92 protein-coding genes and 4 pseudogenes (1 of these 96 running past the window's edge) are annotated in these 109,888 nt (G+C 65.5%); 34 read left to right on the forward strand and 62 right to left on the reverse strand.

Annotated features, from left to right (window positions below; all coding sequences use genetic code 11):
• Positions 1–749, forward strand: the 3' portion of a protein-coding gene (locus ORI27_RS15715; protein ID WP_265997918.1) for an aldehyde dehydrogenase family protein. Its footprint begins 712 nt before the window's first position; 749 of the gene's 1,461 nt are visible here — the last part of the coding sequence; its start codon lies beyond the left edge, outside the window; its stop codon occupies positions 747–749.
• Positions 750–801: 52 nt separating this feature from the next.
• Entirely contained in the window at positions 802–1,575 is a 774-nt protein-coding gene (locus ORI27_RS15720; protein ID WP_265997917.1) for an SDR family NAD(P)-dependent oxidoreductase, read from the forward strand.
• Between the two features lie 89 nt (positions 1,576–1,664).
• Here the strand turns inward: ORI27_RS15720 and ORI27_RS15725 are convergent, their stop codons facing one another.
• Together ORI27_RS15725 and ORI27_RS15730 are read right to left on the reverse strand one after the other, a co-directional pair.
• Positions 1,665–2,885 (reverse strand): cytochrome P450, encoded by a 1,221-nt coding sequence (locus tag ORI27_RS15725; protein ID WP_265997916.1) that lies wholly within the window; start codon positions 2,883–2,885, stop codon positions 1,665–1,667.
• 94 nt (positions 2,886–2,979) lie between these two features.
• Complete coding sequence (locus tag ORI27_RS15730; protein WP_265997915.1) at positions 2,980–4,236, reverse strand: acyl-CoA dehydrogenase family protein; 1,257 nt, start codon at positions 4,234–4,236, stop codon at positions 2,980–2,982.
• Between the two features lie 374 nt (positions 4,237–4,610).
• Between ORI27_RS15730 and ORI27_RS15735 the strand changes: the two genes are divergently transcribed.
• The 7 genes from ORI27_RS15735 (at position 4,611) to ORI27_RS15765 (ending at position 10,335) form a co-directional block, all read left to right on the forward strand.
• Positions 4,611–5,234 (forward strand): TetR/AcrR family transcriptional regulator, encoded by a 624-nt coding sequence (locus tag ORI27_RS15735; RefSeq protein WP_265997914.1) that lies wholly within the window; start codon positions 4,611–4,613, stop codon positions 5,232–5,234.
• 178 nt (positions 5,235–5,412) lie between these two features.
• Positions 5,413–6,492, forward strand: a complete 1,080-nt coding sequence (locus ORI27_RS15740) for an acyl-CoA dehydrogenase family protein (protein WP_265997913.1) — start codon at positions 5,413–5,415, stop codon at positions 6,490–6,492.
• Positions 6,492–7,694, forward strand: a complete 1,203-nt coding sequence (locus ORI27_RS15745; RefSeq protein ID WP_265997912.1) for an acyl-CoA dehydrogenase family protein — start codon at positions 6,492–6,494, stop codon at positions 7,692–7,694. The genes ORI27_RS15740 and ORI27_RS15745 overlap by 1 nt, the downstream gene beginning before the upstream one ends.
• A gap of 3 nt (positions 7,695–7,697) precedes the next feature.
• The gene (locus ORI27_RS15750) at positions 7,698–8,528 is read left to right on the forward strand and encodes an enoyl-CoA hydratase/isomerase family protein (protein WP_265997911.1); all 831 of its coding nucleotides are present in this window, start codon (positions 7,698–7,700) and stop codon (positions 8,526–8,528) included.
• The gene (locus ORI27_RS15755) at positions 8,528–9,052 is read left to right on the forward strand and encodes an FAS1-like dehydratase domain-containing protein (protein WP_265997910.1); all 525 of its coding nucleotides are present in this window, start codon (positions 8,528–8,530) and stop codon (positions 9,050–9,052) included. Before ORI27_RS15750 ends, ORI27_RS15755 begins: the two co-directional genes overlap by 1 nt.
• Positions 9,042–9,476: a MaoC/PaaZ C-terminal domain-containing protein gene (locus ORI27_RS15760; RefSeq protein WP_265997909.1), complete on the forward strand. Its 435-nt coding sequence runs from the start codon at positions 9,042–9,044 to the stop codon at positions 9,474–9,476. Before ORI27_RS15755 ends, ORI27_RS15760 begins: the two co-directional genes overlap by 11 nt.
• A 28-nt stretch (positions 9,477–9,504) precedes the next feature.
• Complete coding sequence (locus tag ORI27_RS15765) at positions 9,505–10,335, forward strand: SDR family oxidoreductase (protein ID WP_265997908.1); 831 nt, start codon at positions 9,505–9,507, stop codon at positions 10,333–10,335.
• A 13-nt stretch (positions 10,336–10,348) separates the two neighbouring features.
• Here the strand turns inward: ORI27_RS15765 and ORI27_RS15770 are convergent, their stop codons facing one another.
• From ORI27_RS15770 to ORI27_RS15780, 3 genes are read right to left on the reverse strand one after another with little or no spacing between them, the layout of a single operon-like run.
• Positions 10,349–11,446 carry a thiolase family protein gene (locus ORI27_RS15770; protein ID WP_265997972.1) on the reverse strand — a complete coding sequence of 366 codons (1,098 nt, stop codon included), beginning with the start codon at positions 11,444–11,446 and terminating at the stop codon, positions 10,349–10,351.
• Between the two features lie 41 nt (positions 11,447–11,487).
• Entirely contained in the window at positions 11,488–11,922 is a 435-nt protein-coding gene (locus ORI27_RS15775; RefSeq protein ID WP_265997907.1) for a Zn-ribbon domain-containing OB-fold protein, read from the reverse strand.
• Positions 11,923–11,940: 18 nt separating this feature from the next.
• A complete protein-coding gene (locus ORI27_RS15780) occupies positions 11,941–12,777 on the reverse strand; it encodes an enoyl-CoA hydratase/isomerase family protein (RefSeq protein WP_265997906.1) in 837 nt (278 codons plus the stop codon).
• Between the two features lie 127 nt (positions 12,778–12,904).
• Here ORI27_RS15780 and ORI27_RS15785 point away from each other — a divergent pair, with 127 nt between their 5' ends.
• Positions 12,905–13,309, forward strand: a complete 405-nt coding sequence (locus tag ORI27_RS15785) for a Zn-ribbon domain-containing OB-fold protein (RefSeq protein ID WP_265997905.1) — start codon at positions 12,905–12,907, stop codon at positions 13,307–13,309.
• A 30-nt stretch (positions 13,310–13,339) separates the two neighbouring features.
• Here the strand turns inward: ORI27_RS15785 and ORI27_RS15790 are convergent, their stop codons facing one another.
• On the reverse strand, positions 13,340–14,299 hold the full coding sequence (locus ORI27_RS15790) for an SDR family NAD(P)-dependent oxidoreductase (RefSeq protein WP_265997904.1): 960 nt from the start codon (positions 14,297–14,299) through the stop codon (positions 13,340–13,342).
• 82 nt (positions 14,300–14,381) lie between these two features.
• Between ORI27_RS15790 and ORI27_RS15795 the strand changes: the two genes are divergently transcribed.
• From ORI27_RS15795 to ORI27_RS15805, 3 genes are read left to right on the forward strand one after another with little or no spacing between them, the layout of a single operon-like run.
• Positions 14,382–15,524 carry an acetyl-CoA acetyltransferase gene (locus ORI27_RS15795; protein WP_265997903.1) on the forward strand — a complete coding sequence of 381 codons (1,143 nt, stop codon included), beginning with the start codon at positions 14,382–14,384 and terminating at the stop codon, positions 15,522–15,524.
• The gene (locus ORI27_RS15800) at positions 15,521–16,216 is read left to right on the forward strand and encodes an SDR family NAD(P)-dependent oxidoreductase (protein WP_265997902.1); all 696 of its coding nucleotides are present in this window, start codon (positions 15,521–15,523) and stop codon (positions 16,214–16,216) included. Before ORI27_RS15795 ends, ORI27_RS15800 begins: the two co-directional genes overlap by 4 nt.
• Before the next feature lie 7 nt (positions 16,217–16,223).
• On the forward strand, positions 16,224–17,213 hold the full coding sequence (locus ORI27_RS15805) for an LLM class flavin-dependent oxidoreductase (protein ID WP_265997901.1): 990 nt from the start codon (positions 16,224–16,226) through the stop codon (positions 17,211–17,213).
• Positions 17,214–17,444: 231 nt separating this feature from the next.
• On the opposite strand, the gene ORI27_RS15810 is transcribed toward ORI27_RS15805, so the two are convergent.
• Genes ORI27_RS15810 through ORI27_RS15860 form a run of 11 tightly spaced genes read right to left on the reverse strand, consistent with a single transcriptional unit; the run spans position 17,445 to position 29,323 of the window.
• On the reverse strand, positions 17,445–18,434 hold the full coding sequence (locus ORI27_RS15810) for an NAD-dependent epimerase/dehydratase family protein (protein WP_265997900.1): 990 nt from the start codon (positions 18,432–18,434) through the stop codon (positions 17,445–17,447).
• A gap of 4 nt (positions 18,435–18,438) precedes the next feature.
• Positions 18,439–20,019 carry a class I adenylate-forming enzyme family protein gene (locus ORI27_RS15815; protein ID WP_265997898.1) on the reverse strand — a complete coding sequence of 527 codons (1,581 nt, stop codon included), beginning with the start codon at positions 20,017–20,019 and terminating at the stop codon, positions 18,439–18,441.
• Between the two features lie 24 nt (positions 20,020–20,043).
• Positions 20,044–20,166 (reverse strand): hypothetical protein, encoded by a 123-nt coding sequence (locus ORI27_RS15820; protein ID WP_265997897.1) that lies wholly within the window; start codon positions 20,164–20,166, stop codon positions 20,044–20,046.
• Position 20,167: 1 nt separating this feature from the next.
• Complete coding sequence (locus ORI27_RS15825; protein ID WP_265997896.1) at positions 20,168–21,190, reverse strand: LLM class flavin-dependent oxidoreductase; 1,023 nt, start codon at positions 21,188–21,190, stop codon at positions 20,168–20,170.
• Positions 21,190–22,425, reverse strand: coding sequence for an acyl-CoA dehydrogenase family protein (locus ORI27_RS15830; protein ID WP_265997895.1), 1,236 nt, complete (start codon positions 22,423–22,425; stop codon positions 21,190–21,192). The genes ORI27_RS15825 and ORI27_RS15830 overlap by 1 nt, the downstream gene beginning before the upstream one ends.
• A gap of 60 nt (positions 22,426–22,485) precedes the next feature.
• Positions 22,486–23,724, reverse strand: coding sequence for an acyl-CoA dehydrogenase family protein (locus ORI27_RS15835; RefSeq protein WP_265997893.1), 1,239 nt, complete (start codon positions 23,722–23,724; stop codon positions 22,486–22,488).
• Complete coding sequence (locus ORI27_RS15840; RefSeq protein ID WP_265997891.1) at positions 23,721–24,929, reverse strand: CaiB/BaiF CoA transferase family protein; 1,209 nt, start codon at positions 24,927–24,929, stop codon at positions 23,721–23,723. The genes ORI27_RS15835 and ORI27_RS15840 overlap by 4 nt, the downstream gene beginning before the upstream one ends.
• A complete protein-coding gene (locus ORI27_RS15845; RefSeq protein WP_265997889.1) occupies positions 24,926–26,293 on the reverse strand; it encodes a hypothetical protein in 1,368 nt (455 codons plus the stop codon). Before ORI27_RS15845 ends, ORI27_RS15840 begins: the two co-directional genes overlap by 4 nt.
• 25 nt (positions 26,294–26,318) lie before the next feature.
• Positions 26,319–27,233, reverse strand: a complete 915-nt coding sequence (locus ORI27_RS15850; RefSeq protein WP_265997887.1) for a TIGR03619 family F420-dependent LLM class oxidoreductase — start codon at positions 27,231–27,233, stop codon at positions 26,319–26,321.
• 3 nt (positions 27,234–27,236) lie between these two features.
• Entirely contained in the window at positions 27,237–28,313 is a 1,077-nt protein-coding gene (locus ORI27_RS15855) for an FAS1-like dehydratase domain-containing protein (RefSeq protein ID WP_265997885.1), read from the reverse strand.
• Positions 28,314–28,324: 11 nt separating this feature from the next.
• Entirely contained in the window at positions 28,325–29,323 is a 999-nt protein-coding gene (locus ORI27_RS15860; RefSeq protein ID WP_265997884.1) for an SDR family oxidoreductase, read from the reverse strand.
• Positions 29,324–29,771: 448 nt separating this feature from the next.
• Here ORI27_RS15860 and ORI27_RS15865 point away from each other — a divergent pair, with 448 nt between their 5' ends.
• The 8 genes and pseudogenes from ORI27_RS15865 (at position 29,772) to ORI27_RS15900 (ending at position 37,156) form a co-directional block, all read left to right on the forward strand.
• The gene (locus ORI27_RS15865) at positions 29,772–29,963 is read left to right on the forward strand and encodes a ferredoxin (protein WP_265997883.1); all 192 of its coding nucleotides are present in this window, start codon (positions 29,772–29,774) and stop codon (positions 29,961–29,963) included.
• A 60-nt stretch (positions 29,964–30,023) separates the two neighbouring features.
• Positions 30,024–31,142, forward strand: a complete 1,119-nt coding sequence (locus ORI27_RS15870) for an acyl-CoA dehydrogenase family protein (protein ID WP_265997882.1) — start codon at positions 30,024–30,026, stop codon at positions 31,140–31,142.
• A complete protein-coding gene (locus ORI27_RS15875) occupies positions 31,139–32,635 on the forward strand; it encodes an OB-fold domain-containing protein (protein WP_265997881.1) in 1,497 nt (498 codons plus the stop codon). Before ORI27_RS15870 ends, ORI27_RS15875 begins: the two co-directional genes overlap by 4 nt.
• Before the next feature lies 1 nt (position 32,636).
• The gene (locus ORI27_RS15880; protein WP_265997971.1) at positions 32,637–33,839 is read left to right on the forward strand and encodes an acetyl-CoA acetyltransferase; all 1,203 of its coding nucleotides are present in this window, start codon (positions 32,637–32,639) and stop codon (positions 33,837–33,839) included.
• 2 nt (positions 33,840–33,841) lie between these two features.
• Positions 33,842–34,402, forward strand: coding sequence for a carboxymuconolactone decarboxylase family protein (locus ORI27_RS15885; RefSeq protein ID WP_265997880.1), 561 nt, complete (start codon positions 33,842–33,844; stop codon positions 34,400–34,402).
• Between the two features lie 21 nt (positions 34,403–34,423).
• Positions 34,424–35,575 (forward strand): acyl-CoA dehydrogenase family protein, encoded by a 1,152-nt coding sequence (locus ORI27_RS15890; protein ID WP_265997879.1) that lies wholly within the window; start codon positions 34,424–34,426, stop codon positions 35,573–35,575.
• A 734-nt stretch (positions 35,576–36,309) separates the two neighbouring features.
• Positions 36,310–36,501 (forward strand): annotated as a pseudogene (locus tag ORI27_RS15895) (acyl-CoA dehydrogenase family protein); the annotation flags it as partial.
• Positions 36,476–37,156 (forward strand): NAD(P)-dependent oxidoreductase, encoded by a 681-nt coding sequence (locus ORI27_RS15900; RefSeq protein ID WP_265997878.1) that lies wholly within the window; start codon positions 36,476–36,478, stop codon positions 37,154–37,156. The pseudogene ORI27_RS15895 and the gene ORI27_RS15900, both read left to right, overlap by 26 nt.
• A 198-nt stretch (positions 37,157–37,354) precedes the next feature.
• On the opposite strand, the pseudogene ORI27_RS33155 reads toward ORI27_RS15900, so the two are convergent.
• Both ORI27_RS33155 and ORI27_RS15905 read right to left on the reverse strand, forming a co-directional pair.
• Positions 37,355–37,501: pseudogene (locus tag ORI27_RS33155) on the reverse strand (helix-turn-helix domain-containing protein); the annotation flags it as partial.
• Between the two features lie 593 nt (positions 37,502–38,094).
• On the reverse strand, positions 38,095–38,598 hold the full coding sequence (locus ORI27_RS15905; protein ID WP_265997877.1) for a hypothetical protein: 504 nt from the start codon (positions 38,596–38,598) through the stop codon (positions 38,095–38,097).
• A gap of 548 nt (positions 38,599–39,146) precedes the next feature.
• On the opposite strand from ORI27_RS15905, the gene mobF reads away from it, so the two are divergent.
• Both mobF and ORI27_RS15915 read left to right on the forward strand, forming a co-directional pair.
• Positions 39,147–45,038 carry a MobF family relaxase gene (mobF, locus tag ORI27_RS15910; protein ID WP_265997876.1) on the forward strand — a complete coding sequence of 1,964 codons (5,892 nt, stop codon included), beginning with the start codon at positions 39,147–39,149 and terminating at the stop codon, positions 45,036–45,038.
• A 140-nt stretch (positions 45,039–45,178) separates the two neighbouring features.
• Positions 45,179–46,579, forward strand: coding sequence for a type IV secretory system conjugative DNA transfer family protein (locus tag ORI27_RS15915; protein WP_265997875.1), 1,401 nt, complete (start codon positions 45,179–45,181; stop codon positions 46,577–46,579).
• Between the two features lie 218 nt (positions 46,580–46,797).
• Here ORI27_RS15915 and ORI27_RS15920 read toward each other — a convergent pair whose 3' ends face one another.
• Complete coding sequence (locus ORI27_RS15920; RefSeq protein ID WP_265997874.1) at positions 46,798–47,616, reverse strand: hypothetical protein; 819 nt, start codon at positions 47,614–47,616, stop codon at positions 46,798–46,800.
• Between the two features lie 4 nt (positions 47,617–47,620).
• A complete protein-coding gene (locus ORI27_RS15925) occupies positions 47,621–48,034 on the reverse strand; it encodes an XRE family transcriptional regulator (protein WP_265997873.1) in 414 nt (137 codons plus the stop codon).
• 114 nt (positions 48,035–48,148) lie between these two features.
• On the opposite strand from ORI27_RS15925, the gene ORI27_RS15930 reads away from it, so the two are divergent.
• The 8 genes from ORI27_RS15930 to ORI27_RS15965 all read left to right on the forward strand — a co-directional run bounded on the left by ORI27_RS15930 (position 48,149) and on the right by ORI27_RS15965 (position 57,788).
• Positions 48,149–48,532, forward strand: a complete 384-nt coding sequence (locus ORI27_RS15930; RefSeq protein ID WP_265997872.1) for a hypothetical protein — start codon at positions 48,149–48,151, stop codon at positions 48,530–48,532.
• Positions 48,532–49,608 carry a hypothetical protein gene (locus ORI27_RS15935; RefSeq protein WP_265997871.1) on the forward strand — a complete coding sequence of 359 codons (1,077 nt, stop codon included), beginning with the start codon at positions 48,532–48,534 and terminating at the stop codon, positions 49,606–49,608. Before ORI27_RS15930 ends, ORI27_RS15935 begins: the two co-directional genes overlap by 1 nt.
• Before the next feature lies 1 nt (position 49,609).
• A complete protein-coding gene (locus tag ORI27_RS15940; protein ID WP_265997870.1) occupies positions 49,610–50,533 on the forward strand; it encodes a hypothetical protein in 924 nt (307 codons plus the stop codon).
• Positions 50,534–50,611: 78 nt separating this feature from the next.
• Positions 50,612–50,890 carry a hypothetical protein gene (locus tag ORI27_RS15945; RefSeq protein ID WP_265997869.1) on the forward strand — a complete coding sequence of 93 codons (279 nt, stop codon included), beginning with the start codon at positions 50,612–50,614 and terminating at the stop codon, positions 50,888–50,890.
• Positions 50,887–51,315 carry a hypothetical protein gene (locus tag ORI27_RS15950; protein WP_265997868.1) on the forward strand — a complete coding sequence of 143 codons (429 nt, stop codon included), beginning with the start codon at positions 50,887–50,889 and terminating at the stop codon, positions 51,313–51,315. Before ORI27_RS15945 ends, ORI27_RS15950 begins: the two co-directional genes overlap by 4 nt.
• Complete coding sequence (locus ORI27_RS15955) at positions 51,299–53,842, forward strand: ATP-binding protein (RefSeq protein WP_265997867.1); 2,544 nt, start codon at positions 51,299–51,301, stop codon at positions 53,840–53,842. Before ORI27_RS15950 ends, ORI27_RS15955 begins: the two co-directional genes overlap by 17 nt.
• The gene (locus ORI27_RS15960) at positions 53,839–55,968 is read left to right on the forward strand and encodes a hypothetical protein (protein ID WP_265997865.1); all 2,130 of its coding nucleotides are present in this window, start codon (positions 53,839–53,841) and stop codon (positions 55,966–55,968) included. The genes ORI27_RS15955 and ORI27_RS15960 overlap by 4 nt, the downstream gene beginning before the upstream one ends.
• Positions 55,965–57,788 (forward strand): AAA family ATPase, encoded by a 1,824-nt coding sequence (locus ORI27_RS15965; RefSeq protein ID WP_265997863.1) that lies wholly within the window; start codon positions 55,965–55,967, stop codon positions 57,786–57,788. Before ORI27_RS15960 ends, ORI27_RS15965 begins: the two co-directional genes overlap by 4 nt.
• 35 nt (positions 57,789–57,823) lie before the next feature.
• Here the strand turns inward: ORI27_RS15965 and ORI27_RS15970 are convergent, their stop codons facing one another.
• A complete protein-coding gene (locus ORI27_RS15970; RefSeq protein ID WP_265997861.1) occupies positions 57,824–61,192 on the reverse strand; it encodes an NACHT domain-containing protein in 3,369 nt (1,122 codons plus the stop codon).
• Between the two features lie 169 nt (positions 61,193–61,361).
• Complete coding sequence (locus ORI27_RS15975; protein WP_265997860.1) at positions 61,362–61,538, reverse strand: hypothetical protein; 177 nt, start codon at positions 61,536–61,538, stop codon at positions 61,362–61,364.
• Positions 61,539–62,032: 494 nt separating this feature from the next.
• Between ORI27_RS15975 and ORI27_RS15980 the strand changes: the two genes are divergently transcribed.
• On the forward strand, positions 62,033–62,320 hold the full coding sequence (locus ORI27_RS15980) for a hypothetical protein (RefSeq protein ID WP_265997859.1): 288 nt from the start codon (positions 62,033–62,035) through the stop codon (positions 62,318–62,320).
• A 9-nt stretch (positions 62,321–62,329) separates the two neighbouring features.
• On the opposite strand, the gene ORI27_RS15985 is transcribed toward ORI27_RS15980, so the two are convergent.
• The 26 genes from ORI27_RS15985 to ltrA all read right to left on the reverse strand — a co-directional run bounded on the left by ORI27_RS15985 (position 62,330) and on the right by ltrA (position 91,462).
• Positions 62,330–63,127: a DUF2637 domain-containing protein gene (locus ORI27_RS15985; RefSeq protein ID WP_265997858.1), complete on the reverse strand. Its 798-nt coding sequence runs from the start codon at positions 63,125–63,127 to the stop codon at positions 62,330–62,332.
• A 67-nt stretch (positions 63,128–63,194) separates the two neighbouring features.
• Complete coding sequence (locus ORI27_RS15990) at positions 63,195–63,557, reverse strand: hypothetical protein (protein ID WP_265997857.1); 363 nt, start codon at positions 63,555–63,557, stop codon at positions 63,195–63,197.
• A gap of 175 nt (positions 63,558–63,732) precedes the next feature.
• Entirely contained in the window at positions 63,733–65,277 is a 1,545-nt protein-coding gene (gene eccE, locus ORI27_RS15995) for a type VII secretion protein EccE (RefSeq protein ID WP_265997856.1), read from the reverse strand.
• On the reverse strand, positions 65,274–66,911 hold the full coding sequence (locus ORI27_RS16000; RefSeq protein ID WP_265997854.1) for a S8 family serine peptidase: 1,638 nt from the start codon (positions 66,909–66,911) through the stop codon (positions 65,274–65,276). The genes eccE and ORI27_RS16000 overlap by 4 nt, the downstream gene beginning before the upstream one ends.
• A 6-nt stretch (positions 66,912–66,917) precedes the next feature.
• Positions 66,918–68,417 carry a type VII secretion integral membrane protein EccD gene (gene eccD, locus ORI27_RS16005; RefSeq protein WP_265997853.1) on the reverse strand — a complete coding sequence of 500 codons (1,500 nt, stop codon included), beginning with the start codon at positions 68,415–68,417 and terminating at the stop codon, positions 66,918–66,920.
• Positions 68,414–69,811, reverse strand: a complete 1,398-nt coding sequence (locus tag ORI27_RS16010) for a MinD/ParA family ATP-binding protein (protein WP_265997852.1) — start codon at positions 69,809–69,811, stop codon at positions 68,414–68,416. The genes eccD and ORI27_RS16010 overlap by 4 nt, the downstream gene beginning before the upstream one ends.
• A gap of 136 nt (positions 69,812–69,947) precedes the next feature.
• Positions 69,948–70,859: an ESX secretion-associated protein EspG gene (locus ORI27_RS16015; RefSeq protein ID WP_265997851.1), complete on the reverse strand. Its 912-nt coding sequence runs from the start codon at positions 70,857–70,859 to the stop codon at positions 69,948–69,950.
• A 52-nt stretch (positions 70,860–70,911) separates the two neighbouring features.
• Positions 70,912–71,208 (reverse strand): WXG100 family type VII secretion target, encoded by a 297-nt coding sequence (locus tag ORI27_RS16020; RefSeq protein ID WP_265997850.1) that lies wholly within the window; start codon positions 71,206–71,208, stop codon positions 70,912–70,914.
• Between the two features lie 36 nt (positions 71,209–71,244).
• Complete coding sequence (locus tag ORI27_RS16025) at positions 71,245–71,547, reverse strand: hypothetical protein (RefSeq protein WP_265997849.1); 303 nt, start codon at positions 71,545–71,547, stop codon at positions 71,245–71,247.
• 110 nt (positions 71,548–71,657) lie between these two features.
• The gene (locus ORI27_RS16030; protein WP_265997848.1) at positions 71,658–73,031 is read right to left on the reverse strand and encodes a PPE domain-containing protein; all 1,374 of its coding nucleotides are present in this window, start codon (positions 73,029–73,031) and stop codon (positions 71,658–71,660) included.
• An 18-nt stretch (positions 73,032–73,049) separates the two neighbouring features.
• Positions 73,050–73,346: a PE domain-containing protein gene (locus ORI27_RS16035; RefSeq protein ID WP_265997847.1), complete on the reverse strand. Its 297-nt coding sequence runs from the start codon at positions 73,344–73,346 to the stop codon at positions 73,050–73,052.
• A gap of 203 nt (positions 73,347–73,549) precedes the next feature.
• Complete coding sequence (locus tag ORI27_RS16040) at positions 73,550–73,897, reverse strand: hypothetical protein (protein WP_265997845.1); 348 nt, start codon at positions 73,895–73,897, stop codon at positions 73,550–73,552.
• Between the two features lie 98 nt (positions 73,898–73,995).
• Positions 73,996–77,838 (reverse strand): FtsK/SpoIIIE domain-containing protein, encoded by a 3,843-nt coding sequence (locus ORI27_RS16045; RefSeq protein ID WP_265997843.1) that lies wholly within the window; start codon positions 77,836–77,838, stop codon positions 73,996–73,998.
• 25 nt (positions 77,839–77,863) lie between these two features.
• The gene (locus ORI27_RS16050; protein WP_265997841.1) at positions 77,864–78,277 is read right to left on the reverse strand and encodes a hypothetical protein; all 414 of its coding nucleotides are present in this window, start codon (positions 78,275–78,277) and stop codon (positions 77,864–77,866) included.
• Positions 78,278–78,373: 96 nt separating this feature from the next.
• Complete coding sequence (gene eccB, locus ORI27_RS16055) at positions 78,374–79,921, reverse strand: type VII secretion protein EccB (protein WP_265997839.1); 1,548 nt, start codon at positions 79,919–79,921, stop codon at positions 78,374–78,376.
• A 97-nt stretch (positions 79,922–80,018) separates the two neighbouring features.
• Positions 80,019–80,939, reverse strand: coding sequence for a hypothetical protein (locus tag ORI27_RS16060; RefSeq protein ID WP_265997837.1), 921 nt, complete (start codon positions 80,937–80,939; stop codon positions 80,019–80,021).
• 1,466 nt (positions 80,940–82,405) lie between these two features.
• Complete coding sequence (locus tag ORI27_RS16065) at positions 82,406–82,789, reverse strand: hypothetical protein (protein ID WP_265997836.1); 384 nt, start codon at positions 82,787–82,789, stop codon at positions 82,406–82,408.
• A gap of 197 nt (positions 82,790–82,986) precedes the next feature.
• A complete protein-coding gene (locus ORI27_RS16070; RefSeq protein WP_265997835.1) occupies positions 82,987–83,199 on the reverse strand; it encodes a hypothetical protein in 213 nt (70 codons plus the stop codon).
• A 126-nt stretch (positions 83,200–83,325) separates the two neighbouring features.
• Complete coding sequence (locus tag ORI27_RS16075) at positions 83,326–83,760, reverse strand: hypothetical protein (RefSeq protein ID WP_265997834.1); 435 nt, start codon at positions 83,758–83,760, stop codon at positions 83,326–83,328.
• 531 nt (positions 83,761–84,291) lie between these two features.
• Positions 84,292–85,425: a hypothetical protein gene (locus ORI27_RS16080; protein WP_265997833.1), complete on the reverse strand. Its 1,134-nt coding sequence runs from the start codon at positions 85,423–85,425 to the stop codon at positions 84,292–84,294.
• A gap of 167 nt (positions 85,426–85,592) precedes the next feature.
• A complete protein-coding gene (locus ORI27_RS16085; protein ID WP_265997832.1) occupies positions 85,593–85,940 on the reverse strand; it encodes a YbaB/EbfC family nucleoid-associated protein in 348 nt (115 codons plus the stop codon).
• Entirely contained in the window at positions 85,940–87,709 is a 1,770-nt protein-coding gene (locus tag ORI27_RS16090) for a PE domain-containing protein (protein WP_265997831.1), read from the reverse strand. Before ORI27_RS16090 ends, ORI27_RS16085 begins: the two co-directional genes overlap by 1 nt.
• Positions 87,710–87,753: 44 nt before the next feature.
• Positions 87,754–88,020 (reverse strand): DUF2694 domain-containing protein, encoded by a 267-nt coding sequence (locus ORI27_RS16095; protein ID WP_265997830.1) that lies wholly within the window; start codon positions 88,018–88,020, stop codon positions 87,754–87,756.
• Positions 88,021–88,037: 17 nt separating this feature from the next.
• On the reverse strand, positions 88,038–88,349 hold the full coding sequence (locus ORI27_RS16100) for a type VII secretion target (RefSeq protein ID WP_265997829.1): 312 nt from the start codon (positions 88,347–88,349) through the stop codon (positions 88,038–88,040).
• A 30-nt stretch (positions 88,350–88,379) separates the two neighbouring features.
• Positions 88,380–89,978, reverse strand: a complete 1,599-nt coding sequence (locus tag ORI27_RS16105) for a DUF4226 domain-containing protein (RefSeq protein ID WP_265997828.1) — start codon at positions 89,976–89,978, stop codon at positions 88,380–88,382.
• 110 nt (positions 89,979–90,088) lie between these two features.
• A complete protein-coding gene (gene ltrA / locus ORI27_RS16110) occupies positions 90,089–91,462 on the reverse strand; it encodes a group II intron reverse transcriptase/maturase (protein WP_265997827.1) in 1,374 nt (457 codons plus the stop codon).
• Positions 91,463–92,189: 727 nt separating this feature from the next.
• Here ltrA and ORI27_RS16115 point away from each other — a divergent pair.
• Positions 92,190–92,915 (forward strand): DUF4226 domain-containing protein, encoded by a 726-nt coding sequence (locus tag ORI27_RS16115; RefSeq protein WP_266073994.1) that lies wholly within the window; start codon positions 92,190–92,192, stop codon positions 92,913–92,915.
• 614 nt (positions 92,916–93,529) lie between these two features.
• Here ORI27_RS16115 and ORI27_RS16120 read toward each other — a convergent pair.
• From ORI27_RS16120 to ORI27_RS16145, 6 genes are all read right to left on the reverse strand, one after another.
• Positions 93,530–98,833 (reverse strand): helicase-related protein, encoded by a 5,304-nt coding sequence (locus ORI27_RS16120; protein WP_265997825.1) that lies wholly within the window; start codon positions 98,831–98,833, stop codon positions 93,530–93,532.
• Positions 98,834–98,994: 161 nt separating this feature from the next.
• Positions 98,995–99,804, reverse strand: coding sequence for a hypothetical protein (locus ORI27_RS16125; protein WP_265997824.1), 810 nt, complete (start codon positions 99,802–99,804; stop codon positions 98,995–98,997).
• Positions 99,805–100,090: 286 nt separating this feature from the next.
• A complete protein-coding gene (locus ORI27_RS16130) occupies positions 100,091–100,420 on the reverse strand; it encodes a hypothetical protein (protein WP_265997823.1) in 330 nt (109 codons plus the stop codon).
• Positions 100,417–100,914, reverse strand: coding sequence for a hypothetical protein (locus tag ORI27_RS16135; RefSeq protein WP_265997821.1), 498 nt, complete (start codon positions 100,912–100,914; stop codon positions 100,417–100,419). Before ORI27_RS16135 ends, ORI27_RS16130 begins: the two co-directional genes overlap by 4 nt.
• On the reverse strand, positions 100,911–101,615 hold the full coding sequence (locus ORI27_RS16140) for a hypothetical protein (protein WP_265997819.1): 705 nt from the start codon (positions 101,613–101,615) through the stop codon (positions 100,911–100,913). Before ORI27_RS16140 ends, ORI27_RS16135 begins: the two co-directional genes overlap by 4 nt.
• Positions 101,608–101,976 carry a WhiB family transcriptional regulator gene (locus ORI27_RS16145; protein WP_265997817.1) on the reverse strand — a complete coding sequence of 123 codons (369 nt, stop codon included), beginning with the start codon at positions 101,974–101,976 and terminating at the stop codon, positions 101,608–101,610. Before ORI27_RS16145 ends, ORI27_RS16140 begins: the two co-directional genes overlap by 8 nt.
• An 864-nt stretch (positions 101,977–102,840) precedes the next feature.
• On the opposite strand from ORI27_RS16145, the gene ORI27_RS16150 reads away from it, so the two are divergent.
• A complete protein-coding gene (locus ORI27_RS16150; protein ID WP_265997815.1) occupies positions 102,841–103,440 on the forward strand; it encodes a helix-turn-helix domain-containing protein in 600 nt (199 codons plus the stop codon).
• A gap of 13 nt (positions 103,441–103,453) precedes the next feature.
• Here the strand turns inward: ORI27_RS16150 and ORI27_RS33010 are convergent.
• The 7 genes and pseudogenes from ORI27_RS33010 to ORI27_RS16180 form a co-directional block, all read right to left on the reverse strand.
• A pseudogene (locus ORI27_RS33010) lies at positions 103,454–104,617 on the reverse strand (C40 family peptidase).
• A 954-nt stretch (positions 104,618–105,571) separates the two neighbouring features.
• Positions 105,572–106,378, reverse strand: a complete 807-nt coding sequence (gene istB, locus ORI27_RS16160; RefSeq protein ID WP_265997814.1) for an IS21-like element helper ATPase IstB — start codon at positions 106,376–106,378, stop codon at positions 105,572–105,574.
• Entirely contained in the window at positions 106,375–107,892 is a 1,518-nt protein-coding gene (istA, locus tag ORI27_RS16165) for an IS21 family transposase (protein ID WP_265997813.1), read from the reverse strand. The genes istB and istA overlap by 4 nt, the downstream gene beginning before the upstream one ends.
• Before the next feature lie 276 nt (positions 107,893–108,168).
• Positions 108,169–108,363 carry an alpha/beta fold hydrolase gene (locus ORI27_RS33160; RefSeq protein WP_407666325.1) on the reverse strand — a complete coding sequence of 65 codons (195 nt, stop codon included), beginning with the start codon at positions 108,361–108,363 and terminating at the stop codon, positions 108,169–108,171.
• Positions 108,364–108,585: 222 nt separating this feature from the next.
• Positions 108,586–109,284, reverse strand: a complete 699-nt coding sequence (locus ORI27_RS16170; RefSeq protein WP_265997812.1) for a hypothetical protein — start codon at positions 109,282–109,284, stop codon at positions 108,586–108,588.
• Positions 109,281–109,604 (reverse strand): hypothetical protein, encoded by a 324-nt coding sequence (locus tag ORI27_RS16175; RefSeq protein ID WP_265997811.1) that lies wholly within the window; start codon positions 109,602–109,604, stop codon positions 109,281–109,283. Before ORI27_RS16175 ends, ORI27_RS16170 begins: the two co-directional genes overlap by 4 nt.
• A gap of 103 nt (positions 109,605–109,707) precedes the next feature.
• Positions 109,708–109,888: pseudogene (locus ORI27_RS16180) on the reverse strand (IS3-like element ISTesp3 family transposase); the annotation flags it as partial.

Genomic DNA, 109,888 nt, shown 5'->3' on the forward strand with positions numbered 1-109,888 from the left:
CCCCCAGCGTCGGTGTCTCGGTCATGGAACAGGGCGCGCCGACGATAAAGAAGGTCCTTCTCGAACTCGGCGGCAAGTCCGCGTTGATCGCCCGCGCTGACATCGACGTCGACCGCGTCGCCGAACAGGCCGCGATGGGTCTGACCTACCAGGCCGGCCAGGGCTGTGGACTGTGCTCGCGGTTCCTGGTGCACAACTCGATCCTGCCCTCATTCGTGGAAAAGGCTGCCGCGGTCTTGAGCTCGATCCGGATCGGCGATCCGGCCGACCCCGCCACCCAGATGGGACCGCTGATCCGCGAAGTTCAGCGTGAACGGGTCGCCAGTATGGTCGATGCCGCGGTGCGACACGGTGCCGTCGCCGTGACCGGTGGTCGGATTCCAGAGCACCTCTCCAAGGGGTTCTTCTACGAGCCGACTCTGCTGACCAACGTCGACAACGGGGCTACCATCGCCCAGGAAGAGGTGTTCGGCCCGGTGGGCGTGGTGATCGGCTTTGACACCGACGACGAAGCGATTGCCATCGCCAACGACTCCCGCTACGGCCTGTCCGGAGCCATCTGGTCCGCCGATTCTGCGCGTGCGTTCGAGATGGCCCTGCAGATCCGCACCGGAACCGTGAAGATCAACGGCGGCTCGGCCGTGGAGGCTCCGTTCGGCGGCTACAAGTGGTCGGGCATCGGCCGCGAATACGGCACCGAGGGCCTCGATGAGTACACCGAGACGAAGGCCATTTCATACCGGGCCTGAACCGCCGCCCTTTCTGAAACCCCGAAGCACCAACCGAACTCAGGAGTGACGCATGCGTCTGGAAAACAAGGTTGCCATCATCTCCGGTGCCGGCCAGGGCATCGGCAAGACCTACGCGCGGCGATTTCTCGACGAGGGCGCCAGGGTCGCGGTGGTCGACATCGACGACGAACGCGGCGAGTCCGCCGTGGCCGACTTGCAGGGTGCCGGTGAAGTCGCGTATTTCCATGCTGACGTTTCATCGGAGGAGTCGACACTGCAGTGCGCCAAGGCTGTCGCCGACCGATTCGGCGGCATCGACGTGCTGCTCAACAATGCGGGCATCTACTACGACATGGACTACGGCGACCAGAGCTACGACTACCTCAAGAAGGTCTTCGACATCAACTGTCACGGAGCGTGGTTGATGACGCGCGCCGCGGCGCCGTACATGGTCACCGGCGGCGGCGGTTCGATCATCAACATCTCTTCCACTGGCGCCTACCTCTACCTGAAGGGTGCCCCCGCGGAGTTCCCCGGCGTCAGTTCGTATGCCTATCCCTGGAGCAAGTGGGGCGTCATCGGCCTGACCAAGATGTCCGCGGGCGAACTCGGCAACTGGGGCATCAGGGTGAACTGCATCGCCCCAGGCGTCACGCTGACCGAGGCCACGAAAAAGCAGGTGCCCGAACATCGAATCGCCCAGATCATCGCGATGAGCGCGTTGAAGCGGACGCTGGCACCCGAGGACCTCACGGGCACGGCGGTGTTCTTTGCCAGCGACGACTCGGCCCTGGTCACCGGTCAGGTGCTGTGCGTCGACGCCGGCGCCGTCATGCCCGGCTAGGAGCGTGGGTAGCAGACCATCGAAGTTGGGGCCCGCAGCGTCCATTCTGTTGTCAGGGCCCGTTGCCAATAGCCGTGCGGCGCGTTCTTCTACGAGCTTTCGACGCTCACCGGAACGTTGGAGTAGCCGCTGACGTTGGCGGCCGTCACCCGGCGGCAATTCGTCTCGTCGACCTCGTAACGTGGCCATCGCCGACTGATTTCCTCAAAAGCGATGCGGGTTTCGAGCCGCGCCAGCGCAGCACCGAGGCATGCGTGGATGCCGTGGCCGAAATGCACCGAAACAGGCTGGGTCCGAGTGACATTGAAGCGATCCGGGTCATCGAACGCCCGCTCGTCGCGGCAGGCGGCCCCCGTCAGCAGCAGGACCGGTGCCTGAGCGGGAATGGTGTGGCCCGAATACGTAGTCTCCTCGGTGGCTAACCGACCGACATACTGGGAGGGCGCCCAGTAACGGATGACCTCGTCAACCGCCTTGGGGATGATCTCGGGATTCTCGACGATCTTCACCCACTCGCCGGGGTTGCGGTAAAAGAGGACGACTCCGTTGCCGATGGCTTTGGCGACGGTCTCGGCGCCCGCGCCACCGAGCAGCACGCCGAAGGAGGAAATCTCCTTGTCGGTGAGCTGCGTTGCTCCCTCGGCCTCGCCTCGGTCGATACTCACCTCGACCAGTCGGCTCATCATGTCGTCGGCAGGATGCCGCCGCTTGTCTTGGGCCAGTTCGTGGAAGTACTCGTGGAGTGAGCCGTAGGCAGCGATGCCTTCCGGTGACGGACTGTGCTCGCCTTCCTCACGGTGCAGCACCAGGTCGAACCAGTGCCGAAGCTGCTCGCGGTCGGCTTTCGGGACACCGAGCATCCCGGAGATGACCTGGATAGGAAAGGGCGCAGAGAAGTCGGCGACGATGTCGAACTGGTCCCGGCCCTCGAACTGGTCCAGGTAGCCGGTGATGATCTCTCTGATCATCGGTTCCAGACCCGCTACGGCTCGCGGGGTGAAGACGCGATTGACGAGTTTGCGCTGTCGGGTGTGCTCGGGCTCGTCCATCCCGATGATGCTCGATTGGTTGACGAAGTCGGGCTTCAACAGATCCCACAGCCGCACCCCGTGGGCACTACTGAGCACTGCCGCATCGCGATGTGCGCGCAGCACATCGTGATATCGCGACAGCGCGTAGAACCCGTACTGCTCGCTGTAATAGACCGGGGCTTCATCACGAAGTCGCTTGTAGGTCGGATATGGGTCAGCGAAGAACTCCTGCGACAACGGGTCGAAATCGATGTTGCTACCGGACAGCACGTCGGGCATCTGCTTGTCTCCTTCTCCTGGGCTGGCACGGAGGCTGTCTACTTCCGGGCTCACTGTGACATGGGTTCAGGTGTTGGTCACCGAGGGTCGCCGGTCAACGGGCGACTGCCGAATTGCGGAATAGCTTGTCGCGCGGGAGATCCACCTCGCGTGGCAATCCGAGCACCCGCTCGGCGATGATATTCCGCTGCACCTCGTCGGTGCCGCCGGCGATGGATCGCGCGGGCGCGCTCAGCAGAAGGTTCACCCACTTTGCACCCACGGAATCAGCACCTTCCCAGGCGAGGGCTTGCGCGCCGGCGATCTCGGCGGCAAGGGCCGCGGTGTGCTTGGCGAAGCGCGCAGTGGCCAATTTGGCAACCGAGCCTTCCGGGCCGGGGTCAGCACCCCGCAACACTGCTTCCCGAACTCGCTGTCCGATCAAGCCCAGAATCATGTGCTGGGTGTAGATGCTGGCCAGCCGGTCGCGCACGACGGGGTCGTCGTGGCACCCACTGCTGCGTGCCATTCGGAAGACCGCTTCCACCGTGGCCTGCTGGTCGGGGTCGCCCCCGCCCCCGAGGGCCACTCGCTCGTTCATCAGCGTGGTGATCGCTGTCTGCCATCCTCGGTTCAGCTCGCCGACTATCTGGTGCTCGTTGATCGCCACGTCGTCGAGGAAGACCTCGTTGAAGTGCTCACTGCCATTTATCTGGCGAAGTGGGCGCACCGTGACGCCCGGTGCCCGCATGTCCAGGATGAACATCGTCAGTCCGCGATGCTTCGGCAACTCGGGCGCGGTGCGCGCCAGAAGTAGGCCGAAATCGCTGTAATGCGCACCCGAACTCCAGACCTTCTGTCCGTTGACGATCCATCGGGCGCCGTCCCAGACTGCGGTCGCACTGATGTTAGCTAGGTCCGATCCGGCGCCGGGCTCGGAGAACAGTTGGCACCAGATCTCTTCGCCACGCAGCATCGGTCCGATGTGGCTCTTCTGTTCATCACTTCCGTGCGCCAGCAGCGTCGGCCCGCACATCCCGAACGTGATGCTGAACACGACACCGGTGGGTAGATCAAATGGTTCGGCCGCAGCCGACAGAGCCATCTCATGGGCAAGGGTCAGGCCCCGTCCCCCGTGCTCGCGCGGCCACCGCACGCCTGCCAGGCCGGCGTCGTACATCTGTCCCTGAAACCGCTTTGCGGCGGCCACTCGATCCAGTTCTTCCGCCCGGCTCGCGCCGGGGGCAGCCGGCCCGCCCTGCGCCCGGGCCGGCGCGTGAGAGTCGAACCACGCCGCGGCGTGCTCGCGGAACGCCTCCACGCTTTCCGACGCAACATTGGCACCGGTCGCGGGTGCTTGGAACGCAACCATGAGATAACTATATCAGTAGTTAATTTACACGGGCTCGCCTTTCAGCGTCGCTGCACCGAAGGCACACGTCCGCCACAACGCTGCGACTATGTCGTTGCGGGCGCCGCGCCCTCTCCAACGCCACTGGGCAGGCACTTTCCGGCGGGCCAACTCGTATGTCTGACGCTTCCGCAGTTACACTGTTAGTAACTGATGCGTAAGAATGCAGGACGATGTGTACGGAGCAGCGATACCGTACATACCTTTCCTGCCCCGGCACGATGTCGGCGCATGTCGGCAGATCAGGAGTGCGCGGAGTGCCACGAGGTAAGCGCGTCGGCCGCCCAACTGGATCGATAGGCGAAGCTACCCGCCGTCAGATCCTACTGATCGCGATGAAGCACGTCGGCGAGCATGGCTACGCCAAGGCCACCTTCAACAACATCGCCGCCGAAGCCGGCCTGACCAGCGGTGCGGTCTACTACTACTTCAAGTCCAAGAAGGCCTTGGTGGTAGCGGTGATCGCCGAAGTCACCTCCCAGCTCTTGGAACGGTTCGAACGGGCTGCGACCCGTGCTGACAATCTCCAGGGTCAGCTGATCGCCATCCTGGAAGAGACGATCGCGGTCACTGACGAAATGCCCTATCTTGCAAGCTTTTCGGTGAGTGTCCGAGTGGACGGTCGGCGATACCCGGAATTGTCTCGAGCGCTTGCGTTCTCCTCGGGCAGCTACTACGACCTGTACAAGCGGCTGATTGACGAGGCCGTCGAGCGCGGCGAAATCTCGCCGGGCGTCGAACCGCGTGACGTTGCGGACATGTTCGGCATGGTGAACTTCGGCCTGACTATGCTGACGGTCGAACTACCGGGAGATCGTCACCGCGTGGCGATCCGGACCATCGAGAAACTCCTGGCAGGGGGCCTGTTCCGGGCGCCGACCCGACGAGCCGCCGACGACAGGCTACTCACCGACGCGGCCGAACCCTTGCCGGCAGCCGTTTCGGCACCGTCGGAATAGGCTTCTGCGCCTGCCCTGCGCAAGGCGCAGCCAGCACCCTGCCGACATCTTGACACCGACTGCCTCATAATTATATATAGAGATAATTAGTTGGCGAAGCGGCGAGCGCGTCGCGTCTTAGACGCGCGCGCACACCCTCCCACCCCGGCGGATGGGTGCATGAACAAGGACGGTGGGTATGGAGGATCGAACGCTCCGCAACGAGGACTTCTCCCTTGACGACGAGCAGGTGGCACTGCGTGAGGCGTTCGGGGCGTTCTTCACCAAGGAGTGCCAGACCACGGTCGTACGCGCTGCCGAACCACACGGATTCGATCCCGAACTCTGGGGCAGGCTGATGGGCCTCGGTGTGACGACGATGGGCATTCCCGAAGCCCGCGGCGGCGATGGAGCAGGGCTGGTGGAACTGGCGCTCGCTGCCGAGGAGTACGGGCGCGCCCTGGCACCGGTGCCGATGATCGAGACGATCGTCGCGGCCCGGGTACTGGCCGGCGCCTCGAACGACGCCCAGCCCTGGCTTCACGATCAGATCTCCGGTGAGCGCATCATCAGCGTTGCCCTGCAGCGCGCCACCGACTCTCAGCGCCAACTGGTCCCGGCCGGCGCCATTTCCGATGCCATCATCGCGCTGCATGATCAATCACTGGTTTTAATTGCGGATTCCGGCGCGCACCCGCAGGTCGCCAATCAGGCATGTGCTCCGCTGGCCTGGTGGACCCCGGCGGACGAACACGAGGTGGGGTTGGTGATTGCCGAGGGGTCAGAGGCCGAAACGCTTTGGCAGCGGGCACTGCTCGAGTGGAAGCTGCTGACCGCCGCCGCACTGGTGGGTCTGTCCGACGCAGTGCTAAGTCAGGCTGTGGGGTACGCACGGGCCCGGCACGCCTTCGGCGTCCCCATCGGAAGTTTCCAAGCGGTGTCGCATCCGCTCGTCGACGTGCACATCGGAGTCCAGGGTGCCCGGCGGTTGGCCTGGAAGGCGGCCTGGTTCGCCGAGAACGAACCACAGCAAGCCGACCGGCTCGCGCTGATGGCCTGGGTTCATGCAGCCGACGTCGCCACTCACGCGGCGGCTACCTGCCTGCACACCCACGGCGGTGTCGCTTTCACCACGGAATCCGATATCCAGCTCTTCTTCCGCCGGGCTAAGGGATGGGCAACGATCGCCGGTGATCCGCGCCGTGAACTTCAGAACCTGGCCGATGTCCTGCTGCGGCAAATGGTCCGAAACCCTGACGTGAAGGAGCGGCTGCGCTGATGAATTTCGGTGTCATCGAGGTCGGACCCGAAGTACAAGCTTTTCGCGGCGAGGTGCAGCAGTTCCTCGACGAACATCTCACCCCCGAGGTGATCGCCGAGGACCGGCTGACCGGCAATGGCCACAGCCAGGCGTTTCACGAGGCTCTCGGTGCGCGCGGATGGATCATGCCGATGTGGCCGGTCGAGGAGGGCGGTGCCGGACTTGACCCGCTACGGGCCAGGATCCTCGCGCTTGAACTCGCATGGCGACAGTCGATGTGGGTGTCCATCTCCCGGTTGATCACCACGACCATCGCTCTCGGCGTACGGGCATGGGCCAGCGATACGCTGCGCGAGGAAATCCTGCCCGGTGTCGCGCGCGGCACCGTGTTGATGTGTCTTGGCTACACCGAGCCCGACTCCGGATCCGACATGGCCGCCGCCAAGACCAGGGCGACGCACGACGGCGACGACTGGGTGATCCAGGGTCAGAAGATGTTCACCACCGGCGCGCAGAACTCGCACTACGTATGGCTGCTCGCCCGCACCGACCCGGACGCGCCGAAAACCCAGGGTCTCACCATGTTCCTGGTGCCGCTGGATCGCCCCGGAATCGAGATCACCCCTATTCACACGCTCGGTGGCGAGCGCACGAACACCGTCTATCTGGACTCCGTTCGCGTCAGCGATCATTACCGGGTGGGCCCGGTCGGCCAGGGCTGGCGGGTGGTCGCCGGCGCCCTGGACGCCGAGCACCGGATGGGCCGGATCGAAGACCGCGGCATCGGTGACGACGCCAATATGGGAACGTGGCAAGGCCTGATACACCGACTCACCGACGTCGCCGTGCGGTGGGCCGCATCCGGTCAGCACCCGGACGGCTCCCCGGTTGCCGATGATCCGCTGGCATGCGAGCGGGTCGCGCAGGTAGCCCTCGACGCCGAAGTGGCCGCCATTCTCGAGGGCCCCATGAGCAAGGTAGCCACCGCCACATCCCTGATCCGCGGCAGTGCCGACCTCATCGACCTCTTCGGACCCGCGGGCACGCTGCTGGCCGGTGAGGATGGCGCGGTGTGCGACGGCGACGTCGAATTCCTGCACCGCTTTGCCCAGGGCACCGCGATCTACGGCGGCTCGGTGGAGATCTTCCACAACATGCTGGCCGAACGGGTCCTCGGGCTCCCCCGTGCCCGGATGCTGCCGCCCAGAGAGCGAACCTGAGCCATGGCTGAGTTCGAAACGTTGCGCTACGAAGAGCGCGGCGCGGTCGCCTGGGTCACGCTGGACCGTCCCGGCGTGCTCAACGCGGTGAACACTACGATGCAGCGCGAGCTCAAAGAGGTCTGGCGGACGCTGCGCAACACCGACACGGTTCGTTGCGTGGTGTTGACCGGTTCGGGCGAACGGGCATTCACCACCGGCCGAGATCGCTCGGAGGCGCTCGACGTCACCCAGAACCTCGCGGCGAGGGCACCTTCGCGTCGTGCGGGTTTCGGATCCACCGACTTTCACTTCGACGGCAATGACGACCAGATCGGCCCCAAGTCTGCCGACCTGTGGATTCCCGTCGTCGCAGCTGTCAACGGCATGGCCTGCGGGGGCGCCTTCTTCCTGCTGGGAGAGGCGGACATCATCATCGCCTCGGAGAACGCGACGTTCTTCGACCCCCATGTCTCTTCCGGCCTGACCGCGATGTACGAGTCCGTGCACATGGCCCATCGGATGCCCTTCGGTGAGATTTCGAGGATGGCGCTGATGGGCAGTCACGAACGGCTTTCCGCCCGTCGTGCCTACGAGATCGGGTTGGTATCCGAGGTCCTGCCGCTCGGCGATCTCGCCGCACAAGCCAAGTGGATCGCCGAATCCATCGCCTCGCAGCCAACTCTGCCGCTGCAGGCCACCGTGCGGTCGCTGTGGATGGCACGCGAATTGACGCGTCAACAGGCTCTCGACATGGGGTGGGCAATGATCGCGCTCGGCAATCAGCCGCAGGCGCGCGAAGAGGGTCTGCGCGCCTTTGCGTCAGGCAAACGAATCCCGTGGAGGTTACGGTGATGGAGGCACACTCTGCCTCGAAAGACACTGCCTCCTTTGACTTTCCGGTCGAGGCGGGTCATGTGGCGCAGTTCGCCCGTGCGATCGGCGACCACAATCCGATTTACCTCGACGCCGAGTATGCACTCCAGACCGAGGTGGGGCATGTCATCGCGCCGCCTACATTCACCATGGCGGCAGCACATTTCGATCCCGACTGGCCACTGCGACCGCAGCCCGGTCAGCCCTGGCGGGGATCGGGACGGACTCCCAGCGGTACCGCCGAAGCCGACAAGCCCGCTGACGGCGCCGCGCAATCGGTGGGACTGCATGCCGAGCAGCATTTCGAATACCACCGTCACCTTCGTCCCGGCGATGTCCTCACCGTGATGCAGCGCGACGGACGAAGCTGGGAGAAGGACGGAAAGCGTGGTGGCAAAATGTATTTCAGCGAAGTGATCACCGAGTACGTCGATCAGCAGGGCGAATCGGTGATCACCGCGCGTCGCGTCGGCGTCCGCATCGAGCGTTCGGGTGGTCAGTGAAATGGCCTTGCGGGCAAGCAATGTGCAGGTCGGCGACACCGCCGAGCAGATTGTGGTCGATGGCCTGACCCGCACGCAGCTGGTGATGTACGCAGGGGCCTCATGCGACTTCAATCCCCTGCACACCGATGAGGTCTACGCCACCCAGGCCGCCGGATTTCCGTCGGTTTTCGGACACGGCATGTTGACGATGGCGCTGACAGGCAAGGCGGTCACCGACTATGTCGGCGACGGGCGGCTGCGCAGTTTCGGGGGACGTTTCCGAGACCAGGTGTGGCCAGGCGACACCTTGACGACGTGCCTGAAGGTGACCGACGTCCGCAACGTAGGTGAGCAGTCGATCGTCATCCTCGACGTCACGACCGTCAACCAGAACGGTGCCACCGTCTTCATCGGTAGCGCCCAAGCAGTCATCGACCAATAACGGCTCGAGCCAACGTATTAGGAGAATCATGTCCAGCCAGCACGACACCCTCGCCGGCCGTACCCTCGTCATGTCTGGTGGCAGTCGGGGCATCGGCTTGGCGATTGCGATCGCAGCCGCCAAGCAAGGGGCCAACGTGGTGTTCCTGGCCAAGACTGCAGAGCCTCATCCCAAACTGCCCGGCACCGTGCATACCGCGGTCGCCGATATCGAAGCCGTCGGCGGCAAGGCGGTCGCCGTGGTCGGCGACGTGCGCCGAGAGGAGGATGTGCAGCGCGTCGTCGACGTTGCGGTCGAACGGTTCGGCGGTGTAGACATCTGCGTGAACAATGCCAGTGCACTCGTACTCGAGGGGACAGAACAGCTCTCGGCCAAGAAGTTCGATCTGATGCAGCAGATCAACATCCGCGGTACTTTCCTGCTGACCAAGGCGTGCCTGCCCCATCTGCGGAAGTCGTCCAACCCGCACGTGCTGACCCTGTCACCGCCGCTCAACATGAATCCGCGTTGGCTTGGTGCGCATCCGGGTTACACCCTGTCGAAGTACGGCATGACGCTGCTGTCACTGGGCTGGGCGGCGGAATTCAGCGAGGCTGGCATCGCAGTGAATTGTCTTTGGCCGCAGACCTACATCGCCACCGCCGCCGTGATCAACATGGCCGACGGCGACCGCCTCGCGACCTCAGCGCGCAGTCCTGAGATCATGGCCGACGCCGCCGTAGAGATCATCTCCAGGACCGCGCGGACGACCACCGGGCATTGCTATATCGATGCCGATGTCCTGGTCGAATCGGGAGTGACCGACCTGTCCCGCTACGGCGGTGGGGCCAACCCGATACCGGATATCTTCCTCGACTGATCGCTGGGCCGCCCTATCGGGTGAGCAGTAGGCAACCAGCGAGCGGGCCGCCCCCGGCGGCAGCCACCGCCACCTCCGCTCCGTCCACCTGCCGCGCGCCCGCCTGGCCGCGGATCTGCAGGCACGCCTCGTGCAACAGCCAGTAGCCGTGCAGCCTGCCCGCCGACAGCTGGCCGCCGTAGGTGTTCAGCGGCAGCGCTCCGTCGAGGCCGATGTTGGTCCCGGCCTCCACGAAGGCGCCGCCCTCCCCCATACCGCAAAACCCAAGGGCCTCCAGCCAATCGAGGGTCAGGATGGTGAAGCCGTCATACACTTCCGCGACGTCCACGTCGGCCGGTGTGAGGTCGGTCCGAGACCACATCTGTGCCGCGGCGTCCCAGGCCGCACCTCGTGGGTAGTCCTCGCCCTGATCCCAGGACGGTCGCCCCTGCAGGGCAGCGCCCAACGCCGCGAACCGCACAGCCGGGTTGGGACAGGACCGCTGGTGATCGATCGCAGACACGACGACCGCGACGGAGCCGTCCACCGGCACGTCGCAGTCGTAGAGTCCGAGCGGTTCGCTGATCGGGCGCGCACCCAGGTAGTCCGCCATCGTCATCGGTGAGCGGTACACCGCCTGCTCGTTGAGGGCCGCATGTTTGCGTGCGGTCAGTGCGATCGCGCCAAGTTGCTCTCGGGTGGTGCCATAGTCGTGCACGTGGCGCTGAGCCACCATGGCCGCCATGTTCGCCGCCGAATACTCGTGGAACGGCAGCATCCATTCGCGCGCGCCACCGACCGCATCCGACAGGGCCACCGCACCGCCCTTCATCTGCACAGTGCGGTAAACGAGCACGTGGCGAACCAGTCCGCTGGCGACCGCCAACGCAGCGTCGATGACGGCCCCCAGTTGGGCGCCCGAGGCATTGCCGTCCTCGGCCGAGTTCACCGTCGCGCCCCAGCCCAACCGGAGACCCAGCGAGTCCTGTACCGCGGCGCGCGGCGTGTCGCCGACCGTGGCAAGGCCGTCGATGTCGGCGGCCACGAGGCCCGCGTCGGCGATCGCCGCGCGAGCGGCGCTCACCGTCATGGCGATCCCCGACAACCCCGTCTTACGGCCGACCTTGGACATGCCGATGCCGGAGATGAACGACCGCCGCTCCAGTGCGTCACTCACAGTGGCCCGCCCGCCGGCGCGAAGACCGGTACGAAGACCGGCTCTGACGGGCTACCGGCAGGCTCGAACTCGACAGCCACCTGCATCCCTATCTCGATCCTCTCCAGCGGGCAGCTGACGATGTTGGTGGTCAGGCGCAGACCCTGCTGCTCGGCGAGTTCGACCACGGCGATGTTGTAGGGCACCTCAACTCCCGGGCGCCACTGCTGGTGGTTGATCGTGAACGTCACGACGCGCCCCCGGCCGCTGACGGTGGCCACCTCCACGTTCTCCGACAGGCACTTTCGGCAGACCGGCGTGGGGGGATGCAAGTAAATGCCACATTCGGTACACCGAAGGAAGCGCAATGCCCCCTCGGCTCCGCCCGTCCAGAAGTGCCGATTCAACTCGGTGATCTCTGGCACGATGCGCATTGCCAATTCCTCAGTCATCCGGTTCGCTCCGTCTCGTTACCAACCGCGGAATTCGGGGGCCCTGCGCTCACGGAAACTGGTGATCCCCTCAGCCGCATCGTGTGTGCCCTTGTTGATCTCGACGGCTGCCGCCTCGTCGCGCAGGGCGACCTCCCAGGATGACTCGAACGACCGATTCAGCAACGACTTGGCCAACCCGATCGCGGTGGTCGGACCGGCCGCCAGCCGCTCCGCCCATTCACGAGCGGCGGTGGGCAATTCCGCGGCCGGGACCACTCGGTTCACCAAGCCCAGCCGTTCGGCGTCGCGGGCGGGCAGTGCATCGCCGAAGAACACCAGCTCCTTTGCCCGTTGCATCCCGACCAGACGTGGAAGCAGCCACATGCCGCCGGCGTCGGGCACGATGCCACGCCGAACGAACACCTCGATGAACCGGGCTTCCTCGGCGGCCAGCACCAGATCGCAGGCGAACGCGAGATGGGCGCCGATTCCGGCTGCCGTGCCGTTGACCGCGGCGATCACCGGTTTCTCGCAGTTGAGCACCGCATCGATGAACCGCTGCGCGCCGGCACGCACACTGCGCATCGTCGAGGCCGCCGGCCGCGCGGGCGCATCCGGCGGAGCGTCGAGAGCCGGCGGTGGCAGCTGGGCCCGCAAATCCGCGCCGGTACAAAACGCGTCCCCGGTTGCCGTGATCACCACGGCGCGAACGGCCAGTGATCTGTTCGCATGGGCGAGCAGTTCGATGATCTGCGCGCGGTGGCCCGGCCCGACGGCGTTGCCGATCGACGGGCGATTCAAGGTGATCCACAACGTGGCGTTCTCGATCCGGTCCAAGACCTCGCCCTGGTCACCGGCTGCTGGTTCGCTCACCGACCATCCTTTGTGCTCGTCCATCACCACTGCCCGCACTGCATCGCCGGGCGTCGCTCAGTGCTAAATTAACTTATACCTATTTTAATTAGGATGTCCGCATCGAGATGACAGGAGGGGTCCCACCGTGACCGTGCGCCACGATCTGCCCACCCCCGACGAGACCACCGAAGCGTTCTGGGCGGCGACTGCCGAAGGAAAGCTGCTGATCAAGCGCTGCGCGGACTGCGGACGCATCCACGCCTATCCCCGGCCGTTCTGCCCGCACTGCTGGAGCGAGAAGGTGGACTGGGTGGAGGCGACGGGTCGAGCCACCCTGTACACCTTCTCCATCGTGCGGCAGAACGACCTTCGCCCGTTCGGTGACCGGGTGCCCTACGTCGCGGCCATCGTCGACCTCGAGGAAGGTCCGAGGCTGATGACGAATGTCGTCGACTGCGCGATCGAAGACGTCTACATCGGGATGCCGCTGCAATTCAGCACCCGGGCCACCGAAGAATTCGCGGTGCCAGTGTTCGGCCCTACGACGTGACGGGCCGACTACTGGTGCCGGCGGGCCGGATCACTCATCCGGACCTCCCGCGGTGACACCTACCGGGGCGTCGGCCTTGGCGGCGACGCCCGCGACGACGGTGCGGACCTTTTCCCACCGACCTTCCGAGGAGCGTGGCACGGGCGCGAAGTTGCGCCGCAGCGCGTCGTCGAGCGCGTCGAGCTCCCAGGGCTGTGCGCTGTCCACCTGCCGCACGATCTGCGGGTCCGAGTACAGGCTGACCTCGCTGCCCGACACGCCGATGACACGTCCGGTGCACCACCCCGAATCGGTGCTCGCGAGATAGGCGACCACCGTGGCGACATCCTCGGCCCGACGCGGTTTGGCCGCGCGGGACTCCACCACCGCCTTCGGGGTCATCCTGGTATCGGCCGACGGAGCGATGGCGTTGGCCGTCACGCCGTACTTCCCCAGCGTGTTGGCAGCGACGTAGGTCAGCCCGACCACGCCCATCTTCGCCGATGCGTAGTTCGGCTGACTCGGCATCCCGAACAGGCCCGACGTCGAAGCGAAGTTCACGATGCGATTGTGGGCGTTCTCGTCACGCTGGTTGCGCCAGTACTCGGCCGCATGACGGATGGTGTTGAAAGTGCCCTTGAGATGGACTTTGATGACCGCATCCCACTCCTCTTCGGCCATGTTGAAGAGCATCCGGTCGCGGATGATGCCTGCGGTGTTGACGACAATGTCGAGCTTGCCGAACTTCTCGACCGCACAGGAGATGAGACCGGCGGCGGCGGCGAAGTCGGAGATATCGCTACCGTCGATGACGGCGGTGCCACCGTTGGCGGTGATCTCGGCGACGGTTTCGGCGGCCGGGGTGGTGTCGGCCCCCGAACCGTCCACCGCGGCGCCGAGGTCGTTCACGACGACACTGACACCGTTGGCTGCCAGCGTTTTCGCGACGGCTGCGCCGATTCCGCGCCCGGCACCGGTCACCACCGCAACCCTGCCCTCTAGTCCAGCCACTGGTGCGTCCCTTCCATCGAGGCCATAATTAACTTGCTATATGATTCATTAATCCTAGCGGAGTCTCAAGACGGGAGTTGCGATGGGTGAGCGACGGGTGGCCATCGCCGGAGTTGGCCTCTCCGACTGCGGCCGGGTGCCCGATAAGACGCGCCTGCAGTTAATTCAGCAGGCGTCACAGGCGGCCCTTGCCGACGCTGGCCTGGCCCATACCGACGTCGACGGGTTCGGCTCCGTCGGCGCCGTTCTGCCTCCGATCGAGGTGTCGGAGTATCTGGGACTGCGGCCGGTCTGGGGTGACTCGACCAATGTCGGCGGCGCTGCGTGGGAGGTCATGGCCCAGCATGCCTCCGCCGCGATCGCCCGGGGTGAGATCGATGTCGCGCTCTTGGCCTACGGCAGCACGGCACGTTCCGATGTCCGGAAAAAGCGCCGCACAGGAAACATGTCGATCGGAAGTGCCGGGCCCCTGCAGTTCGACGCGCCGTACGGTCACACGCTGATCTCCAAGTACGCGATGGCTGCCAAGCGGCATATGCACGAGTTCGGCACCACGGTCGAACAACTCGCCGAAGTCGCCGTCGCGGCGCGGCAATGGGCGACGATGAACCCGCTGGCCTTTGCCCGTGACCCGCTGACCATCGAGGACGTCCAGTCGGCGCGGATGATGGCCGACCCCTACACCCAGTTGCACTGTTGCCTGCGGACCGACGGCGGCGGCGCCGTCGTCCTCGTCTCCGAGGACCGCGCCAAAGACCTCGAGAAGCCACCCGTGTGGATCATGGGCTCTTCGCATGCGCTGTCGCACACCACGATGAGCGAGTGGACGGATTTCACGGAATCGCCGTGCGCCGTCTCGGGACCCAAGGCGTTCGCGCAAGCCGGCGTGACGCCAGAGGACATCGACGTGTGCCAGGTGTACGACTCGTTCACCGGGACGGTGCTCATCACGCTGGAGGGACTCGGCTTCTGCAAGAAGGGCGAGGGCGGACCGTTCATCGCCGAGGGCGCGCTGCGCCCCGGCGGAGCGCTGCCCACCAACACCGATGGCGGCGGCTTGTCGTCCTGCCACCCGGGCATGCGCGGAATGTTCCTCATGGTCGAAGGCGTGCACCAGCTCCGCGGTGAATGCGGCGACCGTCAGGTGCCCGACGCCCGGCTGTGCGCGGTGAACGCCACCGGTGGCTGGTTCAGCTCGGCCGCGACGATGATCCTGGGCACGTGAGTGCCAAGGTTCTCCTCGTCGTCGGAGCCGGCCCCGCACTTGGGTATTCACTCGCCGAGCGGTTCGGCCGAGAAGGTTTTGCCGTCGCGCTGATCAGCCGCAGCAGCGCCAACCTCGACGCGCTGGTCAGCCGTCTTGCCGATCACTGCGTCGAGGCTGCGGGGTTTCCGGCCGATGTCGCCGACGAGGAGTCGCTGCGATCCGCCATCACTGCGGCCAAAGTCAGGTTCGGCACGGTCGACGTGCTCGAGTACAGCCCGGCCCCCGATCACGACACCGTGCTGGACGCGTTGTCGATCACGCCGCAAAACGCCAGGGACCATCTTGGCCGCTCCCTGGTCGGCGCCGTCACCGCGGCCCGCGAAGTGTTGCCTGAGATGCTCGAACGTGGTTCGGGCGCAGTGCTTTTCACCACTGGTGCATCGGCGACCGTACCGCTGCCCGCGCACGCCAGCGTCGGACTCGGAATGAGTGCGCTGCGCAACTACGCAACCGTGCTCCATGCGGCGCTGGCAGGCACCGGTGTCTACGCGGGAACCATGATGGTCGCGACGCGCATCCAGAAGGACACTCCCGGCGATCCCGATCGGTTGGCCGACACCTACTGGAACATGTACGTGAAACGTGACAGGGTCGAAACCATTGTCGGCGACCTAGAACTTCTCACCCGCGCGGGTGTGAGCACGGGATGACACAACGGTGATCCGGCTGGGTCTCAACATCGCCGACTACCGGGGCGACAGAAAACGGAACGCATTCGAGCGTCTGGCCGAACTCGTGGTCGCCGGCGAAGCGGCAGGTTTCGACTCGTTCTTCGCAGGCGACCATCTCATGTCCGACAAGGCCGCGCCCGACGGACAATGGCTCGAGCTGTACACCACCCTCGCGGCGCTTGCGGCCCGCACGACCTCGATCAAGTTCGGCGCGCTGGTGGGCGCGGTGCTGTTCCGCAACCCCGCACTGCTTGCCAAGACCGTCACCAGTCTCGACGTGATCTCTCACGGCCGCGCCATCTTCGGCATCGGTTCGGGCAGTCACGAGGGCGAACACCGCGCGTACGGCTACGACTTCCCGCCGCCGGCCGACCGGCTGGCGATCCTCGAGGAGACCGTTGCGCTGGTGAAAGCTATGTTCGGCGGCGGTCCCACCACCGTTGCGGGCAAGTGGGTGCGGACCGAGGCAGCGCTTAACCAGCCGCCGCCGATCACCCCCGGCGGGCCGCCCGTCATGATCGGTGGCACGGGACGGCGCACACTGCGTCTGGTGGCCCGGTACGGCGACATCGCGAACTTCGCTGCGGACGACAAGTTGGTCCCGGAGATCAACGCCGTGCTCGACGAGCACTGCGCCGACATCGGACGCGATCCGTCGACGATCACGCGAACGATGTTCAAGCCCGTCATCCTGGCTAAGACACGGCAAGAAGCCGAGGCCGTGATGACGCCCTGGCAGCGCGAGCACCAGGACCTGCTCGGGATCGTCACCGGCGGTCCGGACGATGTCGCCGGGCAGTTCCGAGACCTCCGCAATGCGGGGATCGACGGGCTGATCGTCCAGCTCCCCGCCGCCCACAACACCGCTGACCGCATCACCGAGCTCGGCCATCTCCTGTCTCCGATCGTCGCCGACGGTGTGCCCGCCGTGACGCGCGGTGAGATTGATGGCGCAACTCGCACAGATATGGCGTGACCGTGAGAAGACGCTTCGCTGCAATATGTCATCGCTGCCAACGCATCTACGTCGCTGCCGCACTGATGGAACCGGATTGGACATGCGAACGGTGCCATAAGGCAGCAAACTCGCTATCAATCCCTGAGACGCCGGAGCGCATAGAGCTGTCGCCAAGTTAGCCGGGGATCGTATTGGGTACGGACACTTCGACGAGTGACCCCATCTCGCTGATCTAATGGGGTTTACAGGTCAATGCTTGGTATCGCGGTAGAACCTGACGGCTGCACGGATCGACTCGTGGACGGGCCGCGGTTGCCACCCCAGTTCGCGCCTGGCTTTGCCGTTGTCCATCGGCGACATGATGTGCATGAGCCGCACCATCACGGTGGACAACGGCACATCGCGACGCGACACCTTGGCCACCACATCACCCAGAAAACCCACGGCGTAAAGAACTTTCAGCGGGATCCCGAGGCGTGGCCGCTTGGCTCCGCCGGCATCTGCCGCGGTGTCGTAGAGATCGCGGGCCGTCATGAACCTCTCGGAAATGATGTAGCGCTCGCCGACCCGGCCCTTGTCCGCAGCCAGCACCATGGCTCGCGCGGCGTCCTCGATACCAACGACCTCACTGCCGATGCCCTTGATGTAGACGGGCATCTTGCCTGCCCCGGCGGCGGCCAGCAACGCGCCGTGTTTCGGTTGCCAGTCGCGTGGACCGTAGGTGTTCGAGACGCACATCGCCACCGCCGGCAAGCCGCGCTCGCTCGCGTAGCGAAGCACGAGGTTCTCCGCCTCGAGCCGCGACTGGATGTAAGCACCACACTTGTCGTGCCAATTGAATGACTGCTCCTCGGTGGCGGGGCCATCGTTGCTGAGTGCGATCGTGCCGATGGTGCTGGTGAAGACGAACCGGTGCAGGTCCGCGGCCGCTGCCGCATCCAGGACATGTTGCAGCCCTGCGACATTGGTCCGGAACAGCGGCTCCGGATCGCGCAGCCAGGCCCGGGTGTCGACCACGCAGTAGAAGACGTCGTCGCAGCCGTCCATCGCAGTCCTCAACACCTCGTCGTCGAAGACGTCGCCACGGTGGCGCTCGACGTCCAGGTCGTCGATGCCCTTCGTCGAGCTGGTCGCCCGAAGGAGCACGCGAACGTTCTCGCCGCCCTCGACGAGTTGCCGGGTCACGTGCGAGCCGAGGAAACCAGTCGCACCGATGACCAGTTTCGTCCTTCCTGACATGATTTCAGCGACTCCGGACTGCGTGGACGATGAGTGCGACAAGCGCCTTCCGGTCGACTTTGCCGTTTCCGAGCGTGGGTAGCTCATCACGGTCGAAGAAGGAAACGTGTCGTGGCAGCTTGTAGGAGGACAGTTGCCGTCGCAGATCGTCCAGGATCCGCCGCGCGTCGAGCTCGGCTCCCGCAGCTGGGACGACGGCGGCGACGACGTCCTGGCCACGCTCGGCATGCGGGATGCCGACGACCATCGCCTGCTGCACCCCGTCCAGGGCTTCGATGGCCAACTCGACCTCGCGCGGCGTCACATTCATGCCACTGGATTTTAGAGTGTCGCTGAGCCGCCCCGTGAAGAAGAGCTCGCCGTCATCCAACCGTCCCCAATCCCCGGTGTGATACCAGCCTTCTGCATCGAAAACCGCCGACCGCTCCCGCTTGAGCATCCCGAGACACACGTCCTCGCCCCGGACGCAGATCTCACCGGACACACCGTCACTCACTGGCGCGTCGCTGCCCACCTCCACAATCTTGTGCTCGATGCCGGGCAGCGGTGCCCCGAACGATCCGGGCGACCACGGCCCTCCGCGTCCGGCACGGGGACTGGCAGCCGTGTGGCCACCGCAGGTCTCGGTCATTCCGAGCGAGGTGCAGTGCACCAAGCTGTGCAAGCTCCGCAGATCCCTTTCGGCGTAGGTGGGATGCGTGGTCAGGGCGGTGCGGGCGTGCTTTTGCCCAAGGAACTGGGTGGCCTGCTCGCGTTCCAGGAAACGCAGTGTCGCGGCTGGGTCGAACCTCGGCTCGCACAGGACCGTCGCGCCCGCGTGCAACGCCGCGAGCAGCACACTGGACAGGCCGCCGATCCAGAAGAACGGGTTGGGTGTATAGATCCGATCACCGGCGCAGATGCCGTGCGCGAGCCAACCGACCCGGTGGGAGTGCCGGACCAGCGCGCCGTGCGAGTGGACAACGCCTTTGGGTTCTGCGGTGGAACCTGAGGTGTAGATCACCGTCGCCGGATCCGCCGGACAGACCTCTGACTCGATCTGGCCAAGCAGTTCGTCGTCGGCGCGACCGTCCGCCGGCACCTCATCGACGTGCCGCATCCATGCCGGGCCGCCGGGAGCACAGGTCCATACCTCACGCAGAAACGGTAAGGCGGGCAGGAAAAGCCGTCCGGCCTCCGATCCGGCCAGTGCCGGATCGACGCGCTCCAGTCGCTCGGCATAGTCGTGGTTGAGGTGGCGCGCAGTCATCAACAGCAGGGCGACGTCCGCATGCCGTAACGTGCGCGCCAGCTCGGGGGCCTGATGGTAGGTGCTGATGGGGATCGCAAGTGCACCGATTCGCGTTGCCGCGAGCCAACTCACGATCCAATCCGGCGAATTGGGGAACAGCACGCCCACCCGGGTGTTCTTGCCGATTCCGGCGGTCAGCATTCGCCTCGCCACTTCGCGTGACCGTTGTTCTGCCTGCCGATAGGTCAGCCGCTCGGTGGGCGTCACGAGCAGTTCGGTGTCCGGGTAGGCGGCCGCGCGCGCACGGAGCAACTCCGGCACGGTCTGGACCGGCGGGTCGACGTGCTCCCGCATCACGGTATTCCTCCTGACGAGCGCTCAGCGACGTGGTGTCAGCGCGACCGGGACATGCAGGTAGTCATTGGCCAACGTCGACGGATTGCGGGTCGTTACCAGCCAGACCGGACCCGGGTCGGCGTCTAGCTCGTGGTGGGTCGCCATGTCACGCCAACGCTTCGCGCAGCACCGTCTTGATGTCCTCGTCGGGCCCGCGCAGCACCATCAGGTCGACGACGGAGTCATCCCAGGCCTTCAGGTCCGACTGAATCTTGTCCGGCGGGCCGACCAAGGCGATGGATTCGATCATCTCATCGGGTATCAGGGCGGCTGCGGCCTCGGCACCGTCGTCGTTGTAGGTTCGGGCCACCCGCTCACACAGCTCCTGGAATCCGAGTCGCGCGAAGGTGTCGTAGTAGTAGTTCTTGCCTGGGAGGCCCATTTTCGCGATGTAGAACGCCATGGTCGGACGCAACGGCTCGGCCGCCTCGCTGATGGTCCGCCCACACCTCACGTCGACGATCGCGGCGACCTCGAAACCCGGCTTCCTACTTGAGAAGCCGGCCCTTTCGAAGCCCGTGTTGAGCTGCTTCTCGTACCAGGACGATGCCTTCGGCGCGAAAAGTCCGGTGACCATGCCGTCGGCGATTTCCGCGCTCAGGGCGATGTTCTTCGGCCCCTGGGAGCCGAGCAGGATGGGCACTTCCTGACGTAGCGGGTGCATGTAGCACAGCAGCCCGCGTGCCGTGGAACCGGCCGGTGGCACCTGATAGTAATCGCCCTCGTAATGCAGCGGTTCGGTGCGCCGAATCGCCTGCCGCACAACGTCCACGTATTCCCGGGTACGGGTCAGCGGCTTGCCGAACGACTGTCCGTACCAACCTTCGGCCACCTTCTGGCCCGAGACCCCAAGGCCCAGGATCACCCGGCCGCCGCTGATGTGGTCGAGGGTCATCGCCGCCATCGCGGTGGCGGCGGGGGTGCGGGCAGGCATCGCGACGATGCCGGTGCCCAGCCGCATTCTGGTTGTCTTGGCGGCCATCCACGCCAACGGCGTGAAGGCCTCTCCCCCGTAGGATTCCGATGTCCACGCAGAATCGATGCCCAGGTCGTCGCCTTCGTCGGCCACCCACTGCACGATGTCGGGAATGCCGGTGCGCCACCGGGAGATCTGAACTCCGAACTTCATCAGAACGACACGTCTCCCTTGCGCAGGCTGTTCGCAATGTTTCGGCGCATGACCTCGTCGGTGCCGTCGGCCACCCGCACCATCCGGGCGAAATGCCAACCGGCCACGAAACGCATCTCGTTGGTCAGTCCCATTGCGCCGCAGACCTGCATACAGCGGTCGAACACCCGGAAGCACGCCTCGGTGGTGTACGCCTTGACGATATTGAGTTCCTTGAGTGCACGCTCCCCCGCGTCGAGGCGCCGGGCGCAATCCACCGACATCGACTTGGATGCGTAGATGTCCATGGCACTTTCCGCCAACTGGAACGAGACACCCTGATAGTCGGCGATCGGCTTGCCGAAGGCCGTGCGGACCTTCGTGTAGCTGGTCGCCTCTTCCAGCGCCCATCTCGCCATCCCGACACAATGCCCGGCGTTGTACATGCGGCCGTCCGAAACACCCCTCAAGGCCAACGAGAAGCCCTGGTGCAACGTGCCCATCACGTGCGTGTCGGGGATGCGCACATTGTTCAGCGAGAGGATTCCCTCGTTGCCACCCACGTGTTCGAACAGACGCAGGACGCTGTCGACCGCGAACCCGGGGGTGTCAGTCGGCACCAGGAACAAGGTGATCCCGCCCTTGCGCTCACGCTTCATGTCCTCGTCGGTGACGGCCCATACGAAGGCGTACTTGGCGTGCTTGGAGTTCGATGTCCACTGCTTGGTGCCGTTGAGCACCCAACTGTCGCCATCCCGAACAGCTTTCGTCGACATGGCCCAGGCGTCGGAGCCGGCGTCGGGTTCCGACATGCCGAAGCACACCGTTGCCGCCCCGCTCATCACGTCTGCGACCACGTCGTCACGAAGCGACGGGTGAACCTCGCCGAGCAGGAAGCTCGGGCCGCTGGTCCAATGCCCGATCACCTGATCGGGCAGCAGACGTCCGGGGCCGGCCGCGTGGCTGAGGCCCTCCCAGACGCTGAACAAGGCCAACGACCCCATGCCCTCACCACCGACCGATTCCGGTGCGAACATGGCGTAGTAGCCGGCTTCTGCGGAAGCCATGCGCACTTCACGCATCAGGTCGAGCACGGGCTCGCTGTAGCCGCCGTGCTCGGCGAACGTCAGCCGCGAGTTCTCCAGCAACTCGCGGTTGGCCTCCTCGAGGGGAACCACTTTCCGCTTGACGAAGGAGTTGATTCCCTCGACCAATTCGGCGTAGTCGGCCTGCGTGGTATCCAGCGTTGCCGTCATTTCAGATGTCCTTTCGTGTGGAGCAAATGGCTTGTCGTATGCAGCAAATGGCGTGGCTCGTCACCGCGGAAGCCCGAGGCCCCGCTCGGCGACGAGATTCCGCATGATCTGGTCGGTACCGCCGCCGATGTGGAACGCCGGGGTCTCCAGCAGATACGGCAGCCAGTCGAACGAGTCGACCTCACCGGTGTCGGCCAATATGCGCGGGCCGAGCGTTCGCGCGACGAGGTCAGCGGCGGCGGACATGGCATTGGAAAGCGCGAGCTTGCCCATCGCCCGCGCCGCCCCGATTCTCGGCTCCGACCACTGCCCGGCGAGCCGTTCACTGGTCAACTCGTTGAGTTTGTAGGCCGTGTACAGCCGGGCCCAGTCCTGGCGAAGCTTGGGGTCGTCGGTCTTACCGACCCGGCGCAACACTCCCGCCACACGCTCGGCGGAGCCGACGGACGCCAGCCCGCCCCGGCGCCCGCGTCGGCGACTGCGCGCCAGCGCATCTCGGCTGGCGGCCATGATCGCCAGATAGATGGACCACCCCGCGCCGACCTCGCCGAGCCGACGGTCATCGGGGATCCGAACCCCGTCGAAGAACACCTCGTTGAAGCCGGCGTCGCCGGTCATCTCGACCAACGGCCGTACCTGGAGCCCGGGGCTGGCGATGTCGACCAGGAACGTGGTGATACCGCGATGGCGTTCGCCCTCGGTGCCGGTGCGCGCCAAGAGCAAGCCGACGTCGGCGTAGTGGGTCCGCGACGACCACACTTTCTGGCCATTCACCACCCAGACGTCGCCGTCGTGGACCGCCCTGGTTCGCACCGACCCCAGATCGGAGCCTGCACCGGGCTCGCTGAACAACAAGCAGGTGATCAGGTCGCCGCGGAAGATCTTTCGCAGCAGCAGTTCCTTGAGATCGTCGGAGCCGTGCGAAAGGATCGTCTGACCCAGGCCTTCGAGACCAGTCGAGAAGCAATCCTCCGGTGGCACTTCATAATCAAGCTCCACGTCAAGGTAGTGATGCTCGTATTCCTCGGGCAGGCCGGCGCCGCCGTACTCGCGTGGCCCGGTAAGCCAGCCGAAGCCCGCGTCGAACTTGGCCGCCCGCCACTGCCGCGCGGTCGGGACCGCGGCCAGCTCCGCCGCCCGGCTGGTGAACAGCGAGACACGCTCGCGATGATCGGGTGCAGTGTCGGGAATCGGCAGCAGGGTGGGCAGGGTCGACTCGATGAACTGCCGTGCCCTGGACTGAAATTCACCCACGTCGGTGGGTAACGCGGCGGACTGGCCATCGGTTTGGGCACTCATGCGACGACCCCTGCGGTGCGCAGCTGGGCGACCTGGGCCTCGTCGTAGCCCAAACCGTCGAGGATCTCGGCGGTATGCTCGCCGAGGGCGGGCGGATCGGCGGTCACGTCAGGATCGGTGGCCGACAGGTGAAGCGGGCTGTCGACAACCGGAACGTCATGACCGGCATAGCGCACATTCACAATCGATTTCAACGTGCGCACCTGCTCGTCCTGGGCCACCTGGTCCAGGCGCAGAACCGGCGCACACACCACACCTTCCTCATCGCAACGGGCCACGATGTCGGCGACGGTGAAGGACCTCATCCGTGAGCCGACCTCGCCGGTCAGCTCACCGCGGTTCTCGTATCGGCTCGCCAATACGGCGAACCTTTCGTCGCCGGCGAGTTCCTCGGCCTTGAGCGCCCGGCAGAATCGCGTCCACATCCGATCGTTTGCGGCCGCCACCGCCACCAACCCGTCGGAAGCGCGGAACACCTGGTTCGGCTGGCCCATGCCGTTTCCGGTACCCATGGGCTTTGGCGGGATCCCGGTCATGATGGCCTGCGTCAGGTTGACGCTGATCAGGCTGAGCATGCTTTCCAACAGCGACGTCTCGATCTTCTGGCCGGCGCCACCGCGCTCCCGCCACAGAAGTGCGGCCAGGATGCCCAGCGCCGCATACACGCCGGCGGTCAGATCGCTGATCGACACCGGGACGCGCACGGGGTCGCGGCCCGGCTCACCGGTGAAGCTGAGCAAGCCGCTGTACGCCTGTGCGATGAGATCGACTGCCGCTTTGCTCTTCAGTGGTCCCTGGCTGCCGAAACCGGTTATCTCGCAATAGATCAGACCGGGATTGATCACCTTCAGCTCGTCGTATCCGAGTCCGAGCTTGTCGGCCACGCCAACCCGGTAGTTGTGGATCAACACGTCCGAGGACCGCACCAACCGATGGGCGATCTCGCGACCCTCATCGGTTTTCAGGTCGACGACGACGCTCTTCTTGTTCCGGTTGTAGGACGCGAAGACCGGCCGGACGCCACCACCGGCACCACCGTAGGCTCGGCTCTCATCGCCTCCGGGCGACTCCACCTTGATCACCTCTGCGCCAAGGTCGCCCAGGATCTGAGCGGCAAACGGCCCGGCCAGGATCCGGCTGAAGTCGACGACCCTGACGCCGCTCAGGGCGGCCGTCGGCGCTGTAGCTTTTTCCGCTGCACTCATGAGCCCACACCTACGCGGGCCTCATCGAGCACCCGCTGCGCGGTCACCCGGATTTCGACATCGTCGAGTCCGCGTCCTAGGCGGGCCATGTCTTCCCTGCACGCCGCAAGCACCAGCGGGATCTCGTCACGGCGCGCCTCGATGCCCAGCTCGTCGAGTTTGTCCCACATAGTCCACGGACCGGTGGTTCGCCCGATGCGCAGCACCCGGTGGTTGCCCACCGCCTCGGGGGTCACGCCCATGTGGATGAGCGGATCGACCTTGATCTCCTGTGCGTACTCGTCGCCGTCGTTGCCGTAGTCGAAGATGGCGGTGCCCGTCAGACCCCAGTCTCCGGGTCTGCGCTGACCGATCAGTTCCTCGGCGAGGCGAGACAGCGGAGTCAGCTGGGCCAGATCGATACCGGTGCGGACGCCGTACAGCATCTCCATCGAGCCGGCGATGTGGGCCAGGTCGCCCTGTGCCGGGCCCTCGGTGAAACCGTTGACCGAGGCCTCCAGGATCGACGCCCCGGCCAGTCCAGCCGCCACCGAGGCGGCCGTAGCCAGGCCGAACATGTCGTGGGTATGAGCCGCGACCTGCAGGTGCGGGGCGGCCTCCAGGCTCAGGCGGACGAAATGGGCCCACGCCTGCGGCGCCGTGCCCGACGCGTGGTCGCCGATCTGGACGTCGTAGGCGCCGGCTTCGGCGATACCCCGGCTGTATTGGGCGATGTCCTCGTCGGTGGCATACGACAGCAACAGGATGCTGCCGCCGACCTTGACACCGTGCGATGTGCCGAGCTCGATGAGCCGCTGGGCGCGCTCGGTGACTTCGGCGGGGCTGGCCGGGAACCGCAGCCCGTCCCACTCACGGCCCTGCCATGCCCGGTGATACACGGCGCCGGCATACGACGGCAGCGCGTCGCCCAGGTAGACACCGGACAGCACGCGCACCACGTCGTAGCCGGCTTCGGCGGCGATACGCATGTGCTCGGCAGTCGCCGCTCCCGTGTAGACGAGCTCGCAATCGGGATTGATCGCCTTGGCGGTCTCGACCTCCTCGCGCATCTCCTCGACGGTGTGCCCGCGGCCGAATGACGACGTCTCCAGCGACGAGACACCCGCCCGGACAAGAGCTTTCAGCAGGGTCAGCCGCTGCTGGTGGCTCAATGAGACATCGCTCATCTGCTCTGTCACGCGCAGGGTGAGGTCGCGCATCCGCACGCTCGTGGGCCGCTTCCCCACGACGTCGACGCGACGGTTGGCGTCACTGACCTTCCACTTGCCCGGCTCGTAGCCCGGCCCCGTCCGGAAGGAATCCAGGCCGGCGCGCATCTTCGCCACCTGCTCGGGGGTGAAGATCTCACGGTCGGAATTCGTCATGAACGGTCCCTTTCTGTCCTGGCGTTCACCGGAGCGCCGCCATGACGTCGTCGGCAAATCGCCGTGCCTGGTCCAGATATGACTTGCGGGATCTACCGGCGACCGGCCGGACGCCGACCCATGTCACCCCGACATCCTCGAGCGCGCGAATGTATGCCCGGGTGTGCTGCGGTTCGTAGTCGGCCGATCCCGGCGAGGGTTGAAGCAGGCTGAGACAGATGTCCAACGGCTCTGTGCGGCCGATGGCTTCCACCTCCTTGTGCAACAGCGCTATTCGCTGTCTTAGTTCTTCCAAGTTGGACACCGACGCGGTCCGCGGCGCCCGGTTGGCGGTGGTGGGCAGGGGCGACCATCCCTGGCAGGACCGCGCCGCGCGGGTGATAGCGCGCTTGCTGTTGCCGCCCATCCACACCGGCGGGTGAGGTCGGCTCGACGGCCTTGGCAACATGGTGTTGCCGCGGGCGCGGAAGTGACGGCCCTGCAGGACCACACAATCCTGCGTCCAAGCCAGCTTCATCGCCTCGATCCCCTCCTCGAGCAGATCGTTGCGCTCGTCGAAATCGACTCCGAGCGCGTCGAACTCCGAGCCGACGTAACCCGCGCCGACGCCGAGTATCACCCGGCCCCCGGCCAGCACGTCGAGGCTCAGGACGGACTTCGCGGCCAGGAACGGGTTGCGATAGGGCAACACATAGATGTTGGTGTGCAGGCCCAACCTCGTCGTCGCGGCTGCGGCGAAAGACAATTCCACCAATGGATCGAGTGCGTGGTGGCCACCAGCGGCCAGCCACCGGTCGCTGCCGAACGGATGGTCGGTGACAAAGCACGCATCGAACCCCGCATCTTCGACCGAGCTGGCGATATCGGCTACCGCCGCGGCAGTCAAAAAGTCATCGGGTTGATCGACCCGGTCGTTCGGCAGCGCAACGGAATATCGCATTTCTCACGCCCCGACCGGTGTGCCGCACAGGGCAACCGTCGCCGTGCCCTTAGCTAGGGTGAGCCCGTCCTCGATGTCGGTCCACAGGTCCAGGTCGACCAGGGTCTGCCCGCCTTCGGCCCTGAAGCCGGCCACCCGACCGTGCGCGCTGAGCGTCTGGTCCTTCAGATTCAGTCCGCGGAACTGGCATGACGCCGACACGATCCGTCCGGATTCCCCTAGCCAGTCCCGAAGCACGTTATGCAGGTACGCCCACTGCAGATTGCCCATACCGAATGCGCCCGTCGCCCCAGCCTTCCGACCCGCCTCGTCATCCATATGGATGGCCACGAACTCGTCGTTGACCGCGGCGAACCGATTCCAGTTGGCCGGACCCGTTTTTCGGATGAAGGACGGGATCTCGGCACCGACCGGTGGGACGTCCAGGCCGGGTACCGATATGCCCGCCCCGGCGGTGTCCGCCGGCGATTCGTCCTGGCGGCGATCGTCCCTGTCGGAGAGAGCCGCCGCCTTAGCGGGCGCGGTCGTCGACTGCGCCACCTCGGCGAAGCGGAGGAACGTGAACTCAAAACTTTTCACCAGTTCGTCGCACTGATTGGTCCAGGTGTCGACGATGGTGGTCAACAACATCGGGCCCCGACGTCCCGCACGTTCGACATACCCGCCCAATCGGCGCACCGACGTGATGACGTCGCCGGCCCGCATCGGCACGCCGTAGTCCACCGACATCCCGCCACGCAGCCGCACTGGAGCATCGGGCGAGGCAATCCCCAGCACCTCCTCGGGATCCCGCAGGCTCGGGGGAGGTCCGGCCGGTTCGGCAACCAACCACGCGAACGGGTTGAAATCCTCCGGTGCGGCCAGATCGGCTGAGCCGACATCGGCTCCACCCCAGAACCGTTGCGGCGGCAGCTCTGGGTAGTAGACGGCCACCGCCCACCGCCGGATGTCGGAGGACGTGATCGGGTAGGAGACCCGTCGGTCGAGGTCTTGCCCGACACAGGCCTGCATCTCCGCTGAGATGTAGCTCGCCGAGGGCTCCGTCCCCGCACTTCGACTCGGCCGGGTGCTGGTTTTCACACTGCCCGCCATCAGGCGCGTACCCGAACCGGAGCGTCGCTCGGCGCCGTGGTCTCGTTTCCTTCCAGCGCGGCTTCGGCGCGGTCGATCAGCGCAGCAACCTGGGCCATCGGGGACGCGAAAGACGTTCCCGCAGTGGCGAAGAGTTCGCCTTTGCGGGCCAGCAGCTCCGCGACATCCCACGGACCCGCGTCGGGCCGCTGCAATACCTCCGCGGGCGCCCAGCCGTTGTAGCGCTGCACCACACCACCGAAAACCCCGAACACCTGGCCGGTGATATCCGAGGCGGCATCGCAGGCCAGAAAGGCGACGAAGGGTCCGACATTGTCCGGGTGCATCAGATGCCAACCCGTGGGAGCCTCCGTCTGACCCATCCGTCCGCCGGATTCCGTCAGCCGCGTCCGTGCGGTCGGGCACACCGCGTTGACGGTGACGCCATAGCGGGCCATCTCCATCGAAGTCACCTGCGTCATGGCGGCGATACCCGCCTTTGCCGCGGCATAACTGGTCTGGCCGACCATTCCGAAGACCCCCGAGGCCGACGAGGTGTTCACGATTCGGCCGGCCACCGGCCTACCCGCCTTGTGCTCATCCCGCCAATACGCGCACGCATGCCTGGTGGTGCAGAAGTGACCGCGAAGATGGACGGAGACAACAGCATCGAAGTCCTCGGGCGCGAGGTTGTAGATCATCTTGTCGCGCAGGATGCCGGCGTTGTTGACCAGGATATCGAGGCGGCCGAACTCCTCAACAGCCTGTCGTATCAGGTTCGCGGACAAATCGAAGTCGTCGACGCTGTCGAAGTTGGCAACCGCGAGCCCGCCGCCGGCGACGATCTCGTCGACCACCTGTTGCGCCGGCCGCGTGTCGGCCCCGTCGCCATCGGAGGCCGAGCCCACGTCGTTGACGACGACCGCGGCACCTTCGCGTGCCAGCGCCAGCGCCTCACCGCGCCCAATCCCGCGCCCCGCCCCGGTAACGATGGCAACCTTGCCCGCCAGCAGCCCCACCTGCGACCCTCCTGATCCACTCGCACAGCCCGAAGGTGTGCCCGCTCCCAGCTGGGAAAAATTATTGTGACGACTAATACTTTAGCTGCTGAGCCTCCCGCAACCAAGCTCGCACCCGCAGACACACCTCCCGCCACCCCGATAAAGCCACGTCAGCTGCATAAATGTTCGAATTTGGGGCCTTACGGCCACGCGGCGCGAGGAGGCTGGCCCCGATTGGCGACGATAGGGTGGCCTGACCGAGGGTCTCCCCCGTGCCGCCGCGGTTGGAGTTCCTCGGTGTGAGCGGCCGGGGTGCCCCGATGCAGCTCAACGGGGGTTAATCACGTCTCCTTTCGCGCCCGACACCGGATTGGCGCGATTCCGGGATTGCCCGCTGAGGCCCGTTGCTATTATTATCCTTATGACTAATTATCGGCCGGCTGAGTCTTGAAAGGAAGATTGCCCTGTGCGTGTGATCGTCAACTGGGATCTGTGCGAAAGTAACGCTCTCTGCGAGGCCGCTGCACCGAACGTCTTCACCGTGGGCGACGACGATCAACTCACCGTCCACGAGGACGAGGTGGATTCGACCGAACTCTCCGCGCTTGAGAGCGCGGTGTCGTCGTGTCCCAAGCAGGCCCTGCGGCTCACCGAATAGCCCGCTACCTGGCCAAACCCCAGTTCGCCCGCCACACGCACCCGCCTCGAGAGGTTTCACATGATGCTGTCGTTCACTCCGGAACAGGTCGAATTGGGCCGGATGATGCGTTCGTTTCTCGAAACGATGTCTCCGGAGGCCACCGTCCGCACCCTGATGGAAACCGTGCGGGGTTTCGACCCGGCCGTCTGGACCAAGATGGGCAGCGAACTCGGGCTGCAACAGCTGGCCATCCCGGAGGAATACGGTGGTGCGGGCTACACCTTCGTCGAACTGGGTGTCGTACTCGAAGAGATGGGCCGCGCGCTGTTGTGCGCGCCATTCCTGTCAACCGTCGTCCTCGCGGCCAACACACTGCTGTTGAGCAGTGATGACCAGGCCAAGAAGGAACTGCTGCCGGCCCTGGCTTCCGGTGAGAAGACCGGCACATTGGCCTACACCGAGGCCGACGGACGGTGGGACGTCGCCGGTGTCTCGACAACGGCCTCCGAGTCGAGCGGCGGCGGCTGGACGCTCAACGGCGAGAAAGTGTTCGTGCTCGACGGGCACACCGCAGACCTGCTCTTGGTGACCGCCCGGACTGCCAACGGGGTGTCGATATTCGCCGTGGACGGCGCGGCCGCGGGTCTGCTGCGGGTGCCGATGCAGACGCTGGACCTGACGCGCAAACAGGCTCGCATCACCTTCTCGGACGTGCCGGCGCGGCTGGTGGGCGCCGACGACGAGGCGTCTATAGTCGTGCCCGCCGTGCTGGACCTTGCGGCAATCGCGTTGGCCGCCGAAGCAGTTGGCGGGGCTGCGCGGTGCCTGGACATGGCCGTCGAGTATGCGAAGGTCCGCGAGCAGTTCGGCCGACCGATCGGGTCCTTCCAGGCCATCAAACACAAATGCGCCGATCTGCTATTGGAGGTGGAGTCAGCCCGTTCCGCGGCGTATTACGCGATGTGGGCAGCCGCCGGCAACACTGCCGAGCTGCCGGCCGCGGCGGCCATGGCCAAGGCCTACTGCACCGAGGCGTACGCCCATGCAGCCGCCGAGAACATCCAGATCCACGGGGGAATCGGCTTCACCTGGGAGCATCCCGCGCACCTGTACTTCCGTCGGGCCAAATCAACCGAGCTCCTGCTGGGCGATCCCGCCTACCACCGCGAACTCCTGGTCCAGCGCGCCGGCCTATGACCGACATCCCGCAGCACCCAACCACCGCTCATCTCCTGAGCTACGGCGCCTACGTGCCTTATCACCGTCTTGCTCGCGCCGACATCGGCGCTGCCCTCGGCGACCCCGGCGGACGCGGGCAGCGCACCGTCGCGTCGTATGACGAAGACACCACCTCCATGGGCGTCGAGTCCGCTCGCATCGCGCTGCGCGACGCCGCGCGCGGACTCGCCGGCCCGGTGAAACCGCAGCGCGTGTACTTCGCCACCGCGGCCCCCCCCTACCGGGACAAAACCAACGCGGACGTCATTCACGCCGCACTCGGACTCGACGTCTCCGCGCTGGCCGTGGACATGGCCGGCTCGGTGCGCTCCGGTGTGGGCGCGGTGGTCGCGGCACTGGATTCGGCCCAACCGACCCTCGTTGTGCTTTCCGATATCCGGACCGGACTACCCGGCAGCTCTGACGAAACCGAGGGCGGTGACGGCTCGGCAGCCCTGCTGTTCGGCGGGCCGGACGACGGACCTGCGCTCGCCGATGTCCTCGCGGTTGCGTCAAGTACCGCAGAATTCCTCGACCGCTGGCGCGGAGCAGACGAGCAGAGTTCGCATGTATGGGAGGAGCGGTTCAGCGAGCACGCCTACGGACCGCACGCCCAAGCCGCCTTCGCCGATGCCCTGAAGAAGGCCGGGCTCACCGCCGAGGGCATCGATCGTCTCGTCGTCGCGGGGCTCTCCGGCCGGGCCACCCGGCAGTTCGCCGCACGCTCCGGCGCCAAGGCTGACGCCGTGGTCGACAACCTGAGCGCGACTGTGGGCAACACTGGCACAGCGCAGCCGGGAATCCTGCTCGCCGACACGCTCGATCGTGCGACGCCGGGCACCACCATCGCGCTCGTCACGCTGGCCGATGGCGCGACCGCGATGATCTTGCGGACCACCGAAGCACTGCGCGACCACCGACCGTCACTGTCGGTGAGCGATCAGATCGCCCTCGGCAGCGGCGCACTGCCCTACACCACATTCCTGACCTGGCGCGACATGCTTCGCCGCGAGCCGCCACGACGCCCGGATCCCGCCCCGCCCGCCGCGCCGCCCTCGCATCGCCGTGCGGACTACAAGTTCGGTTTCGTCGGTAGCCGCTGCATCGAGTGCGACACCCTTCATCTGCCGCCGTCGCGGGCTTGCGCGAACTGCCACGCCATTGATCGGATGATCCCTGCGCCGATGTCCGAGGCCGACGGCCGGGTCAGGACGCTGACCGTGGATCACCTCGTGTTCACTCCGCAACCGCCGGCCGTGCTGGCAGTCATCGACTTCGACGGGGGCGGACGGTTCCGCTGCCAGTTGACCGACGTCGACCCCAGCACCGTGGCGGTCGGCGATCGGGTGGAGATGACCTTTCGCAAGGTACTCACCGCAGACGGCATCCACAACTACTTCTGGAAGGCGCGCCCGGTACGTCGCGGCGACGACCAAGACCAGGGGAAACCACGAAAAGCGCGAGGTGATTGAGCTGGCCGCCAAGGGAATTCGGGACAAAGTCGCGATCATCGGAATGGGTTGCACCTCGTTCGGCGAGCACTGGGATTCCTCGACCGACGACCTCATCATCGATGCCAGCACCGAAGCACTGGCCTCGGCGTCGCTGTCGCTGGAACAAGTCGATGCCTTCTGGGTGGGAACCGCGGGTTCGGGTACCTCGGGCCTGACACTCAGTCGAGCCCTGCGCACCGGCGACAAACCGGTCACGCGGGTGGAGAACATGTGCGCCACGGGTTCTGAGGCGTTGCGGGGCGCGTGTTACGCGGTGGCGAGCGGCGCCTATGACATCGCCATGGCGGTCGGTGTGGAAAAGCTCAAGGATTCCGGCTTTTCGGGACTGGTGGGCTATCCCCCACCGTCGGACGGCACCCAACCCGAGACGACCGCGCCCGCCAATTTCAGCTTGCTGGCCCCGGCGTATGCGAACAAGTACGGCGTCGATCACGACCAGCTCAAGGAAGTTTTCAGTCGGATCGCGGTAAAGAACCACTACAACGGCGCCCGCAACCCGCGCGCCCAGTTCCGCAAAGAAGTAAGCCTCGAGACCGTCCAGGCCTCCCCGCGCATTGCCGGCCAGCTGGGTGTCTTCGACTGCTCGGGGGTCTCCGACGGGGCTGCCGCTGCGATCGTCGTCCCCGCCGAGGACGCGCACCGCTACACCAGCTCGCCGCTGTATGTGAAGGCACTCGCATTGGCCGCGGGGTCGGCCGCCGGATACATCGACGACGGCTACGACTTCACCACCTTTCCTGAAGTCGTCAGCAGCGCGCGACAGGCCTACGCCGAGGCCGGTATCACCGATCCGGCCGGCGAACTGGCGCTGGCCGAAGTGCACGACTGCTTCACCCCGACCGAGCTGATCCTCATGGAGGACCTAGGATTCGCCGAACGGGGTTGCGGCTGGAAGGAAGTCATCGCCGGCACCTTCGCACTTGACGGCAGGCTGCCGGTCAATCCTGATGGCGGCCTCAAGGCGTTCGGGCACCCGATCGGAGCGTCGGGGCTGCGGATGATGTTCGAATGCTGGCTTCAACTACGCGGCGAGGCCCCGCCGGAGCGCACCGTCGTCACCGTCTCAGCGGGTCGCACGCTGGGTCTGACGCACAACCTCGGTGGCGGACCGGGTGAGTCTGTCTCGTTCGTCGGCATCGTCGGCACTGAGCTGTCCACCTGAGGATGAGTCGCATCCCTCGGCTTCGCCCCGACGACCTCGACGAATCGCAACAACGGCTGTACGCGGCGATCGTCGGCGACCGCAAAGACGGTGCCGTCGCAGCGCTCCCACTCGTCGACGACGACGGACACCTGGCCGGCCCGTTCAACGCGATGCTGCTCAATCCCGATCTGGGCATGGCGTTACAGCAGCTCGGCACCGCCGTCCGGTACCGCGGCGAGTTGAGTCCGCGGAGCAGGGAGTTGGCAATTCTCGCCGTCGCCGCCGCGTGGCGCTGTCAGTTCGAGCTGGACGCGCACTCCGTGATCGGAGAGGGCGTGGGTCTGAGTGCCGCCGAAATGGCGGCGACGCGCGACGACAAACCGGTGCGTCTGCCCGACGACGAGGAAACCGCGGTCCTGGTTGCGACACGGACGTTGGTTCGAAACGCCGACCTCGCGCAAGACGAGTATGACTCCGCCGCAGCCGTACTGGGCCCGGCCAAACTCTTCGAGCTGTCCACGTTGGTCGGCTACTACTCGCTGCTGGCGCTGCAGATGCGCATATTCGATGTCGGTCGCTGATCCAATGCAGGAGGAAAGACCGTGGCCAGCAATGGGATTCCGTCGTGGCATGACGATGAAATCAGTGCGTTGTCGGAACTCGCGGCGGGTTTCTTCGAGCGTGAGGTGATGGCGCACGCCGAACGGTGGGACAGCCAACGTCGCATCGATCGTTCCGTCTGGGTCGAGGCGGGCAAGCTCGGTCTGTTGTTGTGCTCGATTCCCGAGAAGTATGGCGGCGGGGGCGGCACCTTTGCCCACGATCTGGCCATATTCGAGGCGCAGGGCTACGCCGGGGATCTCGCCTTCGGCATTTCGATCCACAGCGGAATCGTTCCGCACTACCTGTTGCAGTACGGCACGGAGCAGCAGAAGCAGAAGTGGCTGCCCGCAATGGCGACCGGAGAGGTTCTGACCGCACTCGGGATGACCGAGCCGGGCGCCGGGTCTGACCTCAAAGCCATTCGCACCACCGCGATCCGCAGTGGCGATGAGTACATCGTCAACGGCTCGAAGACCTTCATCACCAACGGCGGTTCCGCCGACATGATCCTGCTGGCGGTCAAGACGGACCCGAAGGCTGGCGCGCGAGGGGTGTCGTTGTTGATCGTCGATCTGCGCGATACGCCAGGCTTCGCGGTCGGCAGAGTGTTGGACAAGGTCGGCCAACACGCGGCGGACACTGCGGAATTGTCGTTCACAGACGTGCGCGTACCGGTGTCGAATCTCCTGGGTGAGTGCGAGGGGCGAGGTTTCGGTCAGCTCATGGCTCAGCTTCCCCAAGAGCGCTTGATCATCGGGGCCCAGGCGGTCGGCGGTATGACGCGGGCCGTCGAAGAGACCATCGCTTACACCAAATCGCGACAGGCATTCGGCCACAGCCTGTTCGAGTTCCAGAACACCGCGTTCGAACTCGCCGAGTGCACCACCATCACCAGAACCTGCAGGGTGTTTCTCGACCATTGCATCCAAGCCCATCTCCGCGGGGATCTCGACACCACGGAAGCGGCGATGGCGAAGTACTGGCTGACCGACCAGCAGTGCGCGGTGATCGATCGGTGTGTCCAATTGCACGGCGGCTACGGATACATGCGCGAGTACCTGATTGCCCGAATGTACGAAGATGCCCGCGTCCAACGCATCTACGCCGGCGCCAACGAAGTCATGAAGGAGATCGTCGCGAGATCCCTGTGACCGCTGCGTGTCGGATACGTGATCGGCGTGGCCGGTGACGCGGAGCCGATCGAGCAGCTGCCCGTTTCGGACTGGACCAGGACCGGCACACGAAAGATGATGCGCGCGAGCGCCTCTAGTCCTAGTCGAGGAGATCCGCTGCACCAGGGCGGCGACTCGTTGCGGTACCGGCCAATAGCGGCGGTCCCACCCAGATCGACGCGGAGATGACTCTGCTGGAACGCCGGCTCAATCAGATGGAGTCGGTCCGTACCGAATACAACCCCTCTCTCGACGGGAAGTAGCTCGCCCGCGCCCACGAGTGCCGGTGTCCGCTTCACCTGCCGTGTTCGAAGACGTCCACGCGTTGCGCGCCGAGCTTTCGCTCATCTCCCGACAGTGCGCCCAAGGCCGCGGGTCTGCGCAACTACCGGTCGAGACCTACCGCGGTCGATATCAATCCGGGCCGAGCATGGCACCGCTAATCGGTACCGCTGGCGGACGCCGAGGAAACAGCGGCCCTGGCTACGATGTGGACGCCAGTCCGAACCGTCGATCTGTCGCAGGCTGACTACGATGCCGCAGCTGAGACACTGGGCTCGGCGAGACTAGTCGAGCCTCACGACATTGGTGGGCTATTACTCACTGCTCGCACTGGAGATGCGGCCTTCGGGTGAGTCGGCCGCCTGTCTGACCCATACTCCAGAGGAGACAGACGAGAGCTATGCCGGTGATCTTGCATTCGGCATAGCCATTTGACCAACCAGCAGTGTTCGGCGATCGACCGCCGCGTGCTTTTGCACGCCGGCCACGGCTACATGCGCGAGTACCTGATCGCCCGCATGTATGAGGCCGCCCGGACCACAACGCATCAAGCCGCCGCCAACGAAGTCATGAAACAAATCATCTTCAAATCCCTACGTGTGCTTCCGTTCGGATATCGTTGATCAACTACATCGAGGAGTCCCCTTGCGATTGACCGTTTTTGGCGGCACCGGGCCGACGGGCCTGCTGTTCGTCGATCAGGCGCTTCATCAGGACCATGAGGTTGTGGCGTTCGCCAGAGCGCCGTCGCAATTACCACAGCATCAGCGACTTTCCATGGTATTGGGCACCCTCGACGACGCGGCAGGAATCTCTCGCGCAATCTTAGATAGCGACGCAGTCGTGAGTCTGCTCGGACCCGGCACCAATACTGCCGACATACCACCGCTCATCACCGGAACCCGCAATATCGTCGCGGCCATGCACGAGCAGAGCGTGCAACGGCTCGTCGCTGTGGGCACACCCAGCATCCACGATCCCGCCGACGGCAAGGACTGGAAGATCCATCTGCTCGTCGCACTCATCAAATGTTTCCAGCCGGCTGCCTATGAGGCGATCGTCACGATCGGCGGCGTCGTTCGCGAATCGGGCCTGGATTGGACCATCGTCAGACTGCCGTTCCTCACCAATGGGCCGCGCACCGACGGGGTCAACGCGCGCCAAGTCGGTCACCGAGGTGGCCTGCGGCTGTCCCGCGCCAACGCAGCCGCGTTCCTGCTGGATCAGGTGACGTCGACGGCGTATCTGCACCGGGCGCCATTTGTCACCGACAAATGACGACCGACTCCACCAGGCCCTCGGTGACCGCCTGGGCGGCCAGTTCCGCCGAATTCCATCGCGACAGCGGCACCCGCCCGCTCGCCTGGCGGGTGATAGGCCATCGCCTTCACCTCGGCCACCACCTCCGCCCGAACGACCGCGGCCGGCCCGAGCGCTTGCGGTCAACCGACCCGGCCAGTCCCTATGAAACCGCTTGCGCCACCGACTCACCACGTCGACATGAACATCCACCCGCTCGGCGATCACCGCATCCGGCACGCCGTCTGCGGCCAGCAGAACGATGTTGGCGCGCCACCACATCCGCATGCTGCAGCGCATAGGCGCGGGCACGTTCTCCAGCATCGCCCGGTCCGCATCGAACAACAGGATCACAAACGGCGATCGACGAGACACCGTAGCCCCCAACGACAGACACAACCACGGAGGCTCGGCACTTCCCCTCGCCGAGAACCAGCCCCCTAACTTACACTGCTGTAATTCTCAGCGGAACCACTAGCGCGCCTCGCTCCCCAGCCCGCGAATCGTAGGGCGACCGCCGCCGCGCCGGGCCGCGCTATGCGCCGCATGTTGTCGAACTGTGTACCAGCGACCACGTGCTCACACGGCGCCCAAGGCCCACTCACTTTGACGCACAGGGGGTTGTCGCATTCATGCAGCACGAACTCGTCGGCACCCAGGGCGGATCCGGTGGCCAGCGCCAGCGCATACCGGTTGGGCCGCGGGCAGAATCCCACGCCGACACGGGTGATGAAGAATCGGCTCGTAACCGTCGGCTCCGATGCTGCCAATCCAGATGCTGCAATCCCCGTCGGTCGGTCCGGCCACGATCTTGCTGCGAACCTGGGCGATCTCGGCAGCGTGCACCTTCGGATCAACCCACAGGGCGACCACCGGTGCCCGCCCCACGCCCCCGAAAACTGTCACGTGACCCGACGCTACGGATGAGCTCCGACACGAGCTGCGGCCGTGGACGATTCGACTTCAACCGGCGTGTCTTCGCCGCCGCCGCCTGGTGCCTGCGAAGCGTCCGACGCAACGGGCGTACCGTCGGAACCTAGTGCTCGCGAATCATTCCCCGACGTGGTGCCCGATACGGTCGCGGCGCTCTGAAGTTCTTTGAGGTACTTGCGGACGAGTTTCACGCTGCGGCCGCCGAGTTGGGCGATGTCGGCTACGGTCTCACCGCGGTCACGCATCCGCGCCAACGCGCGGGCACCTTCTAGGCGTTGCTCGGCGCGGCGTTGTTCTGCTTCGAGCCGGGCTTGGGCGTGCCGTTCTGCTTCCCACTGGCTGACCGCGCTGAGTTTCTGTTCGGCGACCAGGAAGGCCACCATGTCTTCCCGGTTTGCGGATTCTCGTTTCAGCCGTTCACGGTTCGCCTGGGCCTGCGCGTCACGCACTTTGCGGCGCACATCGTGTTTGGACTCAATCTGGGGCATGGTGGCGAACCTACGACTGCCGGGCCGATCGGCGCTAACAGTAGCGCCGCTTTGTCCACAGCGAACATTCGGGTGACCCAACAGCACCTGGCGCCTCACGGGCGGCTGTAGTACCGCTCGGGCTCGCCCAAGGCGGGCTCCGGTGACGAGCGGCCGCCACGCATTCTCATGTCGGCGTTCGACGTCCCGCGTTGTTGCAGTGTGCAGCGCGAAGACCGAACCCGCGACACACACCACGGCGCTAGACCGGCACCGCCCCAAAACCTGGGTGACCGTGCCGACCGTTGTTTCTGACACCCGGATTCCTATCAATCGAATATCCCGTTGGCTTCACCACATTCACCCCATCTAGTGCCAACCGCTCCGTGCCCACACACCCCCGGTAACCGCCCCATCACTACCCGGTCGTCCCGCCCTCCTTTGGAGCCCACCAATCACCACACACCTCTTGCACTCAGGTCACGGTTTGGTAACGACCCCCGGGTTAGTGTTGGATTTGACGCCCGTCAGGTTTCTAGCGTTCGCCTCAGAACTGATGGGGGTGAGTCGTGGCCGCGACACTGCACAAGCTCACTGCCGGCGACGGCTACCTCTACCTCATTCGTCAGGTCGCCGCCGCCGACAGCACCGAACGCGGCCGAAACACGTTGTCGGAGTATTACTCCGCCAAAGGCGAATCTGCCGGGCGCTGGGTCGGCACCGGCCTTGCATCCCTATCAGACACCGGCGCGCGCGAGGTCTCCGAGCAAGCCCGGCAGGAAATCTGGACTGTGCCAGAGGGTTCCGAGGTCCACGAAGAACAAATGGCAGCGCTGTTCGGAGAAGGGTTACACCCCAACGCTGTCGACATCACCAACTACACCTTGCGCCGTGAAGCCCAACCGGCCGTGGCCATCGAAGCCGCCCACCTGGGCCGCCGATTCGCCATCCGCAGCGGCGAAACCGAATTCCAACGGGCATTGGCCGTGGCCTACCGCGAACACAACACCAGGCTGCACCAGAAGTGGAATACCCCCCTCGACGACGACGTCCGGGCACGGATCCGAACCACCCTGGCGCGGCAGCGATTCGCCGACCAACACGGTCGCCAACCTGCCGACGACCGTGAACTGTCGGGCTTCATCGCCCGCAACACCCGTGCCCGCACCACCGCGGTCGCCGGGTACGACGTGACGTTCAGCCCCGTCAAATCCGTCTCCGCGCTGTGGGCGGTCGCGCCGCTGGATGTGGCCCGCGAAATCGAGGACTGCCACGACGCCGCAGTCGCAGATGCGTTGGCATTCATGGAAGCCCACGGTGCCTTCACCCGATCCGGGGCAGCCGGGGTCGCTCAAGTCGACACCACCGGCCTGATCGGCACCGCATTCACCCACCGAGACTCCCGCGCAGGCGACCCCGACCTACACACCCACGTCGCGATCTCCAACAAGGTCGCCACCATCGACGCCAACGGTGTGCAACGCTGGCTGGCCCTGGACGGCCAACCCCTGCACCGGGTCATGGTCGCCGTCTCCGAGCTGTACAACACCCGCCTGGAAGCGCACCTTGGCCAGCGCCTCGGACTGCACTTCGCCGAGATAACACCACCCGGTCGAGGCAAGCGCCCGATCCGCGAAATCATTGGCGTCGACACCGAACTCAACACTGCCTGGTCCTCGCGCCGCCGGGCCATCGAGGCACGAACCGCCGAGCTGTCCAAGCAATTCCAGGCAGACCACGGACGCGAACCCACCAACGTCGAAGCGATCGCACTGGCCCAGCAGGCCACCCTGCAATCCCGCGAGGCCAAACACGAGCCCCGCTCGCTCGCGGAGCAGCGCCAAACGTGGCGCGCCGAAGCCGTCGAAGTCCTCGGCGGCCAGCACGAACTGAGCCGAATGATCGGCCAAGCCCTGTCAATATCGCGGCGCAACGCAGTCGCCCTCGCCACCCCGCAATGGGTCACGGACCGCGCGCGCCAGGCCGTGGCCACGGTCGCCATGACGCGCTCAGTCTGGCAGCTCCAGCATGTGCTCGCCGAAGCGCAGCGCATCGTGCGATCCACCGGGCATGCCGCCGATGACACCCTCGCCCAACGCATCACCGCGGCCGCACTCGCCGAGCCAATATCCCTGCCGTTGGCGCGCATCGACGACGGCGAAATAGGGGAACCCGCCGCGCTTCGCCGCCGCGACGGCGCCAGCGTCTACACGCGCGCGGGAACCGCCCTGTTCACCAGCGCCGAGATCCTCTCCGCCGAGCGCCGCATCCTGCACGCCGCCACCCTCGACGGAAGCCACACCGTCACCGCCGCCGACGTCGAAATCGCGCTGGCAGACTCCGCAGCCCGCGGCAAAACCCTCAACCCTGGCCAAGTCGCCCTAGTCACCGACATGGCCACCAACGGCCGCCGCGTCGCGCTCGCACTCGCCCCGGCCGGCGCAGGAAAGACCACCGCCATGGCCGCGCTGTCCCACGCCTGGCGCAACTCCGGCGGCACCGTACTCGGCCTGGCTCCCACCGCCGCCGCGGCAATCAATCTCGGCGCCGACCTGAGCGCCCCGACCGACACCCTCGACAAGTACATCCACCTCACCGACAACCCGTCCAGATCGGCAATCCCGCAATGGTTCTCCGCCGTCGACGCGTCCACCCTGCTTATCGTCGACGAGGCCGGAAAAGCCGGAACCCTGCAATTGGACGCGGTCATCAGCCACGCGCTGGCCAAGGGTGCCACCGTGCGCCTGGTCGGTGATGACGGACAGATCGCCTCCATCTCCGCAGGCGGGGTCCTGCGCGACATCGCCGCCGAAACCGACGCCCTGACCCTGTCCCAGCTGGTGCGGTTCACCGCGCCCGAAGAAGGCGCGGCCTCACTGGCTCTGCGGGCCGGGGACCCGTCGGGCATCGGCTTCTACATCGACCACGGCCGCGTGCATGTGGGCGCCGAGCAGACCGCCGCCGATATGGCGTTTACGGCATGGCTGGCCGATCAGCAAGCGGGCCGCGACACCCTGCTGCTCGCCCCCACCAACGCCATCGTCGACCAACTCAACATCCGCGCCCGAACCGCGCGGCTGACCGCGCTCGCCCACGCCGACCCCCAGTGGCGTCCGGGCCGCGAAACCGTGCTCGCCGATCACCTCCCGGCGTCTGCGGGTGACATCATCCGCAGCCGCGGCAACGCGCGCTGGCTGCGGCTGTCGGCGACCGACTATGTCCGCAACGGCTACACCTTCGAAGTCCTCAACGTGGGGGCCGACGGGTCCCTGCGGGTGCGTCATATCGGCAGCGACCGCGAAATCACCCTGCCCGCCAACTATGTCACCAGCGAGGTCACCCTCGGCTACGCCACCACCATCGACGGCGCCCAGGGACTGACCGCCGGGTACAGCTGCCACGTCGTCGGAGCTGAGCACATCACCCGCCAGCTGCTCTATGTCGCGCTCACCCGCGGCCGCGTCGAAAATCACGTCTATCTGTCGACGGCAGAAGACGATCCGCACCGCATCCTGGCCCCGAAAGCCACCCACCCCTACACCGCGGTCGACGTCTTGTCGAAGATTCTGGCCCGCGACGGCGCGCAAGTATCGGCAACCACCGCGCAACGCCAAGCCGCCGATCCGCTGGGGCGGATCGCTGCGGCCGCCGACATGTACCACGACGCGCTGGGCACCGCGGCCGAAAACCATCTCGGCGCAACTCGACTCGACACGCTCGCGACCCTTGCCGACACCCTGTACCCGCGCCTAACGCAGGCTGAGGGCTGGCCCGTGCTGCGCAACCACTTGGCCCTGCTGGCCTGCGCAGGACACAACCCCGCCAAGGCGCTATCGGAAGCCGCAGCCTTGGGCGGGCTCGACGACGCCGGGGACCCCGCCGCTGTTCTCGATTGGCGCATCGACCCCACCGGCGGCCATTCGGCCGGCGTCGGCCCGCTGCGCTGGCTGCCCGCCATACCCCACCAACTCGGCAACGACACCCAGTGGGGCGAGTATCTGCAGCGTCGCGCCGATCTCGTCACCAAACTCGCCGACCAGATACGCGCCACGGCACGCGCCTGGACACCGGCCACCGCACCGCCGTGGGCCAAACCCCTCATCGGGACGGCCCCCGAATTGGCCGCCGAAATCGCCGTGTTCCGTGCCGCGCACCGAGTGGCGCCCGAGGACAGCCGCCTCCTCGGCGCCAACCAGTATGCGGCACGGCCACGCACCATCGGCCGGCTCCTGCGAGATGCCGCGGTGGCCGTGATCGGACGCCGACGCCCCGCAGTCGCACGATTCCGTCAACTCATCGACTCCATCGACCCCCGCATCCGCAGCGACAGCTTCTGGCCACAACTGGCCGAGCACCTCGCCCAATCCGCACCCAGCCGCCCCGACCTAGCCCACCTAGTGGTGGATGTCGCCTCCGAACGCCCGCTGCCCGACGAACTGCCCGCCGCCGCTCTGTGGTGGCGGCTGTCGGGCAAAATCAGCCACACCGCCACCCTGGACACCCCCAACGCGAAGATCCACCCACCCTGGATCAAAGATCTGCATACCGTGTTCGGCTCGGCTATCGCCGAAACCATTGCCGCCGATCCAGCCTGGCCCGCACTGGTCGCCGCGATCGCCACCGCCGACCCCACACGGTGGACGCCGCGTGACCTGCTGCACCTGGCCGCCGAACAGCTCGCCGACGCCGACCCCGACGGCCGATCCATCGCCGCCTACGAGTACGCCCGCGCGATCACCCACACCGTCGACATCCTCACCACCGCCGACCCGACCGCACACCCACACCACAACCTGCCCACCCCGGACCACGCACCGCTGACACGCGAGGAAGAAGAAGAACTCGCCGGACTCGACCCCGACCACATCACACCCGACGACCAGCTCGCAGCACCGGATCTTGGCGACCTCGACGACGTGCAGAAATGGGTCAACCACACTCTCGTCGACCCCGAGCCACCACCGTCACACCCCGGTACCCCCGGCAACGGAGAAGACCTCGGCAGCCTGCAGTTCGAGGACCTCTCCCCCCGCCGCGTTCCCCCACAACCGCTGCCCGCCGCGCTGCTCGACGTTTCCACGGTCCGAACCGCCTACCAACAGGCCCTCCACGAGCACGACACCCTGGCCGGAGGGGTCGCCATCTTCAACGGCCCCACGCTGAACGCCGCCATGCCACAGATCCGCCAACTGCGCGCCGCCGCCGACGCCGACCGCCCCTACTGGCAGGCGGTGCAAGAAGTGATCGACCAATGGGCCGACGCCGACGCCCACTACGACGCAGACCTCGCCCAGATCGACTGGGCACAAACACAACTCGACGACCTGCGCGCCACCCCCAATAGCGACCCACTCGACATCGCCTCTGCCCGAGCAGACCTGCGCCTGCGACGCATGACCTTGCCCACCCTGTCCCCCGCCGAGCGCTTCTACCCGGCGCTCACCGCCGCCAACACTTCCCGCGCCGCCGCGGCCGGCGGCGCCGAACACATCGTTACTGACACTGATGTCGATAAAGCGATTGCCGCCGCCAACGACGCCGACCGACAGGCACTGCGCACCGCGCACCGACGACGCAGTGACCTGCGACGCGACCTAGATCGCGCCGAACTGTCTGCCGCCGCCTCCTTCGCCGCGGCAGACAGCCGTCCCGTCGAGCACGTCCTCGCCCACCAAGCAGACCTCGACACAGAGCTGCGAATCCTGGCGGCCGCCGGCCAATATCACGTCGCACTGCCGCTGGTGATCGGCGCGGGCTCCCCCGATGACCAGACCCATGCGGCAATCGCCCGCACCACCGAGCTACCGTTCACACTCGCCGTTGTGACCGCCCCACCCGGGCGGGAACTCACCGCTGCACTGCGTGCTGTGTCCGCCGCCGCCAACGACGCCGATCGGAACATCCTGTGGTGCACACCCACCGCAGACCACCTGCCGCACAACACCCTTGGCGCAGACAACACCAGCGTCGATGGCCTGCACCAGCGCCTCACCGACAACACGTGGCACGCCGAGCGCGGCGACATCCTCATCGTGGAAGCCTCCGCCGCGGCCGACCCCGCAATGCTGGCCGACCTCACCGAGCACACCGCACAACAACAAGCCCGGATCATCCTGCTCGACACCACCCCGGCGACGTGGCCCCTGCAACCTTCAGCGCGGCTCCTACACCTGGCCCACACCGACCTGCCCTGGAGCGCCACCATTGTCGACTCAACAGCCACCACCCGCCGCGGCGCGGCCACCCCGACCGCACCCGACCTCGAGCCCGTTATCGGTCAGGCAGCCCGACTACACCCCGACATGATCACCGACGACCTGCGCGCCGCCCTCACCCGACGAAACACCCTGCTGCGAAAACATCAACGCGCACATGACGCGCACCGCGCGGCCAGTTGGATGCGCAGCCGTGAGCGCTCGGCCGCCGACGACCTCCCGCCACAACCCGGACTGGACCTCTAAAGCGACACCGCCCACCAAGCCCCGATCGCATCCACGACGATGCGACTCATTTAGGCGTGGCTGTCGCCGGTCGGCCGAAGACAGCCAAATCCGCTGCTACTGTTGGACTTTGCTATGCCATCCCGATGAAGATCGAAGGCATGTCAATCCCCGCGCTCTACACGCCCTACTGCGGATTGCTGTACCGCGACGGCAATCCCTACATGGCCGAGAGCGCACCACACCTGGCGATTAGTGCGCCCACCCGCACCGGCAAGACCCGCCGCATCCTCGCCCCCGCCGCCGTCGTCCACCCCGGGCCAGCGGTGTGCGTGTCCTCCAAGGAGGACCTCGCCGAACTCGTGCTGACGCGCCGGTTCAACGGGCCAACCGGCGTCCTCGACCTGCGACCGCAAAAAACCCTCGTATGGCCGGCCAACGTGCGGCGAATGGTCACCGACCCTACCTCGGCGATCACCAACACGGACGAAGCGCTGACCGTCGCCGAAACCATGCTCGCCACCAGTGGCGTCGGCTTCGGCGGTGCCTCCAGCGGGCAGACCGTTGCCGCGGGCGGGCTGTGGGAGAACAGCGCATCAGCTCCGTTGGCATGCCTTCTCTACTCGGCCAGCCCGCTCGGAAACAACCAGGGAATGCCCTGGGTTCTGCGGGCCGTCGGCACCCGCGGCGACAAGCAAGACGACGAGAATCACCCGGGCGAAATCGACTATCCCTCCTGGAAGACCGCCTACGCGCTGTGCCCGCACGGTGACCTGCGTGAACCGCTGATGGAACTCACCGGGATGGACGGACGCCTACGCGACAGTGTCGCCATCACCATGAAAAAGGCCATCACACCATGGATTCGCCTCGGCCTGATGTCCACCGACCCCGAGAGCCAACTCAACGTCATTGACCAGATCAGCATCGAATCATTCGATGTAAGGATGCTTGACGACCCCGACGCCACCCTATTCGTCATCGCCCCCAACAGCGGCACCGTCGCCGGCGCGGCCGTCGCGCTCATCGACTCCATCATCCAGTATTTCCGCAAGAAGACCGCCAACCACCAACTCACCCACCGACTCCTGCTTGAGCTCGACGAAGTTTGTAACTCGTGCCCGTTGCCAGGACTGCTCAACTATGTCGGCGAGTCAGCAGGCCTCGGCGTGAACCTGATGGCGACCGTCCAGGCCTCCAGCCACTTCGATGTTGTCTACGGCCCCAAATATGCTGACGCACTGCGCGATATCTTCCCCGGCACGCTCATTATGTACGGGGCACACGAACGCCACCTGCTCGAACAAGCATCCGACTGGCTCGGCCTGGCCACACGCCGCAGCGAGTCATACGAACCCAACTCGGGAAGCCGCTCGCAAGCCTCCCAATTCGGACCCGCCATTGACTGGCAAGAGTTCCTGCCGCAGAACAGAGAAGAAGCCCAACTGCTACGCCGCGGCACAGCCGGTGAACGGGTCCACATCCCAGACTGGAGCGACTTCGTGCCAATCTGGGATCGCGTTGTCCAGCAACGTCTCCGCAAACAGCCGGCCCGAACATGAGTTGAGCTCGACGGCTCCGGCCTGAACCGCTCGGTCAGTGAGCCTCAATCTCGACTTGTGCCGGTTCGACTCGCCGGGACGCGAGCGCGGCCACCCCCGACCTGCGCCTGAAAAGCACCACGATTGAACGCCCTTCCGTCAGACCAAACATTCCGGGTGCGAGTTTGCAGCGGGTGCCGACAATTCCGATCGGGCCGGAGGCACGGCAGTTCGGTAAGTCAGCCGACGAGGCTTTCAAGGTTGCCTGTCGCCGGGACGGACTGGCTGAGCCATTCGCTGGGCAGGTGCAGGATCGCCGATAGGATCAGCCAGCTCAGCCACAGGATTCCCAGAGCGGCGGGTATCACACTGCACAGCAAGGGAATCCAGCGCACTTCGGGCACGCCGACCCGTGGTATGGCAAGCGGGCGAGGCTCACGAGTGCCACAGGGTGGGTCGAGCAGAGTGGGCATGGACACGTCGCGGCCGCCGAGAAAGAATTCGTCGTCAAGTTCGGCGGCCACCGGTGTCAACGGCCACCAATGGCACGACCCTTCGACGGCAAGCCAGCCGTCGAGAATCCCGTAGATCCCAGCGGCGAGGAAAACGCCCGGGATCTGGGCGAAGAGCCACGGTACGACGACGACTGACCACACGCTTGGTGCGGGGTCGTAGAGCAGCGGCAACGGAAGCCCGCAGACGACTGCCATGCCCATCAGGGCGGGAATCGGATATCCGAGCAGGCGTTCAGGAATCAGCGTCGTAACCCAGCCGTACACGAGTCGGCCCGCAGGCCAGCCGATCGGCGCCGTGATCGCGCACACTGCGACTAAGGCGGTCTCGAAACTCCCTGTTGCGGTGGAGGTTTGCCGGAACGCCAGCGGCGGTGTGACGTCATCGTCGTGCGGATCGGGCCGGGCTCCGATACGCGCACGGTCGCGGGCACGGATTCGCTTGCCGAGCAGCTCGGCGCGGCGCTTCTGAAACAGCAGAATCCCGGCGTGCCCGGCAATCCAGGCCCGGCGTTGCTCGGCGAAGGTGTCGATGGCCGTTGACATCTGTTCACGCCTCCGTGCCGGTGGGCTTGTGGTCACCGATCAGGTCGCGCATCAGGACTTTGGCGGTGCTGAGCAGTTCCACCGCGTTGTCGACCATCGCGGTCGCAGCCCGAAGGACTGTCACGACGTGCTCGTCATCGGGGCCAGACACCATCTGGGTTTGCGGGTCCCCACCGGCCAGGATCTGCGCCGAGGACCCTGGCGCCCACCCCAAGGTTCCGTCGATGCGGGCCAGCGTCGATTCCCGAAGCCTTCCGGTGCCGTTGACGGCCTTGTGCAGTGTCGTGCGGTTGGGTCCGCCGCGCCGCGCCAGCTCGTAGTTACTGATCCGCAGCGTGCTGGTGCGCCGGCGCACGAAGTAATCCAGGCGTGCCACCCCGGAATCGGGGATGTCGACCGTCTTGTCTGAATCGCTCATAATCATGAAACTAACCATAATCAACCAAAGACGTCTATATCTGTCGACAAAAATGACCTGAGTTGACTACCGTGACGCTCATAGCTAACTACACCGTGTCGATGAAGGAAAACCATGAAGGTGCTGCTCGCAGCGGCGGGACTGGTCTTCGCGATGATGTGCTTCGCGCTGGTGGTGATCGTCGAGGTTCTCGCCCGACTGCTGCCCGTGCTGATCTTGGCCGCACTTCTGTGGGGCGGGTGGCGCATATGGCGGGCCCGCCGAACCCGCCCGGCCACCACCCCGGTACCACTGCTGGCGGCGCCGTTCCCGGCGCCGATTCCCGTAGCGATGCCACAGCCAGCCCCGATCGCACCGCCGATCGCCGACCCCGATGTGTACCTGGTGGCCGGTGATCACCTGGGCATGCGGCCCCCGCGGACCCCGCTGCAGACTCCCGAGGCCACCGACGTTCAAGGACGTCTTCTGGTGCCGCGCCCGCACAGTCGGGTGCGCTGATGGGTAAAGCAGAAGTGGCACCTGAGGACACCGCGTGGCTCACACGCATCCGCGGCACCAACGCCGACCCGGACAGCCCCGACGAGGGCGATGACGGCTACGACGAATGGGCCCCCGAAGGCCAGGCTGACAACAACGACAGCACCGACGACGATGACGGCTGGCCCATCGCACGGACCGAACCCATTTCACGCACCGAGGCCACCGCGCAGGCAGACCTCGACAGTCAGCGCATCATCGACCTCGACGCCGCCGACGATGAGGACGACACCGACACCGGTGACGACACCGCGGCCGCGCGGCGCCGCTTCAACCCTGCGGTAGCAGCGGGCTTCGTCGGCACCGCCGTCCTTGCCACCGTTGTGACCCTGATCGCGGGCTCAGTGGCGTCACGTGACGAACCCGCGCCGCCACCCACACCCACCTCGCACGCGCGCCCACCGCTGCCACCACCGCCTCCCTCAGTCCCCCCAGCCGCCGTCGACGGCCCGCTGCGGTTCACGGCTACCTCGGATTGCGACAGGCTGCCCGGTTCGACCTCAGCCCAGCTCCTGGCCGACCCCCAATCATCGGTCCCATGGATCTGCGCCAGCCAGATCCCCGGACAGGTCCTCAAGATCTACCTCGACCAGCCCTACATCATCACCGCGGTTTCCATCGTTCCCGGTGCGGTCAACAAGATGAATCCGACCGATGACGGTGACGCCTGGCTGCGCCACCGGGTCGTCACCCGCCTGCAATGGCAGTTCAACGACCGCGCCAACACCATCAAGTCGCAGAAGACCGGCGACGTCCACGGCGAAGCCGTCGAACCGATCCCGAGCACCCTGGCCTCTGAAATCACGGTGATCATCCAGGAGACGAGCCGCCCGCCACAGGTCGCCGCCCCCACCACTACCCCGACATCGGCCCCCGGCAGCGACGGCATCTTGGGCCCCATCCTCGGCAGCAACGGACCCCAGCACGACCCCGCCGACGAACCACCTCTATTGCCAGGACAGGCCGAGCGACCCGACCCCAGTGACGGCACGTTCGCCGTCAGCAGCATCCAAATCATGGGACACAAGGTGATCTGACATGCCAACACTGAGCAATGTGTGGCGCGGCCGCATCAACACCGGCACCCGCGGCGCCGGACGCATCATCCTCGCCGTTCTCGTCGCCACCTCATCCATTAGCGGCGCCAGCACCCTCAAACACTGGATCTTCCCGGACCCGCCGCTGCCCGTCGCCGAGATCGCCGGCGACACCATCAACCAGACCGACCTGGTCAAGAGCTTCGCCATCGACTGCGTGACCACCTACCTCACCGCGGCCACCTCCCAAGGCACCGAACTATCACGGTGCTTCCCCGACGCCGCACACATGACCGTGCCGTCCACACCCGCGCTGACCATCACCTCCCCCACCGCCTACGCCCACCGCACAGGCCCCACCCGAGACCTGCTCGCCACCTACGGCGTCCTGGTCGGAGTTACCGAACAGCCCTATCCCACAGCAGTTCCCGTCCGCAACTACTACCAAATACCCCTTGGTGTGTACGGCGGAGACGCCGTGCGCGCCCTGGACAACCTGGCCCGCCTCGATGCGCCGCCCGCCGGTACGACCGTGGAACTGGGCTACCCGGTCAACATCCCCAACAACAACCCCGTCGCCACCACCTTGGCCGGATTCATCGCCACCTATCTGACCGGTAGCCCCGGACTGGACCGGTTCATCACCACCGACTCACGCCTGACCCCGGTCAAGAATCCCTACGCCAGCGCCACCGTGACCAGCGTGCGCGCGATCGGCACGCCACCGGACAACCCCGCTGAGAACTTCACTCTGCCGGTGCGCGTCACCGTGGCGGCCAGATCCGCTGAATACACGCCCTACAACCTGTCCTACCCGCTGATCGTGCGCGCCTCCGGCGGTAACTGGTTTGTTTCCGCCATCGAAGCCGTGCCCGAACTCGCGGACAGCGCCCCTGAACCCCCGACTACCGCGGAGGGCGGCTGACACGAGCCTTGGCGGACAACTGAATACGTTCCAAACCCGCGCTACCCGAGCACAACTCAAGCAAGGAGCACCAACGTTATGAACACCACCATCATGGTTGCATCCGGCCTTATGGGCATGGGCCAGGAACTCTATATGCTCATCGCCGGTCTCGGCGGCCTCGGCGCGCTGGGTGCCGGCATCCTCATTTCGCTGCGAACCTCATTCAAGATGGGCTTCGGTGCCGGGATCGCCGCCTTCTTCATGGGTGTGGCGCTGTCGGTGTGCATCCTCAACGCCGTCGGCTTCCGGGACATGGGCGTGCATGAACTGCGCGACCGCACCGGCTACACCCCCGGCATCTACAGCGGCCAATGACCCGCACACCCACACCGGTCCATACTGGCGATAACGCGAAGGTGTGGACCGGTATTCGTGATATCCCCATCTGGGCGGGAGAGTCCTCCGGCGGCAACCAACTGCCCTTCGGCCCTTATCGCACACCAGAACTCATGGTGATCGGGATCATCATGGTCCCCGCAGTCTTCTGGATCACCAGCCACACCCAGTCGCCCAGCGTGTGGTGGGTGCTGCTCGGCGCCCCACTGTCGACCGTGGTGTTCGTCCTGCTGCTCAGAGTGGTGCTTCCCAAGGCTAGGCCGACCGTCTCGGCACGCCTGATCTTCCTCACCAATTCCTGGCTTCCCCGCTCCCTGAGCACCTCGCCAGCAGCCCAGCCCGCGCCGCGCACCTCGCTACGCACCGACCACCGACCAAGGAAAGCCGATGCCACCGCGCGTTGATTCCTCATTTGACCCGCCACAGAGGGTCATTGGCAATCTGCGGTTCACCCGAACCGGCATCTACGCCGACTATCTCGTCCACGGCCTACCTGTCACTATGCGGGCCCTGCCTGTGCACGAACGCGCCGCACGACTCCACCGCAACCTCGGCCGAAACCTCCCCTCGGGTTCAGAGCTGTTCGGGCTGCTGGCATTCGAGGACCAAGACCGCATCCTGAAGAGCATCGTGGGCCGCTACCACGCCAACGGTGACTGGGTATCACACTGCCGGACTTGGGAACCCGTAATCGCCGACCCCGTTCAAACGGGACGAAACAGCGGGCCACAGCAACGGCTGCACTGGCTCACCATCCCTGTCGACTCCGGCCGACTCGGCCGCACTGTCACCGGCAAGGCCGAAAAACTCGGCAACTGGGTCATCGGACGCGACCCCGACTCCGACACCTCCCTGGCCGTCTACAGCGCGCTGGCCCACGAGATCACCTCCGCACTGCCCGACGAGTTCCACGTCACCGCTGCTACCCCCGCCCAGATCCTGTGGCACCACCGCCACAACATGTTGCGCGGCGCATTCACCGCACCCCTACCTGACCGTCGTGTCGGACCACATGAATTGTCCGCAGAACCGTTCGGCCGCTGGTGGTTCGACGAAGGCGCCAACAGTGAACGCCTCAATCGGTGGTGGCCCAGCCGCCGATCCCTGGTCCGCATCCAGGAACTCGACACCCACGGCCAACCGACAGGACCGGTGTCGTATCAGGCGATGCTGGCCGTCGACCAATACCCCGCCCGCGGGGTGCGCTTTCCCAAAGCCTCCTACCTGCGGGCACTGGACAATGTCGATACCCCCGCGATCGTCGACTGGGTGCAGCACCTCAACCTGCGCACCCCCGACCAGGCTCTGGCCGCCAACCGCCGTAACGCCAAGAACATCACGGACCAACAACAACAACGCGCCGCCAAGCGCGACGACGCCGACGCCGAGGACCTGGCCAACAAACTCGACGGGACACTCGACTATTCCAGCGAGCTCAACGCCAACCCGACGGAGCGCGAACTCGACGGGACCACCATCATCGCCGTCGGTGCCGCATCCATCGAGATCGTCGAAGACGCCGTCAAACAGATCCGCCAAGAACTCGATTCCGCGGCCATCGCGTTCAGCCGCTACCGCGGATCCCATCAGGTGCTGTGGAAGGCCTTCAACCCCGGCAGCGAAACCAAGCGTAGTCAACTCGACCAGTTCCGCAATCCCACCACCGCGCACCGCTGGTCCCGCTTCATGCCGCTGACCTCTGATGACTGCGGCAACTCCACCGGAAGCCCGCTGGCAGTCAGCCAGAACACCAATCGGCCCCGCATCATCCTGCACGACCCTGAAGGAACCGCCCGCCGTAACCACAACACTGGTTTGGCTATCGTCGGCGAGCCCGGATCCGGGAAGTCCAACCGCGCCAAGCTCTCCGCTGTCGAAGTAGCCCTGCGCCGGGGACACGTGCGGGTCTTCGACCCCGGCAAGCACGCCGAATGGGAGAAAGCGTTCCGCTCGTTGCCCGGTGTGCAGGCCATCGACCCCACTCGCTCCGAGATGTCACTGGATCCACTGGCGATCTTCCCTTATGAGGAAGCGTCCGCCAAAGCAGGCGATCACATCCTGCCCGTGATCGGCGTCGGCCCGCGCAGCATCATGCGCGCCCAGTTTGATGTCGCGCTACGCCCCGATAACCGGGAGCAAAACGGTATCCGACGCATGCGTGACCTCATCGAATACCTACGGACACAACCCAACCCGCACGATAGTGAACTTCTGCTGCGCCTGGAGTCGGCGGCGTCCTCGCACTACACCCAAGCGCTGTTCGATCCCGACCGCAAGCCCTACCTGACCGCCGACTCGGCCGTGACCATCTGGCTGACCCGCAACCTCGCCTTACCTGATGCCGACGACATCGAATCGGCCATGCACGGCGGATTCGATCTGTCGCCCCGCCAACTGGCCGGGATGGCGATCTACGGACTGCTCGTCGACCTCGAACAACAACATTTGTTCGAACGCCGAGACATATACGGCACCTTGATCTTTGAGGAGTGCGCCGAGATCCTTGCCTACCCTCCCGGCGCGCGCACCGCACATCTCATCACCACCCAGGGCCGCAAGAACGCTACCGGCATCTGGCTCGTCACACAGGACTATCGCCGACTGGCCCGGATGGGCACCGAATTCATCACCCAGAAGTGGCTCTTCCGGGTCACCGACGAGAAGTTGGCCGAGCAGACCCTGCAATGGGCAGGCATCGACCCGGCCCTGTACCCGGATGTCGTGCAGTCCTACATCGAGGACACCAGCCCCGCCAACACCACCCTCAGCGGCGGCGACGACGAGGAGATCGGATACGTCGAACCGCACCGCCGCGGCGAAGGATTCGTCGTCGACGAGTTCCGCCGCCATGCCCGCGCCAAGTTTCTCGGCGCTCCTACCGATGAGCTGGCCGAGGACCTCGACAGCACCGCCCCGGTGAGCGCGGCATGAGCGCACACACCCGTACCGATCGCCTCGCCGCCTGGCTCGCCGCACACCCCCGCGGCCGCCGCTTCGCCTCCGTCATGGCCGTCGTTCACGCCCTGACGCTGTGGGCGCTAGCCGCCGCACCGTCGGCCGCCGCCTCAGCCGGCGCGGCAGCGCTGGGGTGGACCGGCCTGCACGACACCTACGGCGTCCCGCTCAAGGACTATTTCCTGTCGGTCGTCGACACTCCAGAAGCCATCACCAACAACGGCCAGGGAATCTCGCTGCTGGACCCTGAGACACTGCTGAACTGGGCCGGTGAAGCCATCCAAACCGGCATTACCCACTCGACCGCCGCATGGTGGCTCACCACCATCACCGCCTTCTATATCTTCGGCATCGGAATCGCGTTGTGGCTGCTGCGATTCGCCCTCTCCGGCACGTGGCTGGTCACCCTGGCCCAAATCGCCCGCCCGGTCTACAACGCGGTCACCACGGTGGCCAACCAAATGTATCTCGGCCCCATCGCCATTACCGTGTGCGCGATTATCGGTGGCATCAACATCCTGCGCGGGCACCGCGGCCGCGGGTGGGCGATCATTGGCACCGGCGTGTTGTTCACGGTCCTGCTGCTGACCGTGTTCGCCGACCCGATCACCGACCTCTACAGCGACCATGGGCTCTTGGCGATGGGCCGCTCCGTCGGCTTCGCCATTGCCCAAGCCACCCGCGGCGGCCCATACTCTGCCGGTCAGCCGCTCGACGTCCAACTCGATACCATGCTCGCCCAGCTCGTCACCCACGGCGTCCGCCGCCCACTACAGGTCGTCAACTTCGGGTTCGTTGTCGACGACACCGGCAGCTGCGCCGGCGCCTGGTCAAGCGCGATCACCGCCGCCAACGGCCAAGGCGCCGGACCCGCACATGCTATGGCCAGCTGTGGTGCACCCCAAGCCCTTGCCCACGTCCAGCAGCTCGGTGGAAGCGACGCCGTCACCGCATTCGTCTTCCTTATCGCCGGAATGACGTTCTCCCTGTTCATCTGGTATGTCGCCATGTCGACTTTCCTCGTCGGACTCAAAGCCGCCTACTACGGCACTGTGCTCGGCCCGTCGTTTATGGTCGGCATGACCGGGCTGGCCGATCGCGCCCTGGCCTACGCGAAGCACTGCGGTTGGCAGCTGTTCATCCATGCCGTCGAATTGGCTTTTTACACAGCATTTCTCGGCATCGTGGTCGTCTGGCTGGGCTGGACGCTCACCACCACCATGCTCGGCACTGGAACGATCACCGTCGTGCCACGCATGCTTATCCTGATGCTGGCCTCGGTCGCCTCCATGCTGCTTTTCCGCTACATCGACAAACGCTTTCACGCCTACGGAGTCGGCACGATCGCCCGCACCATCCACGGCGTGTGGGGCAACGCCGCGAGCAGCGGTAGAGCCCAGTACGAGGCCGCCCGCGACCGAGTCAATCAAGCACAGTCGGTCGGCGGACGCCTACGCGACCGCTTCGGCCGCACCAACACCGCCGACGGCGACGCCGGCCAGGCCGGTGCGCCCACACCGGAGTTCGACACGTTCAAACCGCGGCCCTCCAGCCGCGCTCCGGCTTCGGCCAGCCGTAGCGCCACCGGAACCGCCGCACAGACCACCGCCCGCACCGGCGCCAGCCAAGCCGCCGACGCCACTGCTACAGCGGGCACACGAGCTGCTGCCGGAACGGCCGCCGAAGGCGCCGGCGCAGTCGTCGCCCCTGAAGTGGCCCTACCCGCCGCGGCGGCGGTGGCTGCTACCTACGCAGTGCGCAAGCACCGCCAGAACAAGCAGAGCCCGGACCCCGGGCCCAGCCCCGACCGGCGGCCCCCACGCAACGCCACCCACACACCACCTCGCGACGAACGCCACGTCTCGGCCGCCGACACCAGTCACGGCACCTTCCCAGGCCGCCCCAGTAACGGTCGCCGCGGGATGCGAGACGTCACCCCGACCGCCACCGAGGTGGCGCCGACCGGTGTCGAAGCGCCACCGCTGGAGCAGTCCCGGCGCAGCCGACTGGAAGCCCCCGATACCGCCGAGGGCACGCCCCTAGAATTTCGGTCAGGACGCCCGACCGGCACACCCGAGAACCGCAAAGGTGAGCAATCGTGAATGCACGCGACTATCTCGACAGCGGTATCGCCGCGCTCGGCCTAACCGGCGCAACGCCGGACCTCAACCAGGCCCGCATCGCGTTCCGCCGCGCCACCGAAATCGACCCCAGCATGTGCGACGCCTGGATGGGGCTGGCCGCCGCCGGCGACACATCGGTCACCACGTTGCGCAACGCCCACCACGCCAGCGCCACCCTGCACCGTGAAACCCGCCGCATCGGGTTGGCCGACGATGATCTGCGGCCCGTGGTGGCCTCCCCAGGCGGCTACATCGCCCTCTACCCGACCAGCCCCGTCAGCCTCGCACTGGCCCACGTCGTCGCGCTCACCGCCGCCGGCGACTACGACAATGCCGAAAAGGCCCTCGACGACATCGAGATCACCCGCGAACCAGCCCGCGAACCCATCCACAAGTTCGTCGGCGCCACCCTGCACTTTGTCACCCACCGCTGGCCCGACGTCCTGGAATGGGCCTCCCGCCCAACCCACCAGCCTGCATCGGTCATCGACGACGCCACCACCTTGCTTGCCGGCATTGCCCACACAGGATTGGGCCAGTTCGACACCGCCCTCACCGTCCTCGAACCCCTCACCGCGGCTCGCGTCCCCGAAACCATCGCCGCCGACGCCGCCGTCTACCGCGGCCTGTGCCACCGCGCCGTACACGACGAAGCCGCAGCCCGCACGCAGTTCCGCACCGCCACCGTCGAGGGCACCCTGCGACCAGCAGCGCAAACCGCGCTCAACGATTCGAGCTTTGGACCAGTGGTCACCACAGCCGAAGCGATCGCCGCCCGTACTGATCGCTGGAACCCCGAATCAGGGCCCACCACGACGGAAATCGCCAAAGCACACAAGCGGCAAGAAGCCCAAGACGTCCTGAACGCGGCCGAACAGGAGCTTGCCGCATTCATCGGACTGCACCGCGTCAAAGCGCACGTCATCGAACTCAAGAATGTCCAGCATTACGACCAGATCATGGCCCAACGCGGCCTCGCCGAGGACGACGGCGAAGCATCCTCTCTACACATGGCCCTCGTCGGTCCCCCCGGCACCGCCAAAACGTCCATCGCGCGCATCATGTGCAAGATGTATTTCGGTCTCGGCATCCTCCAATCTCCCGAATTCATCGAGGTGTCCCGCGAACAACTCGTCGGGGAACACATCGGCGAGACCGAGGCCAAGACCCGCGCACTCCTCGAAAGCGCAAGAGGCCGAGCACTATTCGTCGACGAAGCTCCCACCCTCTACAAGCCTGACCTCGAGCGAGACTTCGGCCGCAACGCGCTCGACACCATCATGAAGTTCGCCGAAGATCACCGCCGCGACACGCTGATTTGCCTGGCCGGCTATGCCGCGCCGATGAGCACCCTCATGTCGGCCAACCCCGGCCTGCGATCCCGCTTCCCCCACAAACTTGAGTTCGACTCCAACACAGCTGCCGAAACCGTCGAGATTGCTGACCTTTTCGCCAGGAAATTCCGCGTCACCATCAGCGAACCCGCCAACGACTACTTTGCCTCTGTCGCGCACTGGTTGTGCACCACCCGCGCCAGCGACGACCACGCGGCCCTGCTCGGCGAGATCGACAACCCAGATGCCCTGCTCATCGACGTCGCTTCCAACGGCCGCTATGTACGCAACGTCCTTTCGGAGGCGACCACAAAGATGAAGGCCCGAAACGCGACTGACCCCACCATTGACCTCATGACCGCGGACTTCGACACCATCCGCACCATCGACGTCCGCGACATGCGCGACGCGATAAACCACGTGCTCACAGCCAACGAGATCCGACCGCCCCAGCCCTCACTCTGACCGCGTCCTCGCACGGACGACTATCGACCTCTGGGCTACCGATAGACGGGCTGGGCGTCTACTTTGAGCCACTGTCCCGACCTGGCAACGCTCAGAAGTGAGCGGTGCGACGCAGTCCGGTCGTGCTGCGCCTGCGTCCGCGCGTCCCGCTGCGTCCCGGACAGTGACGAGTTGCGGATCCCGATCAGTGTGGTTAGCGCGGGGTCGGCCGAGTTGCCGGTCACCGGGCGACGCGTCAACCAGCCAGAGCGAGCGAGCTGTTCGGCCGCACGAAGGACCGTTCTCCTGCGTGACTGAGGAAGCTCGCCGAGCACGCGCTCAAGCACGGTGAGCAGCTCCGATACGACTTCGCCGGATGCGATGCTCCACAGCGCGAGTGCCCATTCTGCTCGGCCATGTTCGTCAACACTGGCATCCAGTTGTTGTCGCCACCAGTTCGCGTCGTTGATGTTCGCTCGGGCTTGACCAAGAAGCTCGGATGGGTGACCCGTACTTCCAAACGCCGAGGCGCCGGGCTTCTTCACAAATGCGGTGGCGAGGGGCGAAGCAGCGCCGATGATGGCGATCTCGGAGGCGAGCCAGCCGCGACCGGCGTGCTCGTAGAGGGCGGCTGCGGTGTTTATCCACGGGAAGGTGCTGCCCTTGTGGCCAGCCTTGAATATTCGCTCTTTGGCGATCGAAGCGTATGCGGAGTGAGCGCTTCTGAGCTGGTTGATGGCTTCGCTCCGACGCCGCTTTGTGCTGTCGTCTCGGTCAACGAACCCGGTTGTGGAGCTGGTGTAGAAGTCGTCAGGCGAAAGCGCGGCTGCGACCTGTGCTGGCATCGACCGGATCGAGGTCACCCGCGCGCACTGTCCGTCCAATACGGCGCCCAGGAGCGCTGCCTCGAGCTGGCCGCCCGGAGGCGGCACGAACCCAGTATTGAGAAGAAGCTCTGCGGCGCCGTCGGACAAGTCGAGTTCGTCGAGCTCTGCAATCATTCCGGCGGCAGCCTCGCATTCAGCTCCGAGCCTCAGCCAGGCGTTTTGTTGCGGAGTGCCGATCGCCTCCGAGAGCTTCTGGTACCACCAACTGGCGAACAGGCCGCGTTGATTTAGCAGTTCTCGCAGTGCGCGAACGCGCTGATTGTTCGCCTGGTCAGATGGGTCCTTGCTGATCACTGTTGTGAGCCGCGTCCATACCGGGTCGAGGCCGTCTTCGTCGGGAAGGTCTGGCAGCTGCGGCAGAGCGGTGATGTCGCGACGGTCGAGCGCCGGCAGCAGGACGGGGAGTCCGGTGTCGGAGCAGAGTGCGGTGAGGACTTTGCGCGCCTCGCGGGGACGGCGCTGGAACACACCGTCGGTGAGCAGTGTCCAGGCGGCCAGGTATGACGCGGTGGACGAGCCGTGTGACAGCTCGTCTTCGATGCCGGCGGTGAGGGTGTAAATCCCGTTTCCCTTCGCGTTGCCGCCATAGAACCTGGCGGTGTTGAGCCAGTAGGGTCGGCGCAGCAACTCACGAAGCACAGCTGTGCTGTCGAAAGAAGGGTTGTCCTCCCCCGCGTTGCGGTACAGGAATCTTGCGGCGAAATACTCCCGCAGCGAGAGGACCTCGAACTCGTAGGTTCCATCGACCTTGCCGGTGAGTGCCCACAGACGGTCGCTGGCGCCCTCGAAAAGTTCGTCAACGATCGATTCGCGATTGCCGTAGGTACGTTGGAAGTGGCGCATCGCCTCCTTGAGTTCGGCGACGGTCATGCGGCCGTTGATCTGCGACTCTTCGGTATGCGCGTGCAGGTACCAGCCAAGGAACGGGATGATCTCGATGAGTTCTTCCTTGTGGTTCCGAACAGTTTTGGGGTTCTTGTTCGCCTCACGCGCGAGAAGAAGGTCGACGTACTTGTCGTAGAGATCGGTGCGCTGGGTGGGGGTGGCGGCTCCCTGCTCGTGGAGGAGATCGAGCAAGATCGTCAGCTGCATCGGGTTGCCGGCGAGCTCGTTGATGTAGGGCTCGCGGCTCTTGTCCTTGAAGCTCCTTCGCAACGTCCGACCGTCTTTGCCTCTGATTCCGCGGACCGCGCACCACTTGCGGAGATAGTCGTCGCGCTGCTCGGTGGCCAACTGGTTGAGGGTGACGATGTCGAACAGGTCCGGGGACGGCTCGGACAACTCGCCTGCGCTGGGACGAGTGGTGACCACGACTTTCGGCGGATCAGCGTAGGCCTTGCCGCGACCGACGAACTTGTCGATGGCTTTGACGACCTTGCCTCGGATGGTGGGGCTTCCGACCTCGTCGAGACCGTCCAGCACGACCAGACTGGGTACGCGGTCAAAGATGTCCTGTACGTCCTTGGCGTTGACCTTTCTTCCGCCGCTTTCGTGGGTCATCAGGTCGGCGAGGAAGCACTCGACTGTTGCCCGGTCTCCTGTGCGCACCTTCGACCTGGGGCGTTTGCGGTCATCGGCGTGGTCCCAGACGTCGGTACCGCTGAGCCAGAGTGCGTAGTCACTCAGGTCGACCCGGATCGGGAAGCGCGGCTGGCCCTGCTTGGGCAACGCACCGGGTCGTTCCGCTTCAGGCACGAACGAGCTTCGGTGCGCCTGGCACAGGTACTGGCTCAGCGTCGACTTGCCTTGACCGGGGGCGCCGCGTACCAGGGTGAAAGGCGTCGGCGAGTGCAGCAGGTAATTGGCCGCGCCGCCGACGGTGGTCGGGTCCCGTGCTTGCCGGTGCTGGTCCCCCGCAGCGTGGACCCGGTCAGCGGTGACGTCAACGAAGAGGTCCACCACATTTTCTCTGTCGACATCAGATTGGCTGAACTTGACGCGTTTGTCGTCCTCCCACTGGGCCGCCGCGACTTTGCGGATCAAGTCGCGAAGTCCCTTGTCCTTGGCGGCGCCGACGTGTTCGGCGACGAGATAGCGCACAAGGTCCCAGCCGGCCAGCATCTCGGCGTAGGCCCACTTCGTCTCGGTGGGGGCGTTGTCCACCCACGGGTTCAGCGCCTCACGCCAGATGCAGGTCATTTGCTCGTAACCGAAGTCCTTTGCGTACTCTTCGAGCTTCTTGTCCAGCTGGGCGAAGGTCCCCGATTCCGGCTTGGCCGTGCTGCCCACGTTGGTGACCAATATGTAGTGCCGAACGCCTAGCCCGGCGAGGCGGCGCAGGCTGTCCGCCTCATCCCGCACTACTCCGTCCAGCCAGGCCACGGGGTTCTTTTCTTTTCCACTGACGGACCACTTGACCTGGTAGATGAGGATCTTCCCGAGGTCGGACTTGCGGAAGCCGTCGATTCCTCCGTCGGTCTGGCGAAGAGCCATGGGGATGAAGTCAGGGAACTGGCTCGCAAGCAGCGCGCTGACCAACTGTTGGAAGTCGTGATCGCCGAGGCGCTCATAGAGATACCGATGTCGACTCTCGGGCACGGGCTGCCTCCTTCGCTGTACCCGATCGTCTCGCCGCCCCGGTCGGGAACTTCTCGTGCGCAGATCCATTCAATCTGGACTTACTGACACGATCACGGAAGCTCGCCGTCGTATCGCGTCGCGCCATCGGTCAGGTACTCCGCGCTCCACACCCCGGCGCAGCGGATAGTCACTCGGGCTCCTGCCCTTGCAGGGCGTTGATGAGACGGGCCACGGCAGCACCGAGGGCAGGCAGGCCGGTCGTGCTGCCGGTGACGTGGACAATGTAGCCGCACCGGACGTAAAAGCCGATGACGACGATCGCGACGAGCACAGTTGCCAAGACCGCGGCATGGAACGGCTTCATGAGTGTGCCCTTTCGCTGGGCTTGGGCGGAGGAACGGTTGAGCTGCCGGCTGAGCCGTGCCGCGAATTGGAGGGCGTATCTACACTTTGCCCGCGCGCTGGGCCCCGATTTACAGGGTCGGTGTGTCTGCATGACCCGAGGTATATGCCGGGCGGGTCACCAATCCGGTCGCGCGTCCTGAACAAGATCGGTGTGCCCGCAGAGGGACAATTCGCAGTTCCGGCCAGCGACGCCGCTGCCGTGCTGCTGGCCCACTTGCCCCGCGCGCCGGAGAAGAAGAGGTTGAACCTGTCGATGCGGCCGCGAACTCGCATGCGCGAGACGGTACGGCTGCGGGGTGCAAACGGACTTGACCAGCTACGAATCGTCCGCACCGCCCGAAACGCTTCGAGGTGGCCCGCCAACGCTCGTCGCTGACCGGTATCCCGCTCGTGACAGGATCGCAGCCCAGTTTCCGTCCCGCACCCGTGCTGGGCGGGCGTAGCGTTATTCGCGTGACGGCAGCGCGGCGCTCCCCGTGGCTCGACGACCGAACGGGGGTCCTTCTGGACAGACTGGCCGCACACCACATGGCGTTGCCCGAAGAAGCTGCTCGCCAGGTGATCTCCGATCACCTCGACCGCACAGCGACTCTGATGCGTATCGGCCGGCAGGCCGCAAAGTTCTACGTCACCGACGACGTCATCCGAAAGATCGCCGATCAGCTCCTGGGCATCGATGCCGCCCAAGGCGAGCCCGATGTCGTGTCACTGTTGGAACGACGCCGGCGCAAGCACCGCTGACATCTCGGATCAGGCGCGAAGCGCCGCCGTCTGGCGCGATTCCGGAGTGTGGGTGTGGGTGTCGCGCGCTGCGCGAGCTGTCCCGAGGATGAGCCGCACCGTGCTGTGATGCACGTCGAGCCGCGTGGCGATCTCGTTTACTTTCACCCCCACCGCGTCGAGCGCCAGAACGCGCTGCACCGTCTCCGGGGATTGCCTGATCTTACGGGTGCGCAACACGACCAGTGCGCGCTGCGCATGATCGTCCCCCACGACAGCATCGACGTCGTGTTCCCCAACCTCGTCGTCATCGAACCCATCGACCATGTCGAAGTCGAGGTCCTCGTAGTTACCCTCGTTAGCGGCCTCCTCGGGTCGCCACAGCGCCAGCAACGCCAGCGTCGCCTGCGCGATCGACACATCGACGATCACGGGCCACATCCACGCCAGTATTTCGGGGATGCCGGAGCGAACAGCCAAGTCCCGCAACGCTTCAAACGACAAGACGAACGCAAACACAGCGAGAAGCCCAGTCGACGTCAGCGCCAACCGAAAAGTCACCTTCGACCGACGCCCGCTGCGCACGAGCATAGACAATCCTTCGATCGACAGCATCAAGATGATCGGTGGAGCGACAGCGACCCCGACCGCCAGCGGTGCGGGCACCGCGAGATCGGTGGCTACCAGTGAGTGCGCGGCGTTGCCGGCGATCGACGCCGAACTTGCCATGATCAGAACCGTCCAGAAGAACCATTTCGCGCGCCGTTCGTGCCGGCGTGCCTCGACGTCGAGTACTTCACGTCCGGATGCGGTCAACGAGTCGGTCATGGACTAATCATTCTCGGCATCAACCAGTTTCGTCCAACACCAGCACCACATCCGCCCTTGTGCGGGGTTAAAGAGGATCGGTGTAGGTCCTTGTACCGTTGGACACGTGCGGTGTCCAGCAGCGGTCATCCCACCACCGTTGCGGGTAGCGCCGTGTCGGGTCGGCATACCAGCCCTGTACGGGAACGACAGCCGCCTCGAGCTGAATGCCGTCGGGCAGGTCCTGCAACCGGTATCCCATGTCCGCTAGTTCCTGCAGGGCGTCAGCCTCCTTGAGCCGGTTCGCCATCATCGCGCCAACGTCGAACGAGTCGACGTGGATGAACGTGCGATCGCCACGTGGGCCGGTGGCATCGCTGAACACCACCACCCAGCGGTAGCCCTGCGCATAGAGGTTGGCCATCGCCTCATCGGCGGGCAGCTCGTCCAATCCCCCACACTCGTGTCGGGCAGTAGCCCAGCTCGTCGTTGACGTGTCTGTAGTACTAGGCTTTCGGCAAAACCTCTGATTGGTCGCGTGTCACGTGATGATCCCGTAGTGCTGCCGGACCGCCGACCAGTCATCGACCCTCGACAGCTGCCCCCTGCTTCTGTCAGTATGTGTTCTACCTGAGGAAAGGTTGCTCGTTACGGAAGGTAATGCCGGGCAGCTCGACGGAGAACTGATCGGTCGTCAGGCGAATCATGTTGCCCGCCTGATCAATCGTGACGTCAGGATCATAGTCAGGCGACGGGCGCACCGCCACGGAGATCCACGCACCCGGACAAGGGTTGGAACGCCCGTTGTGCACCACCATCGTCGGCGGCCGGGGCGGCTGGGCAGCCATGTCGCGGGTCGACCAGATACGCGAGGACGCTGGGGTCATCTCCCACTGCCCGGCATGGTCATACACCGCCACCACTTCACCCGAGGCCGCCGACCGTCGAATCAGCTGCCGCACCAGCACATCCGACTGAGGGTTAACGGCCACCCGGGTCGGCTGCTGCGGATCCGACAGCGGCATCAGCACCATAGCGTCGCGGACTGCACCCACCAGGATTCCCGACGGGCCCACGCTGAGCGACTGGTCCAGTCGCACATCGACAGGGATGCTGGGTAAGCCGGTCAACCGCCGGGCACCTGGCATCGTGTCCAATAGCGGATCCCACTGGCGCCCCGTGAACCGGTTCAGGATGCCCCCCGGGGTGGTGGTGATCGGCTTGATCGTCGTGTACCGCACCAACGCACTGACCGAAACACCAGTGGTGTTGCGCCGCAACGCTACTACCAGTGCTGTGTGGTCGGCGTTGTAGGACCACACAGCATCCAGGTTGGATCCGGTCAGGTCCGCAGCGGAAAAGAAGTGGCTGGTGACGAACCCATGCCCGGGCTGATGCAGCGCTGACCAGCGGTCGGTGAACGTTGCCCCGAGCACCTCGGCGCCGCCCACGCTGGCCGCAGCCGCCTCGCGCATCTGGGCCGTATTGAGGATTTCGGCGCGGCAATTGTTCTGCCGCAACGCTTTGACGATGCGCTGCGTCGCCGCCGCGGCGGCCGCGACCGAGTTGCGCCGCCACAGCAGACCTGCGGTGGTGTCGGCAGCATGAGCGTCCAAGCGCACCACCAACGTGGTGGAGCGCTGCCCGACCGCTGAGCGGCTCCCCAGAAACGCCGAGTACACCTCGGCGTAGCTGTCGCTGGAGGTGCGGCGGCCCTCGCACAGCACATCCACATCCACACCCAGGTCGGCCTGGCGCATTTCGTTGGCGATCACACTCAGCGGCAACGTATTCGGCGTATCGGTCTGCAGCGGCTTGAGCAGCGTCGGTCGATACGACTTACCCCACACACTGACCATCGTCACCACCGTGTGCCCCTCAACAAGGACACCCAGCGTGGAACCGTCTACCTGGACGTCGCTGAACTCGCCCAACTCGATACGGTGCCGACGCTCCCGCAGCCACGCCATGACACGGATCAGCCACTGCCACAACGACAAACCGCCGACCGTCACCACCAGCAGCAGCACGGCCAACCCGGCCCCGACACCGATCGCCACCGGCAACCCCACCCCGCACGCGATCAGCCCCAGAGCGACCACCATAGCGGCCACCTCGGCGATCACCACCGATCGCGCACTGCCGCGCACCGAAAATACTGGTTGCTTCACTGAACCCGTCCTCGCCGCCGCATCACCGTTACCACCCACAGCACTATGCCCACCACCACCGAAGCAGCACCCACGACCGCAGCAGTCCCCCAACGCGGGCGCGGGTCCGGCGCCGGAGGCTCCGGCGGAATGTGCAACGGCATCCGTACCCCCGGAGCCAGCCAATCCCCCGGGGGCACATCCCACGTCAACGCCGCAACCGGATCGACCACTCCGTATCCGACCACCGAATCACGCCCACCCGCAGGCGGATGCGCGGTCGCCTGCAACCGCCGAATTATCTGATGCGCCGACAGCTCCGGGTATTTCGCGCGCACTAGGGCGGCGATGCCAGAGACGAACGCTGCGGCGAACGAGCTGCCCGCGATCGGCTTGAGCGCATCATTCTCGATCGAGCCATTGATCACCTGCCCCGACGTCGACAACCCGACAATGTCGGTGCCCGGTGCAGCCAGACCCACCCACGGGCCGTGAAGTGAGGCTGCCTGACCCGTCAACGGTGCCCCCGCACTATCGGTGGCCGACACCGACAACACGTAGTCGCTGAACCAGGCCGGGGTAGCGATCGTCTGCACCGTATTCCAGGCCAACGGATCTGAGCGGTCAGCGGGAACCGGATCCGGATTCTGTGCGCAGCCCTGCGTCCCGGCATTGCCTGCAGCAGCCACGATTACGACATCGCGATCCACTGCCGCATAGCGCAGCGCAGCGCCCAGCACCGCCTGATCGGTTGGCTTACCCACCGCCACACACGACACCACAGAAATGTTGATGACCTTCACGCCGAGGTTCGCCAGGTGCACGATCGCCCGCGCCAGCGAGTTGATATCCCCCGCGCGACGCACATCCTGGGGGTTGTCCACCAACTGCGGATCGGCATACCCGAACGTCTGCGCGGACTGCCGGATCGACACCAGCGTGGCGTCCGGGGCGATCCCGATCAACCCATCCGGGCCCCCGCCCGCCGGCGGTGTCCCCGGCAGCGGCACCACCGGACCCACCGCGGGACCCCAAGCCGGGGCGTCTGGCGGAGGCCCGTCCGGCGGCGGCGGAGGCGGCGGAGGCGGCGGAGCGACGGTCGCCGTGGCGGTCACCGTCACCGTGGGAGGCGGCGGAGGCGGCCGAATCGGTGCAGGAGGCGGCGCTGCTTCCGGCAACGGTGCAGGCACCGCCCACCGCGGCTGCACCGGCAGCGGTGGGCCAGAGGGGGCCGCACCGATCAACGAGGCGATCACCGTTCCGTGCGCGTCACAATCGGCCAGCCCGTCCCCGTAACGGCCCATCACGTAGTCGCCGCCGGCCACCAGGTGCGGAAGCCTCGGCTGCGGCGCCACACCGGTATCGATGATCCCGACCACTACCCCCGCGCCGGTCGATTCCTTCCAAGCAGCCGGCATGTCGAGCATCTGCAACGCCGGCGGCAACTCCGCAAAGTTGCTGCCCGGCAGCACCGCCGTCTGCACACATGCGGCGACCTGCTTCATCGGCTGATCGGGGGCGGGCTCAGGATCAGCCGGGGCAGGCCCCGGCGGAACATCCGGCGGAACGATCGCCGCCGCCCACCCCGACGAACCCACCACCAGAACGCTGACCGCTGCGATCGCAGCGGCCCAGCGCAGCACCTGCGTGCGCATCGTCGATCAACTCCCACCCACCAGGTGACGTGCCCACGACAGCAGCCCCAGCAGCCACACCGCCCACGGCAACACGAAGATCAACAGCACCCATTCGCTGACCTCGACTGCCTTGCGCACCGGTGCGCTGATCTTCGCCGTGGCGATCACCAACGCCCCCGTGAAGCCGATCACCACTAGGGCCAACGTCGCGGCGGCACAGATCAACGTGACTGTCACCGACGGTGGCGTGCTCGCTGCGGCGTAGCGGCCGATCACCACCGCCACCGCGGCCGTGGATGCCACCGCCAAGGTGACCGACTGCCACCGATCGACAAACGAACGCCCGCGAAGCAGCAGGATCGCGCAGATACCCAGCGTGAACGCCAGATATTTCCAAGCCCCCGGCCGGCCCGGGAGCACCGCGTACCGGGCGGCTACCACAGTCACCACACCGCAGCCCAGCAGAACACCGGTCACGATGGCGTTTCCTCGGCGCGTCCACGCGGCAATGTCTGCCGGTGACTCGGTGCCCGCCGGGTAAACCGGCGACACCGTATCGCGTGGTGCCCCAGGAACATTCGCGAATACCCCGGCGCCGGTCACCGACGGAAACCACGGACCTGGCACCCCGGACCCAATCACCCCAAGGTTGGTGGCGAACGTAACCAGACCAAGCACCCCGACCAGTGCGACCACGGCGACCCGCTGTGAGGGCACTTGCCACCCCGAGCTGGCCACCAGCAGCGCCGACCCGGCGAATGCGCCCACCGTCAGCAGCGCGGCCACCGCCGTGAGGTGGCGGTCGGTGATCACGACCAGCACCACCACCCCGGCCAGACCCGCACACAGCGCCGCCACCGCATGCCAGCCACTGTGCTGACCCGGTACCGACATCGCGGCCGCCGCAGACACCGGGATCAACGCGATCCAGGCGAAGCTGTCGCTGGCGGCGCGGCGCTGCTCATCAACGGCCCGCGACGCCAGCACCGCCGCCACGACCACGACCACCGCCAGTGCCCACGACACCGCCGCGGGCACCCAGCCACCCGAATGCCACCACAGCCGCAGGACAATCAGCTCAGCCCAGCCGATCAGTCCTGCCCCGAGCACACAGGCCACCCGCCGCGCGACCGTCTGATCCACCCGCTCAAACTGCCGCGCGGCCTCCCGCGCGATCGCGGTCGAGACATTCTCGGTGACCGGCTCGAAACGCTCCGTGGCCTCAGCGGGCAGCAGCCACAACGCATCCCCGTCGAGAACCCCGGCCTCGTCGAGGGACTGCTGCGGGTCCAACGGCCGCGAATCCGCTCTGCACAACTGGTAGGTCTGCTCGGCGTCGAGCACCGCCCGACCCTTATGCCGCAGAACCTCATTGATGCAGGGAATCAAGTCCTCCACCGCGGCGATCAACGCCACGCCGGCCGGCAACACGTAGTCGATCTCGGTGTCATCGGAGACGAACACCACCACTCGGGTCAGCCGCACCGAGCTCTGCGCGCCCTCGCGCGTCTCTGCGGCGGTCACGATGTCTCCGCTGTCTGAAAGCCTGTCGCCAACGAACCGGTCACCTCGAGGAATCGGCGGCGGGTCAGCGGGTTGAGTTCGTCGAGGTCGATCACACCGGCCCGAGCGATGTGCCGGTCGTAGGGCACCACCACGATGCGCTCCTCAGGCACCCACTGACCGAACCGCTCCACCAGGATGTTGATCAAGGCGTCGGTGTCTTTGCGGTCGCGCCGGTGCGACGGCGGACGGATGTGGTTGATCACCAACACCATCCGATTGAGCACGTGCCGGTATCGCGGGTGGTGGGCCAGCCAGTCCATCTGCTTGGCCGCGCCCTCGGCACCATCGGGCATGGCCGAGGTCACCATCACCAACGCGTCGGCATGGGTGAGCACCCCGTCCATCACCGGATGCTGAATATCAACGCCGCAATCGGTCAGCAGAATATTGTAGAACTGCTCCAGCCGGCGGCGGGTGTTCACATACAACTCGCCGGTGATGACCGCGCGCGCGGTCGAAGCCCGGTGTGCTGGCGACGCCAGCACATCAAGACCAATTATGTTGTGCCCCAACCGCGCCCGAATATCGGAGTAGCGCACCAAATCCTTGGCGCCCACGATGTCGCCATACGAGGAGGAGGCGCTGCGGTCGATCCGGACAGCCAGATTCGCGCCCTGACCGGGGTCGGCGTCCAACGCGATCACCTGCTCACGAGGCCGCAGCGCGGCGAACGTGGAGCCGATCACCACCGTCGAGGACGTCTTGCCGACCCCGCCCTTGCCGCCGAGCACCACCACCGAGAACGTGCCGGCCAGCGGCGAGGAGATCTGGTCGCGGTTCCACCGCACGAACTGCTCGTCGGGGGACTCCCCTGGATTGATCGACCCGAACGACAGCTTGTGAATCCATTTGCGCCAGCCCAACGACGACGGAATCTTTTTCGCCGACACCAGATCGTTGGCTCGAACCTGCTCGCCGAGCAACTGCCCACCGAGCGCTGCCGATCCGGCCGGCGGCGGCGGCGGCGGCGGCGACCACGGTGCACCGACCTCCGGCCGCTGCGGGGAGGGCCGCCCAGTGGAAGAGGGGGCGGGCGGCTGCGCCGGAACCGTCCGCGCCTCGCGGACGTACTCGACAGTGAATTCGTCGGGATTGCCCCGCTCGCCCGTTTCGGGGGCCGTCGGTTCGAATTCGGGGGCTCGTTGGGGAAATTCGGAGGCGGGTTGGGGGCCGAAGTGAAGCTCCCTCAACGGCGAGCCCTTGGCGGGGGTGCTGTCCCGCGGATCGTCATCCGGGCGCGGTACCCGGCGATGCTGCTCGCTATCTGGAGATTGTTGTGCTGGTTTGGAATCCGGCTGTGGGCGACCGGGTCCTGCCGTGCCGAACTTCTCGAAGAAGTCACGTTCGCTCATCGGTTACCCTTCAGTCCTCCGGCCAGGGATTCCGGACTAGCGAGGCGGCGCTTCCTAGTCACGTCCGCGAGCCCAACCAGCTCCCGATTTTTACGTCTACAACGCCAACCAACTTCGTGCGCAACTCATTTGCGACTCATTTGCGCAGTCTCTGGTGGGTGGACCAGTCTGGCCCACTGGGAAGCGATTCGAGCAAGTCATTGATCGCCGCAGCAATGCGCTGCTCGGTACCGGAGGTCACCATCGTCCACACCTGCCCCTCCGGGCTGGAGTTCGACGACACCAACACCCGACCGAGCAGAGTGTCGGCCACCATGAGCGCCCACACACCGATCGCCGCACCTTCCACATGGTGCTCCAGAGCAGTGATCGTGGCCCGTGCGGTCGTTGAATCCCCGACCACCTCAATAATTCTGGCCTGCTCAGCGCTCAGGCCCGCGTCGGCGAGCATGGCCACCACGTTCACATCGGGGTGGGCCTGCCAATGCGTCACAATCGAATCCAGCACGTCAGCCTCGATGCTGAACCCCTGTATATGAGCAGGGTCGGCCGCGCCAAGCAGATCCTGCACGGCCTGGCTGATCGACGACGTTTGCCCGAGCGCGGACACCACGATCTCGTCGAGCTCCTCGACAGCAACGTCGTCGTCATCGACACAGCCGACCTGCCACATCCGGGCGGCCACCACCCACCATCCGTCCCGGCGGCACAATGCTGCTGCCCGTTGCACCGGACGCCGGGCCGCCCACTCCGTCAACGCGGCATAGGCCTGCACCGGGTCCTCAGGTGCAGTGAACACCGGGGGCGGCCCGGCCAACCGATCACCGTCGGCCCCCGGCACATTGATCGCCACATTGAGTTCAATGTCGGGGCGGCCCAACGTCATCACCCAATCCGCGACGTCCGGGTCGAGCACGCCTTCGTGGCACACCCCGGCCTCTTCGAGAACCGCCATCCCCGGATGGGCGTTGATCGCTTCCACTCCGCCGACGGGGCGCAGCTTCAGCCCTACTGGAAGCCTCGTGATACCAGCGAGCGCGGCTGTCAACCACAGCCCTTCCGAGGTGGTTGACAGCCGCGCTCCAACGGCTACCGACATGTTAGATGGAGCGGAAGCCGGCAGCGGAACCGAAGTCGGTCGTCTCCGCGTTGGCCGACGCACCCGAGATCGCCGTGCCGTGCCGGTTGATGGTGTCGAAGACCTGGCCGAACGCCAGCGAGATCTGGGCGTGGCATTCCTGGGCTGCGTTCGACCCGTGCTGCGTCCAGATTTCGGCGATGCTGGCGATCTGGTTGTTGGCGTCCTGCTGCAATCCCTGCAGGTGCGTCACCAGGTTGGCCTGCTGAGTGGCGTGCTCGACCATGCGGGCATGGTCGTAGCGCTGTAATCCTGACATATGTTCTCTCCTAACGCGTTTGAAGTGATCGGGGTCTTAGACCGAGCTGATGTTGCCGAGCTGAGCGGCGTTCTGCTCGTTCATCTGCGAGTACTGGTGTGCAGATCCGCGGATCTGGTCGATGCACGACTGGAACCGCGCCGACACCTGCTTGCCGGTCGCCGAGATGTCCTCAGTGGTGCGCATCGAGGCGAGCGCGGCCAACCCCTGAAACGCCCCGCCGGTCAGGTCCTGGTTGGTCACCACGTACCGGCCGAGCGAGGACAACACCTCGTCGCGGATCCCTTCCAGCCGCGATGCGGACTCCAGCATCCTGTCGGTATCAGTATTGAAAGCCATTGCTAGGATTCTCCTTCTTAGTCACTGCCCGCCGTGCAGACATCACATCGGGCGTTGATTGCGTCTCATTGCAGCCAAAAATTGATCGGCCCCGGCTCGCTGCCGAGGTGTCACACCCCCTGCCCCTGCACATAGACGACTCCGTCGTCGGTGTACACCGGAACTCCGTCGCCGACACCGTCGTCGACGAGCACGCTCTTATCGGCGTCAGCGACATCGCGGTTCTTGCGTTGGCTTCCCGCCCCAGCGCCGCCGGGCATTCCGTACATGCCCGGTGCCATCGGGCCGGTACCCATCGGTCCGCTAGCGCCACGCACTCCGGCGGCGGTCTTATCGGCGCCGTTGGCGTTGTTCCACCACGCTGAGGGCATCCCGACCGAGCCGGTCATCCCGGCGCCGGCCGACGGCTTGGTCAATGCGGCACTTACCGGGGATCCGCCCCCGGCGAACCCGCCGCTACCGCCGCCGAGACCCGACCACGGTCCGCCCGCAGCGCCCAGTCGCGGAACAGCCAACCCTGGGGTGCCGCCTCCGCCGAACGCGCCGCCGGCCGCCGACAATGCCGGGGACAGCAGCCCTGAGAGCTGCCCACCCATCTGCGACGGCAATTGCTGGGCCTGTGACAGCAACTGTCCCATGCTTGATGCAGCCATCGACGGCGCCGACATCAACGGCCCCATCATTCCCTGGGCCGACTGCAACGCTTGGGACGGATCGGCCTGCTGTGCACCGGCAGGGGCACCCGACGACGCGGTACCGGACTGCCCGGCCTGTGCGCCTTGGGCACCCTGGCTGGTCGCCGCAGCCACCGCCCCCGCACCGGACGTCACCGCACCCGTGCCCGCCGACAGCGCCGCCGTCCCAGCCTGGGCCGCGCCGCTCAGCCCCACCCCGGCACCCTGCAGCCCGAGCGACATGCCCGTCGCGGCCACGCCCGCGGCCGCGGCCGCCGCCGGATTGGCAGCCCCTGGCAGCACCGGAAGCGGAGCCACCAGCGACCCCACTAACCCGGTAATTGCGGTCAAATAGCCCATCATTGCCCCGGCGTTCTGAGCCCAGAATTCGCCGTACTCAAAGTTGCTCTCAGCAATCGGGATAGCATTCTGCCCGATGATGTTTGTCGCCTGCAAAGTGGCTTCACGTACACGATTAGCAACGACGGTGGGCACTGGGATGGTGGCTGCTACAGCCGACCCGTACGCATTGATTCCGGCCCCGATGGTGCCCGCTGTCTTTTGCGCGAACGCTCCCGCGGCGCTCATCCACGTCGACTGCACCGCCGCGCACTGCATCATCGACTGACCGCCCGCACCGACAAACGACGCCGCCGTGGCCGCCGCAGTCGCAGCCATCTGGGTTGCCTGCTGGGTGTGGGTGATCGCCGCCGTCTCAAAGGCAGTCACTTGAGGGACGTGCGCCGTCGGCCCCGCACCGGCCATCGTGAGCCGAAACGCGTTGACCTCGGGCGAAATCCCCCAGTACATGTGCGCTGCCTCCGCGCTCTACAGCGCCAGCTGGGCGGCCGCGGTCAGATCGGTAACCTCATAGGCCGCCGCCGACGTGCCCGCCGAGGCCGCGAACAGCTCCCGTTGCGCCACCCCAACGCCGGTGGCCGCGAGGTACTCGGCCGAATGCGCGGCGATCGCCTGCGCGAAAAGCATCGACACCTCCTCGCCACCCATCGGGATCGGCACGACCATCGCCGGCGCGGCACCGGCAAGCATTCCGCCCGTCGCTGCAGCACCCGCTGCCTCGGTAGCCCCCTGTGCGGCGACCAACGGCGTATCAACAAACAACATCTGTTCACCTTTCATCGGCGCTGCTCTTGAAATCGAGACTAATGCGCCAGCAAAACGATCGGCAACCAGCGCAGCCAACTTTGATTGGAATTCAACGTATTTCAACCAGGTAAGTTGAATCCCCCGCCCTGGGGTGGCCAGCAACCTCCGGCAGACCCGGCATACCTGCGCGGTCCGAACCCTGTGTGGCCATTGCGCCGCCGTTAGAGACGGTCGTTTACACCATTTTGACCCTGCGACGCCACAGCCGCACCTCCACGCAACGCCAGCAGGGCTGCCGCGCGCGCGTTGTCGCCGATCTGGCGCGACCGCTCGGCCTGGCGCGCGGACTCGAGGGCCGCCGCCTCGGCCTCGTCCGCGATCTCCTCGAGACGGTGGGCCACCATCTTCGCCGAGAGCGCCGAGCCGCGCAGTGTCGGCTTCCCGCCGGCCAGGATGGCGTCGCAGCTGCGTGGCTCCGACCCGAGAGCGGAGCCGATGGCATCGCGGGTCGATTTGCGGCCGGACACTTCTGCGTGGTTGATCAGCCGAGACACGATCGGCCGCGACACCTACGCCTTCTGGCTCAGCTGCTGTAGCGTCCAGCCTTTCTCGGTCCGTGCTCGATCCACCCATCCTGCGAGCCGACCAGCGGCCAGAGTGTGGTCGATCACTGATCCGCTACCGATGTCGCGATCTGCACCGGCGCCGTCAGCCCCTCCGTCACATACACCCCGCGTCCTGGCTGCATCCGGCTCGCGCGCTGCATGCCGACGATCGGACCCTCATTGCGGTCGCCGCTCATCACCACCCCGGCGGCTTTCATGCGCAGCAGCCGGTCGATCAACGGCGAGCTCGCTGCCCGAGCCCAGGTGCCGATCCGGCGCGCCACAATCAGGTGCAAGCCGACCTCCTTGGCGCGGTCGACGAACGGCGCCAGCGGTTCCAGCGGGTAGGCGCCGGCCATGAAATTGCCGCTTCCCCACCCCTGTACCGTTTCCTCCCGGTCGATGAGCACGAAGGTCTGCCGGCCCTGCCACCGGATCCCGGCCTTGATCTGCTCCTGCGTCACATCCCCCGCTGGCAGCCTGGCTGCCAGCACCGAGCCCAGATGGGCGGCCAGATTGCGGACCTGATCCTCACGATGCACGTATCCCTCATGCGATACCTGTTCAAAGGCGGGATCAGGTGCCACCGGTGCTGCCGGGGTGCCGAACGCCGCCGCGCCGAAGTCCTTCTTCGGGCCGGGTGGCGGATCGACATAGGTCCCGAGATGCGGGCCCTCCGCCACCTGCGCCAGCTCGGTATGCGGGTCGATCACGAAGATCTCGGCCTCCTCGGGCCCGTAGACGCTCATGATGGCCCGTGCCAGGGTGGCCAACGCCGTCGATAGCCCACATTCCGGATCCCCAGCCAGCAGCAGATGCGGGGCCGCGGCGAAGTCGGCGATCGCCGGCCGCAGTCCGACCTCCGAAATCCCGAACGGCACCTTGCCGCCCCCGATCCCCCTGCACTGCCGTGCCTGGGTGAACACCTCGCGCAGGGTGACCCGCTCGGGCAGGATCTTGAGCTTCGCGGCCGACCCACCATCACCGGTCACCTGCGCGATCGCCTCGACCGCGTCCCCGACCAGCACCACCTTCTCACCGATGCTCACCTGCGGCAACGCTGTCTGAAAGTGATAGCCGACCATGGATGTACCTCGGCCACGGATCAAGACCGTCTGCGTCTGCTCGCCCGCCCCGAATTCGCCGGATTCTGAATCCCCCAGCGCCGCAGCGTCATCTGCGGCAACCTCGCGTGACCCGAAGGGCACCTTCTTGGCGACCTGCTGGTTGTTGGTGCTCAAGTCGTCGGTCTGATCGTTGAGCTTGAGCTCCACATTGGCCGTCAGCAGCCCCTTCATCCCAGACCGCATCTTGCCCTGAATCCAGCCGTTCGCCGACACGATCACGTGCACACCGTGACTGGGGCCGCGCGTCATGATCGACACCACCCGATCCACCGGTGTGCGCATCGTGTTGTCGTCGAATGCGTCCACGAATTGCGCCCACCCGTCGAGCACCATGTACACATCGCCGTACGGGTCATCGGGGATCTGGCCCGGCTGGCCGCCGAACTTGCGTTCCCGCAGCTGCGCCATCCCGATGCCGAGGTCCTTGAAGGCCTGCTCGCGGTACTCAATCAAGGCTTCCATCTCGGCCAGCGTGCGGGTGACCCGTTCCACCTCATTGCCACGTGCAAACGACGCGACGTGCGGGAGCCGCGAGATCCCGTTGAGGTCCGGCCCGCTGAAACTCAGCACCAGAAATTGGATGCGCTGCGGGGTGTACATCAGGGCCGCGCCGGTGATCATCGTCGTCAACGCCACCGTCTTACCGGCGTTCCCGATGCCGACCACACCGCAGTTGCCTTCCAACACATCGACGGCGAACACCCTCTGGGAATGCTGAAAAGGCCTGTCCTCCAAACCCACCGGGAACACCAAGCCGCGATTCTGGCCGTAGTCGACATGCCAGAGCTTGCCCCGCAACCGGCGTACCAGCTCATCAACCGCCAGCGAGGTCAGCGGCGGCAACCACATCCGCCGCCCATGGCGTCCCTGGGTCTGTGCCTGCAACGACTTGGTGGCCACCTGAATATCGCGCATCGGGCGACCATCCTCGCCGATCAGCACCTGCGGAGCCTCCTCGACGACCTCCGCCTGCACCGATGCCGGCTGCTTCACGGCGGCCATCCCCGTCACCAGAAATTCGCGCGGCGGCGCATACCCGGACTGAGCGCGCACCGTCGCCGCTGCCACCTGCCGCCGAGGGGTGTATGTCCCCGAAACGTACGCGGTTTGGAAGCGTGTCAACAACTCCCGGCCCTCGACCCGCAAATAGCCCGCGCCAGCGGGCTTCACCGGTAGCCACTTGGCCTCATCGACCCCCAGTACCGCGCGGGAATCGTTGCCGTCCAACGTGCGTAGCGCAGCGCGGATCGGCACGTTGGCCATGATGCCCTGATTCATCTCATGTCCCAGCCGCTGCGACCCCATCAGCATCCGCACACCCAGGGCGCGGCCTTGGCGGCCGATCTCGTCGAACACTTCCCTAGCGGCGGGGAATTCCTTGAACATCTGGGTGAACTCGTCGACGATCGCCAGCAGGGTCGGCATGGGCGGCAGGGGTTCCCCGCGGTGGATGCGCAGGTACTCGTATTCGGCGGCGTTGCCGACGCGGGCCCGGGCCAGCATCCGCTTGCGGATTTCTAATTCGCCGTAGAGCACATCGGCCATCCGCTCCAACCACAGCGAGTCGTTGCGCAGGTTGTTCATCGCAGCGACCACATGCGGCAGGTGCTCGATCGACTGCGCGGTCGTGGCACCCTTGAAGTCGAAAAACGCGATATTGAGCGATTCCGGGGAATGCGTCAAGCACGCCGCGAGGATCAGAGTGGTCCAAAACTCCGACTTGCCCGCGCCGGTGGTGCCGACCAGCACCATGTGGTGGCCCATCCCACCCTCATGGGGCTCTTTGAAATCGATGTAGACGGTGTTGCCGAATTCATCGCGGCCATAAGGGATTTTCAGCCATCGCTCACCCCAGACGTTCTCTTCGAACGGCGGACCAGAGCGGGTGGGCGCCCACAGTCGGTCCACATCAAGATGCGCCGGGTCAACAATCCCCAGCATCTGAAACAAATCGACAGCGCCGCCATCCTCCACTGCCGCCGACCGCGCGGCCGTATCGGGGCGCCACCTGGCCATCCGCCGGGCGATCGTGCGTGCCGTCTGCTCATTGATCTGGTCCGGAACTGCGAAACGGCCACTGCTGTCGCTGATTAACTCTGGGTTGAGGTAATAGGTGGACCCGAACTCCATCCCGGCACCCTTCTCCGGGGCCAGTCTCATGAATGTGACGCCGGCGACGCCGTCGCGCCGCGTCAGCGTCTGCCACTCCGCTTCGTCGATGCGCCGCTGATCGTTGATGACCAGCCAATGCGGCATCTGCGACGACTCCTTGGCGTGCTTCTCGCGTTCGTGTAGCTCGTCGCCGACTGCCGCGTTGAACGCTTCGGCCGAGGTCCACACCAGGCGCTGCGACCCCGCGGTGTCCAGCAGCGTCGCGTGCTGGCAGTGGGGTAGCCACTTCACCCAATCCCAGCGGGCCGGCTCATCGGTCACCACCATCACCTTCAGATCGGTTGGCGAGTGAAACACGCTGGCCTGGCAAATGATTGACCGGACCAGCCCGTAGACCGGCTCCATCACGCCGTTCTCACCAACCAACGCCAAACCCGGTGTGGCCCGCAGCGACACCGGTTTGGCGATCCCGTTGATGACATTCTGCTGATCCAGAAACGAGCTGAACCCCTGAAAGGTGACCGGTTCGTAGTCGGCTGGGCGGCCCAGCTGCGGCAAGTTATCGAAGCTGCGCGACAGCCCCGACCGGCCTACACCGAACCGCACGTAGCCGAAATGCGGGTCCAACGACGAGGGCCCCGCCCCACGCTGTATCGACTGAGTCATCGCGCCCCCTCAAGGCTGTCCGACATCATTTGATCTTCAACGCTCGGCTGCGCTCCCACATCCGACGCGAGCCGACCGCCCCCAGCAGCAGCTGGGGATTTGGATGCAGGAACTGGAACTGGTCGAACTGTGCCTGAGCGCTCTCATGCACCTCGTCGCGCAGCTCGTCGAGATCAGCGAAATACTCGCGGCGCGCGATCTCCATCTGCGCGGGCGTGAGTTGTTTGTTGTCCCCGCCACCGCCGAATCGATTGCCGCCGAACATCATCGCCATCGAACCGATCATCATCAGCGGGAAGAACAACGACACGCCGACCATCGGCCCGGACCGCAGGCCCGGCTGCGAAAAGATCAGCGCCATCATGCCGATTAGCGCCACACCCAACACGGCGGGAAGGATGATCTGCATCTTTGTGCGAGGGATCGGCCTCGGAGCCATCAACGGCTCCAGTGAGGTCGGTGTCATGATCCGGCGGCCACTCACAACTCCCGGCGGACGCTTACGTGCTCCCGGCTCAAACCGTGACGTCGACATTTACCCTCCCTGTTTCTGCATCGGGGCCGCGGCCGCGTCGAGTGCATCGTGCACCGTCTCCGCTGCCGCACGAGACAATTCCGGGCCGGCGGGCCACACCTGAAGCATCGACCACGGCGCGGGCCGTACCTGCTTGACCGACAGCCCCAGCGCCCGCAGCGCTTCGTCGTCGAACGGCACACCGTATCGGGCCCCGGAGTCGGTGATCAGCCAAATGGTTTGCCGCCGCGTCGAATCCAACGCAGCCCCCGTCGTCGTGACGAACGTGGCCGGGGCCGCACTCAAGAGCACCTGGTTGGCCTGCACACCGCCGGTACCCCCGCCCACCAGCTTCACCAGCTGGCCCTGCTGCGCACTGGTAATCGGTAGTCCACGCCCGGTCAACACGTGCAACTGTGCCTGGCGGTCGTTGACCTTCCAGTCCCACGCCACGCACGCGACCGGCTGCTCGGCGGCATCCACCACATGCAATGGGCTGCTCGGGTAGTAGTCGATGTCCAGAACGTGCTGGGCAGGAGCCTCGGCCAGGCGGTCTGGAGAAATCTCCGGAAGAGTGGTGGCGCCGTAGGACTCGTGCTGGCGCAGCATCGCCCCCACCACCGCGGACACAGACTGGACACCGTCGCCGACCACCACGTAGAAGCGGTCCTCACCGCTGGTGACATTCTGGCTCGACACCACCGAGCCCACGACGATGCCGGGTCCCCAGTTGAACCGGGGCGGCGTGCCAGCATTGGGAACTACCGGCATCACCAACGGACCGCCCGCCGGCAAGGCGTCGTAGAGTGCCCGCGACATTCCCTGCACCAGCGCGTCAGGCTCAATACCGAGCGCCTCGGTGACCGCACGATCGGACAAGTCGATCGGCATCCGCACACCACTGTTGACGACGTACGCCTTATCGCCGTAGGACATGAGCAGTGCCTGATCGGAGCCGAGCTGGTTGGCTCCCTCACCCAGGGTCAGCTCACCGTTGATGCCCGTCACGGTCGGGGCACCAGTGACCGTCGTCGAGGCGGTATCGCATACCGACCACCGTGACACCTCCGGAGACGTCACCCGGGGCGGATCCATCGGGGCGCCCATAATGCCCACCGTCGGCCCCTTCGGCCACTTGGCGATCTCATCGGCGTTCACGAACGTCGGCGCATCGGGTGATCCTGCAATCAGCTGGGCCGAGACCAAGTTCAGTGCCGGATGCAGCCGGCCATCAACCACCACATACAGCGTGCCGGTTTTGCGTTCCGCGACAATCTTCGTTGAGTCGGCGATCTGCCCTGCGGGTCGGAAGAAGCCGACGACGAACCCGCCGATTACCAGAATTGCGGCCACCACGGCCGACAGCATCAGCAGAACCCGCTGCCAGCGGACCGGGTCGACCTCCATGCGCACCGATCTGCGAAGCAGCGCGAACCCGAGCCGCCGCCGCAGAAAGAAATGTCCGCTGACTTGGGTGCGCGACGCCAAATTCAAGCCCAGCCCGCCACGTACCGGCGGGTGCTGTCGGGGTGCGGGACCCAGCGGTGCGCCTGCCTGATCTGACGTCATAGACCCTAGATTCCCCGCCACAAATCGGACGCTACTGTCCCCCTGGACGCCCCCGCTACCGGTGCGTCCAAAATTGACGAAGACTCGGGCAGCGTGGTCAGTTCAGCTCCTGCTCAACCTCTTGAAGACTGGGCTCCAGAACCTGCCGAATATCACCGACATACGCTGCCGCGGCCGCGTATGCCATGTCCGGCAACGGCATCGGCTGCGCCCACCCACCCAGGTGCTCCATCGCCCGGGCCGCGGTCCACTGCCCCCGATGATACGAATGCGTCTGCGGCGACACCTGTTCCGGCCGCAGATCATCGGTGAAGCCACCCGGCCGCGTCGCACCCACCTGCATGAAATACTCGTTGCAGGCAGTGTTGTAGGCCGCCCACTCCGCCTGGCCCGGTTCCCGGTTAGCCTTCACCGCTTCCCACAACCCCCGCAGCTCCTGCGGGTAACCCCCGACCTGCAAGGCTGCCTCCATCAACGCCCGAGTGAGCGGGAAAATGACCCGCTCACGAAACACCGGCGGCACAGCAGACAGCCTCTCCAGCCGCTCGTACAGATCCGCAAACTCCGACTGCAGCCGATGCACGTGCATGTCGTCCAGGACCGGCGGAGCCCAATCCGGCGCCAACTCCGCGGGGCGGTCCTCCTCCCGGCGACTCACCCACGTGTGCTCCACACCCACACTGCGGAAGGCATCCACCTGCCCGGTTGTGGCGGCCGCCACCAATTTCCACTCGTCATGCCCACGTAGCGCCGCGTACTCAACCAACAGCCGCGCCGGATCGGCCCAGCCGAACCAACGCTCACGAAACTCCCTGTCTACCATCGGGTCTGACACCATCAGCCGTGCCGACCGCGGTAGAAACACGCCCACGGGCACGTAGCCGGAACCGTCGCCGCTCATCACCACCGTCTCCGAACCCGACGGCGACCGGAAAACACCGACCGCCCAGTCGAGCGGATACGCCCGCACGTCGCCCGAACGCGCCAGTTCCCAGGCCAGCGCCGCGGAAGCCAACACATCCGGTGATAGTGGTCGCTCCGGGCGCGCAGCAGACGCTGCCGGCGTCACCACACTCGCCGGCACGAGCGTCGCGCCAGCATTCGGATTCACCGCACCACCAGAACCAGCACCCACACCACTAGACGAAGCAGGCGCCGTCGCCGGAACCGTCGCCACCGCACCACCTGCCATAGCTGGCGCGGCAGGACCGCCCATACCGGGCGGCGGCAGCATCATCCCGCCAGCGGACGGCGCCCCCGTCATAGCACCACCAGGACCTGCAACAGATGGCACAGGACTGTGTGCACCCGACGCAGCCAAACCCGCAGGCACCGCCGCAGGAGGCGCCGACGCAGCCCCAGCCACCGGATTCGCCGCCGGAGAAGCCGTACCTGGCAACGACGGCGCAGGATTCACCGGCGGAACAGCCCCAGCCACACCAGAACTCGCAGCCACCCCACGCGCGAACGCAGACGGATCAACCGCCCCAGCCCCTGGCATACTCGACGCCGGTACGCCAGACAATCCTGACGGAGCCGTAGCGCCCGGCAAGCCGCCCGCACCAGACGACAACGCCGACAGCGGATTTCCGCCACCAAGCCCTGAGAAGCCCCCAGGCATCCCGCCACCGCCTCCAGGTAGTCCACCGCCAGACAACCCGCCCGGAAAGCCCGGTGACGACATGCTCGGTGCCCGCGAGGGCGCCGGTGTCATTGGCGCGCTAACGGACGTCACTGGCGACTCGCCCGCCGGCGCTTCTCCTTGGGAGCTTATTGCGCCGCGTGATGCTCCGTTGCCCCCTGATAGTCGTTTGCTTGCATCGCCACTGGTGGCGGGCTCCTGCCCTTCGTCGTTCAACGTCGTGTGCGGCCGATGATTGTCAATGGGCTTTTTGATTCCGCCCGTGTCGTCAGGAATTGGCTCGGGACCAGGGCTATCTTGCGCAAGATCCCCGAGTCTTCCGGTGAGTGCGATCAGATCCGAGCCGTAATTCGATTTGAAGTGCGTGTAGTGAGCTCCGAGCATTTCGACGCCATTGACGGCCGCTAGCCGGGCGTCTCCGTGAGTAGTCTCGATGATGGTCGCGCGGTCGAAATTTGTCTTGGCCGCGCCGAGCGCGTCATGTGCGGTCCTGTCAATGCTGTCGTGGGCCGACTGCACATCGCGCATGACTTCGGCCATATTGGAGTAGAGCGTGGCCTGGCCGCGAAAATACGACACGCCACGATTGATATTCGATGCGAACTCGCGGGCCTTTTCGTGGCCAACGCTGAAACCCGGAGAGTCAGCAGCATTTTCACGTATCGCGTTCGCCGACACAGTCTGTTGATGAAGGTCTTCCAGCCACCCAGCCCGCGCCGTGGCCCGCGCCGCAAGCGCGTCGTACGGGTGCGGGTCGGGGGTTTTGATATCCGGAGTGATGATCAAATGAGAATATGGACCCACGCCGCCGCTGGCACTAGGCACGCGCACCCCTAACTGATCTATGCGAAGCCGCACGCCGCGTTCACCCGGTCGACCGCCGCATTACTTCGGTCGACGGCAGCATTGACCCGGCTCCCGACGCGGCGCATAGTCGCGTCCTCCTGATCGAACGTCGCCACCAAGTAGTCATGGATCGCGGTCGCCAGTTCGGGCGGCGTGGCGGGGCCGACCTGACTCTCCAGTAGAGAGCTTTCAACCAATGCAGTTCGCGCCTCATACCCGTGCGCGGCCCTCGTCTGGGGGTCGGTCCAGTCGGACGGTGCGGCGCCAGCGCTTCGACTGGCCTGCGCCATCGTGGAGGAGGTGACCTCCCATGCCGCACACGCGCGGGACTTCGCCGCTGAGGCGTCAGCCGAACTGTAGGTCGGCGCGGTCGGAGGCACGATCACGGTGTGGACGGCGTGGGGGGCAGGACGTACGAGTATTGCCGCACTAAATGCGGCCGCACCGGCCGCAAGCACCAATGCCACTGCGGCGGCGAGGAGACCCCAGCGCGGCCTTTCATCTGGCCGCACTGGCAGTATCGGTGATGGGGGGGTTGGCGGCGGCGCGTAGCCTGTCGGTGGCGATGCGTACGTTGTCATAGTGACACCGCCGGTACTGTCGTCAGAGCCTGGCTATTTTCTTCGTCGGTCCCCACCGTGGCAATGACAGCCTCGACATGCCGCTCGGCGACCTTGATGCCATGCGCTGCGAGCCCCGCGACAGCGGCAGCTGAATCGCGATCCATATCGCCCACGATCGCGGCCACCGGAACCCAAATGGACGCCATCACCTCAGCGGCCGCCGGCACGCCGCTTAGTACATCGGGTGACACAGCCGTCGCGGCGAGCGTCGCTGCGACCGAGCTGGTACTCCCATTCGCCGCTGTCGCCGCGGCTGCATCCAATTCGACGTGCCGCTGTGTCGCTGCCACTTCTCAGCCCCCACACAATTGAGTCAAGCGATCACCGGTCGACCGAGTGTCCGCGATGAACTTCTCGGCCTCCTGGTCGGAGACCTCGCGAGTATTCGCGTCTCCCAACGCGATTAACGACGTTACGTATTCGTTCGTCGCGTCCGCAACGTCTCTTGGCGTGGCCGGCGGGACGTGGTATCGCAAATATTGCGTCTCCACCGCCAGGACCGTCTGCCAATTTGCCAGCGCCGCTTTGTAATCCAGCGAATTCCGATCAGCGGTCGTCGCCGCGAACGCCTTTTGGGCGTCGTTGATTGGCGTCGCCGACGTTGCGCTTGCCCCGCACGCTTCCTTCTGCGCCGCGGCGATCTGCTCGGCACTGTATGCCGGAGCGGAAGCGGTCTCGGTGGTCGTCACGGCGGGCGGTGCCGGTCGCAACACGGTGATCGCGCTCATCAATACCGCCGCTACTCCCAGTAGCACCGCGGACCCGCTCATCACCCATACTCCCCACCGACGTTTGATGTGCTGCGGCGCCTCAGGTGTCAGTAGCGCTTGAACTGGCGCCGGTGGGTGACCATTTGGCGCCGGCAAAGGTGGCGGGACGGGTAGCGGAGCTGACGCACTTGGCGGAGCCCATGCTGAATCGGGGTCAGGCGCAAACACCTGTCCGCCGCCTTGCCTGGGCTGGCCCTCCATACGCCCAGCGTAAACCGCACCCCGGACATGCGGCTACCACTACGTGCGCAATTGCGTTTGGCGAAAGCGTGTGTGGGAGTCGATTAGCTAACAGGTCCGGCCATCGACAATTGGGAGGGTATACGCGTTCTTGTGCTCGTGCGAGGTCCTGGCAAACGGGAGTGTGGAGATCACGTGGGCGGAACGCCGCGTTGGCCTGGCAACCGGCGCGCGGCGCAGACGGCGCTCCCGCGTCTGCGTGGCGGGACACGTTGCCGGACTCCGAGACGGGCAGCCTCGTCATCAACATCAAGATTCGCGTACCCAGATGGGGCGAGTTGAAGGGCCAGCGGCACCCGTATATGTACCAGCTGGTGCTCGCGTTGCAGCAGATGCGCTGGCGGTGCATTCCCAAGCTGACGAAGAAAGGCGCTGGGGATCCTCGTCGTTTGCGCGTGACCACGAAACTCCTGTTTCGTCGTTGAATTCCACGACAACGACGGGTGTTGCGGCTGGAGGCAAGACGTAGAGGACAACCGCAGATTGGTTGGGCGCTAGGCCTGACGGAAACCCGTCGGCTACGTGCCCGATCAACGCATCGTTTAAGGCCGGCCTTGCTTGTGATGCAACAGCATTGCCGAGCATTCTCGCCGGACCTTGACCAATGATGCGGCCGAAGCCGCCCGCGAGGCCGTCGCCAATGATGCGGCTGAAGACTTCATCCATCGATATGACATCTTTGGAGCGCCTCACACCGTCAATCGGGCTGCCGTTCGCATCGACCGCTGACACGTTGACGTTGAGTCGAGAGATAGGGCCTGTGCTGTGGTTGAAGACTTGGACCCTCCAGACGTCTTGGCCCACAATGCTTACGGAGGTGCGGTAGCTCATGATCTTCCGCGCCTGGTCAGCCTTATTGCTTCGGATAACCACCTTGCCGAGATCCATGCTCGCAAGATCGCGTTCGATCGCATCGCGCACCTTGAACTGCAGATCCTCGACGCTGGCATACTCACCAAGCAGACCTTCGCCGCGTAACTGGTCTTTGAAATCGTTGAGTCGCTGAATCTCTTCTGGCTTCGTGTCACGGGGAAACGGCTCGGTGGAGAAATAGACATGCACCGGCTTGCCCGCCCCGTGTGCATGGATGATCTCGTGGGCAGTGCCTGATACGGCGTCGTCAGTCGCAGTCCCGAGACGGGCGTTGAAGACGGCAATGACCACATCACAGGTTTCGACTGCTTGACGATCGATGATGTCCTGCGCCGTGCCGCCGAGTTCGGGGATCGCGTGCGTCTCCCAGCGCCAGGGGGCCAGCTGTATCTGCTCACGCTCGGCTCGCGAGCTATTCCAGCCGTGCGCCTTTTCGATTGCGTCACGCTCACGAATCGTATCGCTAGGCGATGCGATCAATACCTTGAGAACGTGGGCGTCGAATCCCATGTCGGTCTCCCATCGATCATCTGGCGCCGTGCGGTGACTAATCAATACACCGAACCACCGACATCCCGTCAGTCGTGACCCATTCCCTCCGCGTTGGTTTGGCGGATGAGTTTTTGGCGAGGCGGGCCTGAGCTGATAGGCGCTGGGCTGGGTGTCTCCCACGCGGTTTAGACGGTGTCGACGACGGCGTCTTCAATGTCGAGGGATTCGTCGATTGCGAGGTCCTCTTCGGCGGCCGCGGCGACGGCGTCGCGCAGGGTCGCGTTGATGAGTTCCTCGAGGGCGAGGTTGGTGTAGCGCTGGGTGCAGCCCTCGGCGAGCGACAGCGATATCAGCCGGCCCTTGTGATCGACGGACAACTCGACGTCGCCGTCGCCGCCGCTAGCGTCGATAACGATGCTGTCCCAACCGTTCTGCAGCTTCTGCAGCGCCTTACTGAGGCGTTCCATGCGCTCCAGCACCTGCTTGGACAATGCGACATCGGCTTCGTAGCCGGGGTATTCGAAGGCGGCCATTACTGGTCCTTCGGCAATTCGATACGGCGGCGTGAGGTGACCGTCGACGGCGCGGCTGCGGCGGCACGTTTCTTTTCCCCGATGGGATCGTCGGCGACGGCGGTTTCGCGGCGCTGCACCTCCCCCTTGACCATTTCCGCGTTGGCCTCACCAGGCAAATGGATGTTCTTGTCCGGGTCTTTCACAGCGCGGGCGCCGCCACCCTGGCCGCCCACACCGGCCATCGGCGGCATCATCATCGGCATACCACCGCCCATACCTGCCGCGGCTGCTGGTGCGATCCCTGCTGCGGGTGAGGCTCCGCGGATCGGGCCTGTCGCGCCCCCAGGGGCGCCCGCAGCGAGCATTCCTCCACTAGCGGCGGGCAGCGGCCCGGCGGCCGGTTCAGTGTCCCCACCGCCGCCGACACCGCCACCGCCACCGCCGGTGAAGTCACCAAGAGAGCCTCCGTCGAATCCCGACGCATCAAGCTTCCCGAGGTCGGGCTCGCTGAGGCCCTTGGTCAGACCCTCCATGGCCTGACCTGCCTGTGAGGCCACTGACTGGATCTGCTGCCCGATCTGGGAGGGCACTGAGGCGACCGCACCCAAGGTCCCACCGAGGACGCCGGCCAGCAGGGAGGGCAGCATCGCCGCCATCGGTGCGGCCTGACTCATCGGATCGCCCTGACCCGGGACACCGGCCAACGCTGGATCGGTGAGCGGGGCACCATCGGGCCCGAGTCCGTCCAGACCGGACTCCCCCACTGCCGCGAGGTCCTCGCCGCTACCGGTGGCGCTGTCGGCGTCCTCACCGGCCGCGGCGGCGGCGCGGCGGGTGGCCGGATCGTCGCCCGGACTGGTGGCCGGGTCGTTGGCGGGCTTTCCGCCTGGGCCGGTGGGCTCCACGACCGGGGCCACCGGCGGAGGAGGCGGAGGCGCGGCCGGCAGCTCGCCGATGTGGTAGTTGGCGGAGGCGAAGCCGGCCTGCGAATGCAGGGAGGCCAGCTCGCTTTGCAGCTTGGTCACGACCCCCGAATACGCGCCCGCATACCGCTGGTTGAGCAGCTGGGCGTTGGTGAGCTCCCGTTTCTTACTGGTGAAGGCCTGCGTGCGGGGAGTGTCCTGGTGGGCTGTGTCGAATCGCTGCCCATGTCCACCGGCCGCCATAGCCACCGTGTCCGTGTGCGAACTCATCCGATCTGCCCAGGCGGCGAAGCGCTGCAGCGCGGCGCTGAGCCGGGGACCGGCCTGTCCACGCAGGGATTCGTCGACGGCGGCTTGTGCCGCCCGGGCCGCTGCCGAGGAACTGGAGAACGCGGCGCCGTAGCGCTGGCAGCTGCTGACGAACGCCGAACCCGCCTGCGAGGAGCCACCTTCCATCATCGCGGCCGAAATCTCGCCATCGCGAAACGGTGCCGCGACGATCGACACATCGGGCACGGCGAGGTTGGTGGTCACCGCAGGAGTGAACGCCGGTGTCACACCGGCGCCCGCCCCGGCCTGCAACGACATCGTCGTGGCGTTGTCGCGATCCATCTGCCCGTACGCGGCGGCCATCTCCTGCACCGCCATCGCCGCCGAGCGCATCACCTCAGCGGCATCGGCGGCGCGCGACGCCATGACTGCACCGTGCTCGGTGAGCCGCGCCGACGCGCTGGTGGAGACCTCGTCGACAGCCAACGCGGAATGCACCGGCGGAGTGGCGGCCAGCGCGGCTAGGCATTGTGCTTGCGCGGCCAGCTGGCCGGCCACGCCGGCTAGCCCTGCATCGTTGACGTACAAGCTCACCATCGCAGCGTCCCCCTCCCCTCGGTGTGCTGTCTCGTCGTGCGTCAGAAGTCGATCGTGGCAGCGTAAGCGTTGACCTGCGGTTCGGTGGGTAGTCGACCGGAGATGCCCTCGACCCGGTTGGCTTCCATTTCGCGGCGGATTGCGAGCTGCGACCGCAGATACGCGAGCGTGTTCAGCCGTACGATGCGCGACGCCAGTTCCTGGTCGGGAAGGTCCATCGCTGCTGGTTCCAGCTGCACCGCGCGGGTGTCGCCGTTTCGGCCGACGTGCACGATGACGGACTGATCGTGATTGGCTGCCTCAAACACTGAGCGCTCCGGGTCTCTTACTCGGGGCTGATCGTCAGATTGGCGGTGTTCTGCTCTTCCATCGCCTCGAATTGGGCGGCGCTTGCGCGTAGCTGATCGGCCATTGCCCGATTCTTGCTCTCTTCGGCCAGCAACGCAGACTCGCGGGCATTTACCGCCTCAACCGTGGCTCGGCGTGATTCGGCGAACAGTGGTCCCCACGACTCGGATTCGGCCACCGTGCGGCCATGCTCGGCGCGGGCTGCTGCACATTTATCGGCAACATCGTCGTAATAGGTTGCCGCTTCGCGCAACTTGGCGGGATCGACGTTTAGGCCGTTCACAGTCATTAATTTACTCCTGGAATTGTTGGGGTCTGATCACTGATTTGTGGGTCCGCGGGGCGCTGTCGCCGACGGGGTCACCACGGTCTGGGCAGGCGCCGGGGCAGCTGGATGTTCCCAGCCCAGGAAGTTCGGACCGGTCTGCAACTGCTCCAGTGGGCTGACCTGCCCATTGACCCACACCTTGTTGTCACCGAGGGCCATCACCCGGTGATCAGTGAACTGCCCGATGTCGCCGAAGATCAGCCGCGATGGGCTCACCGGTCCAGTCACCGGCGCTCCCGCCGGGGACAAGTTGATGCCGGCCTGCCGGTAGGCGTCGTCGACCGGCATGCCCTCCAGCACGCCGCGACCCGCTTTGGCCAGCGCCGCCGAATCGGCGGTCACCGTCGCCCCATTCGGCAGCTTCACCGTGGTGTCGGCAGGTGCCGGCTGCCCCGTAGGAGCGACCTGACCTGTCCCGGCGGTCACCTCCTGCGGCGGTGTCGCGCCTTCTGTCCCGGCCGGTTTCGTCTCCGGCTTGGCACCGGACGGCGGATCCTTCACTGCGCCGTCATCGTCGGATTTCTCGGTGCGCCCGTGCTTATCGCCCAGGGCAGGGTCTTTGAGGTCCCCGGCAGGATCGGTAGCCGAGTCCTTCCCGGCGTCGGTAGCTCCCCGGATCGCCGAGCCGATTCCAGATCCGATGTCCCCCAACGGTAATCCGCCGCCGCCCATGGGCATCATGCCGCCCATCATTCCCGGCAGGGACCCCAGCGTGCCCATGCCCGGCCCAAACATCGACCCCAGACCCGACAGCAACGGGTCAGAGGCTAGTCCGTCAAGCATCGGATCCCCCGTCAAACCGGCTGGCGAGGTGTCACCCGCGGCCCCCGTAGGTGCAGTCCCCGCAGGTGCGGGCGCGCCGGGCGGTGTCCCCGCCGCACCGGTCGGGGTTTTCTCGCCGTCACCTCCATCGCCGGTCTTTGCCCGGGAGAGGGCGTCGTAGCGTGCCGTCAACCCATCCAAGACCGCGCTTTGCGACACAGAATCCAGTCCCGCGTTCTTGAGAACACTGGTGATGTCAGATGTCTTGCCCTGCAAGAAATCCGCGAGTTGTTGCTGGCCTGCCGAGGTGTCCAGGGTGGGGCCGAGCTTGGTGACCTGGTCGATGATCGACTGCTGCAACTGTTGCAGCTGTGCCTTGCCCTGCTCACTGGAGCTCTTGGCCGCCAGGATGGCATCGGCGAGCTTTTGGTCGGCCTCGTTGAGCGCGGTACGGTTCTTCTCCAAGGCCGCGTCAAGCCGTTTGGCTGCCTCGGCCGCCGCGCCGCTGAGCCCTTCCTCGGCTGGCGGACCCGATGCAGGCGCAGCTGGAGCATCGGGGGTGGGTGGGCCGGGAGTGGGAGCGGGGGGCGGAGGAAATAGAGGCAGATTGCCGCTTCCGGCCAGTGCCCTGTTGATGACTTCCATGGGTGCGGTGTCGGGATCGATTCCCATGTACTGCAGGGCTGCTCGCTGAGCGCCTGTCAGATGTGCGCGCGGATCGCCGGGCGGGGGGTCGTGGGGGGACGGGGTCAGTGGCGGCGGCGTGCCGAGCACTCGGGAGATGCCGCCCAGCAAGTCGCCTACGACGAGGTCAGGCCATGCTGTCATTGGTAGTCAGGGGCGCGGTGTCTGCGATGCAGACCCGTTTCCCCATCCCCCTTTCAATCCGTGCGTGCGGTTTTCCCGCACACGGCTTACCGATGATCTTCTGGACATAGTTACGCGGCCTTTGGGTAGCGGATGGTGCCACGCAGGCGGTGCAGGCCGTGCCCGTTGAACCACTCTTCGTTCCATTGATCGGCTTGTCCGGCACGTAGATTGCGGCCCCGCTTCTTGACCATCAAGCGGAACAACCGCCACACCACGTACTGGTCGATCTGGACGAACTTGTTGGCGGCGTTGCCGGTACGAAAGTAGTTACCCCAGCCCCGCAGGACCGGATTGAGATCCGCGATCACGTCACGGATGTCTGATCCAACCCGATTGCGGCCGGTACGGTCGCGAACCTTGTCCCGCAACCGGGACATGGCCGTCTGGCTGGGCCAGCGGTGCAGGTAGTAGCGCACGATCCGCCGTTGTTCCCACAACCGCCCCGACATACGCGCCCGGAAATGACAACCCAGAAAGTCCAGGCCATCCCGGCCGTCACGCAGGTCGACCACCTTCGTCTTGTCCGGATGCAGCCGCAACCCCAACGACGCCAGGATCTCTCCCACCGCCGCCAGAGCCGCCCTCGCTTGGGCCGCGCTGCGGCACAACACCACACCATCATCGGCGTAGCGCACCAACTCACCCACCCCACGGCGGGCCAGTTCAGTGTCGAGCACATGCAGGAAGATGTTGGCCAGCAACGGCGAGATCACCCCGCCCTGCGGGGTGCCCGCGACCGTCCGCGTCACCACCCCGTCGACCAACACCCCTGCTTGCAGCCACAACCGCAACAGTTTGAGCATTCTGCGATCCGAGACCCGCCTACCCACCTCGCTCAGTAGCCGGTCGTGGTCGATCTCACCGAAGAAATTGGCGATATCAAACTCGACCACGAACACATGACCCTCGATGAACCCGGTACGTAACCGCTCCATCGCCATCGTCGCCGACCGCTTCGGCCGAAACCCATACGAGCACGACATGAAGTCCGCCTCGAAAATCGGTTCCAGCACGATCTTGGCCGCCGCCTGGGCCACCCTGTCCCGCACCGTGGGAATCCCCAACGGCCGCTTACCGCCTCGTGGTTTCGGGATCTCCACCCGACGCGCCGGCGCCGGACGGTACACACCCTCGCGGAGGTCAGAACGCAACTCACGCAACATGCGGTCCACGCCGTAGTCCTCCACCGCGACCAAGGTGATCCGATCCACCCCAGCCGCACCCCTGTTCTTACGCACCCGCTCCCACGCCTCCCACAGGACGTCACCCCTGTAGACCCGGTCATAAAGGGCGTGGAAACGCCGACCCTCAGACTGCTTGGCAGCAGCCCATAGCGTGCGTTGCAGTTCTCGCACTTTCACCGGCGAGAAAACCAAAGGCTCCTCGACGGCTACGACGGGCCGTGACCCGTCGGGGTAGTTGGACCGAGAAATCCCGGTCATGCCCTCACGCTTACCCACTTCGCACCCGTGATCAAAGTCGGGGCCCTTCCCTCCCGGCGCGTTATGTTGCACGCCGATCAGCGGTACTACGACCCCATCGGACTCCCGCTGCCCTCCAAGGGATTTCACCATCGGCTTATACCCTTGGTCTTTGCCCGACAAGGCCAGGCAGACGGGTCTCTCCTGTTCCGAACCAGACTGTATGCACGTGCCGCCTCCCATACCCCGGAGAGACCCGACGAGCTGACCCCGGACCAGGGCTCGCCGGACATGGCCTTCGCCGTGACATGAGCGGCTCGGCTCTCCCATCGTGCGTCTGACGAGGCTGCAGAGTTCGCTTGACGCTACGGCCCGCACACTTGCTCCCTCCGAAGAGGCTCTTGACACCCCGCTCAGCCCGCCGCGTCTCCACGACGAACCGGGGCCTGCTACCCGGCGCTCCGGTACCTACCGAGACGGGACTTCCACCCGCTAGTCCAATCCAACTTTCAGGACGCAACATGTGCCGGACGATAAGCAGGATCAGCGATGGCGCGCTAACAGTAGCGGCACATTTGGACGCAAATATGGCCTGCTGGAAACGGTAACCAGCCCGTGTTGCCTCGGCGTCGATCGCCGCAAGCGCGGCTTCTGCTGACGGGCTCAGTTCATTGCGACCAAATTCGGCGGGAGCGTCAGCCAGCATTCGGTTCAGCCCGCATTCGGTGTAGCGCTTATCGTAGATGTTGTGGGTTTCTTGGATCGGCAAGGTCAAGAGCTGATGGCGGGGCTCGGTGTCCTCGGCGGGGACCCGGCGCCGCAGAATGGGCCTACGCTTGCTCCACCAGTTCCGTCGCTGCCCGACGGGCCCGGTGGGTTATTGCCGCCGGCTGAGCCCTATCAGCCTCCCCCGGCTGTGACACCACCTGGTGGCGGGCCGATGCCGCGCAGCACGCTGGACAATCTGCACGGTACGAACGATGCCCCGTATCCCATGCCGATCGTGCAGGACCCCAATGCGTTGGGGCCGTGGGATTGGATCGAGATCGCCCCGGGGATCTGGATGCCGCCCGGTGGTGCGACTCAAGAGCACTCCCCGCCCTGGCAGACCATGCCAATGGGCTGGTCTGGCGCCGGGGCCGACGACGCGCAAGCCGCCCACGCCGTACTGGCGCAGGTGAGCCGCAGCCGCGGTTCGTCTGACGAGGCGTTCGCCCAAGCGATCTTGGCCGCCAAGCAGGCCGCACGCGACAGCCAGGAGCGGCTGCAACAGATCCACGCTGAGGTTCAGTCCGGCGTACGGACATTGCAACCGTCGATGAATACGCCAGCGGGCCGACAGCAGATGGCCGATTTTCTGCAGAGCAAGGCCACTGAGGCGCGCGAGGTGATCCAGACCGCCCAGGATGCCTCCGCGCGAGCGGCCTCCGCGATGGGTTCGGCCGGGCAGGGTTACGGCAGCATCGCGCTGTAGCGGGGCTAGTTCTCGCCGGCGAGATGCCAGTGCAGGGTGCCGTCGTCGGTGGCATGCAGTCTCCATTCGGAGCTGCCACTGGATTGCAGTGTGGCGGTGAGGTTGTCGGCAACCGTAGGTGTCATCACCGGTTCAGCGAGGATCCCGCGCCGACCAAACGTGATCAGGTCCGGGGTGAGCGTTGCTTCGACGTCGACGCGTGGCCGGGACCCGAGCCTGGTGAGATCGCCAACGCTCTGGCGATAGCGGCATCTAAGTTGGGGTCGGCGGCGGCGATCGCGATGCGCGGGTCGGTGCGCGCGGTAGCGATCAGATCCGCCCACGTGATCGACGGTTGAAGTACTGCGCGCACGGTGCCATCACATGCAGCATCGAGCAAGCGGAATACCCACGCGGACAGTCGATTCAGCCGAGCTTCAGAAGCACGGTGCCGCCGCAGCGTGGGTGGGAACGCAATCACAGTGGCCAACGATGACACGTCGCCGCAGCTACTAGTCGACCGGCAGCCAGCGAGTCGGTCGGCGTGCTCGTGCATGGCTAGACGTTAGGGCGCGCATGCGGCCGCGGGCGCTTACAGGTAGCGTCACATTTGGCAAACCACGAAACGGGGTCGTTTATAGGTCGTGTTCGTGGCCTGGGGTGACGTCGTCGAGGTCGCGGTAGTAGTCGCCGATCGCCATGCGCTCGCGGGCTTGGATCATGCGGCGCAGGACATCGGCGCTGGTGCAGCCGCTCTCCTCCAGGACTGCTGGACTCGGGTTGAGCAGCAGACTCCATCCAGGCTTACGGCCGCGCATCTTCATGCGCTCCTCGGCGGCACAGGCTTTCTGTTTGGCTTCGGGGCTCTCGGCGGCCAACCGCAGTTCGAGGGTGAGTGCGGACAGCTCGGCTCTCTTGGCGTCGAGCGCATCGGAGTGTTCGAACGGTGCCGGCGGGTTGGCGAGCAAGTCGTCAAGCTGCGCCTGGTCGTGTTCAAGCTCTGCGGTCAGGGATTTCTGGTGGGCGAGCAGCCCGCTGTAGAGGTTCTCGACGCGGCGTATGAGACCACGCGCTTTGGCGGCACCGGGCTCGCCTGCGGTCGCGGTGGCGAGCAATTCATCGGCCTTGATGTCGGTGGTGCGCGACGGCACGGCCAGGCGAACGATGAGAGTGTCGTGCATCAGTGAGCGTGAGGCCAGGACCTCCACGCCGTTGATGGCCACGCCGAGCGGGTCCCACTGGGCGGCGCCGCGGTCCTTGCCCCGGTGATAGCCGGCGCGGCAAGCCGCCGCAAGAGCAGCGGCGGTGTCCGCACGGTCGGGGTGGGTCCTGCCATCGACGGTGATGCGCGCCGGGGACTCCGAAGCGCTGTGGCGGGCCGCCTGTTCGGCGATCGGCGCGAGCCGGTCGAGTGCGGCGCGCTGGGCGGGGATGGCACGTTCGAATTGGTTGACTCGCCAGTCGCGTTGGCGGATACCTTCGTTGTGGGCGCGCTCCAGGGCGGAGAGTCGTTTGACCTCGTCTTCGAGTTCGACCTGCTTGACGTAGCGTGGGTCGCCGGTGGCGATCGCTTTGGTTTCAGCGGCGGCCGATCCAATGTCTCCCCCACTGAGGTCTTCGATTTCGTTGTCGATGACTTCGTTACGGCGCATCTGCTCGATGAACAACGCCTTGGCTTGCACCTTCTGCCACATCACGGTGTCGTAGGTGCCTTCGGTGACATAGTTGACGATGTCGACGATGTCGTTCTGGTTGCCTTGCCGCAGGATCCGACCCTCGCGTTGCTCCAAATCCGCTGGACGCCACGGTACGTCGACATGGTGCAGCGCCCGCAGCCGACTTTGCACGTTCGTGCCGGTGCCCATCTTCTCCGTCGACCCGATCAGCACTGCGACCTCGCCACGATTGCACTGGGCGAACAGGGCTTTCAGTTCGGCCGGCTTGCGTGCCTCGTGGACGAACCGAACCGCCTCGGCGGACATTCCTCGTTCGATGAGTTCATCCTTGATGGCCTGGTAAATGGTGAACTGGCCGGGCTTCTTCGACGGAGTGCCGCGATCGCAGAACACGATCTGCAGTGGGCCGGTGCGTGCCAACGGCGCTCCGGTGTCGCGGTCCTGGTACACCCGATCGGCCAGCGGCGTGTGAATCCGCATAATGTCTTCGGCGACGGCAGCAGCCCGGCTGTGCGTGGGCTTGGCCAGGTGTGCCAGCCGTGGGTCCAGGGAGGCGTTGCGGCCGTCGCTGCTGATCTTGAGGACGTTGTCACGATCGGGCCGTCGCGCGTCAAAGTGGTCGGCCCGATAGCCGAGATCGGCAATGAAATCTGTGACCTCCACGTCTGGCTGCAAGCTAATGATCCGTCGTTGCCCGGTCGCGAGCTCCGGCAGCGCGACCGGCACCTGGTCGCGTGTGACGACGTCGGAGTAGGCCGATGAAAGTGCCAGCAGTTCAGGGAGATTAGTGAACTTTCCCACCCGCGTTACTGGGCGCAGCCGGGTACCGGTGGAGTTGACTTCGACGGTGGTCACGGTGGCGGTGAATGCCGCGCCCCAGTCCCCCAGGTCCTCGACGCCGGCGGCGCGCAGCAGGTCGGGCCGCAGGTAGCTTTGCATCACCCACAATTCGCCCAGCGAGTTGGCGATCGGTGTTCCGGTGGCGAAGGTGGCCACCCGCTCGATGACCTTGCCGGCGGGGATTCCGGCGGCTAGTGCCTCGTCACGGCGGCGCTGACGCAGGATTCTCAGTTTTAGGGTGAGGTCCTCGGCGCGTTGGGAGGAGTTCGGGCAGGACAGTTCTTCGATGTTGCAGATCCGCGCCTTGTTCTTGTACATATGGGCTTCGTCGATGAAAAGGTAGTCGCAGCCACTATTTTCGAAGCTGAGACCCTGGTCTTTGCGGGCCTGATCGGTGAGCCGCTCCAACCGTTCGTGGGCGCTTTTGACGGCGAGCTCGATGCGTTTCTTGGTGCGGTCGGATTCTGCGGTTTCCAGCTGGGCGCGCAGCTCGGCGAGTTGTTCTTCGATGTAGTCGACTCGGGCGGCGTTGTCGACACCGATGGCGGTGAACGCCGATTGCGGCACGATGACCAGGTCCCATTCGCTGGCCGCGGATTGAGCGATGAAGCGGCGTCGCCCCTCGGCGGTGGTGGCCGACGACCCGAGAAGCACTTTCGCCGCCGGATACCATTGGCCCGATTCGCGCCCGACTTGCTCGACGATGTGGTTGGGCACGACGATCCACGGTTGGCGCACCACGCCGAGTCGACGCAGCTCCATCGCGGCCATGAGCATGGTGCCGGTCTTGCCCGCCCCGACGACGTGGTCGAGCAGCGTGGAGGGTTCAGCGACGATGCGGGCGACAGCGTTGCGCTGGTAGAAGTGCGGGGTGAAATGATCCGACAGACCGGGTAGGCGCAGTTTGGAGCCGTCGTAGCGTGGTGCGCGCAGTGAGTTGAAGCGGCGGTTGTACTCGGCAACCAGAATCTCGTTGCGGGCGGGATCGTTGAAGATCCATTTCTGGAATTCTTGGGTGATCTTCTCGCATTTGGCTTGCGCGGCGAACGTGGCCTGCACATCGAGCACGCCTTCGTCGGTGTTGAGGACGATGCTGCGGGAATTACATACGGCGTCAAGAAGACTGATGGCGTCGCAGCGCTCGCGGTTCAGCCCCCAGGTTTCGGTCATGAGCCGCCCGTAGCGCTTGTGCTTAGGGACCTCGACGGTCCAGCGTCCACCGAGATGCTCGGCGGTGACCTCGGTGACATCGAAGGTTTCCCGGGCGAACTGCGCGATGAAACGCGCGTCGATCCACGGTGCGCCGGGGCGGGCTTTGATTACCTGCGCGGTGCGGTCGGCCGGGACGACCTCGCGCAGCGCATCGGCGTAGGCCTGGTAGGCGGGGTTGTGCTCGGCGGCCAGTGCGGCCTGGGTGTACTTCTCGCGGACGTTGCCCGACAACGCGGTGGTGGCCGGTATCAGTTCGTCGGGATCATCGAGGCTCGGATAGACCAGGCCGTCGATGAATGCGCGCGCATCGGTGACGGGAACCTCGAGAAGTGCTGCGATGTACTCGATGTCGACACGCAGGTTGCGGTCCAGGCTCATCGCGAGCGCATCTCCTGGGCTGTCGGCGGTCCGCCGCTCGCGGGCGGGGGTGAGCAGGTCGGTGGAGAAGATGGGTGCTTTGCGGGCTTGGCCAGTGTCTTCGTCGAAGATTTCCAGCGCCGACACGACCGCCCATCCGGGATCGTGGCGCATGCCGCCATCGAGGTGTGCCCGCTTCTTGTACGGAGCGGGGGCTTCCCATGCGGCGGTGTCCCACTGTTCGGCGAGCCCGTCGGGGATCGGGCCAGGGTAGGGTGCGCCGGGATGACCTTCCTTGTCCCGCCACCGGGTTTCGGCCGCCGCGACCCTTTCGTCGTGGCGGTCCTGGGTGATCTCGTTGGGGTGGATCCAGGTGAAGCGGTTGACGGGTCCGTGGCGGCGGACGTAGTTGTCGTAGAGGGTGTTGAGGTGCCCGCGCAACTGGTCACGCTCAGCCGGTGGCCGGCCGTCGCGTTGTGAGGTGATCAGACTGGTGGCGACATCGCGCAGGGCGATGAGTTCGCGGGTTTCAGCCAGCCGCGTCTTCGGGGTGGGATTGGGCTCCCAGCGGTGACCGGACCAGCATTCGATGCCTTTGGTGTCGGGGTTGTAGCGCAGCGTGTACAGCGGGGTGTCGGTGCCGCGGTGAGCCACGGTGATCAGGCCGGGGTCGAAGGTGTCGGGTGAGACGACGGTCAGCGACTCTGTGGTGGCGCTCAGGCCGTGCCCGCGCGCCACGGCAAGGTCGATGATGTCGGTGAGTCGGCGCGCCAGCTGCTCGGCCAGCTCGTCACCGATGTCGCCGTCGACGGCCAGCGTGGGTGATCCGTTGAGACCGTGGCCGAGGGTCATGGTGCCGAGCACGTGGTGTGGGTGCGCGGCGTAGTAGCTGTTGACCAGAATCTCGGTCGGCTCGCCGTCCTCGTCGAGGAACCCCGAGGTGGTGTTCACCCACTCCGGGGTGTGCTCGGGCGCACGCTGGTCGGGTTCGCGGCGGCGCAGGATGAGCAGATCGGTGACAACGTCGGTGCCGGCGACGCGGGCGAACGCCTTGGAGGGCAACCGGATTGCCCCAACGAGGTCAGCGTGTTCGGCGATGGCGCGCCGGGCGGCGGGTTTAGCGGAGTCCAGCGTGTAGCGGCTGGTGAGCACGGCGACGTATCCGCCTGGTGCGGTGAGCGCCAGTGATTTGCAGATGAAGTGGTTGTGCACACTGAACCGTTGGGGGTTGTGGCTGGGATCGGCGATCACGTACCGGCCGAACGGCACGTTGCCGACGGTGAGCGCGAAACTGTTCTCCGGGATCCGGGTGGCTTCGAATCCCTGGTTGCGGATCTGCGCCGAGGGGTACAGGTGCGCGGCGACCGCAGCGGTGATCGCATCGTTTTCCACACCGATCATGACCGCATCGTCGGGGGCATGCCCGATGAATGTGCCGCTGCCGCACCCTGGTTCGAGAACCCGGCCTCCGGTGAATCCGGCGCGGCGCATGGCTTGCCAGATGACGGCGGCCACTGCGGGGTCGGTGTAGTGCGCGTTGAGGACCGACGCTTCGGCCTGCCGGTACTGCTCCACCGTGAGCAGGTCCCGCAGCTGTTGGCGTTCGCTGGTGAAGGTGTCGTTGCGCGGATCGAGGACCTCGGGTACCGCGCCCCAGCCTGACCACGCGGCGAGCACGGCCTGCTCGTCGACGGTGGCGGGACGGCCGGCCTCGCGCAGCGCGTCGAGCAGTTTGATCGTCGCGATGTTCGCCCGCACCCGGGCTTTGGCACCTGAGGGCACCAGTGTGTGGGTGCTGGCAGGAAAGTCGGTGGCGGTGCGAAATGCCGCCGGCGCCCGCGGCTCCTCCTCCACGACCTCCTGTGGTGCGTCGGCGCTCGGGGCGGGTGGTGTTGGCGCAGCGGTGATCTCGGGTGTGGCTTTTGTTGGCGGCGGAAGAGGCTGGCCGCCGGGGTCGACGCTGCGCGGGTCGGTCGGCTGATCGGCGGGCTCGTCGAACAGCGACGCCTGCGGGGTTACCGCTCGGGTAGGCCGTCGTGGCGCAGGTCGCTGTACACCAGCGCTGCCAGTTCCTCGGTCAGCGGGTCCTCGCGATGTGCCGGCAGCCCCAGGTGATCCTCCGCGCGGGCCGCCAGGAGGTAGCCGGCCTTGATCCGGAACACCGCCGAGAAGTCCGGGTCTGGCCATATCTGGGCGACCAGGTCTTCGATCTGATCGCTGGGGTCGCTGCGGTACTGCGTGCGGGTCCAGCGCTGATCCCACGGCACCTGATTGCGATCCAGGCTCGCCGGTGTCGCGGTGGTCTCGTTCGGCGGATCCTGCGGCTCCGGGATCAGCTCGTAGAGCTGCTCGCTGAGCACGATCTCCTTGGCCGAGGCCATCGCCGTGTTGAGCAGTCCCACCTTGGTCAGGTAGTCCGGGTGCGCCCCGGTCCGCTGCGTCCACTCGGTCACCGACTGGGCGCCCATCTGGTCGGCCAGCTCCGCGATCTGTTGGCTGATCCTGGCTGCCTCGTCCTCGAGGAACGTCGCCGACTGCTTCGGTGTCCATTCCGGTGGCAGCGCCAGGTGCTGGCTGTACACGTCCTGAACGATCTGACGTATCTCCGGACTGCTCACCGCTGCCTTCCCCGTCGAGGATGCTGAACAGATCCGGCTGGTCGCGATCTGTGTTGCGCCTGCGGGCCATATTGTCCTCTCCGGGGTGGTGGTGTCGGGGTCTGGGTAGCCGAGGGTGCGGCAGAAGGTCCGCCAGCGGCGATCGGCGAGGGCTCGGTATTCGTCTGGGGTGATGGCCGATTCGTACTCGGACGCGGGTGTGGTCATCGCTAATGCCCGTCGTCGTCGTTGGTGGTGCTCGCGCGCCGCGTGGTCGGGGCGTCGGCGCCGGACCGAGCGTGTCGGCTACCACCAGTGGGGTGTTGGGCGCAGCAGTGCTGGCCCCCTCCGCTGGGGCGGCGAGCGGTGCTGCCGGGGCGCATCCGCAGGAACCGGCTTGGTCGAGTGCGTCGAGGACAGCTTGCGGCGGCGTGCGTGGTGCGGTTGATGGCGTCGGTGACCGTGCGCGCCTCTTCGTCCGCGTCGCGGGGCATGGCGAGGCTTAGTGACGTGTTCATGCGTCTTGGACTGCATCCAGAAGTGCGTTGGGCGCGTGATCGGCGCCGGCATCGGGGTAGTGCCAATAGGCGCCGCGGGAGTCGGCTTTGGCGAGGTGTTGGTTCAGCTGCCTCTGCGCAGCGGCTTGCGCGGTGCTGTTCGCATTGCGGTGGTGCGCGCGGGCGGTGTGGACTAGGTGGTGCAGGACGCACAGTTGGGGGTAGACGGCGATGGCGGTAATACGCCCGGCGACCTGCTGGGTTGTCAGTGGTTGCTCGGCGTCACGAAGGTTGTCCAGCAATTGATTACGTAAGGCCACGGTCGTCGATGACGGGGCGCGGGTCATGACGACTGTTCTTCATCGTGTTCGCCGCAGCCGCCGACGGTGATGTCGCGCCAGGGAATGAATCGTTCTGGTTGCCGGGAGGCGCATGGACACCAGAATCCCCACTCGCGGATGTGGGGTCCGGTGACAATGATTGTGAGGCAAGGAGTTTCGTGTCCCTGGATGTCGTGGGGCAGGCACACGCGGTGGCGGTGGGTTGCGCGGCGCACCCCGATGTTCCCGCGGCGGCGCACGGTGGCTCCGGTGGCGGTGATTTCGGTGTAGCGGCCGTGCAGGATCATCGACGCGAACCACCACGGGTGGTCGTGCAGCCCGACTGGGTCGTCGGAGGCCACGAAGCGGTGCAGGTAGATGTTGAGCCAGCGGTTTCTGGGCACCAGGTACCAGCGCTGCAGGTAGGGATGCTGCGAGTTGTTAATAATCTGGTGTGGTTGGCGGCTCAGCAGCATGTCAAGCCATCGGCCGGTTCGAGGGTGGGAGACGGTTGCGCTCATGTTGGGTGCCGCCACCTCTCGGCAGCGCCGGCCTGCGGGAGCGGGCTGTTCGTCGACCGCACGGTGGCCGCCGTCTGGCATTCGACAGCGCTACTGGGCGCGAAGCCGCTAGCGAACGCGTAGACCATCAGGCACAGCAGCATTGTGAGCGTGATCCCGACCACGATCAGCAGAGCTCCGAACCGGTAAACGGTGCGGTCCTGTCGAGCCGGGTCACGCGCGGCCGGGGCGGAGCTCACCGGGGATGTGATATGCGCCTTGGTCGCCCACGCTCCCCCGGCGCCCGGTGCGACTTCTACGGCCTGCTCGTCGCTCGAGCCGCAGCTCGCAGATGGGCGGCGACGCGCAGCGAATCGGCTACCGGCTTGCGACCGGGGACGGGGGCTGCCTTGAAATGCTGCTTCCAGCTCGGCGATCTCGGCATCGGTATCCGTGTCGGCGACAGCCACCCAACTCACTATGCGGCCCTCGCTTCGATGCTGCTCGACCTTGCCGTGGACGCGCAGTACACACAATGCCCGGTACACCTGTTCTTGCAGTGGCGCGACGGTCACCGCACTACCGGCGCACAAGGGACGCCCGGGTGCCTTGTCCCGTAGCTCACTGGTACTCATGGGTCGTCGTGTCATTCGCAGCTGGGCCAGCAGATCGTCGCGGAGTCGCTGACCAACCTGGTTGGAGTACTTGCGGTGGTCAAGCACTGCGGCGCTCCTGCGCCAGGTCGGCGGCATACCGGACGGCCGCACGGATGGCGATAGCGCGGCGGCGATACGCCTCGGGCTGACGGGCCAGTCGCTCGGCAAGTTTGTCGAGCTTCTCGCGGGCCGCTGCCAGGCCCACAGCGTCGCGCAATCCGGGCAGGTAGACCCCAGCCCAGACCCCGTCGGTGGCGCCGAGTCGTTGGGCATCAAGCGCGCATTTGCGCTGGATGGGGCAGTTGTTGCAGACCGCGATCGCACGCGCCCGGTGCACTGCATGGCTGGCGAACCAGTCCGAGTCATCGCCGTACCGGCACAGGCCGGCGTCGTCAGATGCGGATGGGTCAGTGTCTGTGTGTGCCATTCCCGGCTCCTCGCACCTAAAGCTGACCATATAGTCAACTAAAGACGTTTTACCACACGCATAGTTGATTCTCTAGGAGCATATAGTTAATCGCCTTGTGAAAACTTGCAGCTTGTACCGATCGGGTCTGCCAGGATTCTTCTGCCTACCGTCCTGAGCTCGTCAAGCAAGGCTTGCCGGGCCGTGGTGAGCACGTCAGACACCCGATACCTCTCCTCGGCGAGCTGTGCCACGCTGGCAACGGCCGGTCGCCGCCGAGCACTAGCCAGGCATCCACCGCCAGTTCCAGACTGGCGCGAGCTTCCTCGATCAGGTCCAACCCGACGCCCATCTAGGGATCCGCGCAAACGCGGGTAAATGCCATGTCTAGCCAACCGACGGGCGTGTTGATCTGCAAGGGATACAGCGTATTCCGCTGCGTGAGCGGCGGAAAACCCCCGTGCAACCCACCTCGGGTAGTCGGGAGCTCACTCCCCGCGTGTCGACCGCCTTCGACATGCGCGTCGACGAACGCGGCCACGACCGGTCCGTAGTGTCAGCGAGCGCGGGGTCCAGGACCGAACCGCGGATCGGCCAGAGAGACGTGCTGACGGCGTCGCGTGGAATCGTTGAAAGCTGTGGCAGCAACACTTATCGCTGCGTGCTGAAGACGTTGCCGGTGCTGTGAGGGCTGTTTGTGGTGATGCCTTCTCCCACCCAGCCCTGTGTCAAACACGAATTTAGTTAACTAAACATGACTACCGTCGTTCGGCGTTGCAGGTGTGTCACGACTAAACGTCTCTGATTAGCATCGGTTCGCTAGATTGATCGACAGGGCACAGGTCTAGCTCGCTACAGTGGACTTTCACTGACTAGAAGGTGGCGATGACGACTGCGGACGCGATGCCCGATGGCGGTATTGACCCGGCGAACGCCCGTGTGGGGCACGCCGTGGCTGATCGCCGCCTGGAAATGGGTTTCGCGACACAGCGCGAGCTCGCTGAAGCCGCCGGGGTCGCACTGAACACCGCAGCGCAGCTGGAGCGAGGACACACGTTTCCTCGCCGGTCCAACGCGCACAAACTGGAACAGGCCCTGAAATGGCCTACGGGCACGCTAGCCGCGCTTCGCCGCGGCGAACCGGCTCCGGGCGGACAGCCGCTATCACCAGCGCAGGCCGCGGCCATCACAACAGCCCCATCTGCACCTTCGACCGCAGTGAGCAGCGTGCACGCGGTCGCGATTGCCGGCGGTGTCGTCAACGTCGCTGCCCGGGCGATTCAGATCCTGCTTCGCCATGCCGCCGACGACCCGGAAACCGGTGCGCTGCTGCGGGATCTGGATACCCAACTGTTGGGCCTGGAGACGATGATCGCGGCCAGCCTTCCGCACGCCGCGGACTCGTTCGATGACACGATGCTGGCGCTGGCCGAAGTCCACCGCCACCGCGAAGCCTTGAAGGCTGCCGCGCAAAAAGCTGGCTAGGAACGACCAAACGTCACGCTGCGACGGGCCGACGGGCGATGAAATCCTTCGGCATGGGCGCAATCCGCACCACATCGCCGCTCTGCGGCGCGTGTACCACCTCCGTCGGTGAGATCGCCAGCTGGACGTGTCCCGGCCCCTGTGAATCCCACGAATACTTGGGGAAGATCAGGTCACCGGCCTGGACGTCGCCGGGTGCCACCGGAACGCCCTGCCTGACCTGGGTGTAGGTGTCGGGTCCAATCGTGACACCAGCCTAACCCCATGCCCACTGTGTCAACCCTGAGCAGTCAAACACCCTGGGGCCCTTAGCACCCCACACATACGGCGTGCCCTGCTTGGTTAGCGCGGCCTGGACTGCCATCTGAGCCAGCGGGCCGCCACCAACCGAGCGCGCACCGGGTGCGGTTGGGAATCCACCGGGCCCGCCGCTCTGGCGCGCACGCCCGGCCAGGCCGGTGAGAGCTGACAGGTTGGGGATGCCGGGCGTGCCGCCGCCGAGGCTCATGGGTGACATAGCGCCCATGCCGCCGCCCATCATCGGTGACAGGCCGCCACCCATGCGTGAGCCCACTCCCCCGTAACCGCCAGCACCACCGCGAATCAGCTGGGCCAGTAGCACATTGCGCTGTTCGGACACCTTCAACAGCGACTTTGCGCGATCCAACTCCAACTGCAGATGATCCACCAGCTGACGTTTACCGGCCGCGGTATCAGTACTAGGCGCGATCGCCGCCACCCCGCGCCGGGTGTCATCAACGACGCCGGTCATACCGTTACGGCCGGACTGCGATGTATCCGCGGCACCACCGAAGCCCGATCCGGTCGCCCCGTCAGCGCCAATCACGTTGTCCAAAGCCAATACCCGACCACCACCGGCCGCCAGATGCGTAGACGACGCCGCACCACCCCAGCCCGCAACCACTCCCCCGGCCGCAGCAATCCCGTCCCGGCCCGCACTCAACACCTGCGTACTCGACCAGCCACTACCCTGCGGCGCGGCCCCATACAAGCTCCGAGCATCACCGAGAACCTGGCCCACCTGGGCCACCAGACCCTCCAGTGACATGCCCCGCAGTATGTCCGACACCCACCACAACCCGCTAACACCAACACCACATTGGTCACTCGCCGTATCGAGGTGCCGGCAACCTACCGACGTCGAAGGCACACACATCCGGTCAACGCGGGCCACCAACGTTTGGTCGGCGGCAGGTCAGCGATTGACGGCTGCAGCTACCTCGGCCGCCCTCCGGACAAGATCAGATGGTGCTCGTCTCCACAACCAGCGATGGCGATAAGGCGAATCAGCGAGCGAGCGCCTCGGCGATATCGACGACCTCACACGGGGTCGGCCTATTTCGGCGCCTGACCTGAGTGCCTCGACATCGGTGGTCTGCCAATGTTTCCACGTCGACGGTGCAGCGCTCCGCGGCGCGCACAGGTGTCAAACACCAACCCACGAGTGAGGCTCGCAACACCCTGTTCCGCATCGTTTTCCCATGATCATGGATAATCGTCATTATCCATGAAAGAGATGTCGAGCGGTTTCAGGACGAGTTCGTGCGAATCCATCTCTTTTCGGCCGCGACACCCTTGGTTCGCATACGCGACGGCGCGGTCGGACGAATTGCCCTCCTGTCCTGCATTAGACACGTTCTCGGGACTCAAGGCCGGCGAGCTGCTCAAACGCCTTTGCCGACGCATACTCATGAGGCATCGGCAGCTGGAGATTAACGCTGGCTAGGTTCAGCGCTAGTTAGTTTAGCTAACCGATGGCCTATCTTATGTCTATATTATGTCAGGTTGCTAACGAGATCCATTGCTCCCGTTAGCATTTGCCGCCGCCCTGCCCTCCCTCCCCTCCTCCTCCTCCTCCTGACATTGATCCGGTCTCGATGGATCTGGCGGTATTCGCAAGGAATCTGGCGGAGTTCGGATCAATCGCGAATTCCCAGCAGATCTGGCGGTTTGAAATTACTTGCGATCGCGCGTCGAGTCCCTAATCGTTCGTTCCCCGAATGGGGCGTTCCGTCCGTGAAGTTGGCCACTCCCCCGCCGGGGGTGTCAATGGCCAAGTTGAAGTCCCCGCTGGTGGCCAGATGAAAGTCCCCACCCCGTGCGGTGATTCTCAGATTGGTTGAGGGTTCTCCTTTCGGTGGTGGGCGTCCTTCATCCGGTAGGACTTGCCGTCGGTGATGACGACGGTGGCGTGGTGCAGGAGACGATCGAGGATGCTGACCGCGGTGGTCCGCTCGGGTAGGAACCGGCCCCATTCCTCGAAGGGCCAGTGCGACCCGATCGCTAGGGATCGGCGTTCGTAGGCGCCGGCGACAAGCCGGAAGAGCAGCTGCGTGCCGGTGTCGTCGAGTGGCGCGAAGCCAAGTTCGTCAAGAATGATGAGGTCGACGCGCAGGAGGGATTCGATGATCTTTCCCACTGTGTTGTCGGCCAAACCGCGGTAGAGCGTGTCGACGAGGTCGGCGGCGGTGAAGTAGCGGACCTTGTGTCCGGCGTGCACCGCGGCGATCCCCAGCCCGATCAGGGTGTGACTCTTGCCTGTCCCGGCGGGACCGACCATCATCAGATTCTGTTGTGTACGAACCCATTCCAAACTCGACAGGTAGTCGAAGGTCTTCGGTGGGATCGAGGACGCGGCGACGTCGAAGGTGTCCAGTGTCTTGGCCACGGGGAACCCGGCCGCCTTGAGCCGGTTGACGACGTTGGAGGCATCCCGTGCCGCCAGTTCGGTTTCGACGAGGGTGCGCAGCACTTCCTCGGGGGTCCAGCGTTGCGTCTTGGCCGTCAACAGGACCTCGGGGGCGGTGCGCCGGATCGCCGCGAGCTTCAGCCGACGCAACCCGGCGTCCAGATCAGCTGCCAGTTGCGGAACCGGCAGTGGTGCAACCGCTTTGGTTGCCTTCGCTGATGTCGTCACAAGGTCACTTCGCCATCGACGACCGGGGAGATCTTGTAGTCGTCCAAGGATCTGGTCGGGGCGATCGGCAGGTCCAGGATCAACGCATCCCCAGCCGGGCGGGGTTGTGGGGTGCCGGCGCCGGCGGCCAGGATGGAACGCACGTCGGCGGCGCGGAACCGCCGAAACGCCACCGCCCTGCGCAGCGCCGCGATCAGCGCGTCGTTGCCGTGTGCGGCACCCAACCCGAGCAGGACCTCCAACTCTGAGCCCAGCCGGGTGTTGCCGATCGCCGCAGCGCCGATCAGGAACGCCTCAGCGTCGGCGCCCAACGCGCAGAACTGTTGCTCGATGGTCGTTTTCGGGCGTGGTCCACGGTTGGGTGCCGGACGCGGCCCGTCGTAGTGGTCGTCGAGGACCGACGCGCTGCCCGGGGCACCCAGTTCGTGTTCGGCCACGATCACCCCGGTGGCGGGTTCCACGATGCAGACCGCGCCGTGATCGAGGACCACGGCCACCGAGCTGCCGATCAGCCGGGTGGGCACCGAATAGCGCGCCGAGGCGTACCGGATACATGAGAGCCGGTCGACCTTGCGGATCACAGACGGTGCCCCGATCTGCAATCGTAGCGATGGTAGTGGTTGCAGCAGTTCATGTTCGACGAGCAAGCGTTCGTCGGGCACCGCGCAGATCTCCGAATGCACCGCCGCGTTGACCTCCACGCACCAGGCCTTCGCGGCGGTGTTCGCCTCCCGCAGATCGACCCGTTTCCCGGCGATCGCGGCCTCGGTGAGCAGCGGCACCGCCAAGTCGCGTTGGGAATAGCCGCACAAGTTCTCCACGATCCCCTTCGATTCAGGGTCATCGGCATGACAGAAATCGGGGGCGAACCCGTAATGACCTGCCAGCTGGACATATTCGGCAGTGGGAATCACCACGTTCGCGACCACGCCACCCTTGAGACACGCCATCCGGTCGGCCAGCACCTTGGCCGGGACCCCGCCGATCGCGGCGAACGCTTCGGCGATCAACGCCAACGTCGTGGACGCCCGCTGATCAGTGGCGAACGCCACGAAGCGCCACCGGGAGAACGCCAACACCGCGCAGAACAGAAACAACCCCGGGGCGGCCTCGGCCCAGTCGATCACCAGATACTCACCAGGTGACCACACCGCCGGCCGACGGCCCCGGTGATGTTCACTGCGCCACAACGCTTTCAACTCAGCGACCAGGCGCCGGAAGTTGCGCGCCGACCCGTCGCAGCCGGCGGCACGGGCGATCGGCAGCATCCGCTTGGCCGACATCCGACCCTTGGACTTCTTCACCCGTTCGGCGACCAGCTCGGTCACGGCATCGTAATTGTGGACCCGCTCAACCCGCGGCGGTGACGGTACGCCGGCCTGGTCGGCCTCGAACTTGTCCACGACCCGTTTGACGGTCTTCGGGGTGGTGTTGCACAGCTCGGCGGCTGCCCGGTACGACCCGAGCTGTTGATAGGCAGAAATGATGTCCATGCGTTCCTTCGCAGACTTCAATGGAACTCCCCGGTGGTGACGATGAGTGGTTGGCACCTTCACCGTCACCACCGGGGCCCGCAGTTCCTGATCGACACGACGAACACGGGGTGGGCACTTTTATCTGGCCACCAGCGGGGACCTCCACTTGGCCACCAGTGGGGACTTTTTCATGGCCACGGACAGGGGGATTGGCCGATATTTCGGCAAGTCCTCCGACGCCAATGACAAGACTGGACCTATGCCACCAGCACCCTGCACCCAGGAAGAACATCCACGTCGCGAGTTTCAGTAGGATCAGGAGTACGCGTCTGCAACCCTGCCGTCTCGCTCCCGTCTGACAGACTTTCGCGGAATTGGGCAACTCGGCCGGGAACAGTCGTCCGACATCATCGCTGCGACCTCGTCTGGATGCCGCTCGGCATACACCAACGCCAACGTCGTACCCCAGGACCAGCCGGCTAATACCACTGCTGCACAACAACACTGCATCGAAGTCGCTCCACGTCGCCGGTAAGGTTGTCGTTCGGGTTGGTGACGAGATTCGCCGAGGGATCACTCGCGTGGGGCGTGCTGCGCCCGCGCCCGCGCTGATCGACCAGCACCACCCGTTGCCTGTTCGTGCCGAAAAGCCGTCGCGTCCCGCTCGGAGGACCTGATTACCAAAGCGGGCCGCTGACTCTTACCTTGTCGAATCTGGTGCCGAACCCCGGTCTAAGAGCGGAACAGCTTGGCGTAGTCGGATCTGAACGGGTTGTCGCCCAGGAAGTTAGCCGAAGGCGCGGCGTATCCGAGCGCGACCGTATCTCGCGTGCTGATCACCATGGCATACATCGAGATGGCCTGGATGTATTTGATGAACTGCTCGACGTCCAGGTTGACTTTGTCGCCAAGCGATAGCTGAAGCCCAGGTGCATCCGTTAGGAACTTCTCGTCTACGCATCCTGCGTTGTGCGCCCAGATGTTTCGGATTGCTTCCGCTTCTTTGAACGCCGCGAGCAGGTTGGGCGGTATAGCGCCGTGACGGTCGAGCAACTCAAGGATCGCTTCGAACTTCGTTAGCGAGGTCTTTCGCTGAGACCGCGACTTGTTGAAGATCTTGGCGTAATCATCCTCGGCCTCAACAGCTGACATGGTGCGTGCGAGGACACCCTTGCAGAAGTCCTCAAAGAACGCTTCGAAGCCTGCCCATATCGCCAGTAGCAGCAGGCCGCGAAGGTATTCGAACTGAGCGCCAGTATCTTTAATCGGCTTGTTGTGTATGCCGAGAGTGTGTCCCAAGTTGTGGGCGTCGTTAGCGAGCTTGATGCCGCTAAAAGCGGATACGGTGAACTGGGTAACTTCTCCTACGAGCTCGGTAAATCGTTCGAATGCGAGCTGCGCAGGATCTTTAGCCGAGCCACCGTCGGTCATTTTTGGCCCCGTTCCGCTTTAACTCTCTTTTGCAGCTCATACGGCGAAACAGCGTTGGGATAGAGGCTATCGAAGGACGCCATGAACATGTTCCCATTTTGATGGCACTCCATCGGCGGTAACCCGTGCTTAGTGCGAAAGCGGTTCAGAACGATTGTGGCGTAGGTGTTTTGCGCCAGGATGTATTTTGCGATCATCGAGCCGTCAATCTTCACAGTCTCGCCAATCGAGATCTGGAGGCCAGGCGCCTGGTCAATCAGATCTTGGTCCGCTTGGCCGCTGTTGTGCGCCCAAACGTTGCGTACCTGCTGTGCTTCCATCAGAGCCTTCGCGAGGTCGATCGGGACTTGGCCGCCGAGATCAGCAAGGCGCAGCTGCTCTTCGTAGGGCCTTGCCCCGGTGTAGTGGACACGGGATTTGTGGTTACGCCGCTTGTGGCAGCGTAGCGAATGTGTGGTTGTTTTCGTAGGTGGCGGGGCTGGAATAGGCGCAGCGGGAGTGCCGTCGTCGGATGTTGTAGCGGACCAGCCAGCGGAACACTTCTCGGCGGCAGCTCGCTGCGTCGGGCCACTGGCTGCGGTCTTGGAGGACTTCGCGTTTGAGG

The sequence above is a fragment of the Mycobacterium pinniadriaticum genome (assembly GCF_026242045.1).
Lineage (GTDB): Bacteria > Actinomycetota > Actinomycetes > Mycobacteriales > Mycobacteriaceae > Mycobacterium > Mycobacterium pinniadriaticum.

Coding starts and splice junctions, on each gene's coding strand:
- ORI27_RS15730 (WP_265997915.1), bottom strand. CDS start 4,236: ATGGTTGCGTTCCAAGCACCCGCGACCGGTGCCAATGTTGCGTCGGAA.
- eccB (WP_265997839.1), bottom strand. CDS start 79,921: ATGACGTCAGATCAGGCAGGCGCACCGCTGGGTCCCGCACCCCGACAG.
- ORI27_RS33160 (WP_407666325.1), bottom strand. CDS start 108,363: ATGCAGTGTTGTTGTGCAGCAGTGGTATTAGCCGGCTGGTCCTGGGGT.
- ORI27_RS15840 (WP_265997891.1), bottom strand. CDS start 24,929: ATGAGTGCAGCGGAAAAAGCTACAGCGCCGACGGCCGCCCTGAGCGGC.
- ltrA (WP_265997827.1), bottom strand. CDS start 91,462: ATGACCGGGATTTCTCGGTCCAACTACCCCGACGGGTCACGGCCCGTC.
- ORI27_RS16075 (WP_265997834.1), bottom strand. CDS start 83,760: ATGAGCGCGATCACCGTGTTGCGACCGGCACCGCCCGCCGTGACGACC.
- ORI27_RS16130 (WP_265997823.1), bottom strand. CDS start 100,420: ATGACCCGCGCCCCGTCATCGACGACCGTGGCCTTACGTAATCAATTG.
- ORI27_RS15950 (WP_265997868.1), top strand. CDS start 50,887: ATGACCCGCACACCCACACCGGTCCATACTGGCGATAACGCGAAGGTG.
- ORI27_RS15770 (WP_265997972.1), bottom strand. CDS start 11,446: ATGTCCAAGGTCGGCCGTAAGACGGGGTTGTCGGGGATCGCCATGACG.
- ORI27_RS15985 (WP_265997858.1), bottom strand. CDS start 63,127: ATGACCGACTCGTTGACCGCATCCGGACGTGAAGTACTCGACGTCGAG.
- ORI27_RS15945 (WP_265997869.1), top strand. CDS start 50,612: ATGAACACCACCATCATGGTTGCATCCGGCCTTATGGGCATGGGCCAG.
- ORI27_RS15845 (WP_265997889.1), bottom strand. CDS start 26,293: ATGACGAATTCCGACCGTGAGATCTTCACCCCCGAGCAGGTGGCGAAG.
- ORI27_RS15745 (WP_265997912.1), top strand. CDS start 6,492: ATGAATTTCGGTGTCATCGAGGTCGGACCCGAAGTACAAGCTTTTCGC.
- ORI27_RS16025 (WP_265997849.1), bottom strand. CDS start 71,547: ATGGCTTTCAATACTGATACCGACAGGATGCTGGAGTCCGCATCGCGG.
- ORI27_RS16085 (WP_265997832.1), bottom strand. CDS start 85,940: ATGGCCGCCTTCGAATACCCCGGCTACGAAGCCGATGTCGCATTGTCC.
- ORI27_RS16020 (WP_265997850.1), bottom strand. CDS start 71,208: ATGTCAGGATTACAGCGCTACGACCATGCCCGCATGGTCGAGCACGCC.
- ORI27_RS16035 (WP_265997847.1), bottom strand. CDS start 73,346: ATGTTGTTTGTTGATACGCCGTTGGTCGCCGCACAGGGGGCTACCGAG.
- ORI27_RS15795 (WP_265997903.1), top strand. CDS start 14,382: ATGGGTGAGCGACGGGTGGCCATCGCCGGAGTTGGCCTCTCCGACTGC.
- ORI27_RS16030 (WP_265997848.1), bottom strand. CDS start 73,031: ATGTACTGGGGGATTTCGCCCGAGGTCAACGCGTTTCGGCTCACGATG.
- ORI27_RS16045 (WP_265997843.1), bottom strand. CDS start 77,838: ATGACTCAGTCGATACAGCGTGGGGCGGGGCCCTCGTCGTTGGACCCG.
- ORI27_RS15815 (WP_265997898.1), bottom strand. CDS start 20,019: ATGCGGGAGCACGTCGACCCGCCGGTCCAGACCGTGCCGGAGTTGCTC.
- ORI27_RS15750 (WP_265997911.1), top strand. CDS start 7,698: ATGGCTGAGTTCGAAACGTTGCGCTACGAAGAGCGCGGCGCGGTCGCC.
- ORI27_RS15875 (WP_265997881.1), top strand. CDS start 31,139: ATGACCGACATCCCGCAGCACCCAACCACCGCTCATCTCCTGAGCTAC.
- ORI27_RS15825 (WP_265997896.1), bottom strand. CDS start 21,190: ATGAAGTTCGGAGTTCAGATCTCCCGGTGGCGCACCGGCATTCCCGAC.
- ORI27_RS15820 (WP_265997897.1), bottom strand. CDS start 20,166: ATGGCGACCCACCACGAGCTAGACGCCGACCCGGGTCCGGTCTGGCTG.
- ORI27_RS15915 (WP_265997875.1), top strand. CDS start 45,179: ATGTCAATCCCCGCGCTCTACACGCCCTACTGCGGATTGCTGTACCGC.
- ORI27_RS15930 (WP_265997872.1), top strand. CDS start 48,149: ATGAAGGTGCTGCTCGCAGCGGCGGGACTGGTCTTCGCGATGATGTGC.
- ORI27_RS16010 (WP_265997852.1), bottom strand. CDS start 69,811: ATGAGCGAACGTGACTTCTTCGAGAAGTTCGGCACGGCAGGACCCGGT.
- ORI27_RS15975 (WP_265997860.1), bottom strand. CDS start 61,538: ATGAAGCCGTTCCATGCCGCGGTCTTGGCAACTGTGCTCGTCGCGATC.
- ORI27_RS15920 (WP_265997874.1), bottom strand. CDS start 47,616: ATGTCAACGGCCATCGACACCTTCGCCGAGCAACGCCGGGCCTGGATT.
- ORI27_RS16150 (WP_265997815.1), top strand. CDS start 102,841: ATGACGACTGCGGACGCGATGCCCGATGGCGGTATTGACCCGGCGAAC.
- ORI27_RS15850 (WP_265997887.1), bottom strand. CDS start 27,233: ATGCGATATTCCGTTGCGCTGCCGAACGACCGGGTCGATCAACCCGAT.
- ORI27_RS16125 (WP_265997824.1), bottom strand. CDS start 99,804: ATGACCACACCCGCGTCCGAGTACGAATCGGCCATCACCCCAGACGAA.
- ORI27_RS15905 (WP_265997877.1), bottom strand. CDS start 38,598: ATGCCCCAGATTGAGTCCAAACACGATGTGCGCCGCAAAGTGCGTGAC.
- ORI27_RS15740 (WP_265997913.1), top strand. CDS start 5,413: ATGGAGGATCGAACGCTCCGCAACGAGGACTTCTCCCTTGACGACGAG.
- ORI27_RS15720 (WP_265997917.1), top strand. CDS start 802: ATGCGTCTGGAAAACAAGGTTGCCATCATCTCCGGTGCCGGCCAGGGC.
- ORI27_RS15725 (WP_265997916.1), bottom strand. CDS start 2,885: ATGCCCGACGTGCTGTCCGGTAGCAACATCGATTTCGACCCGTTGTCG.
- ORI27_RS15925 (WP_265997873.1), bottom strand. CDS start 48,034: ATGAGCGATTCAGACAAGACGGTCGACATCCCCGATTCCGGGGTGGCA.
- ORI27_RS16105 (WP_265997828.1), bottom strand. CDS start 89,978: ATGACAGCATGGCCTGACCTCGTCGTAGGCGACTTGCTGGGCGGCATC.
- ORI27_RS15775 (WP_265997907.1), bottom strand. CDS start 11,922: ATGACTGAGGAATTGGCAATGCGCATCGTGCCAGAGATCACCGAGTTG.
- ORI27_RS15885 (WP_265997880.1), top strand. CDS start 33,842: ATGAGTCGCATCCCTCGGCTTCGCCCCGACGACCTCGACGAATCGCAA.
- ORI27_RS16100 (WP_265997829.1), bottom strand. CDS start 88,349: ATGACTGTGAACGGCCTAAACGTCGATCCCGCCAAGTTGCGCGAAGCG.
- ORI27_RS15755 (WP_265997910.1), top strand. CDS start 8,528: ATGGAGGCACACTCTGCCTCGAAAGACACTGCCTCCTTTGACTTTCCG.
- ORI27_RS15810 (WP_265997900.1), bottom strand. CDS start 18,434: ATGTCAGGAAGGACGAAACTGGTCATCGGTGCGACTGGTTTCCTCGGC.
- ORI27_RS16000 (WP_265997854.1), bottom strand. CDS start 66,911: ATGCGCACGCAGGTGCTGCGCTGGGCCGCTGCGATCGCAGCGGTCAGC.
- ORI27_RS15955 (WP_265997867.1), top strand. CDS start 51,299: ATGCCACCGCGCGTTGATTCCTCATTTGACCCGCCACAGAGGGTCATT.
- ORI27_RS15940 (WP_265997870.1), top strand. CDS start 49,610: ATGCCAACACTGAGCAATGTGTGGCGCGGCCGCATCAACACCGGCACC.
- ORI27_RS16050 (WP_265997841.1), bottom strand. CDS start 78,277: ATGGCTCCGAGGCCGATCCCTCGCACAAAGATGCAGATCATCCTTCCC.
- ORI27_RS16080 (WP_265997833.1), bottom strand. CDS start 85,425: ATGGGATTCGACGCCCACGTTCTCAAGGTATTGATCGCATCGCCTAGC.
- ORI27_RS15960 (WP_265997865.1), top strand. CDS start 53,839: ATGAGCGCACACACCCGTACCGATCGCCTCGCCGCCTGGCTCGCCGCA.
- ORI27_RS16135 (WP_265997821.1), bottom strand. CDS start 100,914: ATGAGCGCAACCGTCTCCCACCCTCGAACCGGCCGATGGCTTGACATG.
- ORI27_RS15935 (WP_265997871.1), top strand. CDS start 48,532: ATGGGTAAAGCAGAAGTGGCACCTGAGGACACCGCGTGGCTCACACGC.
- ORI27_RS15735 (WP_265997914.1), top strand. CDS start 4,611: ATGAAGCACGTCGGCGAGCATGGCTACGCCAAGGCCACCTTCAACAAC.
- ORI27_RS15835 (WP_265997893.1), bottom strand. CDS start 23,724: ATGAGTGCCCAAACCGATGGCCAGTCCGCCGCGTTACCCACCGACGTG.
- ORI27_RS15830 (WP_265997895.1), bottom strand. CDS start 22,425: ATGACGGCAACGCTGGATACCACGCAGGCCGACTACGCCGAATTGGTC.
- ORI27_RS16170 (WP_265997812.1), bottom strand. CDS start 109,284: ATGACCGACGGTGGCTCGGCTAAAGATCCTGCGCAGCTCGCATTCGAA.
- ORI27_RS16175 (WP_265997811.1), bottom strand. CDS start 109,604: ATGGAAGCACAGCAGGTACGCAACGTTTGGGCGCACAACAGCGGCCAA.
- ORI27_RS16145 (WP_265997817.1), bottom strand. CDS start 101,976: ATGGCACACACAGACACTGACCCATCCGCATCTGACGACGCCGGCCTG.
- ORI27_RS15870 (WP_265997882.1), top strand. CDS start 30,024: ATGATGCTGTCGTTCACTCCGGAACAGGTCGAATTGGGCCGGATGATG.
- ORI27_RS15765 (WP_265997908.1), top strand. CDS start 9,505: ATGTCCAGCCAGCACGACACCCTCGCCGGCCGTACCCTCGTCATGTCT.